The following is a 115343-nucleotide window of genomic DNA, read 5'->3' as shown; positions in this document are numbered from 1 at the left end:
AGTGGGATGTGGATCCTTTATTTTCTGCATTTGATTAATCGTTTTTGAGTAAGTGTTGCTCTTTGATTTTTCTTTTGTAGTTTTTGACTAGGTTATCAGACTCTTTTTCTGATTTTTTATGGAGAGTTTGATCCTGGCTCAGGACGAACGCTGGCGGCGTGCTTAACACATGCAAGTCGAACGGAAAGGCCTTTTCGGAGGTACTCGAGTGGCGAACGGGTGAGTAACACGTGGGTGATCTGCCCTGCACTCTGGGATAAGCCTGGGAAACTGGGTCTAATACCGGATAGGACCGCACTTTAGTGTGTGTGGTGGAAAGTTTTTTCGGTGTAGGATGAGCCCGCGGCCTATCAGCTTGTTGGTGGGGTAATGGCCTACCAAGGCGGCGACGGGTAGCCGGACTGAGAGGTTGGTCGGCCACATTGGGACTGAGATACGGCCCAGACTCCTACGGGAGGCAGCAGTGGGGAATATTGCACAATGGGCGCAAGCCTGATGCAGCGACGCCGCGTGGGGGATGACGGCCTTCGGGTTGTAAACTCCTTTCGCCAGGGACGAAGCGTTTTGTGACGGTACCTGGAGAAGAAGCACCGGCTAACTACGTGCCAGCAGCCGCGGTAATACGTAGGGTGCAAGCGTTGTCCGGAATTACTGGGCGTAAAGAGCTCGTAGGTGGTTTGTCGCGTCGTCTGTGAAATTCCACAGCTTAACTGTGGGCGTGCAGGCGATACGGGCTGACTTGAGTACTGTAGGGGTAACTGGAATTCCTGGTGTAGCGGTGAAATGCGCAGATATCAGGAGGAACACCGATGGCGAAGGCAGGTTACTGGGCAGTTACTGACGCTGAGGAGCGAAAGCATGGGTAGCAAACAGGATTAGATACCCTGGTAGTCCATGCCGTAAACGGTGGGCGCTAGGTGTAGGGGCCTTTTGGGGTTTCTGTGCCGTAGCTAACGCATTAAGCGCCCCGCCTGGGGAGTACGGCCGCAAGGCTAAAACTCAAAGGAATTGACGGGGGCCCGCACAAGCGGCGGAGCATGTGGATTAATTCGATGCAACGCGAAGAACCTTACCTGGGCTTGACATACACCGGATCGCTGCAGAGATGTAGTTTCCCTTGTGGCTGGTGTACAGGTGGTGCATGGCTGTCGTCAGCTCGTGTCGTGAGATGTTGGGTTAAGTCCCGCAACGAGCGCAACCCTTGTCTTATGTTGCCAGCACGTTATGGTGGGGACTCATGAGAGACTGCCGGGGTTAACTCGGAGGAAGGTGGGGACGACGTCAAGTCATCATGCCCCTTATGTCCAGGGCTTCACACATGCTACAATGGCCGGTACAATGCGCAGCGAGCCTGTGAGGGTGAGCTAATCGCTTAAAGCTGGTCTTAGTTCGGATTGGGGTCTGCAACTCGACCCCATGAAGTCGGAGTCGCTAGTAATCGCAGATCAGCAATGCTGCGGTGAATACGTTCCCGGGCCTTGTACACACCGCCCGTCACGTCATGAAAGTTGGTAACACCCGAAGCCGGTGGCTCAAACTCGTTTAGGGAGCCGTCGAAGGTGGGATCGGCGATTGGGACGAAGTCGTAACAAGGTAGCCGTACCGGAAGGTGCGGCTGGATCACCTCCTTTCTAAGGAGTTTTTATTATCACACTGACTGCTTCCACAGTTGTGGGTGGTTGGTGTGGCTGTGATTGTGTTCATGCACCGTATGTGGGTGTGTGGGTTGCAGCTGATTATTTTTTGTTTTTTTGGGTGTGCATCCTTCTTTACACTTGGTTGGGTTTGTATCAAAGGTTTGTTTGTGTGTTGGCGCGTTGTTGGGTGTCTCGGGCAGCACTGTGTGTTGTTCGTTGACCATCATTTACCGCGGGTGAATGCTTTGATCGTTTGCTTGTGGTTGTGGTTGGTGTGGTGTGTGAGAACTGTATAGTGGACGCGAGCATCTGTACGCATGATGCAGCTTTGTTGTTGTGTTGTGTGTGCTGTGATTTTTTCTTTATGTGTTTATTTTGTTGTGTGTTGTAAGGGCGCATGGTGGATGCCTTGGCATGCTAAGCCGATGAAGGACGTGGAAGGCTGCGTTATGCCTCGGGGAGTTGTCAATCGAGCGTTGATCCGAGGATGTCCGAATGGGGAAACCCGGCTGTGGTTATTCGCAGTCACCTGCTGGTGAATATATAGCTAGTATGGGGGTTACGCGGGGAAGTGAAACATCTCAGTACCCGTAGGAGAAGGAAACAATATGTGATTTCGTGAGTAGCGGCGAGCGAAAGCGAATGGTGGCTAAACCGTATGTGTGTGATACTTGGTAGAGGTTGCATGTGCGGGGTTGTTGGGAGCGATTGTATGACTACTACCATGGTTGTGCTGATGTGCGCGTGTTAGGTGAAGTGGTTTGGAATGGCCCACCGGAGTGGGTGAGAGTCCTGTAGCTGAAGGCATGTGTGTGTTGGTTGATTGTTTCCCGAGTAGCGGCGGGCTCGTGGAATCTGCCGTGAATCTGCCGGGACCACCCGGTAAGCCTAAATACTTAGTGTGACCGATAGCGGATAGTACCGTGAGGGAATGGTGAAAAGTACCCCGGGAGGGGAGTGAAATAGTTCCTGAAACCATGTGCTTACAATCCGTCAGAGCACCTTTTGTTGTGTGATGGCGTGCCTTTTGAAGAATGAGCCTGCGAGTCAGCGGCATGTCGCGAGGTTAACCCGTGTGGGGTAGTCGTAGCGAAAGCGAATCCTAATTGGGTGTTGTTAGTGGCATGTCCTGGACCCGAAGCGGGGTGATCTACCCATGGCCAGTGTGAAGCAGCTGTAAGAGGTTGTGGAGGCGCGAACCCACGTAGGTTGAAAACTGCGGGGATGAGCTGTGGGTAGGGGTGAAAGGCCAATCAAACTCCGTGATAGCTGGTTCTCCCCGAAATGCATTTAGGTGCAGCGTCGTAGTTGAGCTTTGTGGAGGTAGAGCTACTGTTTGGTTGAGCGGGACTATCATCTTAGCAACATCAGACAAACTCCGAATGCCATGTAAGTGTTCTACGGCAGTGAGACTGTGGGGGATAAGCTTCATAGTCGAGAGGGAAACAGCCCAGATCGCCGGCTAAGGCCCCTAAGGGTGTACTAAGTGGAAAAGGATGTGGGATCGCGATGACAGCCAGGAGGTTGGCTTAGAAGCAGCCATCCTTGAAAGAGTGCGTAATAGCTCACTGGTCGAGTGGTTCTGCGCCGATAATGTAGTGGGGCTCAAGTACACCGCCGAAGCCGCGGCAACCATCTTTGATGGATGGTTGGGTAGGGGAGCGTCGTGCATGAGGTGAAGCATGAGTGTGAACACGTGTGGATTGTGTGCGAGTGAGAATGCAGGCATGAGTAACGAATTGTAAGGTGAGAATCCTTACCGCCGGATGACTAAGGGTTCCTGGGTCAAGTTCGTCTTCCCAGGGTGAGTCGGGACCTAAGGCGAGGCCGACAGGCGTAGTCGATGGATAACCAGTTGATATTCTGGTACCCGAGTGTGTGCGTCAATGGTAAAGCAGTGATACTAACCATGTTCGAGACTTATTGATTATGCCCTTTTTGGGTGTGTTGATAGGTTGAGTTTGTGGGGCCTGATCCGTGGTCCAAGTGATGGGGTGACGCAGTAGGGCAGCCACGCCGCTTAGTGGATTGTTGGTGTAAGCGTTGAGGTTGGTGCCATTGGTAAATCCGGGTGCTGTATCTAAGGCGTGATGCATAGCCCGTACAGGGTGAATGTGGTGTGCTTGTGCTGTCGAGAAAAGCCTCTAGCGAGTGCATATTCGGCCCGTACCCTAAACCGACACAGGTAGTCAGGTTGAGAATACTAAGGCGTTCGGGTGAACTGTGGTTAAGGAACTCGGCAAAATGTCCCCGTAACTTCGGGAGAAGGGGAGCCTCACTGGTTGTATAGGCTGGTGGGGCCGCAGAGAATAGAGGGGTCCGACTGTTTATCAAAAACACAGGTCCATGCGAAAACGTGAAGTTGATGTATATGGACTGACGCCTGCCCGGTGCTGGAAGGTTAAGAGGACCTGTTAGACCTTTTGTGGTCGAAGCGGAGAATTTAAGCCCCAGTAAACGGCGGTGGTAACTATAACCATCCTAAGGTAGCGAAATTCCTTGTCGGGTAAGTTCCGACCTGCACGAATGGCGTAACGAGACCCCTGCTGTCTCAACCACAGGCCCGGTGAAATTGCAGTACGAGTAAAGATGCTCGTTACGCGCGGCAGGACGAAAAGACCCCGGGACCTTCACTATAGCTTGGTATTGGTGTTCGGTTTGGCTTGTGTAGGATAGGTGGGAGACTGTGAAGTATGCACGCTAGTGTGTGTGGAGTCGTTGTTGAAATACCACTCTGGCTTGATCGGATACCTGAACCTTGGCCCATGATCTGGGTTGGGGACAGTGCCTGGTGGGTAGTTTAACTGGGGCGGTTGCCTCCTAAAGAGTAACGGAGGCGCCCAAAGGTTTCCTCAGCCTGGTTGGCAATCAGGTTTTGAGTGTAAGTGCACAAGGAAGCTTGACTGTGAGAGTGACTGCTCGAGCAGGGACGAAAGTCGGGACTAGTGATCCGGCACCTACTTGTGGATGTGGTGTCGCTCAACGGATAAAAGGTACCCCGGGGATAACAGGCTGATCTTCCCCAAGAGTCCATATCGACGGGATGGTTTGGCACCTCGATGTCGGCTCGTCGCATCCTGGGGCTGGAGTAGGTCCCAAGGGTTGGGCTGTTCGCCCATTAAAGCGGCACGCGAGCTGGGTTCAGAACGTCGTGAGACAGTTCGGTCTCTATCCGCCGCGCGCGTAGAAACTTGAAAAAGGCTGTCCCTAGTACGAGAGGACCGGGATGGATACACCTCTAGTGTGCCAGTTGTCACGCCCGTGGCATGGCTGGTTGGCTACGTGTAGAAGGGATAACCGCTGAAAGCATCTAAGCGGGAAGCCTGTTTTGAGATGAGGTTTCGTTTGAGGTGCCCTAGAGATTATGGGGTTGATAGGCTAGATCTGGAAGCGTTGTAAGGCGTGGAGGTGACTGGTACTAATTCGCCGAACTACTACAACACGCCAATCGTTGGTTGGTGTTGCGTGTAAAGAAAATGATTGTTTGTTGTTTGCGTCCACTATGCAGTGTTTGACACTCCACACTGGTGTGTGTGGTTGACGGATTAACGCTTGTTTGTGTTGTCTGGTTGGTTGTGTCGGTGGTTTATAGCGGCAGGGAAACGCCCGGTCCCTTTCCGAACCCGGAAGCTAAGCCTGCGTCGCGCTGATGGTACTGCACTCGGGAGGGTGTGGGAGAGTAGGTTGCTGCCGACACTTTATAATTTCATGTTTGGGCCTGTTGGCTGTGGTTACACTGTGTGCACCCTGTGGGTGTGTGGTGGTTACCGCGGTCGGCGGGCCCTTTCTTGTGTATCTAGAAATATCTAAACCGTGGGGAACTCGTGACGGATCGAGGAGGCAATGAAATGGAACCATTCCACCGTCACGAAGCTCTTTTTCACTACGATTGCCTGGCTAACAAGGCTGCCGCAGAAGTAATTAAAAGTTACTCGAGTAGCTTTCACGCAGCCACCTGCCTGTACCCGACGCAGATACGCCAAGATATTAGAAATATTTACGCGGTCGTCCGCATCGCCGACGAAATAGTCGACGGTACTGTGGACCAAGCCTTGCAGGGATCGCCGACTACAGCACTCGATAAATACGAGAAGCTGGTTTTAGAAGCACCGCAGCATCGCTTTCACACAGATCTGATCCTGCACGCCTACGCAAATACCGCACGGCGCTGCGAGTTAAGCAACGAGCACATGAAGGCGTTCTTTCGCTCAATGCGCATGGATCTCGGCAAAACGGACTACACGGGGCCCGAATTGGCTGATTATATCTACGGCTCGGCGGAAGTCATCGGCCTAATCTGCCTTGACATATTTTTCCAACAGTATCCGAAGCCCGATTCGGCAACGTGGCAACGGTTGCAAGACGGGGCCAAACGCCTCGGAGCTGGCTTCCAAAAAGCTAATTTTCTTCGCGACTACACCGATGATGTCACAATTCGCGGCCGCTATTATTACACAGAGCTAGCGACGGATTCGGCTAACGAAGCGTACGAGCGGATAATTCAAGAGATCTACTCCGACTTCGCCTTCGCGGAGGAAGTGTTGAAGTTTCTTCCTAACCGTGTGCAACCTGCCGTCCGCGCGGCCTTAAGGATTTATGACCAGCTGGCGCAACAATTAGCCGAAAACCCCGCGGCCGTATTGGGTAATTCCGCAGAACGTGCACGCTTGTCCGTACCGAAGCTGACTAAAGCAGGTGTGCTTACCCGATGTATTGCAGAATTCGGCTATGGTGCGATACACCAAAAACTGCAACAAAACCCGCGCAGAAAGCACAACCCATGAAACAACAGGCTCTGGTCATCGGTGCAGGCATCACAGGTCTTGCTAGTGCCGCGCTGCTTGCGCGCAGAGGGTTCGAGGTTACCGTGGTAGAAAAGAACCGGACCACCGGAGGCCGGATTGGAGAGATAACCGATGATGGCTTCCGCTTCGAAACCGGGCCATCGTGGTACCTCATGCCGGATGCATACGAGCAGTTCTTCCAGCTCATGGGCACAACTGTGGCAGAACAACTCGAACTACGCACCCTTGATCCCGCCTACCGGATGTACACCGGACCCAAAGAATATCTTGATATTCCCTTTGGCGCGGACAAGATCACAGCGCTTTTTGAATCCATAGAACCCGGCGCAGGTGCAAAGCTATCTCACTACCTTGAGTCTGCTCACTTGGTCTACACCATTGCGCTAGACCGGTTTTTGTACACGACGTTCGCATCACCGCGGCCTTTTATGACAACAACGGTTCTCGGAAAAGCGTGGAGCCTTGTTCGGTTTCTGTGTGAACCCCTCGAGCGTTTCGTCGACAAGCAGTTTCGGGACCACCGACTGCGAAAAATCCTGCAATACCCGGCAGTATTCTTGTCGACGCAGCCACGAACTGCACCCAGCATGTACCACCTGATGAGTCACACCGATTTGCAGCTAGGCGTGCAGTATCCCGCAGGTGGTTTTCGCGCGATCGTCGATGCTATCGAAAGCCTCGCACGGGAGCATGGGGTACGGATTGAATTCGGTGCAGAGGCAACAAAACTACATAGTTCCGGGGGAGCCGGTCGGGCAGCGCGTATCACAACAGTGAGCGTCGCCACCGATGATGGGACGAAGGTGTATCACCCGGACGTGGTGGTATCCACAGCGGATTTGCACCACACTGAGACTGCGTTGGTGCCGCGCGAATACCAGAGTTATCCAGAGACTTACTTTGCGAAAAAAGACCCGGGCATCGGCACGGTGCTGGTGATGCTGGGGGTCCGTGGGAAGCTGCCGCAGCTGGCTCACCACACTTTGCTGCTGTCGCGGCATTGGCAGAAGGATTTCGACAGCGTGTTCTCCGCATCGGGTGCGTTAGCAGCGGACAAAATGTCGTCGTCAATTTATCTGTGCACACCTTCTGCCACAGATGACACGGTCGCCCCCGCAGCCTGCGAAAATCTTTTTGTGCTTGTTCCCACGGCTGCCGACGTCGGCATCGGGCACGGTACTGGGTATCCGACCCACACAACCGACAGCCTCGAGAGTCTCCACAGCGTCGAGAACGGCGACAGCGTCGAGAACCTCGAGAACGTCGAAGGCTTTGCTGGAGATCGAGTAGGCCGCCATTGCCAACAAGAATCACCGGCCGTGACGGCCATCGTCGACAAGGCCCTGGATAGGATCGCGGAATATACCGGGATCAATGATCTATCCGAGCGCATCATCGTACGGCACACCTTAGGGCCTGCGGATTTTGCGGCGGATTTTCATGCGTGGCGCGGCGGTGCACTGGGGCCGGCGCACACACTGGTGCAGTCAGCGATGTTTCGCCCGCAGAATCGATCGGCAAAGCTCACGAACCTGTATTACGCCGGTGCGACAGTAACGCCAGGTGTAGGGGTGCCGATGTGCCTAATTTCTGCCGAAAACGTGCTCAAGCGCATCGACGGACGCACCGATTCACGCCCGATGCGTGCCGACGAAGTGCTCAACGGCAATAGCGGGCTAGCGTGATGATCAAACAACGGTGATCAAGCAGCGATGCTTAAACCACTAGGCAGTGCCCTCGAAAGTATCTGACACGGAAAGGGGAGTACGGAAGCTGCGGTGCGTTCCGCTCAGTGGATCTGTGAATGAGATTTCCCGGGCGATCAGGTGCATGGGCACCGCAAAATCTTCTTCGTCCTCCGTATATATCCGCGGATACACCGGATCTCCCAGAATCGGAACCCCTGCCGCCCACATGTGCAGGCGCAGTTGGTGAGTTTTTCCGGTGACGGGCGCGAGCCGGTAGTGCGCGAGTGGCGGTTGCCTGCCGTGGATTTTTTCCAACTCTGCTTGTTCTGCAGCGCTGCACTGAGTAATAGCTTCCAGGTGGGTAATCGCGTTGGGCTCGCCGTCGACGAAGCGGCCTTGCAGTTCACCGGGGTTTTTCTCCAGGCGCGAGCGCCAGGTAAGTCGGCCGTCGGCAAGCGATTGCACCAGGCGAGAATCATAGGGCGCGATGGCTTCGTACACTTTGGATACCTGCCGCTGGGCAAACAAAGTCTGATACGGCCCGCGCAGTTCTGGGCGGGTGGTAAATACCACCAATCCGGAGGTCAGGCGGTCCAGGCGGTGTGCAGGGGAGAGTTCCGGAATGCCGGTGAGGCGGCGCAGCTGCACGGTGGCAGTCTGCACAATGTGGCGGGCACGCGGCATCGTCGCCATGAATGGGGGCTTATGAACGACCAGCAGGTCATCGTCGCGGTGAATGATGGAAAGCCGGTAGGGGACCGTAATTTCTGGGGCTGGTGTTTTGTAGAAGAAGAGCTCGCAGTTTTCCGGCAACAGCTCGTCTGGGGAAAGCGGGGTACCGTTATGGCGTACCACCTCATTGTCACGAAAGCGCTGGTAGATTGCGTCCCAAGTATCATCGGGGTGGCGGTGACGCTGGGAAAAAATGACTTCAGCAACGGCATCGGCGGCCCTCATTCCGGTTGGAGGGGCACCTTGAATACGGATGCGCGTGGGGTTGAGACCATCTTTGATGGGCAACGGGGTGGACTTTCGGCGCATAACGTTTATTATATCGTTATGGATTTGAACGCATTCTTGGAACCAATTACCAACTTCTTCGCCTCTGAGCTGGGCGCCACCATCTCGCGGGTGCTCCACGGCATCTTCCAGTTCCTCTACCCAGCTAACTCCGAAGCCGCGCACAAGTAAAAGTTTTCTCCGCTACTCCCACGCCGTCGCTGGTGTAGCGGTCTACGGGGCCGCGGTTGTGCTGCGATGACAAGCACGAAGAGGCGTTGTGGGCACCTATGATTCGCGGCGAATCTGCGGACAGGCATAGTGATCGCGGCTATACTGGGTGGTGGAAGGGATATTTTCGCCGGATTTGCTCATATCAGGTTCGGTCAGAGGTATTCACCAGTTATGGCTGAAAACGACCTGGAGAAAGGGCGGTTGCAATGTCCAAAGAAGATATCATTGTTGTAGCAGTAGACGGATCCGACGCCTCCAACGAGGCAGTGCGTTGGGCTGCCAACACGGCAGCGAAACGCGAAATTCCCTTGCGTTTGGCTTCGAGTTACACGATGCCGCAGTTCTTGTATGCAGAGGGGATGGCTCCACCCAAGGAGCTTTACGACGAGCTGCAGGGAGAAACTTTAGACAAGATTGAAGCCGCGCGGAAGATCGCCCTTGAGGTGGCTCCGGATATTAAAATCGGCCACACTGTTGCCGAAGGCTCGCCAATCGACATGCTGCTAGAAATGTCCAACGACGTCACCATGATCGTGTTGGGTTCCCGCGGCTTGGGTGGCCTGTCCGGCATGGTAATGGGCTCCGTGTCTGCCGCCGTCGTTTCCCACTCCACCTGCCCGGTTGTGGTGGTGCGCGAAGATTCCGGAGTTACCGAATCGTCCAAGTACGGCCCCGTCGTCGTCGGTGTGGATGGTTCCGAGGTTTCCCAGAAAGCCACCGAATATGCTTTCGCGGAAGCGCATGCTCGTGGCTCCGAGCTGATTGCCGTGAATACCTGGATGGATATGCAGGTACAGGCATCGCTGGCTGGTTTGACGGCTGCGCAGAAAGAATGGGAACAAACCGAAAAAGAACAAAAGCAGATGATGGACGAGCGCCTGTCTGCTTTGGCTGAGAAGTACCCAGAAGTTCCAGTGAAAAAGATCGTGACCCGGGACCGCCCAGTGCGCGCGCTGGCAGAAAACGCGGAAAACGCGCAGTTGCTGGTCACTGGTTCACACGGACGCGGCGGTTTCAAGGGAATGCTGCTAGGTTCTACCTCCCGTGCACTGTTGCAATCTGCTCCGTGCCCAATGATGGTTGTTCGCCCAGAATCGGAGTAAAAAATGGAAACCCTTAGCCTAGGAATTATCGCCTGGATCATCATCGGTGGCCTGGCAGGATGGATTGCTGGGAAGATTAAAGATTCCAGCCAAGGTTTCTTCGGAAACATCATCGTCGGCATCGTCGGCGGTGTGCTTGGTGGATGGCTGCTCAGCATCATCGGATTTGATGTCGCCAGTGGTGGCTTCTGGTTCAGTTTGCTCACAGCAGTTCTGGGATCTGTGATCCTGCTGTCGCTTCTGAACGCGATCAAGAAATAACACTGCAGGCGCAGTAGATTTCGCCAGTCGGTTTTTACCGGCTGGCTTTTTTATTTTTATTGCCTGGGATTTGAATAGAAAAACTCTTCCTGGTGCGCGGTGACTGAACCGGGTGGTCTATATTGTATGTAGACCGACTAGTACAGATGCGTTGCGCGATCGCGCATGCGGCCGAGAACAGGAAGGAGCCGGAGTGAGCACCGCCAAGAAAAAGACGACGGCTAGCCGTCGCCAGAACCGCCCGAGTCCCCGCACTCGGTTGCTCAACTCTGCCACCAAACTTTTCGACACCGAAGGCATCCGGGTCATCGGTATTGACCGAATTCTGCGTGACGCAGACGTGGCCAAAGCCTCGCTGTATTCCTTATTTGGTTCCAAAGACGCTCTGGTTACCGCCTATATCGAGAAACTTGACGAAGACTTCCGCAACGACTGGCAACAGCGCACCGCGGAGATGACCAACGTGGAAGAAAAAATCTTGGCGTTTTTCGATAAAGCCATTGACGACGAACCAGAAAAAGACTTCCGCGGCTCGCACTTCCTTAACGCCGCCAACGAATACCCGAAGCCAGAGACGGACTCGGAACGGCAAATCATCTCTGCGTGCATGAACCACCGCAGCTGGGTACACGACACCATGACCGCGCTGTTGAACGAGAAAAACGGTTATCCGTCAGCGACTCAAGCCTCGCAGCTGTTGATCTTCCTGGACGGTGGGCTTGCCGGTGCGCGCTTGACCCGCAGTATCAACCCGCTGGTGACCGCGCGGGATTTAGCACGCCAGATGTTGGCAGCGCCTCCCGCGGATTATTCGATTTAATCGCGCTCGCTGTCGTGGCGACCGTCGGCGGGTTCGTCAGAGCGCGCAGCTTCCTCCGGTTCAGCCGCGCCGGATTCTTCCCCGGTACCCGCCTTTTTCGCAGCTTTTTCTGCTCGGCGCTGTCGTGAGATCTCTAGTCTTGCCTGTTGCTGTTTTTTCCGCAGTTCCTTTTTCTCAGCGCGCTCTTGTTCTGTTACACGCTGTTGTTCTTCCCGGGCAGCAGCGAGCTCCTTCGCATATTCCGGATCCTTTCGGGCCTGCTTATTCTCCCGCTTACGTTCGCGTTTGCGCTGTTTGCGGTCTTTTTTGCGCTGCCGGAACAACTGGTGGGATTCACGCCGGGCCTCGTGGTGTTCTTCGCGCAACGGATAACGCACACGCACCATTACGATGAACAGCAGCGACTGCACCAGTGTCCACAAGTTATTGATGAACCAATAGATGATAATCGCCCACGGGATCGGGACATTGAAGGCGACGAAAAACAGCATGACCGGTACAAAAACCGACATGATAATCATGAACTTGAACAACCGACGCGCGAGCGCATTGGACCACTCGGTGGTATAAAACGCGCGGAACGTACTGATTACCAGGTTGATCACGGTAAAAGCGATCGCCAGCAGCAGCGCTGGCATCATGCCGGAAATCACTTCATCGGTAGTGATTCCGAAGGCCTGCTCCAAGTCCGGACCCATCGAAGCGAATGCCGGAAGAGGAATTCCTAAAAACTCGGTATTGCGGAAATCGCTGACTTCCGCTGCCGTCAGCAACCCGATCGATTCTGCAGGGGCAATCCCCGCCCCAGCACCAGCAGCGTCTGCAACACCAGCAGCTGCACCGGCGTCGGCGGCAGCGTCGGCACCAACGTCCCCGGAACCACCCTCCAGTGGGTTCGCCATCAACAGCAGCAAACGATACAAACCGATGAAGACCGGAATCATGATCAGCGGAGGTATACACCCCATCGCTGGGCGGTAGCTGTATTCGTCGAAAAGCGCTTGCTTCTTCTTTTGGTAGTCGCGTATTTCGTCGGTATCGGTAACTTCTGCGTATTCCTTATCGAGCGCCTGCATCCGGGGACGAATCAATGCACCGATGCGCCCCGATCGTGCCGAATACCAGGTCAGCGGTGCAATGAGCCCGCGGACAGTGACGATGAGAAACGGGATGGAGATCAGCCACGACACGGAATCTTCCAGCCCGAAGACATTCTGAAAAAGCAGATGCCAGAGTTTCATCACCGCCGAAACGGGATACATGAACATGTCATATAAAGTTTCCATAGAAAGAGCGCGCTTCCTTCCGACGAGGATCGTTGCGGCCCGGGTATCGGGCAGAAAATACCGGCCGCTTAAAGTCTAGCCGCCCTGGTGCACTGGGTAAGCTGTGGGCATGAGCAGCCAGGATCTTGTTGCGAAAAACGGTGCTATTAACGGTGCTATTAACGGTGGAGCCAACGCCGAGGCCGAAGCAGAGGCCGCGATTGCCGACGTGGTCGCGGACCGGGATGTGCTGGGCGACGGCATCCACGTGCTCACCGCCGTGCTGTTGGTCGTCGGGGTGATCGGTTCTTTACGCATGCCGTGGGCCGAAGCCAGCCTGAACCTGGTGTTGTACACAGCGTTTGCCGCGATTTATTTTGCTGGTTCGGTGTATTTGGACGAAAAGGAAGAAACCGTCCAGCTGTTTTGGCTTTTCGGGCTGTTGGCAGTGTGGATGGGCATCATGTTCGTCACCCCGATGGGGGCCTACCTGGCGTTTACGATTTTCTTTTTGTTCCTGCGGGTGTTGGACGGGGTACGCGGAATCGTCTCGGTCATGTTTGCCACCAGCATCACGGTGATCATGCAAATACCGTCGGGGCTGACCCTGGGCGGCATCATGGGGCCGACGGTCTCGGCGATTGTTACCGTCGCGATCCATTTTGCTTTTACGACGCTGTCCCACATCAGTCGGCAACGCGCCCAGCTGATCCACGAGCTAATGGAAACCCGTGAGCAACTGGCGGAATCCGAACGCGAAGCCGGTATTAATGCGGAACGCCAGCGCATCGCCCACGAAATTCACGACACCCTGGCACAGGGGCTGTCGTCCATTCAGATGCTGTTGCATGCGGCGGACCGGGGTTTAGACCGCATCGACGCCGCACATGAGGGGGATCAGGCGGTGGATACTGCTCAGCCGCGCCACCATATTGAACTTGCGCGCACCGTGGCCGCCGATAATCTGCAGGAAGCCCGGGCTATGATCGCCGCGCTGCAGCCGGCCACGCTGGCCGAGACTTCCCTGCAGCAGGCTTTGGAGCGTGTCGCGCAGAACTGGGCGGATACCAGCGAGATCACCATCGACGTCGAGGTGGATGGCACTGCGCGGCAGCTGCCGATGAAAACCGAGGCCGCGCTGTTGCGTATCGCGCAGGGGGCAACCGGCAACGTCGTCAAGCATGCAGGGGCCAGCCGGGCTCGCATTACGCTGACGTACGACGAGGAGGTGGTGCGTTTGGACGTGGTGGATAATGGTGCTGGTTTTGATCTTGCCGACGTCGACAAGCGCCCCAGTGGGTTGGGGCATGTGGGCTTGGCGGCGATGCGGCAGCGGGCTGCCGAGCAAGGCGGGCAGATGGAGATTGAAACCGAACCCGGCCGGGGTACTGCGGTGTCGGTGACGATGCCGTGTGCGGATTAGCCGGGGAGTAAGATAAAGCTAAGTAACCGTCAGAAAAGGGGTAGTTGTCCACCATGATCAGAGTCTTGCTGGCAGACGACCACGAGATCGTGCGCCTAGGGTTGCGCGCCATTTTGGATGATGCGGAAGATATTGAGGTCGTCGGCGAGGTTGCCACTGCTGAGGCCGCGATTTCTGCCGCGCACGCTGGTGGCATTGACGTGCTGTTGATGGATCTGCGCTTTGGCGCCGGCGCGGAAGGCCACCGGGTTACTGGTGGGGCTGAGGCCACGCGCATGATTAAAACCTCGGTGCCGCACCCACCGAAGGTGCTGGTAGTGACGAATTATGACACGGATGCGGATATCCTCGGCGCGATTGAAGCCGGGGCAGTGGGCTACCTGTTGAAGGATTCCCCTCCGGTGGAGTTGTTGGCGGCGGTGCGTTCGGCGGCAGAGGGCGATTCTGCGCTGTCGCCGGTGGTCGCGGATCGTTTGATGACGCGTGTGCGCACCCCGCGCAGCTCGTTGACCCCGCGTGAGCTGGAGGTGTTGAAGCTGGTGGCCTCGGGTTCGTCGAACCGTGACATCGGCACCGAGCTGATGTTGTCGGAAGCCACCGTGAAGTCACACCTGGTGCACATCTACGACAAACTGGGTGTGCGCTCCCGGACCTCGGCGGTAGCCGCTGCCCGCGAGCAGGGAGTGCTCTAACAGCTTTTAACGGCGCGCGTTACCCCTCGGCGATATTGCGCTGAATATCCTCGGTGATTAAATCAATATCGTTGCTGACGCTGCGGTGCGCGCGACGACGCTGCTGGTCGGTCATGAACTCTGCATTATCGACGGCTGCCTTCAGCTCGTCCAAGCGCTCGTTAATATCGCGCTTGTACCCTGGCTTCACGCTGGTGTCTTGCAGCGAATTGCGGATTCCCTGGATACGCGCCTTCAAATCCGCACCGTGCCCGCTAAACTGCGCCATCTGTTCTGGGGTAACACCAGAGCGCTGTGCGGTGCGTTTGCTGAACTGATCCTGCGCAGCAGTAATACCACGGTAAATTAACGGCAGCGCCAGCGGCAGCAGCACACGGGAAGCGCCGGCGAAACGCTTGACGTTATCGGCGTTGAATTTGCCGGTCTGCAGCTTTTCCAGCTCAGCTTTCGCCATCTTTTCTTGGTGCTTGCGCTTGGACTTCAACGCCTTGTTTTCGTCTTTAATAATTGCGCGTTTTTGTTTTGCCAGCAGCTTTTCGCGGCGTGCGCGTGCCTTCGAATCGGCTTTGACCTCGGCCTTCGCCCGGGCCTTGGCGGCTTTGACGGCGGCTTTGGCATCGCTACGGCGCTTACGGAGTGACTTCATCAAGCCCATGGTGTGCTCACCTTCGCTGAAAATTGCGTATTTTTACCAGTTGCTGATTCAACAATACCTGGTGGTCTCGACTAGGCTGACCACCTGTGATCGGCCGTCGGGAATTTGTGGAAGCGCATGACCTCGTCGGCTGCCATTATCGCCTGGTGCAAGCCCGCCGCTACCCCGAGACCCCGGCGACGGAATCTTCGCAAGAACGTGCGTTGCGCAGCGCCGATGCCCGGGCAGAGGTGGCTGCTTTATTGCCGGTAGCCCCCGCGCTTGGCGACGGCCGCCGCCGGAATTTTCAGCGAATAGATTTAGGCCCGTTGCCCGCCGGTGATACAGCGGCGGTGGAACGCCGGGAACTCGATACCTTGGAAGCCCTTGCTTGGCAGCCGGATCTGGTGACCGGCGCGGTGCTGGCGGGAACCATGGGTAATCGTCGTGAATGTGGGCAGGATTCCGGCAGCGGGCATATTTCTGAAACCGGGCACACGCCCCTGGACTGGAAAGTCTCCGTCGACGCTCTGGTGCGCACCGGGGACAACGCGTACCTGCCGGTGATGGTCAGCAACCACCGCGTGGCGCGAGAAAAAGCCGGTGGCGCGGTAGCTGTTCTTCCCACTCACCGCGCCGGGCTGGGCCAACCCATCACCGAGCAATTTGCCTTGCGCCAGCATTCCGTTGACGGTTACCGGTTGGGCCTGGCAGCACGAGCGCTCGACGAACTCGGGCTGGCTACCGGGCGTGGTGGTTTGATCGGGCAGGATCGTCGCCGGATTTTCCTGATGGATACCCAACGGTTTCAGCACGGGTTGTCGAATGCGCTCGCTGCTGTGCAGCCGGAGGCATTACCGCAGGCTCCGCGGCGTCGAAAAGAGTGCGCGACTTGCCGGTTTTGGGTCTATTGTGAACAAGAATTGCAAGGCACCGACGATATCAGCCTGTTTTTATCCGGTGATCGGGCTGATCACCTGCGCGAACGCGGGATCACTACCGTGGAGGCGCTGCGCCGGGCTGATCCCGCTGTGGCCGGTGATTATGCCCAGTTGGCGGATGCGTGGCGGCGTGGAATCACCTTTTTAGCCCGCAGGCCAGCAGAAGAGATGCGGATACCGCGTGCCGACGTCGAGCTGGACATCGACATGGAAGCCTACCTCGACCAAGGCGCGTACTTGTGGGGCGTGTGGGATGGCGCGGATTACCACCCGTTTGTCACCTGGGACGAGCTCGGTGGGGCGGCAGAAGCCCGGAATTTCGCGAAGTTCTGGGAATATCTGTGCGAGCGGCGTCGGCAAGCAGAATCGGCGGGCCTTAGCTTTCGGGCATATTGCTACTCGGCGCACGGGGAAAACCATTGGATGCGCATGTCAGCGCGACGTTTTGCAGGTCAGCCAGGTATTCCGAGCATGGAAGAGGTCAGCGCGTTTATTGCCTCCGAGCAGTGGGTGGATGTGTTCCGTTATGCCAAGCAATTTTTGGCCGATACCGCGGGCATGGGGCTGAAACAGGTGGCGGCGACGGCCGGGCACCGTTGGCCAGATGAGGATGTGGATGGCGAGCAGTCGGTGAATGCGCGCCGGAAAGCCGTGGGCGATGGGCCGGAGGCAACCCGCTGCCGGGAGCAGCTTTTGGGTTATAACCAGGGCGATTGCCAGGCCACGCGGGTGGTGCGGGATTGGTTGTGCGTGGGTGCGCCGGGCGTGCCGCGGATGCGGAGTGTTCGCTAGTCAGCGTTAGGTGTTTCCTTGACGTGCGCGAAAATACCAAGCGCCAGCATCGCACCGGCCAACAGCGCAAGCGTGCCGACGAAGCCCCACCACGGCAGGGCGGTAAAAATCAATCCGGCCAGCGCGCCGACGACCGACGAACCCAGGTAGTAGCACAGCACGTACATGCTGGATGCCTCGGCGCGGTTGTGCTCGGCGATGGCGCCCACCCAGCCAGAAGCGATGGAATGGGCAGCGAAGAAGGACGCGGTAAAAATCAGCAATCCGGTCAGGGTAAGCCACAGCCACGGGGTGGCGGTAAGTAGCAGCCCGATGATGAATGCGCTGGTAGAAACGACCAGCACTGTGCCGCGGGAGAATCTTTCCGCCAGCACACCTGCCCGGGCAGCGGAATAAGTGCCGCTGAGGTAGGCCAAAAATGCTAGTGCGACGATGCCTGGGGACAGCTCGAAATAGTCGATCAGGCGGAAAGCCAGGAAGTTATACAAAGAAACGAACACCCCCATGGCGAGAAAAGCAATGAGAAACATGGCCGCCAGCGATGGCGTTTTCCAGTGTGTGACCATGGATTCGTATTCGGTGCGAAACTGCAGGGCCTTCGGCTGGAAGAACTGCTGGCGTGGCAAAGTGACAGCCACGACGATGGCGAAGCCTAGTGCTAGGAGGGATGCACAGAGGATTGCTACGCGCCAGTCGGTGACTTCCAGCAGCATCGACGGGATCAACCGGCCGGTGAGCCCACCGACGGAATTACCCGCGACGTAGACGCCCATGGCGCGGGCCAGGAAGCGGTGGTCGAGTTCTTCCGCGAGCCAAGCCATGGCCACCGCGGGCGTACCAGCGATGAAAGCACCGTGCAGCAAACGCAAGGCGATGAGCTGGTGGATGGTGTGCGCGAGCGGAAGCGTCAGCCCGATAAGCGAGGCCGCGATGGCGGAGATGATCAACACCCGGTTGCGGCCAAAGCGCTCCGAGAGGATGGAGGCCGGAACCACGCAGATTGCCAGCATTCCCGTGGCGACGGAGACTGTCAGCGCTGCGACGGTTGGTGTGGTGTCGAAGGCGTCGACAAGCGCAGGCAGCATAGCCTGGGTGACATACAGCCCATTGAATACGGCCAGCCCCGCTGCCAAGACCGCGACGGTGGCTAGCCGGTAGTTGCGTTCTCCCCGTTGTAGGCCACGTGCGGGTACTGTTTGTGCCATATATTACATGGTGTCACGTTTTTCACTGCGCGGTGCTGGTTTTCCGTTTCTTGTTGGCGCATTATTTCTTCTGGCCACCGCTATCTCGGTTGTGCTTATCGGGATAAATATTTCACTCTGGAGCCACAAGCGGGCGCGGTATCGTTCATCCGCGATAGGAAAAATCGGCGCGTGGATAATTACCACCGGAATTGTTGTGGACTGAGCAGAAACGCTACATGTTGTTGACAAGCCTAGAGCACACCAAGGCGTTGATCACAACCAATGTCATCGACGCCGACACCACCACCCCGGCAGGCAAGGAGATTGTAGCCTAATGACCAACCACACCCCGGCCCGTGTGCCGGACCCGATCCTTGCTAACAGATCACTGACGATTCGAAAGAACTCATATACCACCTACGCGGACTTGACCCGCCACTGGTGATCCGTTGCTTGAAAAGCTTGAAATGGTCGGGGTCAATTTGCTCGATATCCATCGGATATGATGCTGACGTCTCTGTTTGTTTCGGAGACTGGTCGCTGGTCACTGACGTATTGAACAAACTGGTCATATTGCTCGTCTTGGAGAGCATTTGAGAGAACTCGGGTTCCTACTGGTGTGGCGGCTAAACATGCTAATGCTGTAGCCAGTGCGATTAGCTTCTTTTCATTGATTTCTCCTGGTGTGCTGCGTCGTTTTCAGTTGAGCTCTTGTGCTTTACTTGCAAGCTCTCCCCTGGAGGGGCGTAAGGCGACCGTCAAACGCTGGTTTGTGCCGTTGCTGAAAAACCACGAAGTTCCACTAGGCAGGCCGGCGTTTGTCTCTGGCGCAAAATATGGCGACTTAGGAGCCCTAACTGGCCACTTTTTCTGCGTACCGTCAGGACGGCGTGGCCAAAATTTCAGGTAGTACCATATATGGTACTATTACGTTGTGGGAAAGAGCATTGGCGACATTGTGCAGGCAATGAAGCGGTCACCGAAGAATGTGAGGTTTGTCGATTTGGGAAAAGTCTGCGATCACTACTTTGAAAGGCGCAATACGAAGAAGACGTCGCATCGCACCTACAAGACCCCGTGGCTGGGTGATCCTCGTGTCAATATTCAAAACGCGAAGGGCAAGGCCAAGCCGTATCAGGTCCATCAAGTTCTAGAAGCGATTGAGAAACTGGGCGCACAGAAGAAGGAATCGGAGTAGTCAGCATGGACATTAACAAGTACACCTATCAAGTCTCCTGGTCGGAAGAAGATCAAGAGTTTGTGGCGACCGTGGCTGAGTTTCCCTCATTGTCGTGGTTGGATGCAGACCGGCAGCAGGCTGAGCGTGGTTTGCTTGAGCTTGTTGCTGAGGTTGCTGAGGACATGGAGGCCTCCGGCGAGGCGGTTCCTGCTCCGTTGGGCAGTCGTAGCTACTCGGGGAAGTTCAACGTGCGTACGTCTCCGTCGTTGCATCGGCGGTTGGCTATTGTTGCCAAGACGGAGGGCATTTCTTTGAACGCCTTGGTCAATCAAAAACTCGCGTCCGTCTAGTCAGCGGCACTGTGAAGAAGGGGGTGTGTCATGCCATTGGGTATGCGCGTGTGTCTACGGAGAAGCAGGATTTACAGGTTCAGCGTGAGAAGTTGGCCGCTTATGGTGTGGACGCGGAGCGTATCTATTTTGATCATGGCCGCTCTGGTCGCAACATCGAGCGCGCCGGCCTTGGGCAGGTGATTGTGGCGTGCCGTGCGGGGGACACGCTTGTTGTGACGAAGCTGGATCGGCTGGCTCGTAGTGTCCACGATGCCTCTGGCATTGCGCAGGACTTGCAGCAGTGCGGAGTCGCGCTGCAGATAGGCCGTGATGTCTATGATCCGGATAATCCCACGGGGCGCTTGCTGTTTAATGTCTTGACAATGGTTGCCGAGTTTGAATCTGACCTTTCCCACACATTGTCTGGATCTAATCCACGTAGAGGGGCAAACGTCCACAGCAAAGACGCGGCAGGCGCGATCAGGTCAACCCGATCGGCATACAACAACGAGCTTCGAACAAGGCGGAGTTCATTGTGCAAGGCAACCGCACCACTAGCACTTCGACTTGTGGGAGCGGCCCCCACCGTGGGCGTAAAACCGCGGTCTAACCGCTGCTGTTTCCGGCGAGTATGGCGCAAGGGCCGACCTGGCTTCTTTCCCATGGAATCATTATCTCACCGCGGTAGCCCCCACCCGTCCTCGCTTCGAAAACAACAGGGCCGCTTTGCTTGGTGCCATCTCGTCACGGAACGGCTACAGCCGAAAAGCGGCTAGTGTCCTGGCGGTAAAAGCACCTTCTTCTCCTTATGCACGGATAGCAGCTGTCTAATTCCGCGGTGGCTGTTTCCTGGCCGCAGCTCTCGTGGTTTGCACCCCACCATCATGGACGTTGGATGTGAACACTGGCTACAATTTCAGGGTGGAATCCCAGCTAGTCGCCTACATCGATGAGTCCTCCGCCCTCAGGCCCCCAGACCGGCAGGAGTACATGGTGTGTGCGGCCATCATCGACGCTCAAGACCTGGAACGAGTACGCGAGGAGCTGCGTCCACTGCGCCTTCCCGGCCAGGTCAAACTTCACTGGACCGACGAACGCAATAGCCGACGCCGGAAAATCGTGGAAACACTTTCTGGAATCGACTCTATGCACGCGATCATCACCCACCAGAGCGAAGTAAGCAAGAAGACGGAGAGACACCGCAGGAAATGCTTGGAGCAGATGTACTTCGAGCTCTCCGAGATGCACGTCCATAACGTCACTTTGGAAAGCCGGCAAGAGGCACAAAACAAGCGAGACCTCGCCCATATCGTTGCTTTGCAGGGCCAAGGGCAAAGTGCTGGCATCCGACTACGACACGTACGTGGTGGCGATGATCCACTGCTCTGGATTCCAGATGCCGTTCTCGGAGCACTTAACTCCGTTCATCTGGGCGAGGAACAGTACTGGGAGAAGCTGCATGAGAAAGTGGTCCTCAACCGTCCCACCCCGGATTCCCTCTAGAGACAGGCGAAGACCCTGGGTCCAGTCGTCCGGCTGGGGTCCCAGGGTCTTCTTCCGATCCTGTCGTAACAGGTGGCAATGACCCTAGGTTAGCACCCTTTGTCACCGTCTGTCACCCTTTGTCACTGCCATACAGAACCAGCTCGTCGTCGCTTACCTGGGCCGGCGGCTTCATTGAAGTGCCCTGGGTTTTGATCCTAGGCATTTGCCTTGATCTCCATTATTTCTTGACTGGGGTGATGTTCCCAAAAACTCGGCTTCGACTTCAGCCGGGGTGCGGTAGCCCAAGCTCTGGTGGAGCGGTGATTCGTTCCACCATTTGCCCCACTCGAACGTGGCGATTTCCACATCCACAACATCGCTCCACCTGCGGGTATGGATCAGTTCGTTCTTGTGAGGAGCCGTTGACATTCTCAGCCAAAGCATTGTCGTAGGAATCCCCAACAGTCCCGGTAGACGCACTAATTCCGTGTTCTTCCAGGCGCTGGTTGTAGACAATGCTCACATACTGCGACCCGTGATCTTCAATGGTGAATCAGAACCGTCGTTTCCATCTACTCAAACGGAACAAAACCTGGGACACTTCAGGTGCTGGTTTTCCGACCTTAGATTAGGAGTGGGGCAGGCATCGACGGATCTTAGTATTAGTCGCTAACCCTAGGGTAAATAACGTGGATCATTATAGGTTAAACAAGGGGGTCTTGACTTTGTGGCCCTTTTCGGTATTTTCTATTTAAGTGATTAGAGTCACTTAAGCAAGATTTGTTAATCAAGGAAAGAGGTAAGGTCTCATAATCGAACGTTTGAAAGGTTTGGTTATTTTTCATGCTTGATGAATGTGTCGAAGTCCGGATTTTGGGACGTTTTTCGTGTGAACTGACTGCGGAAATTGCTGCATGAGGTTTATCAGTTGGAAATGGTCCGTCAAGGGATTCAACGCCTTGCGGGGCTGAAGTGGTGAGCCTTAAAGTCCACCAATAAGGGTTTTTAGTTATGTTTAGTTTGGATGAAATTTCAACGACTATCGAAATCGAACAACTTGTGGCTGTCATTGAGGATCCTGAAGTAGTTGGGCAAAATAAAATTGCTACACGTGCTGTAGCCACTCGACAAAATGGTTGCTCGTTTACGCCAGATCGGTGGGGAAGTGCCAATTTTAAACCAATTTGTGACCGGCATGATATTTGTTATGGCCCTTCGAGTAGGACAAACCGTATCGACTGTGATAAACGATTTCGTGCGGGGCTGATAGCTGAATGCGTCCGGGCGTATGGATCGGGAGTTCGATCAGGGGCCTGTAAAGGAGTGGCTGAGGCTTATTATCGCGGCGTTCGTGCAGCCGGCTCGAGATTTTATAAGGGGCGAGGGCTCAACAATTAGGGAGTGGAATGAACATGCTGAAACCCCTGGAAAGCATCACAATTTTTTCGGTTCTCGTGGCCCTCGTGCTCTATGTATTTATGAGCATTATCGCTGCCTCGGGTGGCGGTTTTCCGTTTCTTGTTGGCGCATTATTTCTTCTGGCCACCGCTATCGCGGTTGTGTTTGTCGGGATAAATATTTCGCTCTGGAGCCACAAGCGGGCGCGGTATCGTTCATCTGCGATAGGAAAAATCGGCGCGTGGATAATTACCACCGGAATTGTTATTGCAGTTGCTTCTGTTATTACTCAGCTGTTTCGCGCCGGTGGTTTTTGGGAACCGCTGTTTAGTGAGCTTTTATGGGTAATAACTGCAGCTACCGGACTATTGTGGCTGGGGTTTATTCTACTTATGGTTTCCGGGAGAACTCGCTAAGCCAGAACGATGACCCGCGAGAAAAGACCGAAGATAAAACCGCCACTAAAAACTGCCACGAAAAAACGCCGTGTCCGGCACGTAAAATGCGCGGACACGGCGTTCATGCAAGCCGCAGCGATGGTGCGGCGGAAGGTTTACTTCTTCGCTGCTGCGAAACGCTCTGCAACGTCGTCCCAGTTGAAGACGTTCCAGACAGCCTTGACGTAATCAGGCTTGACGTTCTTGTATTGCAGGTAGAAAGCGTGCTCCCACATATCCAGCATCAGCAGTGGGGTGAAGTTCACGGAGGTGTTGCCCTGCTGGTCGGTCAGCTGCTCAACGAGCAGGCGGCCAGCAATGTGGTCGTAACCCAGCACGGCCCAGCCGGAACCCTGCAGGCCGAGTGCTGCTGCGGAGAAGTGCGCCTTGAACTTCTCGAAGGAACCAAAGTCGCGGTCGATAGCCTCCGCGAGCTCACCGGTTGGTTCGCCGCCACCGTTAGGGCTCAGGTTCTTCCAGAAGATGGAGTGGTTGGTGTGGCCACCCAGGTTGAAAGCCAAGTTCTTGGACAGCGCACGGATACGGTCCGGGTTGGCTTCGCCGTTGCGCTCTTCTTCCAGAGCATCCAAAGCTGCGTTAGCACCCTGTACGTAAGTGTTGTGGTGCTTGGAGTGGTGCAGCTCCATGATTTCGCCGGAGATGTGTGGCTCCAAAGCGTTGTAGTCATATTCGAGTTCTGGGAGTTCGTAAACAGCCATTATCGCTAAATCCTTTCGTTGGGTACCCCGCCCATAATAGGCACGTATAAGAATTTCGCAACATTTTTATGACATAAAACTACTCACGCGACGCCAAGCATCAGGGACCAAGCATCAGAGGATGCTCTTATGAACAAATACACAGCTGCACGTGAGCTCCTTTCACAGTATTCAGCGAGCTACGCGGGCGTAGAATGTCGGCATGTGGATGTTTGGAAATAACCCAGAACTCGTCGCCGAAGAAGACGCCCTGCATGGCGGAAAGCACCCGGTCCTAGAAAACCCACGCCCGCATGCCGTGTTGGGTACGCCCATTACCGGCATTTGGGAAGAAGGCCAGGCCAGCTTGATCGTGGGCTTGGGGTGTTTCTGGGGTGTGGAAAAGCTCTACTGGAACCTGGACGGCGTGGTGTCTACGTCGGTTGGTTATGCCGGTGGCGTGACGCCGAACCCGACGTACCGGGAGGTGTGCACGGGGCGCACCAATCACGTGGAAGTTGTGCGCGTGGTTTATGACCCGTCGCGGGTGTCCTTGGAGGATCTGGTGCGCGTTGGTCTAGAAGCACACGATCCGACTCAGGGTTATCGCCAGGGCAACGACGTGGGCACGCAATACCGCTCGGCGTTTTATACCGAAGGCCCGAACGCGGCGGAAGAAAAACAGACCGTCGACAAGCTTGTCGACGCCTACGGTAAGAAATTGCAGGCCAACGGCTACGGTGAAGTCACCACGGAGATCGCTACGCTGGCCGAGACCCCAGCGGGCGAATACTACTTGGCGGAGGACGAGCACCAGCAATACCTGGAGAAAAACCCACAAGGCTATTGCCCGCACCACGGCACGGGCATTGCCTGCAGCATCTAGAGTTGTTCGCGCACACTAGCGCAGGCGCAGATACTATGTTGACTGGCTGTCATATCGTCGCCCACCGTGGCTATTCCGGGAAGTATCCGGAAAATTCGCCGGAGGCGTTTCAGCAAGCCCTGCAACTGCCCATCCATGGCCTGGAATGTGATATTCGGGTCAGCCGCGATGGGCAGGCGGTGGTGATTCATGATCCCAGTGTGGACCGCACCAGCAATGGCACTGGCATGGTCGCACGCATGACGTGGCCCGAGCTGCAGCGGCTGAATATCGGTACGGAAAAGGCGCCGCAACAACTCATGCTTGTCGACGATTTGTTGCGCCTGCTGGATGGCCATCCGCACCACCTGTATATCGAGACCAAACCGCTGGTGCGGCAGGGGGCTGCGCTGGAAAAAGCTCTGGCGCGGGCGTTGCACCGTACCGGGATGGGTGCGGATCCTCGCGTGCATATTATTTCTTTTTCGCATGCCTCGCTGCGCAGGCTCGCGAGTCTTGTGCCGCAGGTGGATCGGATTTATTTGCGTCGCGGTTGGGAACGCCGGTGGAACAGCCGTGATTTGATGCTGTCACGCCCGCATGCGCTGGGGCTTTCTCTGGACCACGGCAAAGCCAACCCGGATGCGATTGGTGTGGGAGGCCGCCGGACGTACATGTGGACCGTCGATAAGCCAGAAGATATGCGCTGGGCGCGCGATCACGGGGTGAACCTCTTGGCGACGAATTGGCCGGAGCGTGCACTCGAGGTTGTCGGCGACCAGTAAACTGGCGCGCATGGCGAAGAAGAAAAAGAAGCAAGAAGACCTCCCCGAGGGAATGTCGCGTCGGCAAGCAAAACTTGCAGCCCGGGCTGCGGAACGTGCCAAGCTGGAAAAAGATCCACGCCCTTTCGCTGGGTTTGCGTGCGAAGCCGAACTAATTGCACTGCAAGAATTTGTGCCCTCCGGTTACGCGAAAGTAGAAATCGCAGGCATCGATCGCACCGTGTGGCTGTGCAGCGTTTTGCCGGGAGCATCCGCAGCGATGATCCGCGATGAGCAATACGGCGGCGATGCCTTCGTTGCACTGCAGGTGCAAGCCCACGGCGTGAACCCGCACCATGACCTGGCCTATGCCTTGAACTGGGTGAAAGAGCACTCGGCGGGCGAATCGCTGGTGTCCACGGCGGCCGACGGCAACCAGCCGGAACTCACGGAGCTGCTGCCGCACGACACCACGCTGGATATCCAGTTAGAGCAAGACTTTTCCTGGTGGATGCCAGAAGGCGCGCCCATGCCGGAGCAGGTTGCGCAGTCGATGCAAATGGCCAACGATTCCGTCATTGAAACTCACGCGATCGACGCCGACGCGCCGGGTACTTTGTGGTGGTCGGATACCGGTAGCGGTAAGGCACACATCCGCTGGGTACGCCCGGTGGACAACGAAAATGATTTCCTGAACGCCCTGGCACGCGTGGCCGCCCGCGGTGACCTGCACGTGGGGGAAGACACCAAGTTTGCTGGTGTATTCCGCACTCACGGCGTGATTGCCCCAGTTTTTGATGTCACTCCGGAGCCAGCCGCGGATTCCTACCGAGAGCAGCTGGAGCGTGTGAACCAGGCTTTGGAAGAAGAAATCTCCAACGATGCACAGCTTTCTGCCGATGAGCGCAAGCAGCTACAAAACATTAAATCGCGGCAGGTAACCATCCGCTAGTGCAGGAAAGCCTGTATGGGGGCGCAACTGCGCGCAAACTTGGATAATTTTGTTTGTGCACGGTTGCTGCCCGCGGGGTTCTATTTTTTGTGTATTGCAGTACTCCCAGCGTCACGAAGCACTTGGTGATCGCTGCTTTTTATAGCTCAACCACTGATTTTGGGAATTCATCGTTAACACTCCTTATCAAAGTTGATAGTGTCTTCGACCGCTGCCGGAGGGTGTCTGATGGTTTGTGTGTGGGAATCCATCCCGCATAAGGAGATAAGCCAGAATGACTGGGGGCCTGATAAAACCTGGAGCCCGGTCTCTGAAGAGAACGCACCCTTGCAGCGACAGACAATGATCGCAACTCTGGCTCACGAACTAAAAACTACGTAATCCAACCACTATTTTGGGTGAAAGCCAGAAGGAGAAAAGATTAATGAGCAAGTTAATTGAAAGAACTGCACTTAGTATTTGGATGATTAGTGTATTTTTTCTTTGCATGGTCGTGATCCTTTCCCTTCTGCCTTATTCGCCCGTCCGTAGCTCCGTTTCATTTATCGAAAAAGAAAAGCTTACTGCTATTGTGCCCCAGGGGTGGGGTTTCTTCACGAAGGACCCTCAAGAAGAAAGATTGAATTTTTACAAACTAGGTTCTGACCGAAAATGGTTAGCGGACGACGTGGCTAACGCGTCTTCGACAAACTATTTTGGTGCAAGTAGACGATCGCGGCTTAGGGGGTTGGAACTCGCTAAGCTATTAACGCATGTTGGAGGGCCCAAGTCGGAGAATTGGAAGACGTGTCTATCCACCAGTCGTGATGATTGTTTGAACTCTGTCAAAGATAAAAATCCCATAGAAGTTAATAACGACTATCCCATCAAGACAATTTGCGGACCCTCTCTAATCACTCAGCAAAAACCCAATCCATGGGCTTATAGCCAATCCGGGTTTGCAAATGGGAATGATATTAAATACCTCTTTGTGAAAGTGAATTGTGATTAGAGTGAGAATGTATATAAAGAGCCTAGCTGATTCGACATTTTCCGGTGCTTATGGCATTGGTCGATCACTAGTAGCATTGGGTCTACTGCTAACCGTAAGCATGGATGGGAGCTCGATTTTATTTGCTCCTGATGACACTAGGTTTCCAATGGGGCGTTGTGGGACCGGAGAGATCTTAGATCAAACACTCTTCTGTTTATTTGGATTTGAAGCTGGTAGATGGATTGCAGTACTGACGTTTTTACTAGTAGTTTTTGGGGCGTTCCCAGCACTCACTGCCATTCCTTTTGCTTATGCAGCGTGGAGCTTGCAGGCTACATTGGCCATTCCTGAAGGGGGCGACCAGCTGGCCTCCAATCTCGCAATCATTATGATGCCGATAGGACTCCTTGACTGGCGATGGAATCAATGGATGAAAAGGGGAATTAGTTTCGACCGCTTTATGCAATGGCCCGAGTTTGGGTCGGGGGTCCGTTTCACTGGCCTAATTGTCATCTGGATTCAAATGTCTATCGTTTACTTCTTTGCCGCAGTAGAGAAGCTAGCTGTTGATGAATGGCTGGAAGGCACCGCAATCTACTATTGGGCATCCGATCCCAACTTTGGAGCCGTAGGAATAAGGCAACAAATATTTTCCCTTTTTACCAATAGTCCGTGGTTTGTAGTGCTAATTACTTGGGGAACGCTGCTGCTCGAATTTATGCTCGCTTTTGGTTGGTTATCTCAGGGGAGGACAAAGCGGAGGTTGATGATCGCCGGGATTATTTTCCATCTAGGAATTGCCCTCATTATGGGGTTGGTGAGCTTTTCTATTATTATGAGCGGTGCTCTAATCCTTTACCTTGGCGTGGTAAAATCGTCCAAATTGAATGATGGATTAACGGGGGATAGGTTCCGTAATTGTGAAACTGAATTGGTAGCACACTAACTCTTGGTCCTTAAGGAGCGAAAATTGATAACATCTGCAGTTTTTACGCTAGTAACATTCTCGGTTTTAGGGGTTTTTACATTTTTTATCGCGAAAGAGTCCCCCAAAGGTGAGTATAAATCGTTAACTTATACTTCCTTGCCCGGCATACTTACGCCGCGTGTGTTGAGTTCAAAAGAAAACTGGGTGATGGCCCATAGGGCAATGTCGCCGTACTTTACATCGTTAGCTGTCTATTTTAGCTTGGCTGCGGTAGTTAATGAAATAGTGATTTTTACCGCAAACAGTTATGCGGGTGTAGTTTTTAGTTGCAGCTTGTTTTTGGGGATTACTATTTTTGCCGTCCTAGTCTTTTTAGGGGACCGCGTTGTAGCAAAGCATGAACGAAGAATGGGTAAAACACGGTGAGTCGTAAAATTCAGTCTCTATTGGTTGGGGTCGTCATGGCTCTTTTTGTATGCCTATTTACAGCAGGTGTCAGTAGCGCCACTGTTCTCTCTTCCTCGGAGGGGAGTTCTTCGCTCTCTAGCGGAATATCTCATGCCGTGGAAGGGCCGGCTTTTGAGAAGATTTACAGAAATAGCCGGGGCTTCTCTTATTTAGCTGCTCCGAGAGTTTTGTCTCCAGGAGTTGCGATTACTAACCAGGATAAAGGAAAGGTGTGTTCTGCAGGATGGTTTTTTGAAAAGGGAGATCAAATTCTATTATCCACTGCCGGGCATTGTGGTGCTCAAGGGGATAGGTTCTCTTTTACTAACCAAGATGGCGAAACTGTTAGCATCGGAAAGGTAGTTGTTTCCGATTATCAGACTACGTCCGATCTTGGCATCTCAGATTTTGCGTTGATCGAAGTTATTGACCTATCTGTTGTGGGGGCAACAGTTCCTCTGGAAAATCGTTACCTCCCAGTAGAAATGACTTATGAAGATGCTCCTTCGGCATCATTTACTCGATTCGACTTTATTTGTGGCCTTGGTTTTAGATCGGGATTATCTTGCGGCCCTTTCGATTCCATAGGAGAGAAGGGAGAGCTTTTCTTTCGCCGGATTAGCGATACCGGGGATTCTGGTGGGCCAGTCTTTGGAGTTAACGGGTCTACCATTGTGCCGTTAGCTCTGGGGTCAGCTGGCAGCAATGATGATGCCACCAAATCGCTTAACCAGCCCATTTTGTCTAAAATGCGACAATACAAGTTGAAGCTGCATCTGTAGTGCTCGGGTTCAGCTTTGAACGGCGGTCTTTGTCTCTAGGCACATGTGTAGATGCTGTGAAGTGCCCCAGGTTTTGTTCCGTTTGAGTAGATGGGAAAATTTGGAACATGCCAAGAAAAATTTGACCAGGAAGCGAAGCATCGCGTGGTCCGCTTGGTAGAAGATCGCATCCTGGCGGAGAACCTTTCCATGCAGGCAGCCTGCAAGATCATGGCACCCAAAGCTGGGAGTTTCGTGGCACACAGCGAGGCAATGGACGCAGGCCGCTCGAGGTGAGGGACGCGTTACTAAACGGTTGCCTGAGGACCTTGTGGCAGAGGTCGCCAAGCTGCGTCGAGAAAATCACCAGCTTCGCGACACCAATGAGTTGTTGAAAGCCGCCTCAGCTTTTCGCCTCATGACTCGACCCAAATTGTTAAGAAATGATCCGGTTCATCGATGAGCATCGGAATCGTTTCACTGCCCGAGTTCATCAGCCAGACGTTAAACACTCACGGCGAAGGCGGTTTCCTGAATCGGCCTGGGTTTGTGGAAGGCGGTGTTTAAGCCGCTTGGGCTTCGGTCGTATCCGTTTCCGGATGATTGTGATAGTAGTAGTGTTAACGACGGTTGAAAAGTAGCCCAGTAGCAGCGGTCGAAAAGTAGCCCATTCAATCAGAATTGGATAGGTGATTTCCATGGATAATTGGGCGCAGATTCGAGTACTGCACGCGCAGGGCATGTCGATTAGAAAGATCGCGGCTGAAGTCGGTTGTGCCAAAAAGACCGTTGAACGCGCTTTAGCTTCTAACGAGCCGCCGTCATATAGGCAGCGGCCTAAAGTACACGGTGCTTTCGACCTCGTTGAAGCACAGGTACGCGCACTTTTAAATGATGAGCCGCAGATAGCGGCAACCGTCATCGCCAAACGCGTCGGCTGGACTGGGTCGATGTCATGGTTTCGTGAGAACATTCGCAAAATCCGGCCGGAGTACCTTCCTCAAGATCCTGTCGATACGCTCAAGCATCGCATTGGCGAGCAAATTCAATGCGATCTGATGTTTCCTGCCGGCGGCATCCCTAACGACACAGGAGGTGTATTCCCAGCACCCGTACTGGTCATGGTGGCCTCGTATTCACGATTTATGGCGGCATGCATCCTGCCGACGAAAACAACCGGTGACCTTGTATCCGGGATGTGGATGCTCCTTGAACAACGCTTTCAAGCAATTCCGCAACACATCCTCTGGGACCACGAGTCTGGTATTGGCCGAGTTCGTTTAACGGACCAGGTCTTGGGATTTTCCGGGGCCTTAGGCATGGGTGTCAAACAAGCACCTCCCAGGGATCCAGAAACCAAAGGGATCGTTGAACGGCACAATCGCTATCTGGAGACTTCGTTCTTTCCCGGTCGCAGTTTCCGCGATCATCACGATGCACAACACCAGCTAGATAACTGGATTGGCACTGTTGCCAACCAGCGTATCCATGCCACACTCAAACAACGTCCCATCGATAGGTGGAAAGACGAGAAGACCACGATGCGGCCGTTGCCGCCCTATCTGCCGCAAACAGGATCGTTGCGTCAGCAACGCCTTCCTCGTAACTACTACGTTCACATCGATTCCAACAAGTACTCGGTCATGCCGACAGCTATCGGCAAAATCGTCACGATCATGATCGGCATCGACATTGTCCGAGTCACCGACAGCACCGGAGTCCTGTTGGCCAAACATAAACGAGTCTGGGGGAAAGAACCAGGTCATCACGGATCCCGAGCATGCCCGCGTAGCAAAGGCCATGCGTCAACAGCTTGCGCGTCCTGCCAAGATTCCGTCTGACGCAGAGGTTGAAATACCAGATCTGAAGATCTACGACACGCTTTCAGGATGGGAGCATTGCGAATGAATAAACCAAAACATACCCAAATCGATTCCGAACTCGCACACCTATGCCAGGCGCTGAAGGCGCCACGCATCGCTGCCTCGTATGCGCACACTGCGCAGCAGGCTCGCGATGGAGCATGGACTTTTGAGGAATACCTGGCAGCAGTCTTATCTACTGAACAAGCAGCACGCGCCGAATCCGGGGCAAAGATACGCATCAAACGTGCTGGCTTTCCCCAAGTAAAGACCATCGACGAGTTCGACTTCACGGCCCAGCCTGGCCTAGACCGTGCGCGTATTGCACGCTTGGAAACCTCAGCATGGATTACCCAAGGAGACAATGTTGTATTCCTCGGACCACCAGGAACTGGGAAGACCCACCTCGCCATTGGACTATCAGTTATCGCAGCTAGACAAGGATTTAGAGTCCTTTTTGATACCGCTGCCGGCTGGGTATCCCAGCTAACCACAGCTCATAGTCAAGGCGAGCTTACGAAGTTTCTCAAAAAGCTCGCCCGCTACGACCTGCTTGTCATCGATGAGGTCGGCTACTTGCCGATCGAAGCTGATGCTGCGAACTTGTTTTTTCAGCTAGTCTCGACCCGCTACGAGAAGGCATCAATGGTTATGACGTCGAACCTTACGTTTTCACGCTGGACCGAGTGCTTCGGCGACGCGGCCATCGCTGCTGCAATGATCGACCGCATCGTTCATCACGCAGAAATCATCACGCACAAAGGAACGAGCTATCGCATTACTGGTCGCGATGACCTACTACCGTCCGTCGCCGCAGAACGCAACGAGACGCTAAGCTAACAAACACAAACTTGGGCTACATTTCGACCGTCGCTAACAAGTAGGCCTCGTATTCGATCGGCGGGATGTAGTTGATGCAGCCGTGGAGGCGTTCGGTGTTGTACCAGTTGACCCACTCAGCGGTGGCCCGTTCAACCTCTTTCCAGGAGGCGAACGTTCGCATCCTGGGACGGTCGATCTCCTCGCTGTTAAACAGCCCGATAGTAGAGTCCATGAGCGCGTTATCGTAGGCCGTCACCGACGGGGCCAATAGACCTGGTAATGCCTTCGTGCTCAATCAATGTACACAGTTGAGAGCTGGTGTACTGGGAGCCGGCATCCGAGTGGTAGATGATGCCCACAGCACTAAACTTCGCGTCGTAGCGGTTACCAACGCTCAAAGCCTGCCGCAGCGCATCCAGGACGAAATCAGACTGTTTGGTCCGTGACACCGTGTATCCAAAAACCCACCTGGAGTAGACGTCGGTGATGAATGCAACGTAGCACAAGCCCTGGTGAGTATATACGTAGCTAAATTCCGCCACCGACTACTGATTCGGGTGAGTAACGCTATCCCAAGCGCGTTTGCAGTGCTCAGCAAAGCGCGGGTCGCCGGGATGGGACTGCGTCGTGCAGATCGCCGTGCGCCGCAGTACTTCCTGGATGCCAAGGATTTTCAGCAATCTTCCTACCTGGTCACAGCCTATGGCCCAGCCTTCCACAGCTTCCTGCGCCCGTAGACGCCCCGATGGCAAGCCCAGATACGTAGAAGCCTTTGTGCTGCATATGCGTCTTCTCATTCGGGGTCAGTCGGACCACAAGCCCGGCTGCGATAGCGACGATACGCAGACTCCGAAATGTCATAGTGGTGCTCACGCAAAATCCGGCTCATCCGCTCGATGGAGTAGTGGTGCCGGTGCCGCTCGATAAAAGCGACGACTATTTTAGTGTGCGCTCACACTTCTCCTGGGCGAAAAAGCTGAGGCCAACTTCAACATCTCGTTTGCTTCTTTGAGCTGGTGATTGTCCGTGCGTAGTTGGGCAAGCTCCGCGTTTTTGTCCTGCTTGGATTTTGCCATTGCCTGTGCATTGGTGGCCAATGCTTTGTGGATCCAATTGTGCAGTGTGGCTGGGTTGATATCCAGCATCCCGCCGATCTTTCGGTGTGCACCGGAGTTCGTGGCACCATCTTCGGCCACAACCTCGTAGTACAAGCGCAGCGCGCGCTCGCGGGTGTCCTGATCGTACTTCGCAACAGCCATGGGCCAAGTATCTCCTATGTAAGTCCATGCCCGTCACAAACCCAGTACCCCTCACACCGGTATCTCAGTGAACCTACTAGGGGTCAGGCCCGCAGTCGGTTCCTAGGAAAGTACGACACTCTCCAGAATTAACAAGAGTGACGCGGGATTGCCGACCTCCTTCAAGGTGAGTCTTTAGAGATTTATTTCTTCGAGCTCAAGCAGGTTCTCGACTCGTTTATCGAGCATGTTCTTAATTTCTATTCGTTCCGCTGACTTGTGGCTAATCCGAGAAGAAATATGGTAGGGCGACAACATGTGCATAAAGCAAAGAGTCTCCCCTATAAAACGTTGAAACTCGTCCAACTCCAACGAAGGTTGTAGCCCAAAATTAAAGTAAGATAGTTGCGATGCGGCATGTGAATCGGGATTGATGAACACTCGACCCGGATAGAACTCTAGGAATTTTTTCTGTCTCTCGCCCATATCTTCAAAGTATTTCCGGACCTTCGCGGAAGTCGAAGCGTCGGTAGTTTTTTCTCCGAGCTCGAAAGTAACGAAGGCCTCCCATACACGCCGAACTTCATTAGCCGTGAGTTTCTCGCAAACGCCTTTGTCAGCGGTTGCCCAAAACATACGGCGGAGTATGTCTTCGTAGACGTCACTTGCCGCGAAGTTCTTGTGAGTTATCTTACCCTCCGAAAACTCCCAAGTGAGCTCTGAGCCAGAGAGGTTGGCATTTAGGATTTTGGATAGATCGTAGGCAACCGAAGGATCGTGGGTGAGGAACAACAATTTTGAGCCATTTGGGGTGCAAAGCATTTGCCTAGTCATAAAGCCGATAAGCGCGGTTACTCCATATCTGTTATCGAGATCAAAACTCGAAATCGGGTCGTCGAGTACAACGAGGTGAGACTTCTTAAGCCCGTCCTCGAACTCTTCCCCTTCAGCGATCTGCACAAAGAAGTAAGAAAGCGCTAAAGCGTTTCTTTCTCCTGTAGATAGATATTCGGGGGACATTTTCTTCTCGCGGTTTATTATGATGTAGCCGTGGTCAGAGGGGCGAAGTTGAATTCCGTTTCGGCCGAAAACAACTTTGAGGAGCTCATTGATTTGTTCTGCACCGGTAGCTTCTTCGCTGCTATTGTGGCGTAGATCCTTGATTGCGGCTTTCAGATCCTCAATTTCAGTTTGAATGTTCGATAATTCGGTTGATTCTTTCTCGAAGTTGTCCGTAGCAGCCGAAAACTTGGCGATTTCTGCGCTAGCTTCGATAGCTGCCATTTTTAAATTTAGCTCGTCTGCATGTCGGAGAATCTGTGTCCTAGTTGTATATGGCCGAGTTGTGGTCGGTGACGCAATTGTTTAATTCTTTAATGGCCGATTGCCAATCTTTAACGGCACCCTCGAATCCTTCAGCCCTTAATTCAACCTTTGCCCGAGGGTTGTCGATCTTTTGCTTCAGAGCAGCATTAAATTGCGACTTCAAGTTCTCCAAATTCTGAGAAGCGTTCGAAGCTTTGTCTTGTAATTCCAAGGGGACGCTAGCAATCTTTGGAAGCGGTATTTTAGCATCCCAGACGGCCTCGAAGTTGGTCAACGCCTGAACTTCTGAATCCAGTTCAATCTCATCAATAAGGTTTTGGAGCAATGGGCGGACTTTGTCCTTGTGCGTTTGCGGAATGTCTTGGAAGCAAGTCGGACAGCAATCAGCTTGTTGTGAGAACAGATCATTGAATTTATGTCGAAGATCTTCTAGACCCTTCGACATAGTTTGAATACGGGTCTTAAGTTCATCATCAGAGCTAGAATCGGTTCTAGTCAATCTTCTCGATTGCGTGGCGAGCTCCAGCAATGTCAAGGGAAGGGATGAACTGAGGGCCAGAATAGTTGTCGACTTCACGGCTTTCCGATTGTGACAGTTTCGTTTTCGCTTGCTCGAACTCGCTAGCTACGGCTTCTAAGGAGGTGTCTGGTTTTCCAAGTTCGATTACAGCTTTTCGAACCGTATCGGTAATCTTTTTCTTTTTTCCATGTAGGGCAAAAGCGCGGTTCGCCCAGGAGCCTTCTTCGCTATCGGAAGATCCTTTTAGCGATTGGGTTAACCTCGTTTTGGCGTTTTCCAAAGCTTTGTTGCGGTTAGAGACTTTCTTTTCGATATTCCGATGTGAATTGTTTAATTGGCTAAGAGTTTTCTCCTTTTCTTCAATCTCTTCTTGATGATCTACCTGCTCCCCTAAAAGAATTACAGGGTTCAGTTTTTCGTGGCCGACCTGACGCACATTTTCGTTGATGAAAGATTCATCGAACACGTGAATGTCCGAGGCATCTTGGAGATCGAGCGGGCGGTTGTCTCTATCAAACGCTCGGAAACCGCTCGTAGGTTCTTTCAGGGCTCTAGCCAAAGAGGATTTGCCCGCGCCATTTTTTCCATAAACGATTGCAGCGCGGCCAATGGAGCTCGACTGATTAGACGTGGACAAAAACAGTGGGATTAGTTGAGTTCCAACATGCTTGAAGTCGACTTCGATTGAAGCTAGCTTTGATATCCCTTGCATTTTCTACCCTTCTCTGAGGAAATTGACTGTTGAGAGCTTCATCTAGTTGCGCAGGGGGCGCAAGATTTTCCCGCTTTAGAGTATCATCACGGAAGATTTTTCTTGCCGAAAATTACAATGATTTTTTAAGCCTAGTAACCTTTTGCAGAGACCATTTTTTGGGAATGATCGTCACCGGAATCTTTCTTCGTTTGGGTTGGATTTTCAGGGAGAGGGGAAGCGTCCCTGCGGGCAACCCCAAGGGGGCTTGGAGAAAGTTGGGTGTTACTTCGTTCGTAGGGCGTAATGGTATGTGCTTCGATAATGTGATGAGCGAGTCATGTGGGTCGGTGCTCAAGGCCTAGCTCTAAGACTGTGATGTCTAGTGACTTCTTGGACTCGGAGTCCAGTTAGTTTTTGACGCAGAGTCCAAGAAGTTTGTGAACAGAATGTCTAACGACTTTTTGGACTCTGCCTTCTTGACAATGCGGGGATGGCAATTCCCATTACTCTCCGCAAGAAGATAGCGGATTTCGACCCCATCCGTGGGGGCAGAGAGTGTCCGATTGTTTGTGTGCGGGGGCTTGGTTTACAAATAATCCGCGAATCGATCCGGATACGCCACGGCTAGTTGGTTAATGGCTTGTTTCCACCCGGTGGCTTTCGCTCCTTCAATATAGCCTTGCACTCATTGTTGCGTTTGGCTTTCTTCGCTCGCTGGGCAGCACGCTTGTCTTCGATGTTGCAGATCATCAACCACAGTGTCTTCAGCGCCGCGGTATCGTTCGGGAATTGGCCCCTGTTACGGGTAGCTTTACGCAGCCTAAGCGTTGAGTGACTCGATTGAATTGGTGGTGTAGAGCACTCGCCTGGCCGCAGGCGGGAACTGTAGAAACGGCACGAACCGCTCCCACCCGTCGCGCCAGACTTTGACTGACTGGGGGTATTTTAGGCCCAGTTCACTGGCCTTAAAAGCATCCAGGTTGGCGCGTGCGGTGTCCTCATTGGTGGCGGTGTAGACCTTACGCAGCGCGCGAGAGACAGATTTGCGGTCCTGATAAGACACCCACCGGTTCGCAGCTCGAATCAGGTGCACAGTGCAAGTCTGCACCATGGAATTCGGCCAGGTTGCCTCCACGGCTTCTGGCAGGCCCTTGAGCCCATCGCAGCACACGATGAACACGTCCTGGACCCCGCGGTTAGCTAAATCTGCGCAGACTGATGCCCAGAATGCAGCACCTTCATGGTCAGCGATCCACAATCCCAGGATGTGCTTGATGCCGTCGATGTCGACACCAACCGCCATGTAGCAAGCCTTGTTGACCACACGGTGGCCGTCACGGATCTTCACGCGTAGGGCGTCGAGGAAGATCACCGGGTAAAACTCGTTGAGCTGGCGATTTTGCCAGATCATGACCTCATCCAAGACCGCATCGGTAATGGTGCTGATCGTATCCGGGCTCATATCCACCCCCCAGCGTGGTGGAAAGATGGTGGCAAATATCGCGCACTGTCATCCCGCCGGCGTAGGGCGAGACGATCATGTCGTCGAGCTCTGTGAGCCTGTGTGCACCCTTGGGCACCATGCGGGGAGTAAACGTGCCGGCACGATCCCTGGGCACAGTTACTTCCACCGCGCCGTATCCAGAATTGACGGTCTTGATGTACGACCCGTTGCGGTGGTTATTCTCCTGTGAGGTTTTGACCTGGGCTTTGGTGTTGCGGTCGGAATGGCTGTAGCCCAAATGCGCATCCATCTCCGCCTGTAGGCCAACATTGATCGATGCCTGTAGCAGGCCTTTGACCAGCTCGCTTGCATCATCAGCGGAAGCCGACAGCTCGCTGATCAAGCTGGCGAGCTTAAGGGTTTTCCATCAGCTTCTCGCTGATCTCGTTGACCCTCGTCGGGTCATGGCTTTTCTTCGGTGACACCGTAGTCATTATCGGTGAAACTCCTTCAGATTAGAACCTCACACACAAACTTCCTGACACTCTCCTTCGCAGCCTGATCATATTTTTGGGCGCAGTCAAGATTTTGCGAGCTATTCAAACCGAACAAAAACTAGGACGCACCAGATTCTAATCTGTAGGGTCAATAACTAGCGCAGCGAGTTCCAGAGGTTTTCTGCCTCAATCTCGTCCCAGAGCACCACGTTTCCGACGTCGGTATCGGCGAAACCTCCCACCGGTACCGTCGTGGTTTCCACCCCGGTACCCATTGACAATGCCAGGCGGGCCAGGTGCCATACGTGATCGCTCTCGCCGACGGTAAACGATTTCGATACCGAGCTGATCATCGGGAATACATCAAACGGGTTGAGTAGCGTCGACGGGTTGGTGGCCTCGTGCATCAGCGCAGAGAAAAACTCTCGCTGGCGTTCTACACGGTCCAAATCACCCATCGCGGTGGCACGGGTACGCACATAGCCCAGTGCGTTGGCACCGTCCATTTCTTGGCATCCTGCGCCAACATTGAGATTCGCCAATGGATCATCAATCGGCTCCGAAGGGCACAATTCCACTCCGCCGATAGCGTCGACAATATTGGCCAAACCGCCCATGCCCACTTCGGCGTAGTGGTCAATGCTGACGCCGGTGTTGGCTTCCACGGTGTGCGTCAATAGTTGTGGGCCGCCATAAGTAAACGCCGCATTGATCTTGTCTTGCCCAAAACCGGGTACGTCGACGTAGCTGTCGCGAGGAATGGAAATTAGCTGTGCACTGGTGCCTTCCAGGTGCAGCAACATGATCGCGTCGGTGCGGCCCGTTCCAATATCGCCACCGGTGCCCAGGCGCGCGATATCTTCTTCGCTTAAGCCCACGCGTGAATCCGAACCAACCAACAACCAGTTCGTGCCCTTGGTGGATCCGATAGGCGCCTCAGGCTCCGAAGCCACGCGGGTGAGCTGGGCGTCTGCCCAAAAAGCGATGACCAGCAGTAACACCACGAGCACTGCCAACGGCCAGCCCAGACACCCCACGCAACCGAATTTTGGGCGGCGCAGCTTCGAGCGCAACCCGGCCGCACTAAACTTTCCGAAACCGTGCCCGGCGGTTGCACCGGGGTGCTGATTCCGTAGATCAACGTGGGCTTGCTGGTAGGGCTGCCCAGGTTGTTGCGCGTAGGGCTGCCCGACATAATTTTGTGGCGGCCGCTGTTGCGGGGGCTGTTGCTGTGGGGGTGCCTGGGGGAATTGTTGCGCGGAACGACGCGGCACTTCACTGTGACGTCCATGCCCCGCAGCACGACCCTGCGCGTACCCTGCTGCGGCGCCACCGACAGCACCACCGATAGCACCGCCAGCTGCTGGACCACCGAGATCCATACGGGTTGGTTCCGCAGGGATTCTCCTCTGGTTGCGTTGCTGCTGTAGCTGTTCGCGGCCTGCATTACTACGCGCGGAGTTGGCTCGCTGGGCGTCATAAATGGCGCGCTCGCGGCGCAGTTTTTCTCGATCAATTTGCGGGCGGTTTGCACGCGAATCGGCCCGATTAGTGCGCGTTGGGCGCGCAGCACGAGGGACACGCGAAGCTTCTTGCGGAGCTTCCGGCTTGGCATGACGCCCGCCGTCAGCGGAATGTCGGTTGCTTCCAGCGGAATGCCGACCACTACCTTCCCGCGTTCCACCTTGCGCCGGGCGCGGGCGCCGTCGCACCGGCCGACCGTAGCGATCCAGCAGCGGCTTACCGTCGCGCCCCAGGACGACGTCACCTTCTGCAGGCCCGTGGGATTCCCCGTGCCGTCCAGTTGGCCGTTCTCCGCGATCATTCATGGCAGATACTTTACCTACCCTTGCTCGCAGGCTGCTCGTTAGCCAAAAACTCAGGCATGCACATCAAGTGCGAGCCCGAGCAGCTCGTCGTCGGCAAGCGTGACTGACCCCAGATGTACCCCAGCCGGTGGACGCCCAGGCAAAGCCACCGGAATAGAGATAGCGGGCCGTCCCGTCATATTAAATACCGAACACCATGGCGACCAACGGGTTTGCTCGGCAAAACACCGGGCGTGCTCCATCGCAGCAAAATGGCCCAGCGGCGGTGGATCGTGGGAGAGCGTGGGCGATAACACCACATCAACGTTCCAAAAAGAATGCAACAGACCATTCAGTGCGAAGGCGTGTTTTTTCGCTGCCTGCACATCCGTTGGCGCTTGCCGACGCCCTAGCTCCACCACCCAGTGCGGGTAGCCGACGGTGCCTGAGCCTGGTGCTAATGTGTCGTCGGCAAGCGCGGTGGCGAGCGCGGAGCTAAAAATCGTGCGGAAGGCGTCTAGGGTACGCTCACCGGGAAACGCAGTGATCGGGATAATCTGGTGGCCCGCGGAATCAAGCGCTTCGGCGGCTAGCTCTGTGGCCTGCAACATGGGGTCGGCAACCTCGGCGTCCGTCAAAATTGGGTCCGTCAACAGGCCGACGCGCACACGAGAAACGCTGGGATTGAGAGCGTGCAAGAAAGCGGAATCGGCCACCGTGGTCGTGACAAACCCCTGCACCGCCAACGCCCCGTTCTGCATCCCAGGTGGCCGCGGGGTGGTGGGTTTGAAACCGACAAGCCCGCAGGCCGCAGCCGGAACACGGATCGAGCCACCGCCATCCGAGGCATGCGCGGCGCGCACAGTACCGAGTGCGACCAGTTCTGCAGCACCGCCAGAAGAGCCACCCGGGGTAGCTCCTGGCCACAAGGGGTTCGTCGGGGCGGGCAGGCCTACCGGCTCGCAATCAATGCGTAAGCCCAGCTCAGAAGATGCGGTTTTTGCTTCGATGCGCGCGCCCTGGGCTTGCAGATGCGCTAGAAACGGCTCGGTGCGCTGGGCAATATATCTGCGGGAGATATTGCCCAAGGTGGTGGGAAGCCCGGCGACGTCGTAAAGATCCTTTGCCGGAATCGACCAACCCGCCAGCCGCTCGGGGTTGGGGAGGTGGCGAGGTGTCATGATTTAGTGACAGCTTGAATGGCATGTCTGATAAATTCTGATCGTGAAATCCCCAGCTCGTCTGCGTTGCTATCGACAATTTTTAGTTCTTCAGCGGTTAATCGAACGGCGATTACTTGGGAGGGTTGGGCACCTCGACCTGGGCGGCCGCGACCACGTTTTTTTAGTGCTTCCACGTCATACCCGGCCTCGGCTTCAGAAACCCAGGCATCAATTTGATGTTCTGTTGCTTTAACTGGCATGCCTATATCGTATAACGAAAATATCCTCAGGGGTACTTTTTACTTCCGTGTTTTTCAATCGCAGAATGATGTGAAATAGCAGGGTAATCTAGCGGGCATGAGCACCGTGGCATACCTGGGACCCGCCGGAACTTTCACCGAGGCCGCACTGCACAAGCTACAGCGCGCCGGGGCGTTTGCTGGGGCGGAACACGATGCAGAGACTGGTGTTACCGCTGTTCCGGTGGCTTCGCCGGGTGAGGCTTTACGACGTGTCAGCGCAGGCGAGGCCGACTATGCCGTCGTAGCCGCAGAAAGCTCCGTCGAAGGCGCAGTGACTGCCACGCACGATGCATTGGTGGAAAACCCCCGATTGCAGATTTTCGCCGAGGCCACACTGGATATCCAATTCAGCATCCTGACTGGTACCGAGGAAATCGCGGCAAAGCCGCACGCGATTACCAGCATTGCGACGCACCCGGTGGCGTATCAGCAAATCCGCACCTGGGTGGACAATCATTTGCCGAATGCCGAGTTCATCCCGGCCCCATCCAACGGCGAGGCCGCACGCATGGTCGTGCAAGGCCGTGTCGATGCCGCTGCTGCCCCGGATAATGCCGCTGATCTGCATGGGCTCGCGCGGATGGCACAAGGGGTGGCGGATGTTTCCGGCGCCCAGACTCGTTTCATTGCACTTACTGCGGCGCAGCGAAGCGTTGCACCCCGCACTGGCAATGATCGCACCGGAATCATTTTTCACGTGCACAACGAACCCGGCGCATTGGCCGGCGTACTGCAGGAAATCGCTGGCCACGGGGTGGATTTATCACGCATTGAATCCCGGCCGACGCGCACCGGACTGGGCACCTACCGCTTTCACCTCGACATGCATGGCCACATCGACGACGCGCCGGTGGCCGCGGCAGTCGCCGCCCTGGAGCGGCGGTGCGAGAAAGTGCAATTCCTCGGCTCCTGGCCCAAAGCACGGTAATTCACAGGCACGGCAACTCATAGGCAGGGGTTAAGCATGGGAAAAGTCATTTTGCTCCGCCATGGGCAAACGCATTCCAATATCCACGGCTACCTGGATACCCGCCCGCCGGGAGCAGAACTCAGCGAGCTCGGGCGTCGGCAAGCCCACGCTGTCGGTGAGGAATTTGCCCGTGAACTGGGAGAAATCCCGCAGTGGTGGTCGTCGATGGCCATCCGCACGCAGCAAACCTCTGAGATCGCTGCCCGGGCCTTCGAGCAATTCCGTGGGCTAGAACCCTATACCATCCCGGTGCAGGTCACCCCAGGTTTGTATGAGGTATTCGCTGGCGACTATGAGATGAGCCAAGACATGGGGAAAATCGCCGAATACCACCAGTGTTTGCTGCGGTGGCTCGAAGGCGACGAACACGCAGCAACCCCCGGCGGTGAAACCTACCCCGAGATTCTGGCGCGCTATTTACCAGTGATGGAACAAGCCGCAGCCAGCGATCACACCACGGTCATTGCCAGCCACGGCACCGTGGTGCGCGTGGTGGCGCGTTACCTTACCGGCCTGGATGCGCGGCAAGCATTTGAATGGTATCTGCCGAACTGCCGCTATATCGTGCTGGACCCGGCAGGGCGGGAATTTGGGCAGTGGAAGCTCGACCGCTGGGGCGATTATGATCTGGGGGTGCTGCTTTAGGTACCGAGCAACCTTTACCCAAAACCAGCGGCATGCAGCTGCTCTTCGTCCATACCGAAATAATGCCCAACCTCATGAAACACAGTCACCTCGACTTCGTCGGCAAGCTGCTGCACACTGCTGCAATAACGCTTCAGCGCCTCGCGGTAGACAAAAATCGCGTCCGGTAAAAACCCCGTGTGGTGGTGAGTGCGCTCCACCAAGGACACGCCCTCATACAGGCCTAAAATCTCGGGGTTGTCCGGGTGAAAATCCTCAATCAAAATGGCAACATTGCGCAGGCGATACGCAAAATCATCCGGGATTTTATCCAGTGCATCCAGCACTAGCTCCTCGAAATCCTCGTCGCTGATGTCCACCATGATCAGTTACCGCAATCGGTTACCACGACCAGCTAACGCCGCGGGTTGCGCTCCGGGCGTTCTTCCGGTGGGCCGCCATCGATCGTCAACGCACCGCGGCCTTCACGTGCCGTACCTTCAATGGTGGAAAAACCGCCGCCATCGCGGGCATGCACCAGCGTGCAATTCACCGAATGGGAACCGTTGCGCCAGGAATCCTCACTCAGTGCGCCCCAATACGGTTGCAGCGTCGACTGATACAGGTTTTCTTCGCCGCCTAAGTAATCCTCGGCGGCGCGGGTGCAGACGTCGGCAAGAAACTCATCTTGCGCTTCTTCAGCCGGGTAGCCGTCTGCGAAATTTTCCAACAGATTGACCGTGGAGGTCACCTCCATCTGGTGCGGCTCGCCACAGGCGACCTCCGTCAGCGTCTGGGATTCCTCGATACGCAGGCACGATTGTGCGCTGTACACCCGGGCCTGGTCACGCTCGGAGACCTTGCCGGTGGTCAACTGCGGAACGCCGCGGGAATCAGTGCTTTGCAAACCGCACAGCATGGTCCGGTCCCCGTTTTCCCAGGCCGGGGCGGGCGGCAAGATTGGCGCAATGGAATACTTCCCGGAAGGATCAAAGCGCCCATCCAGGTACCGCAACGTTGGTGTCCGGCAGAGTTCTTCGCGCAATTGGGCCTGCCGGGCGGTGCCAGGAATTTCCGCCTCCGGGCCGAACTCGGCAGTCGGGTACGCACTCAGATCCTCCCGCGCGGAAATTTCAAAACGGTGCTCTTCGGCGCAATCAGCCTGCTCGAAGCTATTAATCTTGCCGTCGGCGTCAATATTCCAGGTCAGGCACGCGCCGGCATCAGCGGTGGTAAACGATGCCACCTGTGGTTTCGGCTTCTGCGCAGACTCCGTTGTCGGGTTGGCGTTGACGGTGCTGTCGTTCGCCTGGCCTGTGGAGGCGGCGCCGTCGTCGGAAAACAGCCCATAGCCGGTTAATGCCGTTGCGCTGGCGAGGGCAGTCACCAGCGCGGTGCGCACTGCTACTGCTGATCGCCACGATGCCTGAGTACTCATCGGCAGCTAGTTTACCTTGTCGTTTCACGCTAAACTCTGGAGGCGTGATTGATCTGAAGTTTTTGCGCGAAAACCCTGACCTTGTCCGACAGTCGCAGCGCACCCGCGGCGAGGATCCGCAGCTTGTCGACGAGCTGTTGGCTGCTGATGAAAAGCGCCGTCGCGCCATTGCCACCGCGGATGATCTGCGCGCGGAGCAAAAGGCATTCGGCAAAAAGATTGGTCAGGCTTCTGCGGAGCAGCGCCCAGCGCTCCTGGAAGGTTCTTCGGAGTTAAAACTGAAGGTCAAGCAGGCACAGGAAGAGCAAAAAGCGGCTGAGGATGAGGTCAACGCCATCCAGTACCGGCTGCCGAATATCGTCGAAGGCGCACCGGCGGGCGGTGAAGAAAACTTCATCGAGATCGAGCGCGTTGGCGAAATCCCGAATTTTGATTTCGAGCCGAAAGACCACCTGGAACTCGGCGAAAAACTGGGCCTGATCGATATGGCTCGCGGTTCCAAGGTCGGCGGTGCGCGTTTTTATTATCTGACTGGCGACGGCGCCTTTCTGCAACTGGGCATGATGATGCTCGCCGCGCAGAAAGCCCGCGAAGCCGGTTTCCAGTTGATGGTGCCGCCGGTTTTGGTGCGCCCAGAAATTATGTCCGGTACTGGCTTTTTGGGTGAGCACGCCGACGAGATTTACTACCTGGAACGCGATGATATGTACCTGGTGGGCACCTCGGAGGTGGCGCTGGCGGGCTATCACAAGGACGAGATCATTGATCTTGCCGACGGCCCGATTCGCTATGCCGGCTGGTCGTCGTGCTTCCGTCGGGAAGCCGGTTCGCACGGCAAGGACACCCGCGGTATTTTGCGCGTGCATCAGTTCGACAAGGTAGAAATGTTCAGCTACTGCAAACCTGAGGATGCAGCAGCCGAACACCAGGCTTTGTTGAACCTGGAAAAGGACATGCTGGCGGCCATCGACGTTCCGTACCGCACCATCGACGTCGCTGGTGGCGATTTGGGAACTTCGGCTGCACGCAAATTCGACAACGAGGCCTGGGTGCCATCCCAGCAAACTTTCCGTGAGTTGACCTCCACGTCGAACTGCACCACCTTCCAGGCGCGCCGTTTGTCGACGCGCTACCGCGATGAGCAGGGCAAAACTCAGACTGCCGCGACGCTGAACGGAACATTGGCCACTACTCGCTGGCTGGTCGCGATTCTGGAAAACCACCAGCAAGCCGACGGCACCGTGGTGGTTCCAGAAGCCCTGCGGCCGTTCGTCGGCAAGGAGATCCTGGCGTGACACGCTACCGCAGCCGGGCTCGGCTCCGTGTGCCGGAAAACCTGCCGAAGCTGAACAAGCACCCGAAAGAAGCCCGCGAGTTTCCGTATGGCACCCCGGTGGTACCGATGGCTCGCTGGCTGATGTTTCTGCAGGGCATCGAAGTGACCGTGGATGGCGCCGAAAATATCCCTGCTGATGGTGGCGCGCTTCTGGCGATCAACCACACCGGCTATTACGACTTCATCTTGGGTGGTTACCCGGCCTATGTGCGTGGGCACCGCACCGTGCGCATGATGGCGAAAAAGGCGATTTTCGATACTCCGGTGGTAGGGACTTTGCTGCGGATGATGGGCCACATCAGCGTGGACCGTTCTGCAGGAAAAGGTGCTGCATCCAAGGATGCTGCGGTGCAAAAATTGCGCGAAGGCAAACTCGTGGGGATTTTCCCAGAGGCTACGATCTCACGCGCATTTGAAATCAAAGATTTGAAAACCGGTGCCGTGCGTATAGCAGATGAAGCAGATGCGCCGTTGTTGCCAGTGATTATTTGGGGTTCGCAGCGCGTCTGGACCAAAGGCTTGCCGAAAAATTTACTGCGCCCCAAGGTACCGATTCGGGTTGCCGTCGGCACGCCTATTGAGCTGAGCGGTTCTGCAGAAAAAGACACCGCAGCACTCAAAGAAGCGATGGAAAAGCTGCTGGTGACCACCCGCGAGAAATACGCTGAGCGCCACGGGCCTTTCGAGCCCGGCTTGCCGTGGATGCCCGCATCGTTGGGCGGTGCCGCACCAACCCTGGAACAAGCCGCCGAGATTGATGCCGCCGCACGGGCCGAACGTGACCGGAAGAAAGCTGCAAAAGCAGCGAAAGCGGGAAAGAAAGACCACAAGTGAGCCAGCCTTGCGGAACCGACGCCGTCGGCCCGGCCCCGCGGCTGATCGTGAGTGACATCGACGGTACATTTCTGAACTCGGCAGACCGTGTGCCGCAACGAGTCCGCGATGCCGTACACCAGGCCACCGCGCAGGGAATACACTTTGCACTCGCGACGGGGCGGCCTTTTCGCTGGTTGCAGCCGGTGCTGGAGCAACTCGCCGTGCGCCCCGTGTGCGTCACCTCCAACGGTGCGGTGATTTATGACTGTGCCGCCGATGAGGTACTTACCGCCGCGGAAATCTCGCCAGAGTTGATGGAAGAGGTTTACTACACTGCGCAAGACATTTTTGCTCCCTATGGCGGGGTGAGCATCGCTGCAGAATACGCCGGTTATTCTGTGCGGCAAGACCCCACCGAGCTATTTGTTGCCGCGAAAAACTACGCGCACACGTGGGCGGATTCGCAATTTATTACCGCTCCCACGGAACAGGTGTGGCACAAACCAGCCGTGAAATTCCTGCTGCGCAACCCGGCTATGACCGCCAACGAGATGTACGCGTTGCTGGCAGAGCACGTTGATAGCCGTCGGGCACACCTGACATATTCCATCGACGCGGGGTTGTTGGAGGTCGCAGCACCAGGGGTCAACAAGGCCGCTGGCCTGGAATATCTCGCCAAGCACCTGGGGGTGGACGCCCAAGAGGTGGTGGCTTTCGGCGATATGCCCAATGACATCGAAATGTTGCAGTGGGCCGGTTTAGGGGTCGCGGTAGAAAACGCACACCCGAGAGTGCGCCAGGCGGCTGATATGGTGACTGGGTCTAACGACGATGCCGGGATCGCCGAAATCATAGAACGGTGGCTGTAGAACAACCATGTATATCGCTGCACTCGACCAAGGCACCACATCCACGCGGTGCCTTATTTTTGACCGCGACGGGACAGTGGTCTCGCAAGCTCAGCTGGAACACCAGCAGATCATGCCGCGGAAAGGTTGGGTGGAACACGATCCGAATGAGATTTGGACGAACACGCGCCGGGTGATTTCTTCTGCGATGGTGGAACTCGACATCACCGCCCGTGATGTGAAAGCCCTGGGGGTGACCAACCAGCGCGAGACCGCCGTCGTCTGGGAGAAAGCCACCGGGGAGCCGATTTATAACGCGATTGTCTGGCAGGATACCCGCACCGGTGGGGAGTTTTCTGATGCAACGGTGTGGCAGGCGAAGACCGGTTTGTTGGCCAATTCTTATCCGGCGGGTCCGAAGATCGCGTGGATTTTGGATCATGTCGACGGCGCCCGTGAGCGCGCCGAGCGCGGCGAGTTATTGGCCGGCACCATTGATTCGTGGCTGGTGTGGAACCTCACCGGTGGTGCAGAAGAAAACAGCGACGCCGACGATGATCGGGGCAGTGGGGACCACCGTGACAATGGTTCCGGCGAAGCGCTACACATCACCGACGTGACTAATGCCTCGCGCACCTTATTGCTCGACCTGCACACCTTGGACTGGGACGATGAACTCTGCGAAGCCGTGCGCGTGCCTAAACAGATCTTGCCGACGATCGTCCCATCGATCGGTGAGGTGGGCGCGGTGCGCCACCGTGGTTCGTTAACCGGCGTGCAGATCACCGGTATTTTGGGCGACCAACAAGCTGCTTTGTTCGGGCAGCGTTGTTTCCACCCCGGTGATGCGAAAAATACCTACGGCACTGGCCTGTTTTTGCTGCTCAATACCGGCACGGAACCGAAATTTTCTGAGCATGGTTTGCTTACCACGGTCGCCTACCAGCAACAAGGGGAAAAGCCGGTGTACGCACTGGAGGGATCTGTCGCAGTGGGCGGCTCGTTGATCCAGTGGCTGCGTGATCAATTAGGGATTATCCCGGATGCTGCCTCGAGCGAATCGATCGCTGCCGACGATAACGGTGGGGTGTATATTGTCCCGGCGTTTTCTGGGTTGTTTGCTCCGCGATGGCGGCCGGATGCCGCGGGGGTGATTGTGGGCTTAACCCGTTTTGCCGATCGCAGCCACATCACGCGTGCGGCCCTGGAGGCCACGTGTTTTCAAACCAGGGAGGTGGTTGAAGCCATGCAAAAAGATGCCGGACGCGAGTTATCGGGCCTGTGTGTTGATGGTGGAATGGTGGCGAATGATCTGCTCATGCAGATGCAGGCTGATATTTTGGGATCGTCGGTACAGCGTCCGGAAATGATTGAGACCACCGTGTGGGGTGCCGCGCTGGCAGCCGGTATCGGCATTGGGTGGTGGGAGTTTTCGGATGATGACTATGTGGCTGACCGGGTGTGGGAGCCGGAAATGCCAGAAGCCCAGCGTGAGCAGCTCTACCACATGTGGAATCAAGCAGTAGAACGCACGCTGGGCTGGGAAAATGCCGCCGATGACAGCTAATAGCCGCTAGCCATTAGTCGGCATTGATCTGTAGCTCGCCGGTGGAAGGATCATAGGTGATGTTTCCACCCTGGAAATTCACGCGGATCTTCTGACCGTGTTGGTATTGCTCGCTGGTCGGTAGGCCCAGTTTTTCGAAGCCGCCATTGGCCCAAGCTTTGGCAATTTCTCCCCACAGGGCGTTGGTGCCAGCGGTCTCGGAGTCGATGATCACGCCGTTATCGAATAGCGCGAAGTTTACGTCGTCCGAGGCGCGCACAATACCGGTGGCTGGAGAACCCAGCACTGGCCCGATCAGTTTATTGATCCGTGCCCAGGTCTGCTCGATTTCCGTGTTGCCGGTGAGTTTCACAACCTGGGTGATCAGCGCCGGAACGTCGCCAAGGTGGATGTCTGAGGAAGTCGCCAAACGCTTTAACGTTTCCTCGGTGGACTCGTTCGGTGCTTTGTTCGCGGCGCCATTAGCTTGCTGCAAAATCGCCATGACCAGTGGTGCGATGATCCCGATGGCTTTGACCGCGGTCTGTAACGGGCCGTCGCTAGCCGGGTTCGAGTTTGTGTGGGCGTTCTGGGTGCTCTGAGTGCTGTTCTGGTTGGTGGTTCCAGACTGGGTGCTCTGGTTATTTTGGTTGGTGGTTCCAGGCTGGTTACCGGAGTTTCCGGAATTATTGTTCCCGGATTGCGACTGCCCCGTTGCGTTGCCCGCGATCAGGCCTGCCACCTGCTGGTATTTCTTGTTAGTGGCATTACGGATATCACTCCAGCGCGCGACCGCATGCTGGCCTGGGCACGTCGTCGCTCCGACGTCGCGGTGTCCGTGGAAACGCTGGAACGTGCGGGTATCACCGGCTGGGTATTTTGCGTAGCTGCTGCCACCGGAAGTCATCTGAATGGTGCCGGATGGATCAAAACCGGACTGCGCAGCACGCCAACCGGCGATCTGGCCGACGGACTGGATGATGGCTTCGTTGATCGGTGCGACTTCGTAGTTACCCACCATGGAAATACCAAAGGTTCCCTGGTTGTAACCACCGGCGTGGGCGCCCATCACGCCTTCGTTGAGGCCACCGCGGCGGCCTTCATAGATGGTGCCGAACTTGTCGACGAGCGCGTGGTATCCGATATCGCACCAACCTAGAGTCTGAGTGTGGTACTGGTACGCGCCACGGACCTGCGCGGCAGCGCTAGCGGCGTCGTAATTGTTGGAACCTGCGGTGTGGTGCAGGGTCAGTGCGTTGTAGTCCATGCCGGTAGCGCCGCAGTTGCCCCGGTAGGACTCGTTGGCGCCCCATCCTTGGCGGGTGACCACGCTGGGCATGCCGACGGACAGGTTGGCGGTCTGCTCGATCGCGTTTTCTGCTTGGCCCGCGCCAGCGGCGGCGTTGCCGTTGACGAACACAGCGTTGAGGTCATCGGCGCCGGTAGCACCAGCGTGTGCATCGGAGCCCGCACCGGCACCCGCGCCGTCAGTGAGGTCTACGTCGTCTGCGACCGGTTGGATAACACCAGCAGAAGTTTCCAAACCAGCCTTCGGCAGAGTGCCCGGCGTGGTGGTGTTCGTGCCGTCAGTGGTTGCCTGGCTTGCGCCTGCAGATTCCGCTGCGCCCGCCGTTTCCGCTGTGCTTGCAGATTCTTCTGAGCCTGCAGCTGCAGCTTCGTCGCCAGTAAACAGATCCAGCCCAGCCACGGAAACCTGCACGGTGTGGGTCGGCTCGACGTAGATCAGCTCGGTGCCCTGCTGAGTTGCTTCCTCCGGGTGGGGTAGTGCATCGGCTTCGAACCATTCGGTCCAGCTGCCGTCGGCACGCTTCGAACGGAAATGCGCGTTGATATCGCGCTCGCCGCTCCAGGTCAGGGCGAAAGAATCGAATTCCTCATCCTTCGTGAACTCCTGGACCGCGCGGGACGGAGCCGGGCCGTCGCCTTGGGTAGCGACAGCTGGGTCATCCACGACGGTGGCGGTACCGCTACTGAAACTGGCGGTGCTGATGCTGGCTTCGGCTTGTCCGGAACCGGCGTTTTGGGTTTGCAAAACCTGGTGGCCTCCGAAAGCGGCGGTGACCACGAGGGCCGCCGTCGCGGTGACAGCGACGACTGGGCTGGCGCTGGCCCAGTTTCGCAGCGACCCGGAGGTGCCAATACGGCGACGTAAGTGCATGAATACTCCTGTTTCCTTGAATGATCCCGCGAAGCATTTTTCCGCGAAGAATGATTCAGCGAATCAATCAGCAACACACCCCTGAAGCACGTCACTCGCGTAATCCATGTGCCAGAGGTGAAGATACAGGCTCAAAGTTACCCATGAGAAGAATGTTATTTATGTTGCGACACGCGGAATTATGAGCGCGCCTTAGTTGCTCCCACTAGTGCGCGTAGTGCTCCACTAGTCTGTAGAGCATGACTGCATATGACCTCATCGTTGTCGGATCCGGATTTTTCGGCCTCACCATCGCAGAACGCGCGGCCAATGAGTTGGGCAAAAAGGTGCTCATCGTCGAAAAGCGCCCCCACCTTGGCGGAAACTGCTATACCGAAACAGACGAAGAAACCGGCATTGAGGTGCATAAATACGGTGCCCACCTGTTCCATACCTCGAACAAGCGGGTATGGGAATACGTCAACAAATTCACCGATTTCACTGATTACCAACACCGCGTTTTCGCCATGCACGACGGCACTGCCTACCAATTTCCCATGGGGCTGGGCCTGATCAATCAATTCTTCGGCCGCTATTACAGCCCGGAAGAAGCCAAACAATTGATCGCGGAGCAAGCTTCGGAATTCGACTCGGATAAAGCCGAGAACCTGGAGGAAAAAGCGATCTCCCTGATCGGGCGCCCGCTGTATGAGGCATTTGTGAAAGGCTATACCGCCAAGCAGTGGCAGACCGATCCGAAAAACCTCCCGGCCGGAAACATCACCCGCCTGCCGGTGCGTTATACCTTCAACAACCGCTACTTCAACGACACCTACGAAGGCCTGCCGGTCAACGGATATACCGCATGGCTGGAAAATATGGCGGCCTCGGACAAGATCGATGTGCAACTGGACACGGATTGGTTTGCAGTCCGCGATGACATCCGCGCGCAGTCTCCGGATGCTCCCGTGGTGTATACCGGACCGCTGGATCGCTATTTCGATTATTGTGAGGGCCGTTTGGGGTGGCGCACCGTGGACTTCGACAAAGAAGTCCACGATGTGGAAGATTTCCAGGGCACCGCGGTGATGAACTACAACGACCAAGACGTGGACTACACCCGCATCCTGGAATTCCGGCACTTCCACCCAGAGCGCAACTACCAGCGCGAGAAGACGGTGATTTTCAAAGAATATTCCCGTTTCGCTGGCGACGACGACGAGCCGTATTACCCCATCAACACCCCGGAAGACCGCGAAAAACTCGCTGCCTACCGCAAGCGTGCGGCGAAAGAGGTCACCGACAATAATGTGCTGTTCGGCGGCCGTTTGGGTACCTACCAGTACCTGGATATGCACATGGCCATCGGCGCGGCTCTGTCGATGTTCGACAACAAGCTGGTGCCGTATTTCCAGGACGGTAAGGCACTAGAGCAAGAACGCGGCCACTAAGCATTAACGTCTACTGCATTAACGACTACTGCATTATCGGGCACTACACTAACGCCCGCTGCACTGTCCATTCGTGAATCAACCCTTGTGAACTGGAGAACCGTGAACCATCGCGAAGCCCTGCAACGCATTCTGTTACCGAAGCGCGGCGAACCTTTCGATGTCTGCATGCTTTACCTCATCGAATCCCCGCAGAACAAAGAGCGTTTGAGCTGGGATACCCGCACTGATGTGACCGTGCCCGCCGGCGCGGAGGTCAGCTTCGAAACCTATTTCAACGCCTTCCCGGCATCGTATTGGCGCCGCTGGTCGCAACTCGATTCCGTCGTGTTGACCATGAAGGTTGAGGGCACGGCCAATATCTCGTTGTACCGCTCCAAGGTCGACGGCACCCGCGTTGGCGTGAGCAACCACTTGGTCGTCGACGACACCCTGGACATTGAACTGCCGTTGAAAAACTTCGAAGACGGCGGCTGGTACTGGTTCGACGTCACCGCCGAAACCGACACCAGCATCAGTGAGGCCGCCTGGTGTGCCCCGCATGCACCGAAGCCACAAACGCTTCCCGACGGCTCCACCATCGAGCCTGCGGAGAAGAAAGTCGCCGTCGGCATCCCGACATTTAACCGACCGGCCGATGCCGTCGCCGCACTGCAGGCCTTGGGGGAGGACCCTGTCGTCGAACAGGCAATTTCTCATGTGCTCATGCCGGACCAGGGCAACCAACACCCAGCGGATGAGCCGGGATACGACGACGCCGTTGCGGTCTTCGGCGAGCGCTTCCACGAATTCCGGCAGGGCAATCTTGGTGGCTCCGGTGGCTATTCGCGGATCATGTACGAATTCGTGGAGAACACGGATGCGCCTTTCGTGCTGTTCATGGACGACGATATCGCCATTGAGCCGGATTCTATCCTGCGCGCCGTGCAGGCAGCCCGTTTTGCAGCCAGCCCTATCGTCGTCGGCGGACAAATGCTGAATCTGCAGCAGCGTGCCCAGCTGCGCACCACAGGAGAGACTATTCACGGCCGCGATTTCATGTGGGGATCGGCCCCATACGGTGTCTACGACCACGATTTTTCCGAGTACCCGCTGGGCTACACGCTCACCGAAGAACAACAGCGCAACCCGCACGCGAAAAGCAGCGCAGACCTGCACCGTCGCGTCGACGTCAGCTACAACGGCTGGTGGATGTGCCTGTTCCCGCGCGTGGTTGCCGAAACCGTCGGCCAGCCGCTGCCTTTGTTTATCAAATGGGATGACACCGAGTATTCGCTGCGCGCTTCCGAATTTGGCTTCCCGACGGTCACCTGGCCGGGCGCTGCCATCTGGCACATGGCCTGGGCAGATAAGGACGATGCGATCGACTGGCAGGCGTATTTCCACCTGCGTAACCGCCTTATTACCGCCGCTATGTACCACCGCGGCAGCTTTAAGGGCGTGGCGCGCTCGATCATGAAATCCAGCTATAAGCACGCGATGTGCATGGAATACTCCACCATGGCCATCCAGATCGAAGCCATGCGTGATTTCCTGGCGGGCCCGGAGCAGCTTTTCGACGTGCTGGAGACCTCGTTGCCACGGATCCAGAAGATCCGCCAGAACTACGATGACGCCGTGATCTATGAATCCGCGGCGGATCTGCCCGCACCAACGGGAGCCGATGTTCCCCTGCGCAATGTCGGTGGCCGCTTGGGCAAGGTGAAAAAGATCCCATGGGCGCTGAAAACCCTGCGCCACCTGGCAAAGGAAGCGGATCCAGCCCACCACGAGGCACCGCAGATTAATCTGAACCCGAACGAGGCTCGTTGGTTCAACCTGTCCCGAGTCGATTCGGCAACCGTGACCACCGCTGGTGGCACCGGGGTGGCTTTCCGTAAACGCGATAAACAGCTGACCAGCGATTTGCTCTCACAAACCCGGAAGCTGTTGAAGGATATTGAGGCTCGTTTCGACGAGCTGCAGACCACTTACCGGAGTGCGCGTCCGCAGCTGACCGCACGCGAATCGTGGAAGAAGGTCTTCGATGCCCAATAAACTCAGCCAAGCAGAATCCCGCGTGCTGGAGCGCATCCAATCGGTAGCGTTTGACGCGCCGGGCGTGTTGTCGACCGCACGTGGGCTGTCGCATTTCGGCGAACACGCTGCGGGATGGATCGCCAGTGCAGGTGTTGGGGCAGTCGTCGACAAGCAACGGCGCGGCCAGTGGGTGCGGGTTGGTGCCTCGGCACTGACTGCGCACGCCGCCTCTGTGGTGCTCAAACGCATCGTGCGGCGTCGTCGTCCGGATTATCCGTATGTGCGTGTCGGGGTAGCAACGCCGTCGAAATTGTCGTTTCCGTCGTCACATTCGACATCAACGGCGGCATTTTGTACTGGGGTTTCGGAATTGACGGGTTCGACAATGCCGTTGGTTGGTATCCCGGTGATGATGGCATCGCGTATGGTGTTGGGGGTTCATTACCCGACAGATACTCTGCTGGGTGCAATGATTGGTTATGCGACCGCTAAGCGAATGATGAGGCAAGGCTAGATGGAAAACGACGGTCACCAAAGCGTGTTCCACTCGGAACCACACACCTCCGGCGTGGATACCGGCCGGAAGCGTCAACCTCCGAAGAATCTGCTTGATGGCATGATCAAGGCGCTGCGTCCGAAGCAGTGGGTGAAAAACAGTCTGGTAGTTGCCGCGCCGGCCGCTGCTGGCGCCGGTGTTTTGCTGGATGGTCGCACGCTTGCCGACGTCGCGTTGGCGTTTCTTGTCTTTTGCATGGGTGCATCCTCGATTTATTTGGTCAACGACGCCCGCGATGTGGCATCGGACCGGGCGCACCCAACCAAGCGTTTCCGCCCGATCGCTGCCGGTGTGCTTCCGGTTGGGCTGGCCTATGCGATGGCCGTCGGATTGATCATCGCAGCCGTCGGTCTGTCTTTCTTGGCCTCGGATGGGCTGGGGCTGGCCGCGGTGATTGCGGTGTATATCGCGCTGCAGCTGGGGTATTGCTTTGGCTGGAAGCACATGCCGGTGATTGATATTGCGCTCGTTTCATCCGGTTTCATGCTGCGCGCCATGGCTGGTGGCGTGGCCGCCGGAATTGAGCTTTCGCAGTGGTTCCTGCTGGTAGCTGCGTTCGGTTCGCTGTTTATGGCATCTGGTAAGCGCTACGCGGAGCTGTTGCTATCCGAGCGCACCGGCGCGAAAATCCGCAAAGCCTTGGAAGGTTATACTCCGACCTATCTGCGTTTCGTGTGGACGCTGGCGGCTACTGCCGTTGTCATGTCTTATGCCTTGTGGGGCTTTGAGCTTTCCGAGGCGACTGAGGGCTTGGCATCGATCATGTATCAGGTCTCATTGGTGCCGTTTACCATCGCGATTTTGCGCTATGCCTCGAATGTGGACCGTGGTGAAGGCGGTGCGCCGGATGAAATCGCCTTGGAGGACCGCGCCTTGCAGGTGCTGGCGCTGCTGTGGATCGCCTGCATCGTCGTTGCGGTGTATATCGTTCCGGCAGTACAAGTAACAACCGTTTTCAAGTAGCGATTATTTTTTGCTGCCCCTACACTGGCCTCAAGCTGTGTAACGAAATTATCTCGATTATCGATACACGTATCAGAATCCGTTGTCGCCTGCGGGTATTATCCCGAAAACCATGGAGCATACAGGCGGTAAATGAATAATTTCCGTGAAGGGGAGCAATGACGTCGATCGTGAATATGCGTCGTGCGGTGGTCACAATGGTGACTGCCGTGGCGGTCGCGCTGGGGATGATGGCCAGCCCTTCGGTGGCGACCGCACAAGATAACCGGCACTGGTTGCGGCCAGATGCCACCGGCACCTGTGAGTGGGATCCACATGTTGCTTACTGGATCCAGCGCTGTGATGTGTATTCGCCCGCCATGGGCCGCAATATTCCCGTCCAGATACAGCCTGCCTCCCGTGGCGGCAACGCTGGCCTGTACCTGCTGGACGGTCTTCGTGCGAACAACCAGCAGAACGGTTGGAACCGTGAGGGCAATGCTCACAAGCTGTTCGCAGAAGACAACATCACTTTGGTAATGCCGGTGGGTGGCGAGGCTTCGTTCTACGCAGACTGGCAAGGTACTCCGAAGTACTTCCCAGGTGAAGAAGACGGCAGCTACAAGTGGGAAACTTTCCTGACTGCTGAGCTCCCTGGTTACCTGCAGCAGCACTTCGGCGTTGCTCCGAACAATAACTCTGTTGCTGGTTTGTCCATGGGTGCTACTGCCGCGATGAACCTGGCCGGTAAGCACCCCAACCAGTTCCGTCAGGCTTTGTCCTACTCCGGCTACCTGTTTACTACTGCGCCGGGTATGCAGACGATGATGCGTGTTGCGTTGCTTGATGCCGGTGGTTACAACATCAACGCGATGTACGGCACGCTGATCAACCCGGCTCGTTTCCAGAATGACCCGTTCTACTTGGTGGGCAATCTGCGTAACACCGACGTCTATGTTTCCGCTGCTTCCGGTGTTCCTGGACCTCCAGATCAAAATCTGCGGCCAGAGCACAAGGCTCCTGGCATCGCCCTGGAGTTCATGTCCATGATTGGCACCCGTACCTTTGAGGCGAATGCTCGCTTGAACGGTGTCCCAATCACTACTGACTATCCAGCTCAGGGTCTGCATAACTGGTACCAGTTCAACTACCAGTTGGAGCGGACTCGGGATCGCATCCTGGATGTCATGGGTGCTCGCTAAACAGTTCTGAGTATCTTTCTGAGTATCTCTAGTCCCGTACAGGGGTGAGAGGCTTCTACAGCCAGATTGGTTGTCGCAACACGGCGACGCCAGTCTGGCTTTTCTTGTGCGGTGGATCCAGCCCTGTGCATGAGGCGAACTTGCGCGGCAGAAAGCGCCGGACGCGCCGGGCGAGAATTTTTCTGGGAATTTGCGGAGTGTCTTACCAACAACCGTCTAGTTAAACCTAAACTTTAGACTTGAAAACTACGCGAGTAGGCCAGCCGTATCCCGGAAGCGGGGAACTTCCGGGGTGCGGACAGGCCTGAATTTTGCCTACCCTGCACACACTTTCAAGGAATCACTATGCGTCTAGACTCGTCTTCTTCCCCGCACGTTCAACCACTGACTACCGGTCAGCAGTCACGCGGTTTCCGCGGTCGCGCCTGGTTGAAGGCCTTGGCGGTGCCCACCGCCGTTGCTGCCGGATTGGCTGCCGTGCCTATTTCTACGCAGGCTCCTGTAGCGCAGGCACAAAGCTCATTCCCAGGAAGCTCGAATCTGTTGCCACAAAATGACGGCATTACCGATTCGGTTCTGCCGGGAGAGGCCCCGCAGCGCAGCACCATTGAGACGGAGTACCCGAGCTCGGATGGCCTGCCAGAAGGCGTCGAGATTGATCGTGTGGAATACAAATCACCGCGCCACGCATTCGTCTACGTTAAATCCGCTGCTATGCCGGACCAGGAAATGAAGTTCCAGGTGCTGCTGGCCCGTGATTACTACGCTAAGCCGAACCAGAAATTCCCGGAATTGTGGTTGATGGACGGTCTGCGCGCCCGCGAAACCGAATCTGGGTGGACCATCGCGACCGATGTGGAACGTTACTTTGCTGACAAAAACGTCAACGTCGTCCTGCCGGTCGGTGGCGAGTCTTCTTTCTATTCCGATTGGCAGCAGCCGGACAACGGCAAGCACTACAAGTGGGAGTCTTTCTTGACCAAGGAAGTTATCCCGATCATGGACAACAAGTTCCGTTCCAATAAGCAGCGCGCAGTTGCGGGTCTGTCCATGGGCGCAACTTCTGCTATCAACATGGCCGAGCGTAACCCGCACCTGTTCAATTTTGCTGGCTCTTTCTCCGGTTACTTGGATACCACCAGCAAGGGCATGCCAGAAGCTATTCAGGTCGCGCTTTCCGACGGCGGTGGATACAACGCCGAGGCAATGTGGGGCCCGCTGTATAGCCAGGGCTGGATTGATCACGATCCGAAGCTGGGCATCGAGCAATTGCGCGATATGACGGTCTACGTCTCGGCTGGAAGCGGACAACCAGATTTCGGTGATCCCAACTCCGTCGCCAAGCACGGCCCAAGCCTGCCGGGTGTCGGTTTGGAAGTGATCTCTCGCATGTCGACGCAGACCTTCGTCGACCGTGCCAAGAAAGAAAATGTGGACGTCGTCGCGAAGTTCCGCCCGACCGGTATTCACACGTGGGAATACTGGGAATTCGAACTGAAGCAGGCTTGGCCATACATCGCGAATTCACTGGATATCCCAGATGAAGGCCGCACCGCTAATTGTGAGGTCAAGGGTGCGATTGCCGCTGACGTGTCTGGCCAGGCGCACTTTGAAGAGTGCCTGACTAACGAGTATCAGGTGGGCGAGACCGGTGGCGTGGCACAGGACTTCACTGGTGGTACTGCTTATTGGTCGCCAGAAACCGGCGCACATGGTGTGTATGGCGCCATCAACGCGCGTTATGCACAGTTGGGTGGCGCAACATCGTGGCTGGGATTCCCGAAGTCCACTGAGCTTGGCACCCCGGATGGCAAGGGCCGGTTCGTGCAATTCGAAAACGGCAATATCTACTGGCACCCAGATACTGGTGCTTGGGAAGTTCCCAACGACTTGCTGGAAGGCTGGAAGGAGTACGGCTACGAGACCGGCACTTCCGGTTACCCAACGGGCAAGGATGAGCACGTGGGCGGCGGCAAGGTGCAGCCGATGCAGAACGGATTCTTGACCCGCAACCGGGAGGGTAAGACCTACTTGGTGCACGGTGCGATTGGTAAGAAGTACGCATCCGTCGACAAGGCCGAGCTGGGTCTGCCGAAAGGCAACGAGATCGAGATCAAAGGCGGTTGGTTGCAGGAGTTCGAAAACGGCAATATCTACTTCTCGCCGGAGTCGGGTGGTCACGTGATCAAGTACGGCAAGATCTTCGACGAGTGGGGCAAGCACGGTTGGGAACAGGGCAAGTATGGCTGGCCAACCGCTGATTACGAGTCCAAGCCGGGCGTGAATGAGCAGAAGTTCCAGCACGGAACCTTGCAAGAGATCAACGGTGGCGTACGGGAGAAGTAATGCGATTTACGCGAAGCTTGGGTCCTGACAAGACGGGCCACTGCCAAACGGCTCCCGGCAAAACGGGCCTCGGAATGGCAGGTCCCGGCAAAACGGGAGCAGGTATACCGGGCACTGGTACACGGCGTCGGAAAGCGTCGTTGGCGGCAGTGTTGGCTTCTGGTGCTCTGGTGTTGGCGGCGTGTGGTTCAGCAACCGTAGAAGACGAAGAGCCAGAGACTCTGAGCAAATCGTCGACGACTGCCTCGGAATCCACTGCGGCTAGTTCTTCGAAGTCGAAAGATGCTGATAAAGACAGCAAGGACGGCAAGGACGGCAAGAGCAGCAAAGAGTCCGAAAAGAAGGACTCTGGCGCGAACACGGCGGGGCACAGTAACGCTGAGCCAGCACCGCAAGCTGGAGGCAGCGGTGGCAGCCGTGATCGTGGAGCGCAGGAAATCGACGAAATCCCGGATACCAACAACTTCGAAGGCGATAACGCTGCATTCCTCGATGATGTTCGTGCACTCGGTGTCGACGTCGACGGAGTTGAAGGCCAGGTCATCTCTGCCGGGTACTTGGTCTGTGATGACCAGACCGCGATTTTACAGGCGGTAGCCGGGCAACTGATTGGCCAAGACCGGACTGACAGAGAATTCGAAGATTTGGCTGATAATTTGGCGGAGTCCGCACGCAAGCACTTTTGCTAGTTGCGGTCGTAAAATCCGCGATTCTGCTCAATCAAGAAATGTGAAGCTATGAGAAAAGTGTTCACGGTTATCGCCGTGATCGTTCTGGTCCTGTTAATCGGTGCCGGGGTGATGCAATATTTAAGCGGCGAGGATCCGATGGCTCCAGATGAGCAAGCCGGTCCTGCCGAAGAAGCGGATGAGCCTGTGCAGCCGGAGTGGTGCCCTCGGGTGGAATTCATTTCTGCTCCGGGCACCTGGGAATCCGCTGCGGATGATGACCCGTTCAATCCGCAGGCTAATCCACATTCCTTTTTGCTTAATGTCACCCGGCCTTTGCAGGAGCGCTACGCTCCGGACGACGTGCGGGTGTGGACTCTGCCGTATTCTGCCCAGTTTGCCAATGTGCAAAACCAGGACCAGTTGAGCTACGACGAATCCCGCGAAGAAGGCACGCAGAAGGTTCGCGAGCGCCTGGCTGCCACGCATGAGGAATGCCCGCTGACGGATTTCGCGCTGACGGGCTTTTCCCAGGGCGCTGTGATCCTGGGTGATATCGCTAATGAGATCGGCAACCACCGTGGGCCGATTCCGCCGGAGCGTGTACGGGGCATTGCCTTGCTTGCCGACGGCCGCCGTACTGCAGACCAGGGGATTAACCCGGGAGTCCCGGTTGGTGGGGTAGGCGCTGAGGTTGCTTTGAAGCCTCTGGAAGGTTTGGTGCAGGGCGTGACCCCGGGAGCATCGATGCGTGGTGCGCGGGATGGTTTCGGTGCGTTGCAAGATCGCACTTTCCAGATCTGTGCCCAAAATGACCCAATCTGTGCCGCGCCGGAAAGCGTGTTGGATGCGTTTGGCCGGGCTCTGGAGCTGGCGAATAATTCGCATGCCCAGTACGGCACCAATGAGGAAGTAATTCCGGGTACGACGGCGGATGAGTGGATTAAGAATTGGGCTATTGAGACAATCGATCAGGGTTAGCCAGATAGGTTTGCTCGGAATGTGAACCTCACCAGCACCGCCACGTGGAAAGTCTTTCGGCGTGGCGGTTTTTCGGCGTGGCGATTCGTGATTGTGAATTAGAACTCATAAGATTTGGTATTGACGTTAACGTTTCTTATTTTGTTTCCGATAGCACCTGGTAGTTGCATGACTTCTGCGCCAACGTAGGCTGGAATCTTAGACAAACAAACATTTCGTACTGGTACTAGACGTACCGGTGTTAGCTCAGCAAAGGAATCACCATGGATCTTAAAGCAGCAATGAGTCAGTTTTACGACGGCGAGGGCAACCTGAAACTTGCCCCGCAACTGTCCTTGGTGGGCTTGGCTGAACTGCTGTACCAGGGTGATCTGCACACCGGCGGAGCAGACCGCCACTGCCTGCGGTTCTGGGACTATTCCCAGTCGCGGGAAGGCACCCCGGTTGATTTCACCCGGCAAGAGATCAACATCCGTATCAAGTCGGTGGCAGCCCGCCTGCAGCAGGTCGCCAAAATGGGCGACCGGGTTGCGATCTTGATGGGTAACTCCCCGGAATACATCTTCGGTTTCGTCGGGGCGATGTATGCCGGTATGGTTCCGATTCCGCTCTATGACCCCAATGAACCGGGCCACGAGGGCCACCTGACCGCCGTGTTTGCCGATTGCGGGCCAAAACTGGTGCTGACCAACCGCCCGTCGGCGGCCGCGGTGCGCGATCACTTCAAAAAGTTGCCTTCCCGCGAGCGTCCGCGCATCTTGGCGGTGGATTCGCTGCCGAATTCTCTGGCAGATTCTTATGTCAATCCGCAGCAAACCATTGAAGGCCAGCAGCGCATGGCGTCGTCGACGGTCATGCCAATCGACGAACCCGCCTTTTTGCAGTACACCTCCGGCTCCACCCGTACCCCGGCTGGTGTGGAGCTGACGAACCGCTCAATTTTGACCAACGTGCTGCAAATCTTCGAAGCCGCCCGCCTGCGCCTGCCGCTGCGCCTGGTCTCATGGTTGCCGCTGCACCACGACATGGGCATCATTCTGAATCTGTTTGCCACGATCATGGGATTGCACACCGAGCTGATGTCGCCGAAAGACTTCATCCAGCAGCCAGCACGCTGGACGTGCCTGATGTCGGCTCGGGAGGGCGACGATCACCGGGGCGTTTATACCGTCATCCCGAACTTCGCGCTGGATCTGGCCGTGCGCTACGGCAATGAAGACGGCCTGGATTTCTCGAATATTAACGGCATCATCATTGGTTCCGAGCCAGTGACGGTGAAAGCGCTGAATTCGTTCCTGGATGCCTTCGAGCCGAAGGGGTTGACGCGTCGTATGCTGCGCCCGTCGTACGGCTTGGCAGAAGCTTCGCTGATGGTGACCACTCCGCAGACTGAGGACCGCCCGAAGATCAAGTACTTTGATCGGGACGAGATCTCTGCGGGCAAAGCCGTCGAGACCGGCAGCGACGACGGCGTGGCGTTCATCTCTAATGGCGAAGTGGTGCGTCCGCAGTACCTGGCTATCGTCGACCCAGAAACGAAGGCTGAGTTGCCGGAATTGAGCGTCGGCGAGATTTGGTGCCACGGCGATAACATGGCCGCTGGTTACCTGAACCGGCCGGAAGAAACCGCGGCCACCTTCCACAACACCATTGGCGAGCGTCGTGAAGATTCCCGCGTTGCCCAGGCCCCTGCTGATAATTGGATGGCCACGGGAGACCTCGGCGTGATTATCGACGGCGAGCTGTATATCACCGGCCGCCTGAAAGATATGGTGGTAATCGCCGGGCGCAACCACTACCCGCAGGATATTGAGCACACCGTGATGTCTGCCAGTGATCACGTGCGCAGTGATTCCGTAGCCGCATTCGCGATTGCCGCGGATAACACCGAAGAATTGGTGCTGTTGATTGAACGAGCCGACCAAGCCGAAGAATCCGGCGATGAACAGGCAATTCAAACCATTCGCGCGGAAGTCACGGCCCGGCACGGTGTACGGCCGTATGATATTCAATTCCTGGCTCCTGGCGAGCTCTCCCGCTCGTCGGCAGGCAAAATCGCGCGGCAGGTAGCAAAGAAGAAATATGAGGGATCTGAGGGAGAAGCCTAAATGACAGTTGAGCAGCTGAAGAGCTGGCTGACCGAGTGGGTAGTGAAGGTTACTGACCTTCCTGTCGAAGAGGTATCGGAAAACAAGCCGCTGGAAGCGCTGGGGCTTTCTTCGCGCGATGCGGTGATCCTGTCGGGTGAATTGGAAACCTTGCTGGATACCCGGTTGGATCCGACTATCGCCTACGAATACCCCACTATTGCGTCACTGGCTCAGCGGCTGGTCGACGGCCCGGCGGAAGGTAGTGCGCGGGCTAGTGCTGCGCAGCAGTCTTATGAGCGTGCCGACGTCGCTGGTGCCGGAAACGGTGCACGCGGCGGGGCCGGTGCCTTTGGCGGCGATATTGCGATCGTCGGCATGTCTGCCCGCTTCCCACAGGCAGATGGCCTGGACGAATACTGGAAGCTGCTCGCAGAAGGCCGCACTGCTACTGGTGAGCTGCCACTGGGGCGGTGGAGCGAGTACCAGTCTGACCCGGTGATGTCGGAGAAGATGGGCAAGATCAATCTTTCCGGCGGCTACCTGGACGATATCGCTAGTTTCGATCCGGAATTTTTCGGCCTGTCTCCCATTGAGGCAACCAATATGGATCCGCAGCAGCGCATCATGCTGGAGCTGACCTGGCACGCGCTGGAAAACGCGCATTTGCCGGCCAACGAGCTCAAGGGCACATCCGTCGGCGTGTTCATGGGTAGTTCGAATAATGACTACGGCATGCTGATCACTGCTGATCCAGCCGAGGCCCACCCGTATGCGTTGACGGGTACTTCGTCGGCTGTGATCCCGAATCGCATCAGTTATGCCTTCGATTTCCGTGGGCCGTCGCTGAACGTGGATACCGCGTGTTCCTCGTCGTTGGTCTCGGTGCACCAGGCTGTGCGCGAGCTACGCTACGGTTCGTGCGACGTGGCCGTGGCCGGTGGCGTGAATATTTTGGCCTCGCCGTTTGTCTCGACTGCTTTTGGGGAGCTCGGCGTGATTTCCCCGTCGGGCGCCATTCACGCGTTTTCCGATGATGCCGACGGCTTCGTGCGTGCCGACGGCGCCGGTGTGGTGGTGCTGAAGCGGCTTGCCGACGCCGAAGCCGCTGGTGATCAGATCTTGGCTGTGATTAAGGGCAGCGCGACGAACTCCGACGGACACTCGAATGGTTTGACCGCGCCGAACCCAGAGGCACAGATCGACGTGTTGCGCCGCGCATATGCTGATGCCGGGATTGATCCCGCGACCGTCGATTACGTGGAAACACATGGCACCGGCACGATCCTCGGCGATCCGATTGAGGCCAGCGCATTGGGCGCGGTGCTTGGCCCGCGCCGGGAGACGGACACCCTGATTGGTTCGGTGAAATCGAATATCGGCCACTCGGAATCCGCCGCCGGTATTGCCAGTTTGATCAAGGTTGTGCTGGCGATCCAGAACGACACATTGCCGCCGTCGGTGAATTTCTCTGAGCCGAACCGCTATATCGACTTTGAAAAAGAAAGCCTGGAGGTTGTCGAAGATCCACGAGAGTGGCCGTCAGACAACAAGATTGCTGGTATTTCTGGTTTTGGTTTCGGCGGTACGAACGCACACGTCGTGGTGCAGAAATACGACGCGGCGGCGACAGCGCAGGATGCGGCTGTGGTTACGGAAACCCAGCCGCGCCTAAATAGCGACAACGTGGTGCTGCCGATTTCCGGCATGGTGCCATCGCGGCGTCGGCAAGCAGCGGGTGATTTGGCCGATTACCTGGAACAAGCCCAGGACAATAAGGATTTTGCTCTCACCGCGGTTGCGCGCACGTTGGCAAAGCGTAATCATGGCCGTTCGCGTGCAGCCGTCGTCGCTGCCGATGCTGCTGAGGCCATTAAGCGCCTGCGCAAACTCGCTGAAGGCAAGGCAGCAACCGCTGCAGTCAGTGGGGATGCGCCCGAAAGCCCCGGCCCGGTCTTCGTCTACTCGGGGTTTGGTTCCCAGCACCGGAAAATGGTCAAAGACCTGCTGGAACAGTCACCGCAATTTGCGGCACGGATGGCGGAGCTCGACGAGATCGTCGATTTTGAGGGCGGCTGGTCCGTGCTGGAATTGGTACGGGATGATGAACAGACCTATAACACCGAAACCGCGCAGGTAGCGATCACCGCAATCCAGATTGCGCTGACGGATCTGTTGGCACAGTGCGGTGCGCGCCCGGCGGCTGTGATTGGCATGTCCATGGGTGAGATTGCCGCAGCCTATGCTGCCGGTGGTTTGCGCGCCGAGGACGCCATGCTGATCGCCTGCCACCGTGCCCGGCTGATGGGCGAGGGCGAAAACGCACTGACCGGTGATGCGCAAGGTGCGATGGCCGTTGTAGAGCTGTCCGCACAGCAGATCGCGGACTACGCCGAGCAAGAAGAATTCGCTGGTGTGGAACCCGCCGTGTATGCCGGGCCGGGCATGACGACGGTTGGTGGCCCGCGGGCTGCGATTTTGCGCCTGGTGGACAAGCTCGAAGACGAAGGCAAATTTGCCCGCGCGCTGGACGTGAAAGGTGCCGGCCACACCTCCATGGTGGAGCCGCTGCTTGGCGAGCTCGAAGCTGCCATCGCAGGCATCGAACCTGCCCCGCTGCACACCCCGCTGTTCTCGTCGGTGGATCAGATCCACCACCAGCGCGGTGCGGTGGTGCATAACGAGGATTATTGGTTGCACATGACGCGCCAACCGGTGCATTTCCAGGATGCGGTCGCGAGCGCGTTTGCCCACGGGCACAACACGATGGTGGAAATCAGCCCAAACCCGGTTGCTTTGATGGGCATGATGAACACTGCTTTTAGCGTCGACAAGGCTAATGCGAAGCTGCTGAAGACGCTGAAGCGTAAGGAAGATTCCGCAAATAACCTGGTGGATCTGTTGGCGCAGCTTTATGTTTTGGGCCAACCGGTTGATTTCTCGCAGCTGTATGGCAGCGGTGAGTATGCTGCGGTGCCCAACACGCGCTTTAAGAAGCAACGATATTGGACGAATGCCCGCCCGAGTGCCGGTGCCGCCGGGTTGCCGGGAACCCGCGTGAATTTGCCGGATGGGCGCACCGCGTTTTCTGTGGATGCTGACCAGGTGCCTTCGGCACTGGCGTTGCTGGAAGCAGCTGCTGAGGCGATGCAGCCGGGCGCGCAGTTGGTGGCGGTGGAAGAACCGCGCACGTTACCGGCCCAGGGCGAGTTGACGACGATTGCCCAGCGCAATGTCGGTGGCGTGGCGTTGACTGTGCACGATATGACAGCGGGCGTTGTGGTGGCGGAAGGTTTTGCTACTACGTTGGCGCTTGCCGACGGCGGTGGTGGTGGTGCACACGCGCAATCGCAGAATTTGGGTGTGGCGCCGATTCCAGAATCACCGCTGGCTGCAGGTGCGGCTGCTGGAACCAATGATGCGGCGGCCGGAAATAACCTGGGAATGCCTGGCGCGGATTCGGCGGTGCGTTGGGATCCGGAGACCGAAACCGTCGAGGAGCGCCTGCGCGCCATCGTTTCTGAGTCCATGGGCTATGACGCGGAAGATTTGCCTGGCGAGTTGCCGCTGATTGATCTGGGGTTGGATTCGCTGATGGGGATGCGGATTAAAAACCGCGTGGAAAATGATTTCCAGATCCCACCGCTGCAGGTGCAGGCTTTGCGTGATGCGTCGGTGGCGGATGTTGTGGCGATGGTCAACCAGGCCGTTGCGGAGAAGCATGGTTCGGCCGGTCACACTTCCGCTGAGCAAAGCTCTACCGAGCAGTCCGAGCAGCCTGGCCAGCCCGATCAATCAGAGCAACCAGAGCAGTCCGATCAGCGTGAACAGTCCTATGCCACGCAGGCAGAAGGTGTCGGCGTGGCCCCGCGCGATGCTGCTGAGCGCCTGGTCTTTGCCACCTGGGCCAGCTTGACTGGCCGCGCGGCCGCAGGTGTCACGAGCACGTTGCCGGAAATTAGCGGCGAAGTCGCAGGCAAGATCGCCGAGCGCCTGAGCGAACGCAGCGGCACAGAGGTTGACGCCGAGCTCGTCGGCAAGGCGGAAAACCTGGAAGAAATCGCCAACGTGGTGCGCGAGGGCCTGGAAACCGACGTCGAAGGCAATATTCGCGTGCTGCGTGAGGGCAGTGCTGATGCGCCGGTGGTTTTCATGTTCCACCCGGCCGGTGGTAGTTCGGTGGTGTACCAGCCGCTGGCGCGCCGTTTGCCGCAGGAGATTTCGGTCTACGGCGTGGAGCGTCGCGAGGGCAGCTTGGAAGAGCGCGTGACGGACTACCTGGGCGATATCCGCAAGTATGCGAAGGGACGCCCGGTCATCCTGGGCGGTTGGTCCTTTGGTGGCGCGTTGGCGTATGAGGCAGCTTCGCAGTTGCTTGCCGACGCCAGCCACGGCATCGACCTCGCCTATATTGCGCTGCTGGATACCACCCAGCCGTCTGAGCCGATTCCGGACACCTTGGAGGAGACCAAGGCCCGCTGGGAGCGCTACGCCGCATTCGCGGAACGCACCTACGGGCTGGATTTCCCAGTTCCATATGAGCTGCTCGAAAATGCCGGCGAGGAAGCTTTAATGCAGATGCTGGAGCAGTTCCTGGCTAGTTCCGATGCCTCCGAGCACGGGCTATCCGCGGGCGTCTTGGAGCACCAGCGCGCCAGCTTCGTGGACAACATGATCCTGGGCAAGCTTGATTTCGCACGCTGGGCGGATGTGGATCTGCCGGTGTTATTGTTCCGTGCGGAACGTATGCATGATGGTGCAATTGAATTGGAGCCACGCTACGCGAATATTGATCCGGATGGTGGCTGGGGTGCTATCGTCGACGAGTTAGAGATCGTTCAGCTGCCGGGTGATCACCTGGCGGTGCCGGATGAGCCAGCGATTGGCATCGTCGCAGAGCATATGGACCGTTGGATGAAGAGCAAGATCCCCGCTGCACGGGAGGAGCACTAGGTGACTAATACCGCCGAGAAACTCGCTGACCTGCGTCGTCGTTTAGAAAAGGCACAGGATCCTGGTTCGGAGCGGGCGCGGGCAAAGCGCGATGAGGCCGGGCGTACCACTCCCCGGCAGCGCATTAATGCTTTGCTTGACGACGGCTCCTTCATGGAGGTTGGCGCGCTGGGTAAAACCCCGGGCGATGACGATGCGGTGTACTCGGATGGTGTGGTCACTGGGTATGGGCGCATCGGCGGCCGCCCGGTGTGTATCTATGCGCACGATAAGACGGTCTATGGCGGTTCCGTTGGTGTGACGTTTGGCCAGAAAGTCACGCAGGTGATGGATATGGCTGCCCGCATCGGCTGCCCGGTGATTGGTATTCAGGATTCTGGTGGTGCGCGCATTCAGGATGCGGTGACGTCGCTGGCGATGTATTCCGAGATCGCACGTCGGCAGATGCCGCTGTCGGGGTATGCGCCGCAGATTTCCATCATGTTGGGTAAATCCGCTGGTGGTGCGGTGTATGCCCCGGTGACCACGGACTTTGTCATCGCGGTGGATGGTGAGGCCGAAATGTATGTCACCGGCCCGGCTGTGATCAAAGAAGTCACCGGCGAGGAAGTCAGCTCCGCGGAACTCGGTGGTGCGCGCCAGCAGGAGCGCAACGGTAACGTGCAGGCCGTTGTTGACAGCGAAGAAGATGCCTTTGAGCTGGTGCGTGATCTTTTGGATCACCTGCCGTTGACGTGTCATGATCCGGCGCCGTCGTTTTTGGCGCCTAGTGACGAGGAAGTCGCGTACACCCCAGAGCTCGACGAATTCATGCCGGATGACACGAATGCCGGTTACGACATCATTGATGTGCTGAAGTTGTTGGGTGACGACGATCAGCTGATTGAGTTGCAGGCGAACTTTGCGCCGAATATGGTAACCGCTTTTGGGCGTATTGATGGTCAGGCGGTGGGGTTTGTAGCAAATAACCCGATGCACTTTGCCGGTTGTATCGATGCCGATGCTGCTGATAAGGGCGCGCGGTTTATCCGTATTTGCGATGCCTACAACATCCCGCTGATCTTCGTTGCCGATACCCCTGGGTATTTGCCGGGTGTGGAGCAAGAAAAGGCCGGGTTGATTCACCGTGGCGCTGGTTTTGCTTTTGCTTTGGTGGAGGCCACCGTGCCGAAGATTTCGTTGGTGGTGCGCAAAGCCTATGGCGGTGCGTATGCGGTGATGGGGTCGAAGAACTTGTCTGGTGATATCAACTTTGCATGGCCGACCGCGCAGATTGCGGTGATGGGTGCGGCCGCGGCCGTCGTCATGATCCAGGGTAAACAGTTGGAGCAAACCCCGCCGGAACAGCGTGGGTACATGAAGAAACTGTTTATGGACTTTTACGACGAGAATATGACCTCGCCGTATGTAGCTGCTGAGCGCGGCTATATTGATGCCATGATCCAGCCTTCGGAGACCCGGTTGAAGCTGCGGCAAGCGCTACGCCAGTTGGCGACTAAGCACGTGGAAGACTTGCCGAAAAAGCACCCGATCGCGCCTATGTAGGTGGACCGGAGAAAAAGAAGCCGAGTGCGATAGTAATGATAAGAACTGGTGATAGTGCTGACAGCAATGCAGCGATATACAAGTCGTATTTCTTTGTTTTATGTGCGAGATAACAGTTAAGCGCGCAAATTGCGGCTATCGCTGTACCGGTAATAGCCACTGAGGGCCACCACCAGTCTTGACCAATGGTCCATAGCAAATAGCTACCGACAAAGGCGGCAATTGTTGCACCCCAGCCTAGTAAACGCGCAGGTTTCACTTGTGACACCTCCCGGTGATTGACTTAGTAAAACTTTTCCTAGCTTTGCTCATCAATCGAGATGATAATATTCCTACAGAACCTGCCAGCATAATTAGTGCGCTGGTGAATCCTTTCGTGTGTCCGGTTGCTATAGAAACTACGACAATCAAAAAGGATACGCAGCATAGGCCTAGCATTGCCCATGTTGCACCATGAGTTTTGTTCTGTTTATCCACATCAGTACTCATGATCATCACCTTGGTCTAATCTGGGGGCCTGTGAGTCTGCACCTTTGTCTAGCGTAAGTCTCGCAGAACCTCCGTTCTCTAGCAATATCACCTGAGTTTGAATCTCGTCTTTGCGTCAGAATAGCAATTTTTGAATGGATGTATTCGGATTTATTGTTAAAATTTTTTATTTCCGAAGAGTGCAGTGCATAAAGAAGATGAAAGGCTGTGGATTGCCTCTGGGGATGAAATCGGATTGGTGGCAGTCTTCGTTCAGCTAGTCGTCGGCACGGTCGATTCCCGGCTACGGTAGTGGAATGCAATATATCGTCGCCGCCTATGTGCTGTGGGGTGTGTTTCCCGCGTTCTTCCCACTGTTGGATCCTGCCAGCCCGCTTGAGATTCTGGCGCACCGCATCATCTGGACTGCGGTCTTGATGGTGGGAATTTTGCTGGTAACCGGCCGGTGGCGCGAAATCTATGAGGTGCGCGCGGCTACCTGGTGGCGTTTGGCCGCCGCTGGCGTGGTGATCACCGTGAACTGGGGTACTTATGTCTTGGCGGTGATGAATGATCACGTCGCTGATGCCTCACTGGGCTATTACATGAACCCGTTGGTTTCGGTGGCGCTCGGCGTGTTGATTTTGCGCGAGCACCTACGCCGCTGGCAGATGGTGGCCGTGGCTATCGCGGCCGTAGCCGTGGTGTATCTGACGTTCCTGAGCGGCCAGCCACCAGTGATCGCGCTGGCGTTGGCATTCAGCTTTGGTACCTATGGCCTGCTGAAAAAGAAAGTCGCCGTGTCCGCGTTTTTCTCCGTCGGGGCAGAAACGATGATTATGCTGCCATTCGCGCTGGGCTATGTGGCATATATCAGCGTGAACCCAGAGCAACAATCCACTTTCACCAGTGAAGGCTGGGGACACACCCTGCTGATGATGTCGTGTGGTCTGGTCACCGCCACCCCTCTGCTGTTTTATGCCCGCGGTGCACACATGCTGCCGCTGTCGACGATCGGCATGTTGCAGTACCTTACCCCAACGATTCTGATGTTGTGGGCGCTGTTTATTACGCAAGAACCGATGTCGCAGCAGCGCTGGATCGGCTTCATCATCATTTGGGTCGCGGTGGCGGTGTATGTCGCTGATTTGGTGCGGATGCGTCGACACAGCAGGCGGGAGCAGCGCCGACAAACGGTATCATTTGCGGGAACCGGCCAGCGCGAAGGCAGCGCGCCAACCGAACATGAACAGTGCGGACGTCGCACTGGCGACCAACACGAATGACCAGTGCGGCACCGCCCCATTACGCAACGCCCAGATGACCAGCCCGACGATGACGGTGCACAACCACACGATGGCCGCTCCGCGGCCGTTGCGCGCACCGCTAACCATCGTCAGCGCCGTCGCGCGGGAAAGCAATAGCCAGCCGAAACCCAGCCCAATAAGGAATGGCCACAGCGTGGATAACCAGCCCACGAAAGACAGTGGCATGTCCGCAGACTGGTGGGCAATACGTGCAAGTAAGGCGAAAACTGCCAGCGCGATGGCATCGAAGATGATCGGACGGGCAGGTGTGTGGCGGGTAGGCGTCGACATGCCAGTTATTTTACGTCGCTGGTTTCTTCCGAATCAGTCTGGCGCAGCGCGGCGTAGGACATACCCTTGCGTGCGTAGTAGGCGAAGTAGATGACCCAGCCGATTGCGCTGTAGAAAACGAAGGTGATCAGCCGGTAGACCAACACCGTACCGGTGGCATCGACGGCCGTCATGCCGGTAGCCACTAGCGCGGTGATAATCGCGATTTCCACGGTGCCGACGCCCGCCGGGGTGATCTGCGCGGAACCCGCCAGCTTGGCGGTAATAAACGCGACGCTAATGCCCATGATGGTGGTGTGGTCGTCGGCAGGCCAGAACGACGGCATATTACCGGTCACGGCCCAGGCACAAGCCCACAGAGCAACGGCATCGAAGGCTCGGTTGAAAAACGCCATCAACGTCACCCAGGAAAATTGGCCCAAGTTCAACGACACTTGGTCGAGCTTGTTGACGTGTTTGACGAGCTTGTCGGTCTTTTTCCACGGCAGGTTTTTAATCCACCGCCCCACGGTCCGGGTATTGCAGGAAGCCCAGTACAGGCCTCCGCACAGACCCAACATCAACGCCAGGGATACTACTAATGACCACAACGCCACATCCGCGCCCCAGAAAAATACGCCGGTAAAACCGATCAACACGACCCACAGCGTGGAAATCGCAGAAGAAAGCACAAAAAACCAGCCGCACAGCACCACGGAAGCCCCCCAAGCGCGCTGCACTTTATACGTCAAGATCGCGGCGAACGCGGGACCGCCGGGAAGCGTCGTCGACCAGGCATTGGAGGCGAAGACAATGTTGTTGCACTCTTTGAACGAGACGGGCACACCACCGGAGACAAACAATTTGCGCATCACCTCGGCCATCGCCAATAGGGAAAACGCAAAGGTGATAAACACGACGACGATGGGCCAAGGTTGCGCGTGACGAAGGGTGCGGAAACCATCGCTCAAGAAATCTAGCTCGTCACGGAAGAAAATACCCATGACGACGAGTACTGCTAGGGGCAGTATCCACCGCAGCCATTTGCCTACTGTGCTCTTCATCGCGGCAACTACCTACTTGTCATTTTCTAAGCGTTTCATGAGCTCCGAGAACGGAATCAGGTCACTGTCTTGGTCGGTGGTGCGTCCGCTCCGAATGGCTTTGGTATCGGCGACGACTTCCGACTCATGCAGCTCGCGCGGTTCATCCAGCTCGTACCGTTCCTCGTACTGCTCATAGTCACCGTCCGGGGCAAGGTCGTTTTCCGGGGCAAGGTCGTACTGTTCATGGTCACCGTCAGGGCCGGAAGTATCCGCCATCCGCCCAGCCGGGACCACGGTTTCTTCGTATGCACCGTGCCCCATGCGTTCATAAATTCGGTGCACGAAGGCCGGTGCCCACCAGTTGTCTTCGCGCAGCAGGTGCATCACGGCTGGTACGAGGAACATGCGCACGATAGTGGCGTCGAGGAAGAGCGCGAAGATCATGCCGAAGGCGATGTATTTCATCATCACGATATCGGAGAAGCCGAACGCGCCAGCCACCACAATCATGATCAGCGCGGCTGCCGTAATGATGTGGCCGGTGTGCGCGGTGCCGTAGTTGATGGCGTCGTCGGTTGACGCTCCACGCTTGCGGGCTTCCACCATGCGCGAAACCAAAAAGACCTCGTAGTCCGTCGACAAGCCATAAATGATGGCGATGATCAGCACCAGGATCGGGCTCATCAGTGGGCCTGGCGAGAAATCCAACAGTCCGGAACCAGCGCCGAGGACAAACATGCCGGTCAAAATACCCAGGGTGGCGCCTAAGGTCAGCACCGTCATGATGATGGCTTTTGCCGGGATGATCAGCGAGCCGAACACCGCGGCCATCAGCAAGAACGTGGCGACAATAACGTACAGCGCCATCCACGGCAGTTTCTCAAACAGCGCTTCGAGTGATTCGACTTCCATCGCCGGGGTACCGCCGACGTAAAGTTCCACGCCTTCCGGTGCTGTAATCGCGCGCAGTTGTTCGATAACTTCGGCGTTATCTTCGCGGTCTGCAATACCGGCGCTCAACACAGTGGTGCCGTCTATGGTCTGGCTGGACGGCGCCATGGGGGAGGTCAGCCCTTCGATCTCACGGGCTTGCAAGACGACGTCGACAAGCTGCTGGTTATCGGCCCCCTTGACTACAAGTTTGATGGGCTCGGTGCGGTGTTCCGGGAATTGCTCGTTGAAACGATCCTGTGCCTGGCGGGTTTCGTGGCTCGGTGGCAGATAGGTCTCGTTGATGCCGCCGAAGCTGACACCCAACAGCGGGATGGTCAGTGCGAGCAGCAGGGCGGTGATGCCGACGGTAAACCAGCGAGCTTTGCTCATGGCCCAGCGTGGCACGCGGTACCAGAAGGTTTCCTCGATTGGGCGGGAGCGTTTGGTCTTGCGTACCGTCCACTTGTCGATGTTGTGGCCGAGCATGCCGAAAATAGCTGGCAGCACCGTCACCGAAAGCAGCGCCGCTAGGCCGACGGCGGAAATCGCGCCATAAGCAACGGATTTCAAAAACGCCTGCGGGAAAATCAGCAGGCTGGAAATGGCCACGGCCACCATGAGTGCGGAAAAGACCACCGTTTGCCCAGCGGTGGCGGTGGTAATCGCGACAGCTGTGCGGGTATCACGGCCTTTATCTAGTTCTTCGCGGAAGCGCGAGACCATAAATAGCCCGTAGTCGATGGCCAGGCCTAGGCCCAGCAGCGTGACGACGGCCTGTGAAAACACGTTGACCTGGATAAACCCGGCCAATACCGAGAGAATGCCGATGGAGCCCATGATCGACAGTGCGCCGACGATCAACGGCATAAACGCGGCGACGACGGAACCGAAGACGAACAGCAACAGCAAGCCCACCAGCGGTAGCGCTGCGCGTTCGGCAACCGAGATATCGTGCGCCATGCCGTCGTCCAAAGCATCAGCAACGGCGGTGGCTCCGGCAACCTCGATATCTAGGCCCTGGGCGGTTGCGGCGCCGGTGAGATCATCCTGGATGGTGCGGAAATCACGCAGAGTTTGCTCGTCGTCACCTGCTAAACCGATGGCCGCGAACGCTACCGAGCCGTCGTCGGACAGCAAGTTTGGATTGCGCGTATCGAAATAGCTGGTGACTTGCGCGATCTGGTCTGGGTACTGTTCTTGCAGGTAATTCAGGTGGGCGCGCGCAGCCTCTAAGTTTTCTTGCGGGTTGTCGAACAGCAAGATGACATCGCCGTTGCGGTCCCGCCCGAAGGTCTCGGCCTCAATCTCAGCAGCGGTGGTCGATGCCGCGCGGGGGTCTTCCCACCCTTCCTGGCTGAGGCGATCGTCGAGCTTGGTGCCAAAAACCGTGAAGACCACGGCGATAGCCGCGATGATTAGCAGTGGAATGATCCTGCGATGGGCATAGGAAAACTGCCCCCACCTGAAAAACATGCCGGTTCCTAACGGTTAGACAACAGTGACGACAGCGGGCGGAAGGGTGCCAACCAGGCGCCTTCTTCCGGCAGCGCATCCAGACTAACCCGCGGCAGTGGTTCGAGGAAGACCCCCTCGATATCTTCCAGGTCCACAAAACCGATATCTTCGTGGCTCACAGCCCACGAGCAGTGCTCCTGGAAACCCAACACGGTGGCGGGAATGCCGGCATTGATGAGTTCTTCGAGCAGCTCCTGGAAGTTTTGGCCGTCGGCAGAGGCGACGACGATCTCGCTTAAGCTGCCTTCCTCGAACCGCTGCCGGATATGGGCGACCATGTCAGGGTCCACATCAGATTCTTCGGTGATTTTTGGTTTTGCGAATACGGCATAGCCGACGTTGCGCAGTGCTTCTACCCATGGGCGAATGACCTCCGCGCCGCCGGGTGAGACATTGGTGAACACGCAGGCTTCTGGGGTGAGGTTTTCTTCTTCAGAGATTTCCAGAATCCAGCGGCCGATGGCGTCGAAACGCGGACGGGAATTAGCGGTGGGGCGGCCACCCAGGATGGAGCCCAGCCCCATGTCCAGGTTTGGTGCGTCCCAGATCATCAGCAGAGTGTTGTTGTGCGCTGAACTAGTGTGCGCAGAATGATTCTGCGCGGTGTGTGCGGTATGTGCGTCCATATTTTCGGTATATCCAGTATTTCTCGTATTTTTTCGGGTTTTATGCGGCCACGGGGTGTGCAGCCGTACGTGCTGTATGTGCCGCACAGCTGCTACGGATCCTGCGGGTTCATGGGGCGGGGCATTTCTGCCTAGCGCTTCACCCACAAGTATTCATTAATAATGTGGTCTTTTTCTAGGCCTTTGCCTTCGAATTTGGTGATCAGTTGGCGGTCGGTCAGCTGCGGGCATTCCGGCCATGGCCAGCCTTTGTATTCTAGTTGCGGCTCGACCTCGACCAACTCGTTAATCCATTCGGCATAGTCCGCGTGGTCGGTGGCCACATGCAGCACTCCGCCGGGTTTTAGGCGAGAGGCAAAAAGGTTCAACGGCCCGGATTGGATGATGCGGCGCTTGTGGTGCTTGGCTTTCGGCCATGGGTCCGGGAAAAACACGCGGATGCCATCGAGCGATTCTGGTGCGAACATGCGCATGAGTACTTCCATGCCGTCGCCGCGGATCATGCGGATATTCGGGATGTCTTCGCGTACTACCTGCCCAAGTAGCTTCGCCAGGCCGGGCTTGTACAACTCGACGGCAATAATATTGGTATCTGCTTCTTTTGGTGCCATTGCCGCGGTTGAAGTACCTGTGCCGGAGCCGATTTCCACGATCGTGGGTGCGCCGCTGCGGCCAAACCACTTGTCGACGTCGACGTGTTCGTCGGCAAGCATCGCGCCGAGTTCTGGCCAGTGCTTTTCGAAGGTCGCCAGCTGGTTGTCGCTGAGCGAGCCGCGGCGAAAAGTCACGGTGCCTAGCCGCGGGTAGTCGAGGTCATTGTTGAAAACCTCGTTGAAATCGGTCTGTGGGGGCCGACCGGCAGGAAATTCGCCGATGCCGCGGGATTGCTGGTTATTGTGTGTATTGACTGTATTCATTGCGTTATTCATTATTGCCTATTGTTCCCTGTCAAAAATAGTAGAACAATTCGGGGGCTTTCACTGTGGGCACAGGTGTTTTCGGGTGATCCAAACCTGCGCGATATTACCCCTGTATGAGGGTGGCAAGTGCACATTTTGCAGAATCAAAATGTGGATAAGCAGGGGTAGTGGCAGTGCGTGCATACACGCTTATACGTGGTTATTACCTTTCACCCCTGGTAGTCGCTACCCTGGGGCATGTCCAACCTGCTGTAGTGACCGATCAGGAGTCTAAATGAGCGCCCCAATCACGGGACTTGTTGGTGAAGCGCCAACGCAGAACAAAGAATTGATCAACTGGATCAACGACGCCGTTGCTATGTTTCAACCAGAAGACGTTGTGTTCGTCGATGGTTCGCAACAAGAATGGGATCGGCTTGCAGCCGAACTTGTCGACGCAGGAACCCTCATCAAGCTCAATGAGGAAAAGCGTCCAAACAGCTACCTAGCACGCTCGAACCCATCGGACGTCGCTCGTGTGGAATCGCGCACTTTCATCTGTACAGAAGACCAGGAAGGTGCCGGCCCAACCAATAACTGGGCCCCGCCGCAGGCCATGAAAGAGGAAATGGTCGACGTCTACACCGGCGCCATGAAAGGCCGCCGCATGTACGTCGTACCTTTTTGCATGGGTCCGATCAATGATCCAGACCCAAAACTGGGCATCCAGCTGACGGACTCGGCGTACGTCGTCATGTCCATGCGCACCATGACCCGCATGGGCACGGAAGTCCTGGATAAGCTTGGCGACGAAGGCTCCTTCGTGCGCTGTTTACACTCCGTGGGTGCCCCGCTGGAACCAGGCGAGGAAGATGTTGCCTGGCCATGCAATGAAACGAAGTACATCACCCAGTTCCCGAAGAGCAAAGAAATCTGGTCCTATGGCTCCGGCTACGGTGGTAACGCCATTTTGGCGAAGAAGTGCTACGCGCTGCGCATCGCCTCGGTCATGGCGAAAGAAGAAGGCTGGATGGCTGAGCACATGCTCATCCTGAAGCTGACCAGCCCAGAAGGCAAAAACTACAACGTTGCTGCGGCATTCCCATCCGCTTGTGGCAAGACCAACCTGGCCATGATCACCCCAACGCTGGATGGCTGGTCCGCAGAGGTAGTCGGTGACGATATTGCGTGGATGCACCTGCGCGAAGACGGCCTGTATGCCGTGAACCCAGAAAACGGCTTCTTCGGCGTCGCGCCGGGCACCAACTATGCATCCAACCCTATTGCGATGCGCACTATCGAACCAGGCAATACCTTGTTCACTAACGTTGCGCTGACCGACGACGGCGACGTCTGGTGGGAAGGCATGGATGGGGAAGCCCCAGAGCACCTGATTGACTGGAAGGGTAATGACTGGACCCCGGATTCTGCGGAGAAGGCTGCGCACCCGAACTCCCGTTACTGCGTGCCAATTTCCCAGTGCCCTGTCGCTGCCCCGGAATACGACGACTGGCGCGGTGTGAAGATCGACGCCATCCTGTTCGGTGGACGTCGTGCCGACACCATCCCGCTGGTTACCGAGGCTTTCGATTGGGAACACGGCACCATGATCGGTTCGCTGCTGGCTTCCGGCCAGACTGCCGCTGCCGAGGGAACCGTCGGTGCGCTGCGCCACGACCCAATGGCGATGCTGCCGTTCATGGGCTACAACGCTGGTGAATACCTGCAGCACTGGATTGACATGGGCAAGAAGGGCGGCGACCTGATGCCGTCGATCTTCCTGGTTAACTGGTTCCGCAAGAACGACGACGGCAAGATCATCTGGCCTGGCTTCGGTGAAAACTCCCGCGTATTGAAGTGGATCACCGAGCGTGTTGATGGCAAGGTCGGCGCAGAAAAGACCATCGTGGGTAATACCGCGCGTGCTGAGGATTTGGACCTGACCGGTCTGGAAATCAGCTTGGACGAGGTCAAAGAAGTCCTTGCTGTGGATCCTGCAGAGTGGGCTAGCGATGTCGACGACAACGCTGAGTACCTCAACTTCTTGGGCTCACGGGTCCCAGATGAGGTTCTGGAGCAGTTCGAGGCTTTGAAGTCCCGCATCGAGGAAGCTTCTGCAACGAAGTAAATCTGGCATTCTGCTCTGTTGCCGGTTCAGGTTTAGGGCAGGAAAGCGCTGAGATAAGACTTCCTGCCTGGGGCCTGGTGTTTGAGCGCAAACGGAAAGATCATTCCGTTTGCGCTTTTTGCATGCGAAAACGGCGTGACGAAGAACATTATCGGAAGGATCTTTCCGTCCTGATGCCTGGCCCTCACGTTGGAGCTGGACATTCGGTAATGGAAAGTCTGAAACGAGGAGGTAAGCAATGCTTATGTCTAGCTTGATGAAGGGAATAGCTAGTGCCAGTATTTTCTCGCTTGCTGGGTTTGCTTTAGGATTCTTCGACCATATTTGGCTGAGTGCTCTGATGATCTTGGTAACTATGCTGATATCTTTCTGGTTGCGCTTGAAGATTTTACGCAATGAAATGCATTCCCATATTGTCCTGGGGGTGTCAGTAGCGAGCGCTATTTCGGTGTTATTTTCGTGGCGTATATCTTCCGACGATCGGGCAGGCTTAGTTTTTGGTCTGGTGGTAATTACAGCGCTGTGGGCCGGTGCTTATCTTTTGTTGCGGCGTGCCGGTGCCCTGCGTGGTGCTAACACCCTATAAACGTCAAGTAAACATAAACGGTGGGATCTTTCCGGTCTTATGTCTGAAGTGTCCCAGGTTTTGTTCCGTTTGAGTAGATGGGAAAATCTGGAACAGACACTCTCGGCTAAACAGCGTGGCGATACCCGGATTGTAGGGTTATTCGAGCAAAAGCAAAAGGTCACGAATCAAGAAGCTGGATTTCGTGGATCAGGAAAGGTGCAGTTTGGATAATGTGAAAATTTTCGCCAGCCTCATTGCGAGGATAGTTTTCCTCATTCTTATTGTGGCCAGTCCATTTGTAGTCGCATTGGGAACCGTGCATATCCTAGGTGGGCTCGCAACCGCTAGCTTGGCCTCCATGTTGCAATGGGGAATTATTGCACTATTGGTGGGAATTTCACTTGATGGGTTGGTGCGCACCGTAGCACGTGCTGCTTATTTTTTATCTGGTCTAGAGATATTTCATAAGCAGGCCATTGAAAATATCATTGCTCTAGTCCTATTGGTATTTTTGTATTTCTTCGTAGCCGAAAGCATCTGGTTTGCCTTGCTTGCGGCCCTGGTCAATGTCGTCGTGGCAGCAGCAATAGGCAAGATCATCCCGGGCGGGAGTGAAACCAATTCCAGGGCCGATTTGCTGGCAAACCGAATGAAACTTTGAATGCGTTAGCTCCGCGTCTTATCCACCACAATCATCAGGTTTGAAGTGCCCAACTCCCGCAACCCGGGTATCTTCGTAATCCACCAGGCCCAGCTGGGGTGATAGCGCGGGAAGCAGTAGGTATGGTAGCCGCATTCGGCTGCCCAGCCGAGGCCTTCGTGGGCGGAGACGTCGAAAAGCGAATGCCCCCAGATATTTTTTGGCGGATGCCCGTGCTTGCGTTCGTAACGACGCCGGGCGAAATCCCCACCGATATAATGTGGCCACAACCCTGTTTCGTGCCCGCCGAAAGGCCCGAGCCACACCGTGTAACTGATGACCGCCAAGTTGCGTGCAACCCGCACCATTTCCTCGGCCATCTCCCAGGGGCGCGCGATGTGTTCGGCCACGTTGGAGGAATAGACGATGTCGACGCTGTTATCCCGAAAAGGCAGCGCTGTGCCGGAAGCACGAACCGCGGTATCCAAGGTGATTCCGGCTGCAGTCATTTCTGAAACGTCTGGTTCCAAGCCAATATAGTGCGCGCCGTGCTCGGCGAAAGCCGCCGAAAAATACCCGGGGCCACCGCCGACATCCAGCACCGATAGCTTGTCCAGCCCCGTGCCGTGCACATCCTGGTGGATTGCTGCCAGTTGTTGCGCGGTATCACGGGCCAGCGGTTCATAAAATTTGCGTGGCTGGGATTGCTCGTAATCGAAAGAACGCAGCAGGCGAATCGACCGGGCTAAGCTGGCATGGCGGCGTGTGTGGTGCAGGGGATGGCGCAGTTCGGGACGCATAGGTTCCCAGGATATAGCGTGTTGGAGGTTGTAGTTGGGAAGCCCAGTTTTTATTGATCGATCTTCGCTGAAACTCTTGCTTTTTGGGCTGGAAACTATATTATGAGGGTAATCATTCCAACTGGATAAAGTGATATAAACCATGTTGAGGGTTTTTCGGCGAAGAACCGTTCCGAGTGTGTGGTGCGATCTGTGCCCAGTATGAGAGGATGGGTGGTCCGCGGTGTTTTGACGTGGCTGCGGGCAGGCCCTTGTGCTCGAATACGGGATAGTTACACAATCGGAGTTAAAGGGTTTGATTGGGTAACTATTTAAAATAATGTGAAAAAGGGTTGGAGCGAAGAGAATCGTAATTTTTTAAAGAATAGGTCATTGTGGATAATTTTAATGTCCCGATTTTTCTAAACTTGCTGTTATTGTTCAGCGTTGTTCCTTCGACGATAATCGGAGGCGTCATTTGGCTCAGCTATTTGTTTTCGCGGAGGAAAGTTCTGCGTGAAGAGCAATCGGCGTCGAACCCTAAGATGCAGCGGAGGATAGACCAGCCTCAGCGTTCTTATCCGGTTTGGTTATTGCTGATGTGTGGTGCGGCAGCCGGTGTATTTGCCCCGATTGTTTGGTTGACATGGGCGCCTAGTTATGGGGCGCAGCATGTACCTGAACCACCTGGTGACTACCCTCTATGGCAAATATTAGGTTGTGTAGTAACTGTTGCTGCCTGCTCTATTTTTGTCAGTATGAAGTTGCGCAATACTTTTCGGGGTGCTGTTGCAACTTGGGGCGGGAGCCAAGAAAGCTCCGTTTTTATTGTGTGATCAACGCTATGTGCCTGTGTTGTCAGGCCGTCTCGAATACCCGGCTAACAATCACTGCATCCGGATTCGGGTGACCATAGGCAAACATCGTGCCCTGCCCCTTCCGCAATGAGTGCATCGCTTCCATCCCTTTCAACGTCCGGTAGGCAGACGTTTGGTTTTTGAATGCTCCTTTCGGCCCCAGGATCCGCTTTAACCGGCCATGATCGCCTTCAATGACGTTGTTGAGGTATTTCACCCGACGATGCTCGACCGTCGATGGACAGACGCCTTCCGCCTTCAGCTCAGAGATTGCCCTGGCGAGTGAGGGGGCCTTGTCGGTGCTGATCACCCGCGGATAGCCTGCCGATTTATTCGACCGCAGCGTCTTCGCCAGGAAACGCTTCGCTGCCGCGACGTTGCGTTTTGGTGAGAGGTAGAAGTCCAGGGTCTGGCCACCTGCGGTGATTGCCCGATAGAGGTAGCACCACTTTCCCCCGACCCGGATATAGGTCTCATCCACCCGCCAGGACCTGGCCTGCCAGTCAGGAACTTGCCGATACCACCGGGTCTTCTTATCCAGCTCAGGAGCATATTTCTGGACCCAGCGGTAGATCGTGGTGTGATCGACCGGCACTCCCCGCTCGGTCATCATCTCTTCGAGGTCGCGATAGCTCACGCCGTAGCGGCAGTACCACCGCACCGCCCACAGGATGATTTCACGAGGGAACTGCCGACCGGAGAAGATGCCCATGGACCTGATTATTCCACGCCGGTCTTCCTACTGCCCCAACTTTGCAACAGCACCGGTCCCGGGGAGCTCTCTCCCCTACTCGCGAGGCAGAACTGCACTCCGGCCCACCAGCGTGAGCAGCGAGACTGCAATCTTCAGCTAGCCTTCATCGCCATTTAGTCGTGAGACCACGACATTGGCGTCGACATCCTCAGGAACAGCCATCTGTAGGGACTCTCCCTGAAGACTGCCCTGCACCCTGACTGCGGAGAGAATGTCGCCGTCGCTCTTCGTCACCAGGCGCGCGCTTTCGCCAGCTTCGGACGCTTCTGTCGAGAGCTTCTGCACGACTTCAGCTCCATCGCTATCAAGCGTCACGTCAATCATCCTGGGCCCTGACGACGCTGCAGAGTCAACACCCACTCGCTCGAAATCTGCCGGATTGATCAGAATGTTCTCGCCTTGGAACAAGACACACTGCGAGCTCGAATCGTCTGCACAGGTCTCCGAGACGGCCATCTCCAATACGGCCGCCGACTCGCCAGAGGCATTCTCAGAGGCCGCTGGTGCCCCTTCGTCGGCGGTACTTCCGCCGTCCGTGCAAGCCGCTAGGGCCAGTAACAGGGGCGCGACAGCAGCAAGTTTCCACATAGAAGTGGACCCTACCTAACGCCGCTTCCCGTCGCGGCAGCATTGTTGGCTCTGTTAACAGCCACAAGCAGATCCACCCCAGACCAGCCTTAACCTGTCAATCCGAATCATGCCCGCCACTCGACCGTTGGCTGCATGGCTCTGTTGCAAAGATTGGCGGCAGTCAGAGGTAGGCTGTCGCTCTGCGCCGATCAGGCGGCTGCTGCGAAATGGTGGTTGAGCATGCCCATGGCCTCCGTCAGCGCCGAGGGCCCAATGCCAAAAGCTCTCTCCACAAGGCGCACCTCGCCCCTGATGCCGGGCTGCAGGCACCAGGGGCGAGCCTGTCCTTTGCGCAGGGCTCGCATGACTTCGAATCCCTTGATCGTGGCATAGGCCGTGGGGATCGATTTGAAACCGCGCACCGGCTTGATCAGTATCTTGAGCTTTCCGTGATCGGCCTCGATCACGTTATTGAGATACTTCACCTGCCGGTGGGCCGTCTCCCGGTCCAGCTTTCCTTCGCGCTTCAATTCGGTGATCGCTGCACCATAGCTCGGCGCTTTGTCGGTATTGAGCGTGGCAGGCTTTTCCCAGTGCTTCAGGCCTCGCAGGGCCTTGCCCAGGAACCGCTTCGCTGCCTTGGCGCTGCGGGTCGGCGACAGGTAGAAATCGATCGTGTCGCCCCGCTTGTCGACTGCCCGGTACAGGTAGGTCCACTTGCCCCGCACCTTGACGTAGGTTTCATCCAGGCGCCAGCTCGGATCAAAGCCACGCCGCCAGAACCAGCGCAGCCGCTTCTCCATCTCCGGGGCGTAGCACTGGACCCAGCGATAGATCGTCGTATGGTCGACCGAAATGCCGCGTTCCGCCAGCATTTCCTCAAGGTCGCGATAGCTGATCGGATAGCGACAATACCAGCGCACCGCCCACAGGATCACATCACCCTGGAAATGGCGCCACTTGAAATCCGTCATCGTTCCGTCCGTCCAATCTCCGCCAAGCATGCTCAAGCTTCACGATTTTTGCAACAGAGCCATATCGACAACCTCTCGCGCAACCAAGACATCGCGGTCGGACTGCAAGTGATCTTGAAGCCACGGGCCCGTCCCACCCCGACATGGACCTCGATGCCCGAACGGACGTTAGATTTCGAGTTCTAGGTGTGATGTCCAGGGACGTTGTTGAGTCGGTCGAAGGGTACGCCGCCAATCGCAGAGTGGTGTCGGTGGTGGTTGTAGAAGTGGAGCCAGCCGGGCAGCGCCAGGCGTCGTTCGGCCTCTGAACCGTAAAACCTGGCATAGGCCCAGCCGTCCCCGAGCGTGCGGTGGAATCGCTCGATCTTCCCGTTCGTCTGCGGCCGGTAGGGGCGTGTCCGCTTGTGTCGGATGCCGAGCCGAGCGCAGAAGTCCCTCCATGCGTGGGATCTGTATGCCGACCCGTTGTCGGATAGGACTCGCTCGACGGTCACGCCTCGTTCGGCGAACCAGGCCACGGCGCGTTCGAGAACTCCCACCGCTGTGCTCGCCTGCTCATCCGACCAGATTTCTGCGTATGCGACGCGGGAGTGGTCATCGATGACTGTGTGAACGAACGCCGTCCCGGTGCGCGGCTTGTGATCTTTTCCTCGTGGTAATCCCGGAGTCGCGAGCTTGTTCCGTGCGCCTTGCTGCCGACCTACGTAACGATGTCCACCGCCGTCGGGGATGTTGCCGAACTTCGTGACATCGACATGAATCAACGATCCCGGATGAGGATGCTCATATCGCCGCAATGGCTCGCCAGTGACACGATCGATATGCGAGAGGCGGTTCACGCGGCAACGGACGAGGACCGCGTGAACAGTCGACGTCGAGAGACCAAGTCGCGCAGCGATCTGGGCTGGCCCCAGTCGAAGCCGCCAGCGCAGGTTGATGATCTTCTTCTTGACATGCTCGGGCGTCCTGCCTGGGATCCGGTGCGGCTTGCTGGAGCGATCCTGCATCCCAAACTCACCCTCTTCCCGGTAGCGGCCTGCCCATTTCCGGGCAGTGATCGGGGAGACCATGAACATCTTTGCGGCGATCGTGGCCGGATAGCCGTCTTCGACAATCAGCCGAGCTAACCGGAGACGGGCACGAGGAGTGAGAAGAGCGTTCGGATGGGTCATCAATTGGCCTCCGCCGCGGTCTTCGTAAGCGCGCGTCTGGTGAGAAGCATGATGACGAGAGCGATCGCTGTCAGCACCGAAGCGACCCAAACCGGCGCGAGCAGCCCCAGCCCGGTCGCGAGCCCGAGCGCACCAAGCACGGGCCCCGCTGCAGCTCCGATATTCAATGCTGCGGTTGCGTACGAACCGCCCATCGTTGGCGCACCCGATGCTGCATACAGCACACGCGTGATCAGAGTACTGCCGACGCCGAACGACAGGAATCCCTGAACGAGGACGAGGACGATAAGCGCAACGGGATGAGATGCGACCACTGCCAACACGATCCAGCCTGTCAGCAATAGCGGTCCGCCGACTGCGAGCACGAGGCCAGGTCGTTGATCTGATAGTCGTCCTGCGATCGTGACGCCAAGGAACGATCCGATGCCGAACATCACCAGCGCGACGGACACCCACGCTTCGGCCAAGCCCGCGGTCTCGGTCACGATGGGTGCCAGGAAGGTGAATGCCGCAAAGGTCCCTCCGTTGATCAGCGCTCCGAGTGCCATGGCCAGGATGAGCCGCGGCGTCGCCAACTGGCTGAGCTCGACACGGAGCCTTGGTGAGGTCGCGCTAGTCTCGCTCCGACCAACATTGTTCGTGACGCCACGAATGACTCCAACGGCCGCGGGAATACAGAGGATGGCGATCGCCCAGAACGTCGTTCGCCAGCCCAGCGCTGTGCCGAGCAGTGCCCCGGCGGGGACGCCCACGACGGTTGCGATCGTCGTGCCGGAGAGCAGGATCGACAGTGCACGCCCCTTCTGGTTCGCTGGCACGAGGGTAGTGGCCGTGCTCAGTGCTACGGCGAGGAATCCTGCGTTTGCGAGAGCGCTGAGCACCCGGGTGATGAGCAGGAGAGAGAACACTGGTGTCATCGCTCCGATGACGTGGCTTCCCGCGAACACGAGAAGGCAAACGATCAATGTGAGCCGCGGTGGCCAACGGCGAGCGAATGCCGCCATCACTGGCGCGCCGACGACCATACCGACTGCGAATGCGGAGGTCAGCAGGCCCGCAGTGCCGACCGAGACGTCAAGTTCGGTCGCGATCGCGGGGAGCAATCCCGCGAGCATGAATTCTGAAGTGCCCATGACGAAGACCGCCAGGGCAAGCATGTAAAGGGCAAAAGGCATCGAGTACTCCGAGGTGTGAGATCAAGAAATGGTTCTTCTTGTCACCACGGCCAGCGCCCCGGGTACGCCAGACATACGCCCACACAGATCGTGGGCGTCGTAACTAGTGGTTCAAGGGGCTGGCGGTGTGACCGACAACCCCTGACCTGTCTGATTCGGGACTCGACATGCCCCAAACTCTAACATGCCTTGGTGCTGTTGCAAAGTTGGGGCAGTAGGAAGACCGGCGTGGAATAATCAGGTCCATGGGCATCTTCTCCGGTCGGCAGTTCCCTCGTGAAATCATCCTGTGGGCGGTGCGGTGGTACTGCCGCTACGGCGTGAGCTATCGCGACCTCGAAGAGATGATGACCGAGCGGGGAGTGCCGGTCGATCACACCACGATCTACCGCTGGGTGCAGAAATATGCTCCTGAGCTGGATAAGAAGACCCGGTGGTATCGGCAAGTTCCTGACTGGCAGGCCCGGTCCTGGCGGGTGGATGAGACCTATATCCGGGTCGGGGGAAAGTGGTGCTACCTCTATCGGGCAATCACCGCAGGTGGCCAGACCCTGGACTTCTACCTCTCACCAAAACGCAACGTCGCGGCAGCGAAGCGTTTCCTGGCGAAGACGCTGCGGTCGAATAAATCGGCAGGCTATCCGCGGGTGATCAGCACCGACAAGGCCCCCTCACTCGCCAGGGCAATCTCTGAGCTGAAGGCGGAAGGCGTCTGTCCATCGACGGTCGAGCATCGTCGGGTGAAATACCTCAACAACGTCATTGAAGGCGATCATGGCCGGTTAAAGCGGATCCTGGGGCCGAAAGGAGCATTCAAAAACCAAACGTCTGCCTACCGGACGTTGAAAGGGATGGAAGCGATGCACTCATTGCGGAAGGGGCAGGGCACGATGTTTGCCTATGGTCACCCGAATCCGGATGCAGTGATTGTTAGCCGGGTATTCGAGACGGCCTGACAACACAGGCACATAGCGTTGATCACACAATAAAAACGGAGCTTTCTTGGCTCCCGCCCCAAGTTGCAACAGCACCTTTAAATGGATATAATTAGACCCATGTTGATTTCAGGTACCGCTTTCTTGCGGTTGCGCACCAACCGCTAAGGCGGTTTCCTACCCCGTAGGTTAAAAACCGCTCCGGTCCTTTAGCCGGGCGGCTATTTGTCATGCCCGGCTCCCTTTCAAATCCAAGGAGCACACCTGATGTCTGCATACGGACACGGCCGTCACGAGCATGGCCAAAATTTTCTCACCAACCACAAGATCATCAACTCCATCATCGACCTTGTGAAACAAACCTCCGGCCCCATCATTGAGATCGGACCAGGAAGCGGTGCCCTCACTCACCCGATGGCCCACTTGGGGAGGGCGATAACGGCAGTTGAAGTGGACGCAAAACTAGCTGCCAAAATCACACAAGAAACCTCCTCGGCGGCGGTCGAAGTGGTCCATGATGATTTCCTTAACTTCCGGTTACCCGCCACTCCCTGCGTCATTGTGGGAAACATTCCCTTTCACCTCACCACTGCCATTCTTCGAAAGTTGCTGCATGCGCCAGCATGGACTGACGCTGTACTCCTCATGCAGTGGGAAGTCGCTCGCCGCCGGGCCGGGGTAGGCGCAAGCACGATGATGACGGCTCAGTGGTCCCCATGGTTCACATTTCACCTGGGTTCTCGGGTACCAAGGCCTGCTTTCCGGCCACAGCCAAACGTTGACGGGGGGATCTTAGTGATCCGCCGGGTGGGTGACCCGAAGATTCCGATAGAGCAGCGCAAAGCCTTTCAGGCGATGGTGCACACCGTTTTCACTGCCCGGGGACGCGGGATAGGGGAAATTCTCCGAAGGGCAGGGTTGTTTTCATCACGTTCAGAAACACAATCATGGTTGCGCTCGCGAGGAATCGACCCCGCGACCCTACCTCCCAGATTGCACACCAACGACTGGATCGATCTCTTCCAGGTGACTGGTTCCTCTCTACCTCACCATCGACCCATTTCACCATCGGGAAGTAGTCAACGACCTCCTCAACGGAAAAACCGAAGCCGGCGGCGTTAATCCCCACCAAAACCGAAATCCACCAGTAGTACTAAAAGGGCTCTTCCGGTTTTAGAGTGCATTGATTAGTTCGCCGGGGGTTCGGGCGTGGCACAAGATATTGGGGTCCTTGGCTTTGTAGGAAAAAGGTATCTAATCCATCCGTACAAAACTAAGGACCTACTGTGCAGCCTAACGGAAATGTCATCGTCGATACCATCTGCCGCACCGCAAAACTAGGAACTACTATCACCGGTGCCACAGAAAACGGTGACGTCACTGTTATTGAAGCCGAACCCGTCGAGCCGATCAATGAATGCCCTACCTGCGGGCAGCCTGGAGTATTCCGCGACCACGTCATCCGCAGCCTGGTCGATCTGCCCATCGTCGGCCACCCAACAACTTCATGTGCGCCTTCCACGCTACCGGTGCACCAACAAGCGTTGCTTGCAGAAGATCTTCCGTGCTGGCCTTGCCTGCACGCCCGACAATTCAAAGACCACGGACCAGGTGACCCACTGGATCCTGCAACGACTCTGCCTAAATCGGATGAGCGTTGCCGCTGCACCCAAGTCATTAGGCCTGGGGTGGGATATGAAGTGTCCCAGGTTTTGTTCCGTTTGATGAAACCCGTTTTTGAAACAACGTACGGAGCACAACGCACGCCGATGCCAAAGCTTCCGCAACATCGACTACCTCATCAAACCCACGACAGTGGGATTCACACCCTCAATCCCCACGCGTGCAATCTTCGCACCTCAAAGATTGAAAAATGAAAGAAACCGGAGGTAACATACCCTTTCGAGTTTGTTACTTCCGGTGGTGCAGTTTGTTCAACTGCTCATGGTGTGCTGTTCACATCCCATGGTCACACGGTAATTCTTGTGTACAGCTCCCGAGCAGCACTTATGTAATCTCCCGAGAATAAATTCCGCCTCAACTAGGCCAAAAAGTCGATGAAAGACCGTGCTATAAGTGGCCTCAGCAAGCAAACTTTTTTACTTTTGCCCTCCCGTTGACGGCAGAAGAAACTCGCCCTGCCGAAGCAGGACGAGTGTTAGTACATGCGTGCTAAATAGTTTCCAGACCTTTTAGGTTCGAGGTGGAGCCTTTACCGGGGTACGACCAAGGTCTTCTTCAATCATGCGCAGGCGCTTTTTCATCGAATCCTCCGATGGCCGCCGCCTAGCGTATGAATCCTGAATAGCCCGATTTGTTGCAGCTATCCACAGAGCAATGGTGATATAGAGCATTGGCTCTCGCCGAACGCCGCGCCTCAGGTTATCCATACCTGTGACGTAGTGGGATTTCATAATGGAAAACCGTTGTTCAGTAATGGCACGTGCGGATTCGTAGTAGACGGTGTGCTCCCACGAGCCTGGCACTAGCCCCCACTGGGCCCGTTTCCACTGCTCAGGCGTGTAGGTTTGAGTAATACTCGAGCTTGAGCAGCACCGGTACCGTGTGGCATCCCAGGACGGTGCAACAGTAGGGGCTCCATTTTCGGCAGAAACCATGGAAGCCGGCTTAAGCGGGCATTTCACCCTGCCTTGGACGGCGGGACAAACCAGATCGATTTTCACCGGAAGATCACCTTCAACTTCTTGTTTACTGGGTCTACCGCGGGTCGCCCGTTTACGATACGGACGCGAATTCGTGCCCATCAGCAGTGGAAATAGGGCTTCCATCTGTGCATCATGCTGTTCGAAACCGTCCGGTTCGTCGAGAAGATCCACAGTACGGCGGGTGATTTTCCCGTCACCTGCCAGGTGACGGGCCATGGGGCAGTAGAAATCGCCTGCGATCTGGACTGGGCCGCTCGACATGTCAGTCGTTCCTGGCGCATCTGAGGCCATGATGGTGCGCCACGAGATTGGATACCGCACAATAGGCGCGTACCCCGCATCGAGTACAACATCAGAAAACTGACGTTTGACGTTGTAGCCCATGTCCACGGTGAGAAAAGGGATCCGACCGCGTTTCGTGCGCTGGTCAAAGCCATTTTCTTGGTGGAAGCGAAGAGCACGCTCCAAGCTCATCACCGACCCGGAGCTTGGTTTGTCGATTGATATGGCGGTGATCACCGACGGTATGCCATAGACCGCCTGGGGTGGCCCGACCCGACTGACTGCAGTCACACCGAGGCCTACACCGCCTTTGGTGATGCGTCGGCTTCCGGCCTCGGCATGCAGGGAGTGGTCCTCGCGATCGCGGATGTAGAAGGCGCCGGAGTATGCTGCACCGCGTTGCTTATCGTCGCGGCTGCCCAGCCCTTGGGATTGACCAGCCAAATCGATGATCGTCTCATCCGCAACCACGTCGCCCTTGTATCCCGACGGGGACGGGTCATCGATAGACCCAGCTACGATGGCATTAACAACTTGGTGGAGGCGCTCACTGGCGACCACTGAGGCCTGCTGCTGCTCCTCGGTCCGCGCAGCCATCGTTTGACGATGAGCTCCGTTTTTGTCTCGGCGGGCACGGATATCCGGTAGAGAATCCAGCGGTTCCAGATATCTGGTCAGCCACATGGCGAATGCGCGGTAGGTTCCTTCCCCACTATATCCGTGCAGGTCAAGACCCAGTCGCTGCTGAGTGTCGCTATCCAGATCCCAGAGGGTACGCCAGATCTCTGCCATGGACGGCGCACGTTGAGTACCAATCAGCGCTAGTCCTATCGTTAAGACGGCAAAGATGGAGTAGCGTGGGCCAGTTGCCGTGCGCCCACCGATTCCTTTTGCCTGCCGTCGATAAAAATCGATGAACGTATGTGCTCCAGATTTGTCGATCACTTGTGCGCATTCCTCCAGGTAGGTGCGCGAAAAGGTCAACTTTTGTTCCTGTAGTGCGATCGTCATACCTCTGCAGCCTCCTTGGTCCGCAGCAGCGCATGCGCGATATCCGCGGACGAATAGTCCGGCAGCGATTCATCCAGGTCGTGCAGAATCCGTAAATCCGCGATGCCAGCGAGCTTAAGCAGCATTGCTGCGGGTATAGCCGGATCTGTGGCCAAATCGACCACCCAACGATTTCGCAATGCGGCCGCATTAAAACGCGGAAAACCCTGCTCATCCAACCTATCTGCAACATGACAAATTGCGTTGCGTGGCATGGTCTGCCCCACACAGGGAAAGACGAACCCACCGCCAGCCTCTTGGGCGCGGGTGAGCAGACGGTGCCCACGAATAGGGCACACGACCGGCACCACCCGACTAACCACGCCCTTTTTGCGTACCGCAACAACGACGACGGTTCTTTCCTGAAGTTCTAGCGCAGTGATATCGGTTCCGCGGAGACGTCGGATTTCTCCTGCCGACAAACCCGCTCCGGTGGTGAGATCCAAAATCACGAGCAGCTGCTGGCGCAAAGAGCCGCTCAGCGAGGGCACGATGGCGTACAGCTCATCTGCCAGTGGCTCGGAAGCTGGCGCGACAGCCTTCCGACGCGGACCGCGTGAGCGGTGCGGCTCTGGAAATTGGTTCGGATACAGTGCCCTACCTGCGGCGTACAGTATAGTGCGATAGGTGCGCTGTGCTCGACGATTGAAAACGTCATCTCTAAAAAGCCATCGATCGACAGCCTCCCTGACCAAGGCTCGCTCCTCATCGACCACACCATATACCAGCCCCTCGTCGTACAGATACCGCGCTAACACGCGGCACGCTTTCGCATCGGCGACCTCATCAAGCTCGCGCGTATGGGCCTGGACCAGCGCGGCCCTCTCGATTGCCTGCGAACGCAACGGGCCTACAGGACGCCGGATCCCCACATCCCGAAGTCGGGCATACCGATCTGCATCAGGGACGGTCCGGCGGGTCAAGCGTCGCACACGCTCAGGTGCTATATCTCCGGCCACCACCGTCAACGTCGCCGTACCACCAGCTCGACCACTCTTGGTTGGTTCGGAGCTTGGTGCTGCTGCTAAGGCCTTAAAACGCCCCATGATCGCACCCCGATTCCACGACGACGGGAGCACTGGAAAATTCGCGATTGCAAAACGCATTTAGGCATGACAAGATTGAGCCATCTCCTTCACATAGGTAGAACGTGTTGAATGGATATACTCACGAAAATTTCGACAAAAATTTTCGTGACCGCAGGGCACGATCTTGCAGGATCGGGCCCTGAATTTGTTTTCGGATTTGTCCGATAAGCAGTCTTAGGTCACAGATGCACCCCCTGCACCCTGACTATCATCACCACGGAAGCGACCTGCTTCGGAAAGCCACTGCGTCATCACATGCGACATGGAGCACCCGCGCTTCGCTGACTCAGTAGAAAGCTTCGCCACGAATGGCGCAGGCAAGCGTAATTCGACGCGCACAATCGCGTCGTCGGGCACTACCCGATGGGCCTTACGGCCAAAATGCGCTGACGGAATTTCCATCAACCCTCCTTCACACAGCTACCGACTCGCGACACGGGTGTGCCACGAGAACACAGACAAACGCCTGCGCCAGCCAGAAAAAATCCTGGTCAGTAGTGACATTAAAGTCACTTCAAATCAGTAACCCTGTGTGGGTTGTGTACCTTCACGTCAAAGCGTGGCCCGTCATGGGCTTTTATAGATTACCGGCTCCAACCGGTACAAAACAAATCATTCAATTACCTGCGCATTTGTCTGAGTTTCCACCACCGATCAACTTCACCCGCGTCATCTTGAGGCAGGTTTGCCATACCGCATGTAGAGTTCTGTGGGCAGAAGCTTCCTCACGTGGCCGACTACCTAGAGGAATCACTCGATGAGCTGTTAGCTTTTACTACCGCACCGAAACCGGTATGGACCAAGACCTGGTCCAATAACCCCACCGAACGGCTCAACCGAGAAATCCGACGTCGCACCGACGTCGTCGGGATCTTCCCACACCGTGAAGCCGTCATCCGGCCGGTCGGGGCCGTCCTTGCGAAACAACACGATGAGTGGATCCAGCAAAAACGCTACATATCGCTAACAAGCCTGACCCAGACCAAGAAGATCATCGCTGCCAACCTCGTCGACGACACTCCCACCGACGACAAGGAGATCGCCGCCTAATGCTTACCCAACCCCGCCCCCGAAACTAACCACATACTCGAAAGCCAGATACACCACTTCCCAGGACTTGACCTAAGGTCTATGCAGGACATCGTTTCTGCGACGCGTCTTCAACTAATGATGTTTGATAGAAACATGACTAAACCACACATCGAAGCCGCCAAAAGAGCCTCTCAAGTGTTGTACAACAGCGTCCTCAACGACCTCGACGAGGACAAGGCAGGTATCGGATGGATGACCGATCAAATCAATTGGAAGCACTCCGCGCTAATCGGCGAGTATCTCCTATCATCAATCAGCGGTGTCGAAACAGCACTGTCCACCAGCGCATTGTGCAATGAAAAATTCAGAGAACTCGAACTCTCTCAGAATATGAAAATTGCCCATGTCCAGAACTCTGACCGTAGCGCGAGGGATCCAATTCCGCCAGAGTTGAGCACGGTCTTTCATTCACCAAACAACGAGCTGCTCCACGTATTTAAAGACCATTCACTCATCTCACTCGCACAAGCACTAGACCGGCTCGCAGCAGTCACAGTCGCAGTCGGCGGGTTCAAAGAAAAACTCCTCCATACCGACTGCGGCAGAATCTTAGATATCGCAGCCAAAGCTCACAAAAACGGGAAATCCGGCAACACACTTCGCCCAGGAATTTTTGCCGACGTCGGAACTGCCGGGAGACAAGAACAAAACAACCTCTTAGGACTATTCCTAGACTGGCAAAGGCATGGTCCAGAAGATTGGCTCCCCTGGCTTAGGCAATATCGCAGCACAATTGTTCACCGCGCCCCATTCGTCAACTGGACCGCTCATACGAAAGGTCCCCATCAAAATCCGGGTGAATCAGTCATTCGACCCTTTTATCTACAACCAGGGTGGGCAGAAAGCGAATCGATGTACCGAACTGCCCGAAAAGGAATCCAAGACCTCCTCCTTATGCAACCAGCTCACACGATCCTGAGCGGATTGACTGAATCTACCGCACAGTATTGTCATTCAGTTCTCCGCTATGCCAATGAGCTTTGGAGTAAACGACGCGCGAACCCCGAACTTATCGTTCAATCCGCCGGAATGTGGCCAGAGCTGGAGTCCTCGAGCAAACTTTCATTCAAGGGATACAGCCCAAATCTCAAGATGGCCGGAAATTTTCTCGCTATCAACCCAGACCGAGTGAAACGACTAAAAGCCACGCAACTCCTAGATCGTCCAGCTGATAAGTGGCGTTCTTAAAGCACTTTGGCAGTCAGGGCATACCAAAACTTCACACGTCCATGTCTTCGGGCGCCGCGCGCAGGTCCTTTTGAATCCGCCACCGGAACTTGCTTAGACGCTTTTTCGTATCCCCCACTGCTTGCAGCGTCGAGCATTAACCGCCGCGTGGTCCGCAAACGCGTTGAGAACATGGTCGCTGTGGCTGCGAACCCAATGGACCCGCACCTCCATGCCCGCTGACCGCGCCTTTTTAATCTCCCGCCAGCAGTAGGCGATGTGCTCGTTACCCAACGAGGATGTGGACTTCCGCCAGGGGTGGAATAAAGCCTCGGTGGAGGATAAGTGACGGCTTGCGCAGCTGATGATGGAGATCCACATCCTTCCCGGAACGGCCGGAAACAAACGATTCGACCCCACGCGAGTCAAAATCGTCTGGAAAAACTAACCCCCGCTGTCCACAATCGTCAATTCGCTAATTGTGAAACAGTCACAATAATGGCACACTATTTCGGACATCCCGTGGCTGTAATTTCAGAGCCAAAAGACCTGCCGAAGCACTCAGTGTACACAATCGAGGGATTCGAAGTCATGCGAGCCCTGCGCAAAGGACAGGCTCGCCCCTGGTGCCTGCAGCCCGGCATCAGGGGCGAGGTGCGCCTTGTGGAGAGAGCTTTTGGCATTGGGCCCTCGGCGCTGACGGAGGCCATGGGCATGCTCAACCACCATTTCGCAGCAGCCGCCTGATCGGCGCAGAGCGACAGCCTACCTCTGACTGCCGCCAATCTTTGCAACAGAGCCCATGTGATGGCGACGCACGACACCGCTCCGTGGATCGGTCGAATGCGTGTGCTGCGCAAAAACCCAGAACCACGGCCAGGAATGCCCGGCGCGCGGATACTTCCGCTCAAGGGCGTCGGGAAGCGCAACGCCGCTGCGGCCCTCGGCCTGGTCCTTCAGCCACCATGCCCGTGCACGCGACAGCTGCTCGCGCAGGCTGGGTGCCAAGCTCTCGGGTAACATCAAGGCCCGATCCTTGGAGCCCTTGCCCTCCCGCACGATGATCGTGCCGTGATCGAAATCCAGATCCTTGACCCGCAGTTGCAAACCCTCACTGATCCGCATGCCCGTTCCATACAGAAGCTGGGCGAACAAACGATGCTCGCCTTCCAGAAAACCGAGGATGCGAACCACTTCATCCGGGGTCAGCACCACCGGCAAGCGCCGCGACGGCCGAGGTCTTCCGATCTCCTGAAGCCAGGGCAGATCCGTGCACAGCACCTTGCCGTAGAAGAACAGCAAGGCCGCCAATGCCTGACGATGCGTGGAGACCGAAACCTTGCGCTCGTTCGCCAGCCAGGACAGAAATGCCTCGACTTCGCTGCTGCCCAAGGTTGCCGGGTGACGCACACCGTGGAAACGGATGAAGGCACGAACCCAGTGGACATAAGCCTGTTCGGTTCGTAAGCTATAATGCAAGTAGCGTATGCGCTCACGCAACTGGTCCAGAACCTTGACCGAACGCAGCGGTGGTAACGGCGCAGTGGCGGTTTTCATGGCTTGTTATGACTGTTTTTTTGTACAGTCTATGCCTCGGGCATCCAAGCAGCAAGCGCGTTACGCCGTGGGTCGATGTTTGATGTTATGGAGCAGCAACGATGTTACGCAGCAGGGTGACGGTGTTCGGCATTCTGAATCTCACCGAGGACTCCTTCTTCGATGAGAGCCGGCGGCTAGACCCCGCCGGCGCTGTCACCGCGGCGATCGAAATGCTGCGAGTCGGATCAGACGTCGTGGATGTCGGACCGGCCGCCAGCCATCCGGACGCGAGGCCTGTATCGCCGGCCGATGAGATCAGACGTATTGCGCCGCTCTTAGACGCCCTGTCCGATCAGATGCACCGTGTTTCAATCGACAGCTTCCAACCGGAAACCCAGCGCTATGCGCTCAAGCGCGGCGTGGGCTACCTGAACGATATCCAAGGATTTCCTGACCCTGCGCTCTATCCCGATATTGCTGAGGCGGACTGCAGGCTGGTGGTTATGCACTCAGCGCAGCGGGATGGCATCGCCACCCGCACCGGTCACCTTCGACCCGAAGACGCGCTCGACGAGATTGTGCGGTTCTTCGAGGCGCGGGTTTCCGCCTTGCGACGGAGCGGGGTCGCTGCCGACCGGCTCATCCTCGATCCGGGGATGGGATTTTTCTTGAGCCCCGCACCGGAAACATCGCTGCACGTGCTGTCGAACCTTCAAAAGCTGAAGTCGGCGTTGGGGCTTCCGCTATTGGTCTCGGTGTCGCGGAAATCCTTCTTGGGCGCCACCGTTGGCCTTCCTGTAAAGGATCTGGGTCCAGCGAGCCTTGCGGCGGAACTTCACGCGATCGGCAATGGCGCTGACTACGTCCGCACCCACGCGCCTGGAGATCTGCGAAGCGCAATCACCTTCTCGGAAACCCTCGCGAAATTTCGCAGTCGCGACGCCAGAGACCGAGGGTTAGATCATGCCTAGCATTCACCTTCCGGCCGCCCGCTAGCGGACCCTGGTCAGGTTCCGCGAAGGTGGGCGCAGACATGCTGGGCTCGTCAGGATCAAACTGCACTATGAGGCGGCGGTTCATACCGCGCCAGGGGAGCGAATGGACAGCGAGGAGCCTCCGAACGTTCGGGTCGCCTGCTCGGGTGATATCGACGAGGTTGTGCGGCTGATGCACGACGCTGCGGCGTGGATGTCCGCCAAGGGAACGCCCGCCTGGGACGTCGCGCGGATCGACCGGACATTCGCGGAGACCTTCGTCCTGAGATCCGAGCTCCTAGTCGCGAGTTGCAGCGACGGCATCGTCGGCTGTTGCACCTTGTCGGCCGAGGATCCCGAGTTCTGGCCCGACGCCCTCAAGGGGGAGGCCGCATATCTGCACAAGCTCGCGGTGCGACGGACACATGCGGGCCGGGGTGTCAGCTCCGCGCTGATCGAGGCTTGCCGCCATGCCGCGCGAACGCAGGGGTGCGCCAAGCTGCGGCTCGACTGCCACCCGAACCTGCGTGGCCTATACGAGCGGCTCGGATTCACCCACGTCGACACTTTCAATCCCGGCTGGGATCCAACCTTCATCGCAGAACGCCTAGATGTGATGTCCAGGGACGTTGTTCTGGCCCCCGCCCGTAATGACACCGTGCCGATTCAAGAAGTATCTGTCCAGACCGCTTGCCATTGAAGGCATGGGTGCTGTTGCAACTTGGGGCGGGAGCCAAGAAAGCTCCGTTTTTATTGTGTGATCAACGCTATGTGCCTGTGTTGTCAGGCCGTCTCGAATACCCGGCTAACAATCACTGCATCCGGATTCGGGTGACCATAGGCAAACATCGTGCCCTGCCCCTTCCGCAATGAGTGCATCGCTTCCATCCCTTTCAACGTCCGGTAGGCAGACGTTTGGTTTTTGAATGCTCCTTTCGGCCCCAGGATCCGCTTTAACCGGCCATGATCGCCTTCAATGACGTTGTTGAGGTATTTCACCCGACGATGCTCGACCGTCGATGGACAGACGCCTTCCGCCTTCAGCTCAGAGATTGCCCTGGCGAGTGAGGGGGCCTTGTCGGTGCTGATCACCCGCGGATAGCCTGCCGATTTATTCGACCGCAGCGTCTTCGCCAGGAAACGCTTCGCTGCCGCGACGTTGCGTTTTGGTGAGAGGTAGAAGTCCAGGGTCTGGCCACCTGCGGTGATTGCCCGATAGAGGTAGCACCACTTTCCCCCGACCCGGATATAGGTCTCATCCACCCGCCAGGACCTGGCCTGCCAGTCAGGAACTTGCCGATACCACCGGGTCTTCTTATCCAGCTCAGGAGCATATTTCTGGACCCAGCGGTAGATCGTGGTGTGATCGACCGGCACTCCCCGCTCGGTCATCATCTCTTCGAGGTCGCGATAGCTCACGCCGTAGCGGCAGTACCACCGCACCGCCCACAGGATGATTTCACGAGGGAACTGCCGACCGGAGAAGATGCCCATGGACCTGATTATTCCACGCCGGTCTTCCTACTGCCCCAACTTTGCAACAGCACCCTTTTCGGGGTTGTGTACTCGCATCGATTGCTGTCGCCGCAGGCCTTGCAGTGCCTATGGCTGCTGTTGAAGCTAGCGAATATCCTGATTCGTTCATTGGACTTGGAACAATGGTCACCTATATTTACTCTGCGTTTGCTCTCTTCTTTCTCAATCTTTTGGTTGCATTTGTCATGGAATTAAAAAAGGTTCGCACGTACGGTAATCAGGTTCCACTAATTAAGAATGGCCCCATTCACAAGTAGTCTGGCAGCTCGGGGAATATTTCGGGCCAGTGTTTTGTGCTGACTGCGTATAGTTCTAGTCCTTCTGATGTGGATGCAGCCCTACCCCGCTAAGCTGGTACGGAATATGAAGATCTTATTGCTGTGCTGGCGCGATTCCACCCACCCGCAAGGTGGCGGTTCCGAGCTGTATTTGGAGCGGGTAGGGGAATACCTTGCGCGAGCAGGGCATGAGGTGATTTACCGATCCGCGGCGCACACTGATATGCCACGGCGTTCGGTGCGCGATGGCGTGCGTTATTCACGCAGCGGCGGGAAGTTCACGGTGTATCCGAAAGCACTGTTGGGCATACTCGTCGGCAAGCTGGGGCTGGGCACGTTGGCGAACCTTGATGTGGTCGTCGATACGCAAAATGGAATTCCTTTTTTTGCGCGCTTGGTGTTTCGCCCAACGGTGCTGCTCACGCACCACTGGCACAAGGAACAATGGCCGGTTGCTGGGCCGGTGCTGGCGCGGGTTGGTTGGTTGTTGGAATCGAAAATCGCGCCGAAGGTGTACCGGGGCGCGCCCTATGTGACTGTTTCGCAGGCCTCCAAGGAGGATTTACAGTCCCTCGGGGTGCCGGATGCTGCGATCATTGAAAACGGTGTGGATGAGGTGCCCGCGCTCATACCGCGCTTGGAGCGTCGTGGGGTGCACATTGTCACGCTGTCGCGGCTGGTTCCGCATAAACAAATCGAGCACGCCATCGATGCGCTAGCTGGGTTGGACGGAGCGGCTGAGCTTGCCGACGACGTCGTGCTGGATGTCATCGGTTCGGGCTGGTGGGAAGACAAATTGCGGGCCTACGCGGCGGCGTCTGGGGTGGGCGAGCGCGTGTTTTTTCATGGGCAAGTCACCGACGACTACAAGCACGCATTATTGGAGCGTGCCGAAGTGCATGTGATGCCGTCGCGGAAAGAAGGCTGGGGTTTAGCCGTCGTCGAAGCAGGTAAGCATGCCGTCCCGACAGTCGGTTATAGCTTTGGCCTGCGTGATTCCGTCGGGCACGGGCGCACTGGATTGCTCGCTGATACTCCAGAGGAACTGGCGGTACAGCTGCAAAAAATTCTTGACGACGACTCCTTGCGTGCACAGCTCGGTGCGGGTGCGAGGAAATTCGCGGAACAGTTTTCGTGGGAAAAGACTGGCCAGCGCTTTGCCGCGTTATTGGAAGATGTGGTTGCTAGAGATGCTGGGCGCGGCTGATGGGGCCTGTCGCAGTGGCGTAGGCGATGTCGGCTGTGTTCTAGAAAGGTAGGCTATGCTTTATGAATTCCTCGGAGATGAACACGACAGCTGAAGAGAACCTGGTGAACAATACCGCGAAGCCAGAGAAGTCGGAAAAGCCAAAGAAAAAACGGCAAGTACGGGAAGCCACCGTCACGGGGCGTACTCAGTTATCCCGCACGATGGTGCGCCTCAGTTTTTCTTGCCCGAGCTTGGCTGGAGGCGAATTTCCGTTTACTGACCACTATGTCAAGCTGCTTTTTGCGCCAGCAGGGGCGGACTATAGCTGGCCATTTGATGTAGAAGAGATAAAGAAAACCCAACCGAGGGAGCACCAGCCGGTGCGCCGGACTTACACTTTCCGCCGGATTGATCCGGCCACGGGAGATTTTGAGATCGATTTTGTGGTGCATGGCGAGCACGGTGTTGCCGGGGTGTGGGCGCAGAACGCGAAGATCGGTGAACGCATCGGTTTTCTGGGCCCTGGTGGAAAGTGGCACCCAAGCGACAGCTACGAACATTTTGTCTTGGCTGGTGACGAAGCCGCAGCACCTGCGATTGCCGCCGCGTTGGAAAACCTGCCGGACAACACCACTGCCGATGTGTACCTGGAGATCCCTGACGCAGAGTGCACCGTGCCCATGCCGGAACCAGCTGGTGCCAACCTGCATTGGGTGCTGCGGGATGGGCGCATGCCAGGAACTGCTTTGGTTTCTGCTATCCGCGAGGCCGGTTACCCAGAGAAGCGAACCAGTTGGTTTGTCCATGGTGTTGCCGAAATGATCAAAGACGTCCGAAAGTTTTTGTACGTGGACGGCAATATCGCGAAAGAGGACACTTCCATTTCTGGGTACTGGCGCTTGCGCATGACCGAAGATGAATGGCAAGCATCCAAGATGGAGTTCAATCAAAGCGTTGAAGACGAGGAACGCGCGCTACGCAGTCAACGTAGCGCGTAGTTTAGTCAGCTGAACGCCGACTCGGACGCCTGTTGCGCCAACCGGTAACGCTGTTTCGGGCTCCGCTGTGGGGCTGTAGCGCTCACAAGATTTTCGGTTAGTAACTGGCGGAGATTGCGCCGGATAGTTTCTGCTGTCACACCCGCAGCGTCGGCTAGTTCTTTGGTGTTGGCAGAATCATGCGCGCGCAAGTAATCCACAATCGCCTCACGTGTGGAGGTATTTGCCGCGGGCTTAGAGTTAGAGTGCGCTATGAAATGTGCATGAGCTGAGGATTCCGTGTGTTTTGTGAGCCTTGTGTGCTCTGTCTCGCCGCGTTTATAAAACAGCAAAGCGAAGCGTATAAGACTGTTCCGAACTTCCGGTGGTGGCAGGAGGTTGCGTTGCATGACAGCATTGGTAATGGCTTCTCGTACCGCAACCGGCGGGAAATCAAAAAGGTCGTACCGAAATGCCCCGCGCATGATAGCGCCCCGGGGGCGAGGCCTCCTGCACCTTGCGGGTAGCCTCTTCGATCAATAGCGGTATCGGCCCTTCAATGGTTAACGTATCGGTGTAGCGGATTCCGGCTGCGTCGCTGGCTTTAGTTGTGCCACGATAATGGGTGAAGGTAATCGATAGCTGTGGAAAAAATTGCTGTGGGTAGGTTCCAAGAGCAAGCAAGCCAGCCAGGGTTGGGCGAACCGTGCCATCAGCGGTACGAATATATGATCCGCGGTACATTCCTTTATTCGTGACGTACGCGGGTTTGTCATAGTCTGCAATAGCTGGAATTTGTGCGACGTAGCGAAATTATTATTCTCGTCGAGCCCAAATACGCTTCAGGATAAACATGCTACACATACGACACAATGTCTTATGTTCAGTGTCGTATGTCGTATGTCGTATGTTGCATGTAGGTGTTGTATGTCGGCTGCTAATTTATGCTTCCCGCGGGGCAGCATCGACGGCGGCAGGGGCGCGTACAGTCAAAGCCGCAATGGCTGTGGTGAGTGGAACCGCCAAGACCAAGGCAATCGCGCCGGTCACCGAACGCAGAATTTCCGTAGCCATGATGTCACTGCTGAGAATCTGCCCCAGCGGACGACCAGAAATACTCAGCAGCAACAGCGTCGGCAAGGCCACACCCGTATAGCTTAAAACCAGCGTGTATACCATTGAGGCAATATGGTCACGGCCGACGCGCATGGCACCAGCGAATAAGCGTAGGGGTTTCGCTCCGGGTTCCAGTTCGCGCATTTCGTTGACGGTGGAGGCTTGCGCGATGGTGACGTCGTTCAGAACACCGAGCGCGCCAATGATCATGCCTGCGAGCATCAACCCGGAAATGCTGACTCCTGGCAGGTAGACCAGAATATTCAAATTGTTTTCATCGCCCAGGCCGCGGATGCCAGCGGTGGCCACCGCAAGCGTCGACAAGCCCACGGATAGGCACAATGCCAACAGCGTCCCGCCCATGGCACTAGCAGTTTTCCAGCTGAAACCATGTACCAAAAACAGCACCAAGAACAGCACCGCGGCGCCGCAGGTGAGTGCAAGCAGAATAGCGGAACCACCGTGGATGAGCCCGGGAATAAGAAACGCTGCGATCACAGCCAGGGTGATGACCAGGCCGAATACTGCGCGCAGGCCGCGCCAGGCGCCAACCGCGATGATCAGGATGACCGCTGCTGCCAGCCAGAGCCACATAGTGGTGCTGCGTTGGAAATCTTGAAAACCATAGATGCCGGCGTCGTGCTTGGAAAGAGCGATCTTGTCGCCCTCTTCCAATTGCGGATTGCCTGGGATCTCTGGGTGAATCTCCAGCAGTGTGCGTTGGCCTTCGTGCTCACCGGAAGTTAAATCGATTATCGCGTGGGTGCAATCGTTGGGCGCCTCTGGGTTGGTTTGCGGGGAAGTGTCAAAGACCTGACCATTCGACGGGGAACCGCACATGCCGGGCTGGACGATGGCGACGGTGCCGTCGACAAGCTCACCAGAAAGTGATGACGTCTGCGCGAATTGTTCGCTGACTGGGGGCTCTTCGTTTGGCGGCCATTGGATGATAAACCCAATGATGGTCGCCGCAGCCGCGAGGATGAGCCCGGCTGCAAGTACGCGCTGAGGCCACGTCCAGGTTTTGATGGCGCTGAGGCTGCGACCGGATGGCTGATGTTCGGACTGCGACGAGCTAGTGCGGTGATGGCGACCCATGGGCTAAGAATATCGCCTGCGTGCAGTGTTGCCTAAAAAACCGGTGGCAGAACACTAGTTCAGCACATGTCGCCGGGATGCTGCGAGGTTAGACCACAGCGGTGGCCATGTGGTAGGTTTGTCTGCAGGATCTCGCGTGGCGTTCATCCTCTCAACTCCCCCAGGGCAGGAATGCAGCAAGGGTACGGAGGCTCTGGCGGGTGCGCGGGGTCCGTTTTTGTTATCTGCTTTGTCAGGTTTCGTGGTTGTGGCAAAGGCGTTGTGACAACGACGTTGTGACGAAGGCGGGATGAAACGCCAAAGTCGTGCAGCCGAGTAGTGACGAGAGAAAAATAAATGAAAACCATGTTTAGAACGCTGCTGGTTCTCGGAATTATTTCCGAAATCGCAGTGGTAACCCTCTCGGCGACGTCGTCGTCACTTTCTGGCTGGTGGCTATTGGCCCCTGTCTCAGTCATCGCCGTAGCTTTCCTGCTGTTGTTTGCTGGGATGGTTATGGATCGGCGGAAGAAAGGATCTTGGTCGCTCTCCCTCTCTGACACTGCCGAGCGTTTCGGGGTTCCTAGATTGGCGCTGGCTTTGCTGGTTTCGGAGATCAGTTCGCTGTGGTCGCTCACTAAAATTTTTACACGGCCTTCTTCCACTGCCGGTGTCGACGCCCACCCCGGGTACAAGAACCTACGAACCGTGGTTACCGTAATCGTCGGTCTAGTCATCGTTGAAATCACTGTCATACACCTGGCTGTGCCCAGCCAATTTTGGCGCATTCTGCTGCTGGTGCTGAGCATCTACGCACTCTTATTATTAATCGGGTTTTACACCTCTATTAAGGTCAATCCGCATCTTCTCACACCACGGGGCTTAGAAATCCGACGCGGCCACAGATTCGTGTGTGAGATTCCATGGGAAAACTTGGCACGGGCGCAAAAGGTTGGTCCCGGGCAGGGTGGTGACATCATTATCAATGAAGACGGAGAAGTCAGGCTCCCGGTTCTGAGCGAAGTTAACGTCAGACTTGAGCTGGAGCCACCGGTATTGGCGCAAGACCTGCACAAAGGGCGGGTCGATGTGACTGCAGTCGAAATTTACTGTGACGACAGAAATTCTTTCCTTGATTCGGTTGCTGAGGCGTGGTAGTCACGCACTATGTGAAGAACTTAACGCAAGAACTCACCATCACTGGTGGGGGTCGCCCGCACACCGTGGGCACGTAATGGAATTACCTAGTGGATAGGTAGCTTTTCAGTTTTGCTGGCGCATGGCTACGAATTCTGCCCTTTTGTCCATTAACCCTGAAAATCAACGACCCCAAGCACAGAGCTTGGGGTCGTGGGGTATGGTGCGCCAATCTACATTGACGCTCACATGCCTGAGCATATCATTAAGCGTATGAAGGACAAAAATGAACTAGAAACCATGCTTGGCGCGGCTCGTTTCAAAACATACTACACAGCTGCAGGAAACGATACAGAAAAGGCGGTAGCACTATACCGCTGGAATACTCGGTTAGCTGGCGCTTTACACTCTCAGTTGTCTTACTTTGAGGTTCTAACACGCAACGCCATGAACAATGCGCTTCAGGACTGGAACTATAAGGAAAAGGGCTACAGAGATTGGTCCCTCGAATACCAATCAAACCAATTGTTGTACGACATGTTCAAAACGCCTATGGGGCAGGCTAGGAAATGGGCCCGGAAAGAATCTCAACGTCGAGGTAATGGGCACACACGCAAAAACGCTCCGCCCAGTCACGATGATGTAATAGCTCAATTCACGTTAGGTAATTGGTCGAATCTTCTCGGAGAGGCATTGCCGGACCATCGTTCAAACGCCAAAAGACTGTGGAAGGAGTGTCTCCACCACGCCTTTCCCAACGCTGGTATTGAAGACCAGTGGAGGGAAAATATTGGCAAGAAGGTTGAACGGCTGACACGTTTGCGTAACCGAGTATCGCACCAAGAAAACCTTTTGGAAACTAACGTCCGAGGACGACTCAATGACCTGATAACAGTACTAAGAGCCATTGACAAAAGTTACCCTTCCTGGACGATGGAAGATTCCCAGGTGCGACGGGTAGCGCAAGAAGATCCTCGCAAAAGTTGGACGTAAGGCATGCTTCAATTCTTCGGAATGATCTTCACATTGAAAAATGACAAATATTTTCGTTTTTCAGCTTGTGTAGTTGTCGGTGACAAGTATTGAGAATGTGAAGTGTCCAAGTTTTGTTCCGTTTGAGTAGATGGGCATCTCTTCAATCATGCCAAAGAAGTGTGACCACGAGGCAAAGACAACGTGCCCCGAGTTGTCGATGACTATACCCCGGCAGAAGACTTGTCGATACAAGCCGCGCTCGCTGTCAACCATTCGTGAATAACGGGTGTGTGGACTCCGCGGTCCTGAGGCTTGGCCATCCAACTCAGCCATGGTGCACTTTTGCAAATAGGCCCGCTGAAAACGGACTTTTTTAGTCCCTATTTGCAAAAATGCACCATCTGCCAATACAAAGCACCGAAAGGACGGCGAAAAGAGGTTTTCCCGGGTTAAGGAAGACGGTTAAGGGGACGAAGTGAGAGTCAACGGACCAACAAAGTTTCCGGCACCGCGCGGAACCGCAACCACCGCTGGTGCATACTCCGAAAGCCCGTACGCAACCACGCCCCGAATCCACGCCATCCTGGCGGAAATCCTGCAAGATTTCGCCCGCATCCCCTTTTGTGGCATAACCCTTCCGGTGCTGGGCCTGGGCCCGGATCCTTGGGGCTTTGCCAGATTGGCGCGTGTATAGACAAACTTGTCTATTGATCCCCGTAGCTGACGCGGCGTTACTGCATGGACCGAAGGGTACGTTACCGGCACTTGCGTTTAATACCGGTTGTGCAGCCATGAATTTAGAAATTGACTCTGCCTTGTGTTCCGGCTTAAGTTTAAGCCCTTGCTGAACTGATTGGTCTACTTAAGGAAGAACGCATGGTCTACAACCGCATTCTCTCCCGGCGACAGTTGCTGCGCACAGCAGCAGCCATGGGCGGGGTTGCCCTGGGAGGCGGCATGCTTTCTGCCTGTTCTACACAGTCACAAACACGACAGCCACAAACAAGTGCTTCCGGGCCCGCATCTTCTGCTAGTTCTGCTTCCCGGGAAGAACTGGTCATCGGTTTTGTGCCCATTGCGTGTGCCTCACCACTGGTTGCCGCGGATGCGCTCGGCGCATTTGAAAAGCAGGGACTCCACGTAAAATTACGGAAATACGCCGGGTGGGCTGATCTCTGGACGGCATATGCAACCGGAACCCTCGACGTTGCGCACATGCTCTCACCAATGCCACTGGCAATTGATGCTGGTGCGACGAACGCATCCCGGCCCACAGAATTGGCTTTTACCCAAAACACCAACGGACAAGCGCTAACCTTGTCTACCTCTCACTTGGGCGCGGTCTCGCAACCGACAGATCTTGCGGGGATGGTGCTAGGAATTCCCTTTGAGTATTCGGTGCATGCATTACTTTTGCGCGATTATTTGGTCGCCGGTGGTCTCGACCCAGTTTCAGATGTGGAATTGCGGCTCTTGCGGCCACCGGACATGGTGGCGCAATTGGCGGTCGGCGCCGTCGACGGTTTTATTGGCCCCGAACCGTTTAACCAAAGAGCATTGACCACGGGATCAGGCCGCGCGTTCATTCCCACCCGGCAGATGTGGGAGAACCACCCCTGCTGCTCGGTTGCTATAGCCAAAGAAATTGACCGCGGGGTGCGTGATCGTGTGGTCGCGGCGCTGCGCGAAGGCGCCCAATTTGTCGACAGCCCGCATCACGTACACGAATCAGCGTCGATGTTGGCAGAAGAAAAATACCTGAACCAGAAAGAAGAATTGATCTCGCCTGCTTTAGCCGGATCCTATACCACCTGGGATGGCACCGATGTGGTGGATCCGGACATGATCAATTTCGGCGGACAGACTTCAGCTACCGCGATCACCTGGATGGCTGCGCAAATCGCGCGCTGGGACCTCGGCGGCACGGCCTTGACGATGGACGACGACGTGCTCTTAGCAGCTACGGAATCAGTCTTGCCGCCTGAGGCAGACCGCAGCACGGACCCGGTTGACATCAATGGCCGGATATTTGATCCGCTAAAGCCCACGGCTGGATACCAGCGTTAAGGACCCACTATGTCTCGAACTCACACGTCTACCATTCGAACGCCAGCTACTCGCACGTCAGCTACGCGAACGCTGCCAAGGAAAAAGCCCGGCCCGTGGAAACCCGTTGCCCTCGGCGTCGGCCTGTTTCTCGCTTTCCTTCTCGTATGGCAATTAATCGCGGCGGCGGGTTGGCTGTCGGATATCGCGCCGACTCCCGCTCGCACCCTCAGCCGCGGTGCTGAAATCTTGGCTGATCCTTTTTACCGGGATGGTCCAGCCTCTGTTGGCATTTTCTGGCACATGGTGGCATCCCTGCGCCGTGTGCTGTTCGGTTTTATCATCGCCATGCTCATCGCCATTCCGCTGGGCTTTTGGTTAGGATCGTCCACCACCTTCCGCCGGGCGACAGACCCCTTTGTGCAAATTCTGCGGCCGGTATCCCCGCTGGCGTGGCTGCCGTTGGGGCTTGCGCTGCTGCGCGATGCAGAAAATACCGCGGTCTTCGTCATTATTCTCTCCGCTTTGTGGCCCACCCTGCTCAACACCATTGAGGCCGTACGCGGCGTGCACCCGTCGTACAAAAACCTCGGTGCCACATTGGGCACCAGCCGAGTGGACCGGCTGTTCTACATCATCGGGCCTGCCGCGCTTCCCGGCATCATCACGGGCATGCGTCAGTCGCTGTCCACCGCGTGGCTGGTGATTGTGGCAGCGGAGATGCTTGTCGGCGGGCAAGGCGTCGGCTTCTTCGTGTGGAATATGTGGAATCGCCTGGATATTGATGCCATCGTCGTGGTCATCGTTCTCATCGGTGCCATCGGCTTGGCCCTGGATTACTTGGTTGCTTCATTGCAGAAAGTAGTGCGTTATGACTAATACCCCAACCAACACGATGACAAATACTTCGACCAATACCGTGCCCCACACCGTTGAGGCAGAAACCGCGCATATCGAATTTGCGAATATTACAAAAAGCTACGGGTCGACGACGATCATCGGCGAGACTTCCGTATCCATTAAGGAAGGCGAGTTTGTCTCCTTGCTTGGGCCTTCCGGCTCAGGCAAATCCACCATGCTGAACATGATTGCTGGCTTGGCGACGCCGTCGACAGGCGAGGTCCGTGCCCGCGACGAGGTAGTCACCGGCCCTGGCTCAGACCGAGGCGTGGTTTTTCAAAATCACGCCCTATTGCCATGGATGACAGCGCGCGGAAATATCGAATTCGGGCTGCGCTCTGCACGGCCGGATTTGTCGAAAGCACAGCGTAAGACAATCACACAGGATTTCTTGGATGAAGTCAGTTTGGGACATGCGGCTGACCGTCGTCCCGCGCGGCTTTCCGGTGGCATGCAGCAGCGGGTGGGTTTGGCGCGTGCGTTTGCCATTGGTTCGGATATTTTGCTGCTGGATGAACCTTTTGGTGCGTTGGATGCGCTGACCCGGAGGCAATTACAGACCTTGTTGCTCAGCGTTTGGGAAGAAAACCGACGCACGGTGGTAATGGTGACCCACGATGTTGACGAAGCGATCTTGCTGTCCGACCGCATCTTGGTTATGTCGCCGGGGCCAGAGGCAACCATCGTGGAAGATTTACGGGTCGGCCTTGCCCGCCCGCGTACCGGTGATGCGGACCCAGCCGTCGGCAAGCGTAAAAATGAGCTGCGCCAGCACCTGTTGTCATTGCTGGAACAGGATTAGAAGGTGTGGCGTCACAGGGTATCTAGAGTGTGCTTTGCCTCTGTCAATGAGACCTCAGGGTGAGCTTGGCGGAGTTTTCTTGCAGCTTTTGCTAGTCCGCTAGTGTTCAATGTTTCTCGAAGAGCTTGCTTTTCATTTTCGGAGAGGGGAATCGGCCGATGCTCGTTCTGAGGTTTACTGAAACTGGTATAGGCGCTTATGAGGGTCAGAATAAGGCAAAGAAATCCTACGCTTGCACGCCAAGACAAAGGTCCGTCTGACATAGCGATTAATAGGAGGCCCACAATAAAAAAGAATGCGGATCCACTGAAGAATTTGAAGTTCATTTTGTTTCCTTCACTGGGTATTGACGGTTTCCTAGCAGTTATCTTGGACCGCAGCGATTCCCAAAAGCTCAGCGGCAGTAGCGCCGGCAGCGCTCCATGTCAGCGAAACTCTAGCTGAAATAACTGTTGCCACAATTCTTTTTACCGTGGCTGACCTTACCGATGCCTATCTTTAGAAGGAGAGCGGCATGATTGAGGGAAGGCTATCGGTAGATGTGCCTATAAATCTACCCGGTGGGGATTATCAACATAATTCCGTGTGACTAAAGTTACAAACTGGTGACTGTGATCTCAGACGAGACTATCTGCAGGTTTCTTAGGAATCACAGATCTCACACAAACTCGCTACCATGGCAAGCAGCATAGATGTAATGGAAGGTAGGCGAGTACCCCAATGTCACTCCTCGACTTAGATACTGAGCAATTCAACGAACTAGCCCAGCAGGTGCGCAAAGATTACCAGGATCTGCAGGCGAAGAACCTGAACCTGAACCTGACGCGCGGTAAACCGTCGAACGAACAGCTCGATTTCTCCCACGATCTGCTTAGCCTGCCTGGCGACGACCCGATTGATGCCGACGGCGTCGATGTGCGCAACTACGGCGGATTGCTGGGAATCAAGCAGCTGCGCGAGATCTGGGCGAATGCCCTGGGCCGCTCGGTGGACAACACCATCGCGGCTGATTCTTCTTCTCTGAACATTACTTTTGACCTGCTGTTGTGGTCGTATACCTTCGGCAACAATGATTCCGTACGCCCGTGGAGCCAAGAAGAAAAGATCCGCTGGATCTGTCCGGTGCCGGGTTACGATCGCCACTTCACCATCACCGAAAAACTCGGCATCGAGATGGTGTCAGTTCCTATGCTTGACGACGGCCCGGATATGGACGCCGTCGCAAAGCTGGCCCAAGACCCGCAGGTGAAGGGCATGTGGGCCGTGCCGGTGTTCTCCAACCCAACCGGAGTGATCTTCTCCAAGGAAGTCTGCGAAAAGCTGGCTGCCATGGACACTGCCGCGCCAGATTTCCGCATTGTGTGGGATAACGCGTATGCGCTGCACACGCTGACCAACGAATTCCCAGAAAATTACAACGTGCACGAGATGGCCGCGGACGCGGGCAACCCGAACCGCTTCTGGGAAATGTCGTCGTCGTCCAAGGTCACGCACGCTGGCTCGGGCGTAGGCTTTTTCACCTCCTCGGAAGAAAACATCGCGTGGTATTCTTCCATCGCTAGCGCCCGCGGCATCGGCCCGAACAAGGTCAACCAACTGGCGCACGCGCGTTTCTTCGGAGACGAAGAAGGCCTGAAAGCGCTGATGCGCAAGCACTCCGGATCATTGGCACCGAAGTTCGACGCTGTCCTGGATCTGTTGGAAAAGAAACTGGGCGGATATGACGTCGCTAGTTGGTCGCATCCAGAAGGCGGCTATTTCATTGACCTCAACGTCATCGATGGCACCGCGACACGCGTGTGGGAGCTGGCGAAAGAAGCCGGAATTGAATTAACCAAGGCCGGTGCTTCCTTCCCGTACGGCAAAGACCCGCACAACCGGAATATCCGCCTAGCACCATCGATGCCTACCGCCGATGAGGTCGCTATCGCCATGGATGGTGTGGCTACCTGCGTGCTGCTGGCTGCGATTGAGAAGAAGGAGGCTTAAGCCCCTGCAATTCGAAGAAACCGGATATTGGCTCAGCCAACTCATCCCGGCCAAGCTGGAATTTCGCAAGCTCGATGAGTGGCGCATTGTCAGCGCACAGATCGACGAGCAACAAGCGCTGGCGGCAACCGCCAACTTCGGCGAGGTTGATACCGGGCTGACTAGTGATGAATCCGGCCAATCCGTGCGCTGCGAGCTGCTCGCCGTGGCGCAAGCCGAACAGCCCGCCATCGCGACTGCCGTTCTGGCCGCTGCAGAATTGCTGCGTTCGGCAGGCGGCGTGCTGCCAGCGCAACCGGGTGTGCTGCTGCCGGATATCGGCCAGAAATTCGCTGAGCTGGAACAAGATCATCTCACCGTGCGCCACGGTCTGCTGGCCGTGCCGTATTTGTGGTCTGGAAAGACGCCACGTCTGGAAGAAGACGACCGGCTTACGCTGATTTGCCAGTTGATCATGCTCACCGATGCAGAGTACGAATTTGCCGTGCAGCAAGGCGTCGGCAAGCTGCAGGACAAATTGTCTACCGAAGGCATTGATCCAGGCGACTGGGGACGGTAGTCCGAGCAGTAGTTGGCTCGGTAGTCGGCTTGGTGACTGTTGGGTCGGTGACTGTTTGGTCTGCTGGGGATATCGGTAAAGTAGTGGCGTGGCTCTTTACCGGAAATATCGCCCCGCAAGCTTTGCTGAGGTCATCGGACAATCGCAGGTCACTGAGCCTTTATCAGTGGCGCTCGATGCCCACCGCATCAACCATGCCTATTTGTTTTCAGGCCCACGTGGCTGCGGCAAAACCTCCTCGGCGCGCATCCTCGCGCGCTCACTGAACTGCGTCGAAGGGCCAACCTCGACGCCATGCGGGAAGTGCGATAGCTGCCGTGCGCTCGCCCCCGGAGGCCCCGGCAACCTGGATGTCACGGAGCTCGACGCGGCCTCCCACAACGGTGTAGAAGACATGCGTGAGCTGCGCGACCGCGGCCACTACGCGCCGGCGGAATCGCGCTACCGCATTTTCATCATTGACGAGGCGCACATGATCTCGCAGCAGGGTTTCAACGCTCTGCTGAAGATCGTCGAAGAACCGCCTGAGCACCTAATTTTTATTTTTGCGACCACCGAGCCGGAAAAAGTCATCGGCACGATCCGCTCGCGTACGCACAATTACCCGTTCCGCCTGCTGACGCCACCGGATATGAAAGCACTGTTGCAGCACGTGGTGGAAGAAGAAAACGTGCAGGTAGAAGATGCGGTCTATCCCTTGGTGATGCAAGCCGGTGGTGGTTCGCCACGCGATACTCTCTCGTTGCTGGACCAGTTGTTGGCCGGTGCGAAAGACGGGCAGTTGACTTACCAACAGGCGGCTCCGCTGCTGGGCGTGACGGATTTGGCGCTGATTGATCGTGTGATTGCCGCGCTTGCCGACGACGAAAAAGGCGAATTATTCCGCATCGTCAACGACGTCATTAATGCTGGGCACGAGCCCCGCCGTTTCGTGGAGGATTTGCTCGACCGCTTGCGGGATCTGTTGATTATCCAGGCTGTGCCCGAGGCATTCGATGAGGGGCTGGTTTCCGCCCCGCAGGATCGCGTGGCGGTTCTGAATGAACAAGCCGGATGGTTTAGCCCGGAGGCGCTGACACATTACGCGGACGTAGTAAACGAGCGCTTGCCACAGATGCGTGGGGCGACTTCACCACAGTTATTGCTGGAGATTTTGTGTGCGCACTTGTTGGCGCGGCCATACGTGGCAGCGGCGGGTAACACAGCTGATGCTGGGGCTGGGCCAGGCAGCGGTGTTGGCGCGGGGACCGGTGCCGGTCAATCGGGCCAGTCTGGTCGGGCAGGCCAGTCTGGACAGGGTGTTGCAGCCCAGGACGGTCGTCAGCACAACGGGCAGGGTGGTCCGCGTGGTGCGGCGGCCGCGTTGGCTGCTGTGGCGGCGATGGGTTCGGCGAAACCGCAGACGAAGTCGATGCCGTCGCACGGCCCGGCGCCTAAGGCACAGCCTGGTGAACATACTGGTGAACAGGTTGCTGAGCAGCACAAGGCAGCATCTGCTAGTGAGCACAACCCAGAAACGCCTAGAGCTGAGCAAGAAAATGTGGTTGGTGCTGTTGCCGAAGCAGTAAGTGCTGCCGATTCCACGGACTCTGCGTCGGCTAACGATGCTGTCCGTGCGCAACACACCGACGAGTCTGCGCAGCCAGACCATGCTGAAAAGCCAGACCATGCTGAACAGCAGCGTGCCGAGCAGCAGCCTAGTAAGCAGCAGTCTAATGAACAGCCAGGTGATGCACTCGAAATCATCCGCAGCCAGTGGACGAATATTCGCTCAAAGGTAGGGCAGAAAAACCGCGTCGCGGAAGTTATGCTCACCGAGGCAAAAGTTCTGGGGATCGACGGCGAGACCGTCGTGCTGGGGCATAACACCGGGGCTTTGGCTGAGCGCATTAATTCTGAGCGCAACAATGCCGTGATCGTCGAAGCGGTAAGCGCCGTCGTCGACCAGAAATTACAGGTCAAGTGCATCGTCGGCACGAAAGTTCCACCTGAACTTACGGCGCAACCGCGCACGACGCCGCAACCGCAGAAACCTGCGCAGCAGAATGACCAGTCGCGCCAGAATTCGCAGCCACAGCAGAATAACCAGCCGCCGCAGCAGGATCAATCGCAGGCAGAAACGCGCCCGCGGCAGGAAGCTCAACGCACAAGCAGTGACAGTGTCTGGCCAGAAACCAGCCGCGATGTTAACGCCGGGGCGGAATCAACGGACACTGCGGTGCGCGAGAGCAATGAGGGTTCTGGGCAATCCCACCGGCAGCAACCGGAGCCACATGAGAAACCATCCGCCAGCGCAAAGAACCAGGACTGGCGCGAGGTAGCTAACCAAGCAAAAAACCGGGCTCGTGAGCGCGCAGCACAAACCAGCGGCGATACCTTTGGCGACGGTGTCCCGCTGCCACCTGAACCGGCTGCAGAAGAGTCTGCACCGGACGAGCCGCCGCAAGCGCAGCCAGCACAATCGTCGGCAAGCTACATACAGAACGCACAGAACACACAGAATACGCAGAACGCACACGGCGCGCCGGGCAGCGCCGAAACCAGTAATGCCGAAAGAAACAACGCCGAAAACGGCAATGCACAAAACAGCAATGCGCAAACCGGCGGGGACGACACAGGCGCCAGCACAAGCACCAATACGGACACCAACGCCAACACCAGCACCGGTGAACGCAGCCCGGAAGAAATCCACGCCGCCGCGCGCAAGCTGCTGGAAACCGAGCTGGGCGCTCGCCCGCTGTAGTCTGTCCCAGTCCGTTGTAAACTGGGGCCGACGTGCGCGGCCACCCGCGCAGACGCCTAGCTATCGGGCTAATCCCCATAGCTATGCGTAAGAATGCACCACTACACCAAACAAGGAGTAGCAATAATGACGCAGCCACAAGACATGCAACAGCTCATTGCCCAGGCCGCCGAAATGCAGGCCAACCTGCAGAAGGCGCAGGAGGAGATCCTGGCCACCTCCGTTACCGGTAAAGCAGCCAACGGCCTGGTTGAGGTCACCATGACCGGCGGAGCGGAAGTTACCGACATCAAGATTGATCCGCAGGTTGTCGATGCCGACGACGTCGACACGCTGCAGGACCTGATCCTCGGTGCATTCCAGGACGGCCACCGCCAGGCTGGCGAGCTGGCCAAGGAAAAGATGGGCCCATTGTCGCAGGGCATGGGCGATGGCGACATCAACAACCTCATGGGTGGAATGTAAGTGTTCGAAGGTCCTTTACAAGACCTCATCGACGAATTCTCGCGCCTGCCTGGGATTGGGCCGAAAAGTGCCCAGCGGATCGCCTTCCATGTTCTGCACACAGAACCGGAAGACATTGACCGCCTCCAGCAGGCGCTTGCTGGTGTCCGCGACGGGGTTACGTTTTGCCGCATCTGCTGCAATATCTCCCGCGACAGCGTGTGCCGCATCTGCCATG

General features: G+C 56.4%; 104 protein-coding genes, 3 rRNA genes, 1 other RNA gene and 6 pseudogenes (2 of these 114 running past the window's edge). 74 read left to right on the top strand and 40 right to left on the bottom strand.

The annotated features are described in order from the left end of the window. A protein-coding gene (locus tag ACP8MI_RS10495) for a hypothetical protein (RefSeq protein ID WP_490290666.1) crosses the window boundary here: on the bottom strand, window positions 1-30 show its 5' end (the start). It extends 396 nt beyond the left edge of the window; the window shows 30 of its 426 coding nt (coding positions 1-30); it begins with the start codon at window positions 28-30; its stop codon lies off the left edge, out of view. Between the two features lie 85 nt (window positions 31-115). Between ACP8MI_RS10495 and ACP8MI_RS10490 the strand changes: the two genes are divergently transcribed. The 5 genes from ACP8MI_RS10490 (at window position 116) to crtI (ending at window position 8127) form a co-directional block, all read left to right on the top strand. After that, a 16S ribosomal RNA gene (locus ACP8MI_RS10490) occupies window positions 116-1631 on the top strand. A gap of 383 nt (window positions 1632-2014) precedes the next feature. After that, window positions 2015-5080: ribosomal RNA gene (locus ACP8MI_RS10485) — 23S ribosomal RNA — on the top strand. A gap of 134 nt (window positions 5081-5214) precedes the next feature. Next, window positions 5215-5333, top strand: a 5S ribosomal RNA gene (rrf, locus tag ACP8MI_RS10480). Together the 16S, 23S and 5S rRNA genes form the textbook arrangement of a ribosomal RNA operon. A 152-nt stretch (window positions 5334-5485) precedes the next feature. Then, the gene (locus tag ACP8MI_RS10475; protein WP_018121623.1) at window positions 5486-6421 is read left to right on the top strand and encodes a phytoene/squalene synthase family protein; all 936 of its coding nucleotides are present in this window, start codon (window positions 5486-5488) and stop codon (window positions 6419-6421) included. After that, entirely contained in the window at window positions 6418-8127 is a 1710-nt protein-coding gene (gene crtI / locus ACP8MI_RS10470; RefSeq protein WP_018121624.1) for a phytoene desaturase family protein, read from the top strand. The genes ACP8MI_RS10475 and crtI overlap by 4 nt, the downstream gene beginning before the upstream one ends. 39 nt (window positions 8128-8166) lie before the next feature. Here the strand turns inward: crtI and ACP8MI_RS10465 are convergent, their stop codons facing one another. Then, window positions 8167-9171, bottom strand: a complete 1005-nt coding sequence (locus tag ACP8MI_RS10465; protein WP_081604998.1) for a pseudouridine synthase — start codon at window positions 9169-9171, stop codon at window positions 8167-8169. Window positions 9172-9189: 18 nt separating this feature from the next. Between ACP8MI_RS10465 and ACP8MI_RS10460 the strand changes: the two genes are divergently transcribed. From ACP8MI_RS10460 to ACP8MI_RS10445, 4 genes are all read left to right on the top strand, one after another. Further along, on the top strand, window positions 9190-9321 hold the full coding sequence (locus tag ACP8MI_RS10460; protein ID WP_260850111.1) for a hypothetical protein: 132 nt from the start codon (window positions 9190-9192) through the stop codon (window positions 9319-9321). A 248-nt stretch (window positions 9322-9569) separates the two neighbouring features. Then, window positions 9570-10466 carry a universal stress protein gene (locus ACP8MI_RS10455; protein ID WP_018121627.1) on the top strand — a complete coding sequence of 299 codons (897 nt, stop codon included), beginning with the start codon at window positions 9570-9572 and terminating at the stop codon, window positions 10464-10466. A 3-nt stretch (window positions 10467-10469) separates the two neighbouring features. Beyond that, window positions 10470-10727, top strand: a complete 258-nt coding sequence (locus tag ACP8MI_RS10450; protein ID WP_018121628.1) for a GlsB/YeaQ/YmgE family stress response membrane protein — start codon at window positions 10470-10472, stop codon at window positions 10725-10727. Between the two features lie 193 nt (window positions 10728-10920). After that, window positions 10921-11547, top strand: coding sequence for a TetR/AcrR family transcriptional regulator (locus ACP8MI_RS10445; protein WP_018121629.1), 627 nt, complete (start codon window positions 10921-10923; stop codon window positions 11545-11547). Here the strand turns inward: ACP8MI_RS10445 and yidC are convergent. After that, window positions 11544-12833 carry a membrane protein insertase YidC gene (gene yidC / locus ACP8MI_RS10440; RefSeq protein ID WP_126844813.1) on the bottom strand — a complete coding sequence of 430 codons (1290 nt, stop codon included), beginning with the start codon at window positions 12831-12833 and terminating at the stop codon, window positions 11544-11546. The genes ACP8MI_RS10445 and yidC overlap by 4 nt on opposite strands. A gap of 109 nt (window positions 12834-12942) precedes the next feature. Here yidC and ACP8MI_RS10435 point away from each other — a divergent pair, with 109 nt between their 5' ends. Together ACP8MI_RS10435 and ACP8MI_RS10430 are read left to right on the top strand one after the other, a co-directional pair. After that, entirely contained in the window at window positions 12943-14235 is a 1293-nt protein-coding gene (locus tag ACP8MI_RS10435; RefSeq protein ID WP_082150568.1) for a sensor histidine kinase, read from the top strand. A 53-nt stretch (window positions 14236-14288) separates the two neighbouring features. Next, entirely contained in the window at window positions 14289-14927 is a 639-nt protein-coding gene (locus ACP8MI_RS10430; protein WP_147579332.1) for a LuxR C-terminal-related transcriptional regulator, read from the top strand. Window positions 14928-14946: 19 nt separating this feature from the next. On the opposite strand, the gene ACP8MI_RS10425 is transcribed toward ACP8MI_RS10430, so the two are convergent. After that, complete coding sequence (locus tag ACP8MI_RS10425; RefSeq protein WP_049149760.1) at window positions 14947-15582, bottom strand: DUF6474 family protein; 636 nt, start codon at window positions 15580-15582, stop codon at window positions 14947-14949. An 86-nt stretch (window positions 15583-15668) separates the two neighbouring features. On the opposite strand from ACP8MI_RS10425, the gene ACP8MI_RS10420 reads away from it, so the two are divergent. Continuing rightward, window positions 15669-17294 (top strand): TM0106 family RecB-like putative nuclease, encoded by a 1626-nt coding sequence (locus ACP8MI_RS10420; RefSeq protein WP_284590042.1) that lies wholly within the window; start codon window positions 15669-15671, stop codon window positions 17292-17294. On the opposite strand, the gene ACP8MI_RS10415 is transcribed toward ACP8MI_RS10420, so the two are convergent. Then, window positions 17291-18499, bottom strand: a complete 1209-nt coding sequence (locus ACP8MI_RS10415; RefSeq protein WP_284590041.1) for an MFS transporter — start codon at window positions 18497-18499, stop codon at window positions 17291-17293. The two genes, ACP8MI_RS10420 and ACP8MI_RS10415, sit on opposite strands and share 4 nt — an antisense overlap. A gap of 916 nt (window positions 18500-19415) precedes the next feature. Here ACP8MI_RS10415 and ACP8MI_RS10410 point away from each other — a divergent pair. From ACP8MI_RS10410 to ACP8MI_RS10385, 6 genes are all read left to right on the top strand, one after another. Then, window positions 19416-19679 carry a toxin HicA gene (locus ACP8MI_RS10410; protein WP_337891824.1) on the top strand — a complete coding sequence of 88 codons (264 nt, stop codon included), beginning with the start codon at window positions 19416-19418 and terminating at the stop codon, window positions 19677-19679. A 5-nt stretch (window positions 19680-19684) separates the two neighbouring features. Continuing rightward, window positions 19685-20011, top strand: coding sequence for a type II toxin-antitoxin system HicB family antitoxin (locus tag ACP8MI_RS10405; RefSeq protein WP_049149752.1), 327 nt, complete (start codon window positions 19685-19687; stop codon window positions 20009-20011). A gap of 11 nt (window positions 20012-20022) precedes the next feature. Next, window positions 20023-20769 carry a recombinase family protein gene (locus tag ACP8MI_RS10400; protein WP_348650387.1) on the top strand — a complete coding sequence of 249 codons (747 nt, stop codon included), beginning with the start codon at window positions 20023-20025 and terminating at the stop codon, window positions 20767-20769. A gap of 145 nt (window positions 20770-20914) precedes the next feature. Beyond that, on the top strand, window positions 20915-21496 hold the full coding sequence (locus ACP8MI_RS10395; RefSeq protein WP_193387120.1) for a hypothetical protein: 582 nt from the start codon (window positions 20915-20917) through the stop codon (window positions 21494-21496). Window positions 21497-22489: 993 nt separating this feature from the next. After that, window positions 22490-22876, top strand: coding sequence for a phospholipase A2 (locus tag ACP8MI_RS10390; RefSeq protein ID WP_082150566.1), 387 nt, complete (start codon window positions 22490-22492; stop codon window positions 22874-22876). Between the two features lie 14 nt (window positions 22877-22890). Beyond that, window positions 22891-23292: a hypothetical protein gene (locus ACP8MI_RS10385; RefSeq protein WP_249617826.1), complete on the top strand. Its 402-nt coding sequence runs from the start codon at window positions 22891-22893 to the stop codon at window positions 23290-23292. 137 nt (window positions 23293-23429) lie between these two features. Here ACP8MI_RS10385 and ACP8MI_RS10380 read toward each other — a convergent pair whose 3' ends face one another. Beyond that, a complete protein-coding gene (locus ACP8MI_RS10380) occupies window positions 23430-24032 on the bottom strand; it encodes a superoxide dismutase (RefSeq protein WP_018121637.1) in 603 nt (200 codons plus the stop codon). A 202-nt stretch (window positions 24033-24234) separates the two neighbouring features. Here ACP8MI_RS10380 and msrA point away from each other — a divergent pair, with 202 nt between their 5' ends. From msrA to istB, 10 genes and pseudogenes are all read left to right on the top strand, one after another. Continuing rightward, the gene (gene msrA / locus ACP8MI_RS10375; RefSeq protein ID WP_049149040.1) at window positions 24235-24897 is read left to right on the top strand and encodes a peptide-methionine (S)-S-oxide reductase MsrA; all 663 of its coding nucleotides are present in this window, start codon (window positions 24235-24237) and stop codon (window positions 24895-24897) included. A gap of 35 nt (window positions 24898-24932) precedes the next feature. Continuing rightward, entirely contained in the window at window positions 24933-25661 is a 729-nt protein-coding gene (locus tag ACP8MI_RS10370; protein WP_126844814.1) for a glycerophosphodiester phosphodiesterase family protein, read from the top strand. 10 nt (window positions 25662-25671) lie between these two features. Continuing rightward, the gene (locus ACP8MI_RS10365; protein WP_126844815.1) at window positions 25672-26592 is read left to right on the top strand and encodes a DUF5926 family protein; all 921 of its coding nucleotides are present in this window, start codon (window positions 25672-25674) and stop codon (window positions 26590-26592) included. Between the two features lie 424 nt (window positions 26593-27016). Continuing rightward, on the top strand, window positions 27017-27583 hold the full coding sequence (locus tag ACP8MI_RS10360; RefSeq protein ID WP_018121579.1) for an SdpA family antimicrobial peptide system protein: 567 nt from the start codon (window positions 27017-27019) through the stop codon (window positions 27581-27583). 7 nt (window positions 27584-27590) lie between these two features. Next, window positions 27591-28511: a sporulation-delaying protein SdpB family protein gene (locus ACP8MI_RS10355; protein WP_147579094.1), complete on the top strand. Its 921-nt coding sequence runs from the start codon at window positions 27591-27593 to the stop codon at window positions 28509-28511. Window positions 28512-28535: 24 nt separating this feature from the next. Further along, a complete protein-coding gene (locus tag ACP8MI_RS10350) occupies window positions 28536-28919 on the top strand; it encodes an SdpI family protein (RefSeq protein ID WP_161796694.1) in 384 nt (127 codons plus the stop codon). Next, window positions 28916-29722 (top strand): chymotrypsin family serine protease, encoded by an 807-nt coding sequence (locus ACP8MI_RS10345; RefSeq protein WP_284590038.1) that lies wholly within the window; start codon window positions 28916-28918, stop codon window positions 29720-29722. The genes ACP8MI_RS10350 and ACP8MI_RS10345 overlap by 4 nt, the downstream gene beginning before the upstream one ends. A 61-nt stretch (window positions 29723-29783) precedes the next feature. Beyond that, a pseudogene (locus ACP8MI_RS10340) lies at window positions 29784-29975 on the top strand (hypothetical protein); the annotation flags it as partial. Between the two features lie 424 nt (window positions 29976-30399). Then, window positions 30400-31542, top strand: a complete 1143-nt coding sequence (gene istA, locus ACP8MI_RS10335; RefSeq protein ID WP_284813356.1) for an IS21 family transposase — start codon at window positions 30400-30402, stop codon at window positions 31540-31542. Between the two features lie 63 nt (window positions 31543-31605). Further along, entirely contained in the window at window positions 31606-32403 is a 798-nt protein-coding gene (gene istB, locus ACP8MI_RS10330; protein ID WP_049150002.1) for an IS21-like element helper ATPase IstB, read from the top strand. A gap of 16 nt (window positions 32404-32419) precedes the next feature. Here istB and ACP8MI_RS10325 read toward each other — a convergent pair whose 3' ends face one another. After that, window positions 32420-32641, bottom strand: coding sequence for an integrase core domain-containing protein (locus ACP8MI_RS10325; RefSeq protein WP_082150581.1), 222 nt, complete (start codon window positions 32639-32641; stop codon window positions 32420-32422). Then, window positions 32625-32927: a DDE-type integrase/transposase/recombinase gene (locus tag ACP8MI_RS10320; RefSeq protein ID WP_284589864.1), complete on the bottom strand. Its 303-nt coding sequence runs from the start codon at window positions 32925-32927 to the stop codon at window positions 32625-32627. The genes ACP8MI_RS10325 and ACP8MI_RS10320 overlap by 17 nt, the downstream gene beginning before the upstream one ends. Before the next feature lie 15 nt (window positions 32928-32942). Between ACP8MI_RS10320 and ACP8MI_RS10315 the strand changes: the two genes are divergently transcribed. After that, complete coding sequence (locus tag ACP8MI_RS10315) at window positions 32943-33122, top strand: hypothetical protein (RefSeq protein ID WP_284589865.1); 180 nt, start codon at window positions 32943-32945, stop codon at window positions 33120-33122. 204 nt (window positions 33123-33326) lie between these two features. Here the strand turns inward: ACP8MI_RS10315 and ACP8MI_RS10310 are convergent, their stop codons facing one another. The 8 genes and pseudogenes from ACP8MI_RS10310 to ACP8MI_RS10275 form a co-directional block, all read right to left on the bottom strand. Then, a complete protein-coding gene (locus tag ACP8MI_RS10310) occupies window positions 33327-33644 on the bottom strand; it encodes a hypothetical protein (RefSeq protein WP_049150004.1) in 318 nt (105 codons plus the stop codon). Window positions 33645-33818: 174 nt separating this feature from the next. After that, the gene (locus ACP8MI_RS10305) at window positions 33819-34907 is read right to left on the bottom strand and encodes an AAA family ATPase (RefSeq protein ID WP_284589866.1); all 1089 of its coding nucleotides are present in this window, start codon (window positions 34905-34907) and stop codon (window positions 33819-33821) included. Between the two features lie 40 nt (window positions 34908-34947). Continuing rightward, the gene (locus ACP8MI_RS10300; protein ID WP_284589867.1) at window positions 34948-35394 is read right to left on the bottom strand and encodes a hypothetical protein; all 447 of its coding nucleotides are present in this window, start codon (window positions 35392-35394) and stop codon (window positions 34948-34950) included. A 46-nt stretch (window positions 35395-35440) separates the two neighbouring features. After that, window positions 35441-36181 carry an AAA family ATPase gene (locus ACP8MI_RS10295; protein ID WP_049150008.1) on the bottom strand — a complete coding sequence of 247 codons (741 nt, stop codon included), beginning with the start codon at window positions 36179-36181 and terminating at the stop codon, window positions 35441-35443. A 568-nt stretch (window positions 36182-36749) separates the two neighbouring features. Then, window positions 36750-38101: pseudogene (locus tag ACP8MI_RS10290) on the bottom strand (IS256 family transposase). Window positions 38102-38259: 158 nt separating this feature from the next. Then, entirely contained in the window at window positions 38260-39933 is a 1674-nt protein-coding gene (locus ACP8MI_RS10285; RefSeq protein WP_420361718.1) for an LCP family protein, read from the bottom strand. Between the two features lie 50 nt (window positions 39934-39983). Then, window positions 39984-41093, bottom strand: coding sequence for an amidase (locus ACP8MI_RS10280; protein ID WP_284589868.1), 1110 nt, complete (start codon window positions 41091-41093; stop codon window positions 39984-39986). After that, window positions 41090-41335: a plasmid mobilization protein gene (locus ACP8MI_RS10275; protein ID WP_239212025.1), complete on the bottom strand. Its 246-nt coding sequence runs from the start codon at window positions 41333-41335 to the stop codon at window positions 41090-41092. The genes ACP8MI_RS10280 and ACP8MI_RS10275 overlap by 4 nt, the downstream gene beginning before the upstream one ends. 97 nt (window positions 41336-41432) lie before the next feature. Between ACP8MI_RS10275 and pheA the strand changes: the two genes are divergently transcribed. Both pheA and ACP8MI_RS10265 read left to right on the top strand, forming a co-directional pair. Then, window positions 41433-42305, top strand: a complete 873-nt coding sequence (pheA, locus tag ACP8MI_RS10270) for a prephenate dehydratase (protein ID WP_284589869.1) — start codon at window positions 41433-41435, stop codon at window positions 42303-42305. Window positions 42306-42341: 36 nt separating this feature from the next. Continuing rightward, a complete protein-coding gene (locus ACP8MI_RS10265) occupies window positions 42342-42992 on the top strand; it encodes a histidine phosphatase family protein (protein WP_049150015.1) in 651 nt (216 codons plus the stop codon). A gap of 14 nt (window positions 42993-43006) precedes the next feature. On the opposite strand, the gene ACP8MI_RS10260 is transcribed toward ACP8MI_RS10265, so the two are convergent. Then, window positions 43007-43354, bottom strand: a complete 348-nt coding sequence (locus ACP8MI_RS10260; protein WP_049150016.1) for a metallopeptidase family protein — start codon at window positions 43352-43354, stop codon at window positions 43007-43009. 32 nt (window positions 43355-43386) lie between these two features. Further along, on the bottom strand, window positions 43387-44409 hold the full coding sequence (locus tag ACP8MI_RS10255; RefSeq protein WP_026168087.1) for a septum formation family protein: 1023 nt from the start codon (window positions 44407-44409) through the stop codon (window positions 43387-43389). 44 nt (window positions 44410-44453) lie between these two features. Here ACP8MI_RS10255 and serS point away from each other — a divergent pair, with 44 nt between their 5' ends. The 4 genes from serS to glpK are packed head-to-tail and all read left to right on the top strand — an operon-like array spanning window position 44454 to window position 48976. Further along, entirely contained in the window at window positions 44454-45704 is a 1251-nt protein-coding gene (gene serS, locus ACP8MI_RS10250; protein WP_049150018.1) for a serine--tRNA ligase, read from the top strand. After that, the gene (locus ACP8MI_RS10245) at window positions 45701-46579 is read left to right on the top strand and encodes a lysophospholipid acyltransferase family protein (protein ID WP_239212022.1); all 879 of its coding nucleotides are present in this window, start codon (window positions 45701-45703) and stop codon (window positions 46577-46579) included. Before serS ends, ACP8MI_RS10245 begins: the two co-directional genes overlap by 4 nt. Then, window positions 46576-47430: an HAD family hydrolase gene (locus tag ACP8MI_RS10240; RefSeq protein WP_284589870.1), complete on the top strand. Its 855-nt coding sequence runs from the start codon at window positions 46576-46578 to the stop codon at window positions 47428-47430. The genes ACP8MI_RS10245 and ACP8MI_RS10240 overlap by 4 nt, the downstream gene beginning before the upstream one ends. Before the next feature lie 7 nt (window positions 47431-47437). Further along, window positions 47438-48976, top strand: coding sequence for a glycerol kinase GlpK (gene glpK, locus ACP8MI_RS10235; protein WP_239212021.1), 1539 nt, complete (start codon window positions 47438-47440; stop codon window positions 48974-48976). A gap of 13 nt (window positions 48977-48989) precedes the next feature. On the opposite strand, the gene ACP8MI_RS10230 is transcribed toward glpK, so the two are convergent. Continuing rightward, window positions 48990-51134, bottom strand: a complete 2145-nt coding sequence (locus ACP8MI_RS10230; RefSeq protein WP_239212020.1) for an N-acetylmuramoyl-L-alanine amidase — start codon at window positions 51132-51134, stop codon at window positions 48990-48992. A gap of 239 nt (window positions 51135-51373) precedes the next feature. Here ACP8MI_RS10230 and glf point away from each other — a divergent pair, with 239 nt between their 5' ends. From glf to ACP8MI_RS10175, 11 genes are all read left to right on the top strand, one after another. Continuing rightward, window positions 51374-52564, top strand: a complete 1191-nt coding sequence (gene glf / locus ACP8MI_RS10225) for a UDP-galactopyranose mutase (RefSeq protein WP_239212019.1) — start codon at window positions 51374-51376, stop codon at window positions 52562-52564. Between the two features lie 102 nt (window positions 52565-52666). Then, the gene (locus ACP8MI_RS10220; RefSeq protein WP_239212018.1) at window positions 52667-54601 is read left to right on the top strand and encodes a glycosyltransferase; all 1935 of its coding nucleotides are present in this window, start codon (window positions 52667-52669) and stop codon (window positions 54599-54601) included. After that, window positions 54591-55097 (top strand): phosphatase PAP2 family protein, encoded by a 507-nt coding sequence (locus ACP8MI_RS10215; RefSeq protein ID WP_049168322.1) that lies wholly within the window; start codon window positions 54591-54593, stop codon window positions 55095-55097. The genes ACP8MI_RS10220 and ACP8MI_RS10215 overlap by 11 nt, the downstream gene beginning before the upstream one ends. Then, on the top strand, window positions 55098-56102 hold the full coding sequence (locus ACP8MI_RS10210) for a decaprenyl-phosphate phosphoribosyltransferase (RefSeq protein WP_049150031.1): 1005 nt from the start codon (window positions 55098-55100) through the stop codon (window positions 56100-56102). A gap of 158 nt (window positions 56103-56260) precedes the next feature. Further along, the gene (locus tag ACP8MI_RS10205; RefSeq protein ID WP_018121555.1) at window positions 56261-57283 is read left to right on the top strand and encodes an alpha/beta hydrolase; all 1023 of its coding nucleotides are present in this window, start codon (window positions 56261-56263) and stop codon (window positions 57281-57283) included. 345 nt (window positions 57284-57628) lie between these two features. Further along, the gene (locus ACP8MI_RS10200) at window positions 57629-59629 is read left to right on the top strand and encodes an alpha/beta hydrolase-fold protein (RefSeq protein ID WP_082148386.1); all 2001 of its coding nucleotides are present in this window, start codon (window positions 57629-57631) and stop codon (window positions 59627-59629) included. Beyond that, window positions 59629-60318, top strand: coding sequence for a hypothetical protein (locus ACP8MI_RS10195; RefSeq protein ID WP_284572773.1), 690 nt, complete (start codon window positions 59629-59631; stop codon window positions 60316-60318). The genes ACP8MI_RS10200 and ACP8MI_RS10195 overlap by 1 nt, the downstream gene beginning before the upstream one ends. Window positions 60319-60366: 48 nt before the next feature. Continuing rightward, window positions 60367-61278, top strand: a complete 912-nt coding sequence (locus ACP8MI_RS10190; protein ID WP_018121552.1) for a cutinase family protein — start codon at window positions 60367-60369, stop codon at window positions 61276-61278. Window positions 61279-61541: 263 nt separating this feature from the next. Further along, entirely contained in the window at window positions 61542-63386 is a 1845-nt protein-coding gene (locus ACP8MI_RS10185) for a FadD32-like long-chain-fatty-acid--AMP ligase (protein WP_284589873.1), read from the top strand. After that, window positions 63387-68318 (top strand): polyketide synthase Pks13, encoded by a 4932-nt coding sequence (gene pks13, locus ACP8MI_RS10180; RefSeq protein WP_490290665.1) that lies wholly within the window; start codon window positions 63387-63389, stop codon window positions 68316-68318. It begins immediately after the preceding gene. Further along, the gene (locus ACP8MI_RS10175) at window positions 68319-69863 is read left to right on the top strand and encodes an acyl-CoA carboxylase subunit beta (protein WP_018121549.1); all 1545 of its coding nucleotides are present in this window, start codon (window positions 68319-68321) and stop codon (window positions 69861-69863) included. On the opposite strand, the gene ACP8MI_RS10170 is transcribed toward ACP8MI_RS10175, so the two are convergent. Further along, window positions 69856-70122, bottom strand: coding sequence for a hypothetical protein (locus ACP8MI_RS10170; protein ID WP_023018802.1), 267 nt, complete (start codon window positions 70120-70122; stop codon window positions 69856-69858). The two genes, ACP8MI_RS10175 and ACP8MI_RS10170, sit on opposite strands and share 8 nt — an antisense overlap. A 526-nt stretch (window positions 70123-70648) precedes the next feature. Here ACP8MI_RS10170 and rarD point away from each other — a divergent pair. Beyond that, on the top strand, window positions 70649-71617 hold the full coding sequence (rarD, locus tag ACP8MI_RS10165; RefSeq protein ID WP_018121547.1) for an EamA family transporter RarD: 969 nt from the start codon (window positions 70649-70651) through the stop codon (window positions 71615-71617). Here rarD and ACP8MI_RS10160 read toward each other — a convergent pair. The 5 genes from ACP8MI_RS10160 to trmB form a co-directional block, all read right to left on the bottom strand. Continuing rightward, complete coding sequence (locus ACP8MI_RS10160) at window positions 71531-71929, bottom strand: DUF3054 domain-containing protein (protein WP_023018803.1); 399 nt, start codon at window positions 71927-71929, stop codon at window positions 71531-71533. The genes rarD and ACP8MI_RS10160 overlap by 87 nt on opposite strands. A gap of 5 nt (window positions 71930-71934) precedes the next feature. After that, window positions 71935-72972, bottom strand: a complete 1038-nt coding sequence (locus ACP8MI_RS10155) for a lysylphosphatidylglycerol synthase transmembrane domain-containing protein (RefSeq protein WP_023018804.1) — start codon at window positions 72970-72972, stop codon at window positions 71935-71937. Between the two features lie 12 nt (window positions 72973-72984). Then, window positions 72985-75360, bottom strand: a complete 2376-nt coding sequence (locus ACP8MI_RS10150; RefSeq protein WP_018121544.1) for an MMPL family transporter — start codon at window positions 75358-75360, stop codon at window positions 72985-72987. A gap of 8 nt (window positions 75361-75368) precedes the next feature. Beyond that, window positions 75369-76028: an NYN domain-containing protein gene (locus tag ACP8MI_RS10145; RefSeq protein WP_018121543.1), complete on the bottom strand. Its 660-nt coding sequence runs from the start codon at window positions 76026-76028 to the stop codon at window positions 75369-75371. Between the two features lie 131 nt (window positions 76029-76159). Continuing rightward, the gene (trmB, locus tag ACP8MI_RS10140; RefSeq protein ID WP_026168083.1) at window positions 76160-76945 is read right to left on the bottom strand and encodes a tRNA (guanosine(46)-N7)-methyltransferase TrmB; all 786 of its coding nucleotides are present in this window, start codon (window positions 76943-76945) and stop codon (window positions 76160-76162) included. A gap of 277 nt (window positions 76946-77222) precedes the next feature. On the opposite strand from trmB, the gene ACP8MI_RS10135 reads away from it, so the two are divergent. The 3 genes from ACP8MI_RS10135 to ACP8MI_RS10125 all read left to right on the top strand — a co-directional run bounded on the left by ACP8MI_RS10135 (window position 77223) and on the right by ACP8MI_RS10125 (window position 80284). Then, on the top strand, window positions 77223-79055 hold the full coding sequence (locus ACP8MI_RS10135) for a phosphoenolpyruvate carboxykinase (GTP) (protein ID WP_018121541.1): 1833 nt from the start codon (window positions 77223-77225) through the stop codon (window positions 79053-79055). A 238-nt stretch (window positions 79056-79293) separates the two neighbouring features. Next, the gene (locus ACP8MI_RS10130; RefSeq protein WP_018121539.1) at window positions 79294-79641 is read left to right on the top strand and encodes a hypothetical protein; all 348 of its coding nucleotides are present in this window, start codon (window positions 79294-79296) and stop codon (window positions 79639-79641) included. 205 nt (window positions 79642-79846) lie between these two features. Then, window positions 79847-80284 carry a hypothetical protein gene (locus ACP8MI_RS10125; RefSeq protein ID WP_021353494.1) on the top strand — a complete coding sequence of 146 codons (438 nt, stop codon included), beginning with the start codon at window positions 79847-79849 and terminating at the stop codon, window positions 80282-80284. A 5-nt stretch (window positions 80285-80289) separates the two neighbouring features. On the opposite strand, the gene ACP8MI_RS10120 is transcribed toward ACP8MI_RS10125, so the two are convergent. Next, window positions 80290-81063 carry a class I SAM-dependent methyltransferase gene (locus tag ACP8MI_RS10120; RefSeq protein ID WP_018121536.1) on the bottom strand — a complete coding sequence of 258 codons (774 nt, stop codon included), beginning with the start codon at window positions 81061-81063 and terminating at the stop codon, window positions 80290-80292. Window positions 81064-81437: 374 nt separating this feature from the next. Between ACP8MI_RS10120 and ACP8MI_RS10115 the strand changes: the two genes are divergently transcribed. After that, window positions 81438-81878 carry a hypothetical protein gene (locus tag ACP8MI_RS10115; protein ID WP_126844759.1) on the top strand — a complete coding sequence of 147 codons (441 nt, stop codon included), beginning with the start codon at window positions 81438-81440 and terminating at the stop codon, window positions 81876-81878. Between the two features lie 22 nt (window positions 81879-81900). On the opposite strand, the gene ACP8MI_RS10110 is transcribed toward ACP8MI_RS10115, so the two are convergent. From ACP8MI_RS10110 to ACP8MI_RS10085, 6 genes are all read right to left on the bottom strand, one after another. Next, window positions 81901-82611 (bottom strand): IS6-like element IS1628 family transposase, encoded by a 711-nt coding sequence (locus ACP8MI_RS10110; RefSeq protein ID WP_011069225.1) that lies wholly within the window; start codon window positions 82609-82611, stop codon window positions 81901-81903. A 138-nt stretch (window positions 82612-82749) separates the two neighbouring features. Next, window positions 82750-82968 carry a hypothetical protein gene (locus ACP8MI_RS10105; RefSeq protein ID WP_126851384.1) on the bottom strand — a complete coding sequence of 73 codons (219 nt, stop codon included), beginning with the start codon at window positions 82966-82968 and terminating at the stop codon, window positions 82750-82752. A gap of 464 nt (window positions 82969-83432) precedes the next feature. Then, a complete protein-coding gene (locus tag ACP8MI_RS10100) occupies window positions 83433-84197 on the bottom strand; it encodes an IS6-like element IS6100 family transposase (RefSeq protein ID WP_001389365.1) in 765 nt (254 codons plus the stop codon). Between the two features lie 182 nt (window positions 84198-84379). Further along, window positions 84380-85369, bottom strand: a complete 990-nt coding sequence (locus ACP8MI_RS10095; protein ID WP_011113072.1) for an IS481-like element IS5564 family transposase — start codon at window positions 85367-85369, stop codon at window positions 84380-84382. Beyond that, complete coding sequence (gene cmx / locus ACP8MI_RS10090; RefSeq protein WP_005297378.1) at window positions 85369-86544, bottom strand: chloramphenicol efflux MFS transporter Cmx; 1176 nt, start codon at window positions 86542-86544, stop codon at window positions 85369-85371. Before cmx ends, ACP8MI_RS10095 begins: the two co-directional genes overlap by 1 nt. 21 nt (window positions 86545-86565) lie before the next feature. Continuing rightward, complete coding sequence (locus tag ACP8MI_RS10085; protein WP_011113070.1) at window positions 86566-86619, bottom strand: chloramphenicol resistance leader peptide; 54 nt, start codon at window positions 86617-86619, stop codon at window positions 86566-86568. A 170-nt stretch (window positions 86620-86789) separates the two neighbouring features. Here ACP8MI_RS10085 and ACP8MI_RS10080 point away from each other — a divergent pair, with 170 nt between their 5' ends. The 4 genes and pseudogenes from ACP8MI_RS10080 to ACP8MI_RS10065 all read left to right on the top strand — a co-directional run. Next, window positions 86790-87500: an IS6-like element IS1628 family transposase gene (locus tag ACP8MI_RS10080; RefSeq protein WP_011069225.1), complete on the top strand. Its 711-nt coding sequence runs from the start codon at window positions 86790-86792 to the stop codon at window positions 87498-87500. Window positions 87501-87581: 81 nt separating this feature from the next. After that, window positions 87582-87647: an erythromycin resistance leader peptide gene (locus ACP8MI_RS10075; RefSeq protein WP_071569110.1), complete on the top strand. Its 66-nt coding sequence runs from the start codon at window positions 87582-87584 to the stop codon at window positions 87645-87647. A gap of 99 nt (window positions 87648-87746) precedes the next feature. Next, window positions 87747-88601: a 23S ribosomal RNA methyltransferase Erm gene (erm, locus tag ACP8MI_RS10070; RefSeq protein WP_016459102.1), complete on the top strand. Its 855-nt coding sequence runs from the start codon at window positions 87747-87749 to the stop codon at window positions 88599-88601. Between the two features lie 164 nt (window positions 88602-88765). Next, window positions 88766-89183, top strand: a pseudogene (locus tag ACP8MI_RS10065) (transposase family protein); the annotation flags it as partial. Between the two features lie 488 nt (window positions 89184-89671). Here the strand turns inward: ACP8MI_RS10065 and ACP8MI_RS10060 are convergent. The 3 genes from ACP8MI_RS10060 to ACP8MI_RS10050 form a co-directional block, all read right to left on the bottom strand. Continuing rightward, window positions 89672-91438 (bottom strand): hypothetical protein, encoded by a 1767-nt coding sequence (locus tag ACP8MI_RS10060; RefSeq protein WP_018121662.1) that lies wholly within the window; start codon window positions 91436-91438, stop codon window positions 89672-89674. Beyond that, on the bottom strand, window positions 91435-92583 hold the full coding sequence (locus ACP8MI_RS10055) for a hypothetical protein (protein ID WP_018121661.1): 1149 nt from the start codon (window positions 92581-92583) through the stop codon (window positions 91435-91437). The genes ACP8MI_RS10060 and ACP8MI_RS10055 overlap by 4 nt, the downstream gene beginning before the upstream one ends. Before the next feature lie 156 nt (window positions 92584-92739). Then, complete coding sequence (locus ACP8MI_RS10050) at window positions 92740-92967, bottom strand: hypothetical protein (RefSeq protein ID WP_018121660.1); 228 nt, start codon at window positions 92965-92967, stop codon at window positions 92740-92742. A gap of 315 nt (window positions 92968-93282) precedes the next feature. Between ACP8MI_RS10050 and ACP8MI_RS10045 the strand changes: the two are divergent. From ACP8MI_RS10045 to ACP8MI_RS10035, 3 genes and pseudogenes are all read left to right on the top strand, one after another. After that, window positions 93283-93615: pseudogene (locus tag ACP8MI_RS10045) on the top strand (transposase); the annotation flags it as partial. An 81-nt stretch (window positions 93616-93696) separates the two neighbouring features. Beyond that, a complete protein-coding gene (locus tag ACP8MI_RS10040; protein WP_018121658.1) occupies window positions 93697-94845 on the top strand; it encodes a hypothetical protein in 1149 nt (382 codons plus the stop codon). 549 nt (window positions 94846-95394) lie between these two features. Next, a pseudogene (locus ACP8MI_RS10035) lies at window positions 95395-95571 on the top strand (IS6 family transposase); the annotation flags it as partial. Between the two features lie 54 nt (window positions 95572-95625). On the opposite strand, the pseudogene intI1 reads toward ACP8MI_RS10035, so the two are convergent. Further along, a pseudogene (intI1, locus tag ACP8MI_RS10030) lies at window positions 95626-96381 on the bottom strand (class 1 integron integrase IntI1); the annotation flags it as partial. A 101-nt stretch (window positions 96382-96482) separates the two neighbouring features. Between intI1 and sul1 the strand changes: the two are divergent. Next, complete coding sequence (gene sul1, locus ACP8MI_RS10025) at window positions 96483-97334, top strand: sulfonamide-resistant dihydropteroate synthase Sul1 (RefSeq protein ID WP_000946487.1); 852 nt, start codon at window positions 96483-96485, stop codon at window positions 97332-97334. Window positions 97335-97461: 127 nt separating this feature from the next. Next, window positions 97462-98037 (top strand): GNAT family N-acetyltransferase, encoded by a 576-nt coding sequence (locus ACP8MI_RS10020; RefSeq protein ID WP_018121655.1) that lies wholly within the window; start codon window positions 97462-97464, stop codon window positions 98035-98037. 83 nt (window positions 98038-98120) lie between these two features. Here ACP8MI_RS10020 and ACP8MI_RS10015 read toward each other — a convergent pair whose 3' ends face one another. Beyond that, window positions 98121-98831, bottom strand: coding sequence for an IS6-like element IS1628 family transposase (locus ACP8MI_RS10015; RefSeq protein WP_011069225.1), 711 nt, complete (start codon window positions 98829-98831; stop codon window positions 98121-98123). Window positions 98832-99236: 405 nt separating this feature from the next. On the opposite strand from ACP8MI_RS10015, the gene ACP8MI_RS10010 reads away from it, so the two are divergent. After that, window positions 99237-100358: a glycosyltransferase family 4 protein gene (locus tag ACP8MI_RS10010; protein WP_284845824.1), complete on the top strand. Its 1122-nt coding sequence runs from the start codon at window positions 99237-99239 to the stop codon at window positions 100356-100358. Between the two features lie 62 nt (window positions 100359-100420). Then, window positions 100421-101338 carry a siderophore-interacting protein gene (locus ACP8MI_RS10005; RefSeq protein ID WP_337891797.1) on the top strand — a complete coding sequence of 306 codons (918 nt, stop codon included), beginning with the start codon at window positions 100421-100423 and terminating at the stop codon, window positions 101336-101338. 5 nt (window positions 101339-101343) lie between these two features. Here the strand turns inward: ACP8MI_RS10005 and ACP8MI_RS10000 are convergent, their stop codons facing one another. From ACP8MI_RS10000 to ACP8MI_RS09990, 3 genes are all read right to left on the bottom strand, one after another. Next, window positions 101344-101727, bottom strand: coding sequence for a DeoR family transcriptional regulator (locus ACP8MI_RS10000; RefSeq protein ID WP_420361723.1), 384 nt, complete (start codon window positions 101725-101727; stop codon window positions 101344-101346). Window positions 101728-101770: 43 nt separating this feature from the next. Then, window positions 101771-102061, bottom strand: a complete 291-nt coding sequence (locus ACP8MI_RS09995) for a hypothetical protein (protein WP_284813336.1) — start codon at window positions 102059-102061, stop codon at window positions 101771-101773. 198 nt (window positions 102062-102259) lie between these two features. Further along, a complete protein-coding gene (locus tag ACP8MI_RS09990) occupies window positions 102260-103531 on the bottom strand; it encodes a YibE/F family protein (RefSeq protein ID WP_284789976.1) in 1272 nt (423 codons plus the stop codon). Window positions 103532-103655: 124 nt separating this feature from the next. On the opposite strand from ACP8MI_RS09990, the gene ffs reads away from it, so the two are divergent. The 12 genes from ffs to recR form a co-directional block, all read left to right on the top strand. Continuing rightward, window positions 103656-103750, top strand: an RNA gene (gene ffs / locus ACP8MI_RS09985) — signal recognition particle sRNA small type. 117 nt (window positions 103751-103867) lie between these two features. After that, entirely contained in the window at window positions 103868-104668 is an 801-nt protein-coding gene (locus ACP8MI_RS09980; RefSeq protein WP_018121059.1) for a hypothetical protein, read from the top strand. Between the two features lie 252 nt (window positions 104669-104920). Beyond that, window positions 104921-105640 (top strand): Abi family protein, encoded by a 720-nt coding sequence (locus ACP8MI_RS09975; RefSeq protein WP_082148357.1) that lies wholly within the window; start codon window positions 104921-104923, stop codon window positions 105638-105640. 457 nt (window positions 105641-106097) lie between these two features. After that, window positions 106098-106316 (top strand): hypothetical protein, encoded by a 219-nt coding sequence (locus ACP8MI_RS09970; RefSeq protein WP_152680544.1) that lies wholly within the window; start codon window positions 106098-106100, stop codon window positions 106314-106316. A 182-nt stretch (window positions 106317-106498) separates the two neighbouring features. After that, on the top strand, window positions 106499-107689 hold the full coding sequence (locus ACP8MI_RS09965) for an ABC transporter substrate-binding protein (RefSeq protein WP_284589889.1): 1191 nt from the start codon (window positions 106499-106501) through the stop codon (window positions 107687-107689). A gap of 9 nt (window positions 107690-107698) precedes the next feature. After that, entirely contained in the window at window positions 107699-108547 is an 849-nt protein-coding gene (locus tag ACP8MI_RS09960; RefSeq protein ID WP_284589890.1) for an ABC transporter permease, read from the top strand. A 16-nt stretch (window positions 108548-108563) separates the two neighbouring features. Continuing rightward, window positions 108564-109370 (top strand): ABC transporter ATP-binding protein, encoded by an 807-nt coding sequence (locus ACP8MI_RS09955; RefSeq protein WP_051067320.1) that lies wholly within the window; start codon window positions 108564-108566, stop codon window positions 109368-109370. A 720-nt stretch (window positions 109371-110090) separates the two neighbouring features. Beyond that, window positions 110091-111359: an aspartate aminotransferase type Ic gene (locus ACP8MI_RS09950; RefSeq protein WP_049167802.1), complete on the top strand. Its 1269-nt coding sequence runs from the start codon at window positions 110091-110093 to the stop codon at window positions 111357-111359. Further along, window positions 111340-111918, top strand: a complete 579-nt coding sequence (locus ACP8MI_RS09945; protein ID WP_284589891.1) for a suppressor of fused domain protein — start codon at window positions 111340-111342, stop codon at window positions 111916-111918. The genes ACP8MI_RS09950 and ACP8MI_RS09945 overlap by 20 nt, the downstream gene beginning before the upstream one ends. Window positions 111919-112006: 88 nt before the next feature. Beyond that, window positions 112007-114661: a DNA polymerase III subunit gamma and tau gene (locus ACP8MI_RS09940; RefSeq protein ID WP_284589892.1), complete on the top strand. Its 2655-nt coding sequence runs from the start codon at window positions 112007-112009 to the stop codon at window positions 114659-114661. Window positions 114662-114787: 126 nt separating this feature from the next. Then, window positions 114788-115126, top strand: a complete 339-nt coding sequence (locus ACP8MI_RS09935; protein WP_018121069.1) for a YbaB/EbfC family nucleoid-associated protein — start codon at window positions 114788-114790, stop codon at window positions 115124-115126. Further along, on the top strand, window positions 115127-115343 hold the start of the coding sequence (recR, locus tag ACP8MI_RS09930; RefSeq protein WP_018121070.1) for a recombination mediator RecR. The gene runs 443 nt beyond the window's last position; only the first 217 of its 660 coding nucleotides appear in the window; it begins with the start codon at window positions 115127-115129; its stop codon lies off the right edge, out of view.

This window comes from Corynebacterium sp. LaCa_70 (assembly GCF_058182015.1).
This window is presented reverse-complemented; position numbering and strand designations above follow the sequence as displayed.

Bases quoted from the DNA above. Each gene is read 5' to 3' on its own strand.
- ACP8MI_RS10455 (WP_018121627.1), top strand. From the start codon at position 9,570: ATGTCCAAAGAAGATATCATTGTTGTAGCAGTAGACGGATCCGACGCC.
- ACP8MI_RS10000 (WP_420361723.1), bottom strand. From the start codon at position 101,727: ATGCAACGCAACCTCCTGCCACCACCGGAAGTTCGGAACAGTCTTATA.
- ACP8MI_RS10060 (WP_018121662.1), bottom strand. From the start codon at position 91,438: ATGACGATCGCACTACAGGAACAAAAGTTGACCTTTTCGCGCACCTAC.
- ACP8MI_RS10380 (WP_018121637.1), bottom strand. From the start codon at position 24,032: ATGGCTGTTTACGAACTCCCAGAACTCGAATATGACTACAACGCTTTG.
- ACP8MI_RS10095 (WP_011113072.1), bottom strand. From the start codon at position 85,369: ATGACCCATCCGAACGCTCTTCTCACTCCTCGTGCCCGTCTCCGGTTA.
- ACP8MI_RS10040 (WP_018121658.1), top strand. From the start codon at position 93,697: ATGCAGGACATCGTTTCTGCGACGCGTCTTCAACTAATGATGTTTGAT.
- ACP8MI_RS10295 (WP_049150008.1), bottom strand. From the start codon at position 36,181: ATGCAAGGGATATCAAAGCTAGCTTCAATCGAAGTCGACTTCAAGCAT.
- ACP8MI_RS09995 (WP_284813336.1), bottom strand. From the start codon at position 102,061: ATGTACCGCGGATCATATATTCGTACCGCTGATGGCACGGTTCGCCCA.
- ACP8MI_RS10080 (WP_011069225.1), top strand. From the start codon at position 86,790: ATGGGCATCTTCTCCGGTCGGCAGTTCCCTCGTGAAATCATCCTGTGG.
- ACP8MI_RS10160 (WP_023018803.1), bottom strand. From the start codon at position 71,929: ATGTCGACGCCTACCCGCCACACACCTGCCCGTCCGATCATCTTCGAT.
- ACP8MI_RS10390 (WP_082150566.1), top strand. From the start codon at position 22,490: ATGTTTAGTTTGGATGAAATTTCAACGACTATCGAAATCGAACAACTT.
- ACP8MI_RS10475 (WP_018121623.1), top strand. From the start codon at position 5,486: ATGGAACCATTCCACCGTCACGAAGCTCTTTTTCACTACGATTGCCTG.
- ACP8MI_RS10210 (WP_049150031.1), top strand. From the start codon at position 55,098: ATGGAAAACGACGGTCACCAAAGCGTGTTCCACTCGGAACCACACACC.
- ACP8MI_RS10430 (WP_147579332.1), top strand. From the start codon at position 14,289: ATGATCAGAGTCTTGCTGGCAGACGACCACGAGATCGTGCGCCTAGGG.
- yidC (WP_126844813.1), bottom strand. From the start codon at position 12,833: ATGGAAACTTTATATGACATGTTCATGTATCCCGTTTCGGCGGTGATG.
- ACP8MI_RS10230 (WP_239212020.1), bottom strand. From the start codon at position 51,134: ATGCACTTACGTCGCCGTATTGGCACCTCCGGGTCGCTGCGAAACTGG.
- ACP8MI_RS10450 (WP_018121628.1), top strand. From the start codon at position 10,470: ATGGAAACCCTTAGCCTAGGAATTATCGCCTGGATCATCATCGGTGGC.
- glpK (WP_239212021.1), top strand. From the start codon at position 47,438: ATGTATATCGCTGCACTCGACCAAGGCACCACATCCACGCGGTGCCTT.
- ACP8MI_RS10195 (WP_284572773.1), top strand. From the start codon at position 59,629: ATGCGATTTACGCGAAGCTTGGGTCCTGACAAGACGGGCCACTGCCAA.
- pks13 (WP_490290665.1), top strand. From the start codon at position 63,387: ATGACAGTTGAGCAGCTGAAGAGCTGGCTGACCGAGTGGGTAGTGAAG.
- ACP8MI_RS10435 (WP_082150568.1), top strand. From the start codon at position 12,943: ATGAGCAGCCAGGATCTTGTTGCGAAAAACGGTGCTATTAACGGTGCT.
- ACP8MI_RS10385 (WP_249617826.1), top strand. From the start codon at position 22,891: ATGCTGAAACCCCTGGAAAGCATCACAATTTTTTCGGTTCTCGTGGCC.
- ACP8MI_RS10425 (WP_049149760.1), bottom strand. From the start codon at position 15,582: ATGGGCTTGATGAAGTCACTCCGTAAGCGCCGTAGCGATGCCAAAGCC.
- ACP8MI_RS10155 (WP_023018804.1), bottom strand. From the start codon at position 72,972: ATGAAGAGCACAGTAGGCAAATGGCTGCGGTGGATACTGCCCCTAGCA.
- ACP8MI_RS09960 (WP_284589890.1), top strand. From the start codon at position 107,699: ATGTCTCGAACTCACACGTCTACCATTCGAACGCCAGCTACTCGCACG.
- glf (WP_239212019.1), top strand. From the start codon at position 51,374: ATGACTGCATATGACCTCATCGTTGTCGGATCCGGATTTTTCGGCCTC.
- ACP8MI_RS10280 (WP_284589868.1), bottom strand. From the start codon at position 41,093: ATGACACCTCGCCACCTCCCCAACCCCGAGCGGCTGGCGGGTTGGTCG.
- trmB (WP_026168083.1), bottom strand. From the start codon at position 76,945: ATGAATACAGTCAATACACACAATAACCAGCAATCCCGCGGCATCGGC.
- ACP8MI_RS10355 (WP_147579094.1), top strand. From the start codon at position 27,591: ATGTATATAAAGAGCCTAGCTGATTCGACATTTTCCGGTGCTTATGGC.
- ACP8MI_RS10020 (WP_018121655.1), top strand. From the start codon at position 97,462: ATGGACAGCGAGGAGCCTCCGAACGTTCGGGTCGCCTGCTCGGGTGAT.
- ACP8MI_RS10360 (WP_018121579.1), top strand. From the start codon at position 27,017: ATGAGCAAGTTAATTGAAAGAACTGCACTTAGTATTTGGATGATTAGT.
- rarD (WP_018121547.1), top strand. From the start codon at position 70,649: ATGCAATATATCGTCGCCGCCTATGTGCTGTGGGGTGTGTTTCCCGCG.
- ACP8MI_RS10405 (WP_049149752.1), top strand. From the start codon at position 19,685: ATGGACATTAACAAGTACACCTATCAAGTCTCCTGGTCGGAAGAAGAT.
- ACP8MI_RS10205 (WP_018121555.1), top strand. From the start codon at position 56,261: ATGACGTCGATCGTGAATATGCGTCGTGCGGTGGTCACAATGGTGACT.
- ACP8MI_RS10370 (WP_126844814.1), top strand. From the start codon at position 24,933: ATGTTGACTGGCTGTCATATCGTCGCCCACCGTGGCTATTCCGGGAAG.
- ACP8MI_RS09990 (WP_284789976.1), bottom strand. From the start codon at position 103,531: ATGGGTCGCCATCACCGCACTAGCTCGTCGCAGTCCGAACATCAGCCA.
- ACP8MI_RS10130 (WP_018121539.1), top strand. From the start codon at position 79,294: ATGCTTATGTCTAGCTTGATGAAGGGAATAGCTAGTGCCAGTATTTTC.
- ACP8MI_RS10055 (WP_018121661.1), bottom strand. From the start codon at position 92,583: ATGCGTTTTGCAATCGCGAATTTTCCAGTGCTCCCGTCGTCGTGGAAT.
- istA (WP_284813356.1), top strand. From the start codon at position 30,400: ATGGATAATTGGGCGCAGATTCGAGTACTGCACGCGCAGGGCATGTCG.
- sul1 (WP_000946487.1), top strand. From the start codon at position 96,483: ATGTTACGCAGCAGGGTGACGGTGTTCGGCATTCTGAATCTCACCGAG.
- ACP8MI_RS10465 (WP_081604998.1), bottom strand. From the start codon at position 9,171: ATGCGCCGAAAGTCCACCCCGTTGCCCATCAAAGATGGTCTCAACCCC.
- ACP8MI_RS10135 (WP_018121541.1), top strand. From the start codon at position 77,223: ATGAGCGCCCCAATCACGGGACTTGTTGGTGAAGCGCCAACGCAGAAC.
- ACP8MI_RS09965 (WP_284589889.1), top strand. From the start codon at position 106,499: ATGGTCTACAACCGCATTCTCTCCCGGCGACAGTTGCTGCGCACAGCA.
- ACP8MI_RS10120 (WP_018121536.1), bottom strand. From the start codon at position 81,063: ATGCGTCCCGAACTGCGCCATCCCCTGCACCACACACGCCGCCATGCC.
- ACP8MI_RS10145 (WP_018121543.1), bottom strand. From the start codon at position 76,028: ATGGACGCACATACCGCACACACCGCGCAGAATCATTCTGCGCACACT.
- ACP8MI_RS10260 (WP_049150016.1), bottom strand. From the start codon at position 43,354: ATGGTGGACATCAGCGACGAGGATTTCGAGGAGCTAGTGCTGGATGCA.
- ACP8MI_RS10460 (WP_260850111.1), top strand. From the start codon at position 9,190: ATGGATTTGAACGCATTCTTGGAACCAATTACCAACTTCTTCGCCTCT.
- erm (WP_016459102.1), top strand. From the start codon at position 87,747: ATGTCTGCATACGGACACGGCCGTCACGAGCATGGCCAAAATTTTCTC.
- ACP8MI_RS10100 (WP_001389365.1), bottom strand. From the start codon at position 84,197: ATGACGGATTTCAAGTGGCGCCATTTCCAGGGTGATGTGATCCTGTGG.
- ACP8MI_RS10285 (WP_420361718.1), bottom strand. From the start codon at position 39,933: ATGAATGATCGCGGAGAACGGCCAACTGGACGGCACGGGGAATCCCAC.
- ACP8MI_RS10010 (WP_284845824.1), top strand. From the start codon at position 99,237: ATGAAGATCTTATTGCTGTGCTGGCGCGATTCCACCCACCCGCAAGGT.
- ACP8MI_RS10150 (WP_018121544.1), bottom strand. From the start codon at position 75,360: ATGTTTTTCAGGTGGGGGCAGTTTTCCTATGCCCATCGCAGGATCATT.
- ACP8MI_RS10215 (WP_049168322.1), top strand. From the start codon at position 54,591: ATGCCCAATAAACTCAGCCAAGCAGAATCCCGCGTGCTGGAGCGCATC.
- ACP8MI_RS09955 (WP_051067320.1), top strand. From the start codon at position 108,564: ATGACAAATACTTCGACCAATACCGTGCCCCACACCGTTGAGGCAGAA.
- ACP8MI_RS10415 (WP_284590041.1), bottom strand. From the start codon at position 18,499: ATGGCACAAACAGTACCCGCACGTGGCCTACAACGGGGAGAACGCAAC.
- ACP8MI_RS10050 (WP_018121660.1), bottom strand. From the start codon at position 92,967: ATGGAAATTCCGTCAGCGCATTTTGGCCGTAAGGCCCATCGGGTAGTG.
- ACP8MI_RS10015 (WP_011069225.1), bottom strand. From the start codon at position 98,831: ATGGGCATCTTCTCCGGTCGGCAGTTCCCTCGTGAAATCATCCTGTGG.
- ACP8MI_RS09935 (WP_018121069.1), top strand. From the start codon at position 114,788: ATGACGCAGCCACAAGACATGCAACAGCTCATTGCCCAGGCCGCCGAA.
- ACP8MI_RS10110 (WP_011069225.1), bottom strand. From the start codon at position 82,611: ATGGGCATCTTCTCCGGTCGGCAGTTCCCTCGTGAAATCATCCTGTGG.
- ACP8MI_RS10275 (WP_239212025.1), bottom strand. From the start codon at position 41,335: ATGCCAGTTAAAGCAACAGAACATCAAATTGATGCCTGGGTTTCTGAA.
- ACP8MI_RS10310 (WP_049150004.1), bottom strand. From the start codon at position 33,644: ATGGCTGTTGCGAAGTACGATCAGGACACCCGCGAGCGCGCGCTGCGC.
- ACP8MI_RS10005 (WP_337891797.1), top strand. From the start codon at position 100,421: ATGAATTCCTCGGAGATGAACACGACAGCTGAAGAGAACCTGGTGAAC.
- ACP8MI_RS10185 (WP_284589873.1), top strand. From the start codon at position 61,542: ATGGATCTTAAAGCAGCAATGAGTCAGTTTTACGACGGCGAGGGCAAC.
- ACP8MI_RS09980 (WP_018121059.1), top strand. From the start codon at position 103,868: ATGAAAACCATGTTTAGAACGCTGCTGGTTCTCGGAATTATTTCCGAA.
- ACP8MI_RS09950 (WP_049167802.1), top strand. From the start codon at position 110,091: ATGTCACTCCTCGACTTAGATACTGAGCAATTCAACGAACTAGCCCAG.
- crtI (WP_018121624.1), top strand. From the start codon at position 6,418: ATGAAACAACAGGCTCTGGTCATCGGTGCAGGCATCACAGGTCTTGCT.
- ACP8MI_RS09975 (WP_082148357.1), top strand. From the start codon at position 104,921: ATGAAGGACAAAAATGAACTAGAAACCATGCTTGGCGCGGCTCGTTTC.
- ACP8MI_RS10300 (WP_284589867.1), bottom strand. From the start codon at position 35,394: ATGTCGAAGGGTCTAGAAGATCTTCGACATAAATTCAATGATCTGTTC.
- ACP8MI_RS10365 (WP_126844815.1), top strand. From the start codon at position 25,672: ATGGCGAAGAAGAAAAAGAAGCAAGAAGACCTCCCCGAGGGAATGTCG.
- istB (WP_049150002.1), top strand. From the start codon at position 31,606: ATGAATAAACCAAAACATACCCAAATCGATTCCGAACTCGCACACCTA.
- ACP8MI_RS10190 (WP_018121552.1), top strand. From the start codon at position 60,367: ATGAGAAAAGTGTTCACGGTTATCGCCGTGATCGTTCTGGTCCTGTTA.
- ACP8MI_RS10305 (WP_284589866.1), bottom strand. From the start codon at position 34,907: ATGGCAGCTATCGAAGCTAGCGCAGAAATCGCCAAGTTTTCGGCTGCT.
- msrA (WP_049149040.1), top strand. From the start codon at position 24,235: ATGTGGATGTTTGGAAATAACCCAGAACTCGTCGCCGAAGAAGACGCC.
- ACP8MI_RS10255 (WP_026168087.1), bottom strand. From the start codon at position 44,409: ATGAGTACTCAGGCATCGTGGCGATCAGCAGTAGCAGTGCGCACCGCG.
- ACP8MI_RS10265 (WP_049150015.1), top strand. From the start codon at position 42,342: ATGGGAAAAGTCATTTTGCTCCGCCATGGGCAAACGCATTCCAATATC.
- cmx (WP_005297378.1), bottom strand. From the start codon at position 86,544: ATGCCTTTTGCCCTTTACATGCTTGCCCTGGCGGTCTTCGTCATGGGC.
- ACP8MI_RS10200 (WP_082148386.1), top strand. From the start codon at position 57,629: ATGCGTCTAGACTCGTCTTCTTCCCCGCACGTTCAACCACTGACTACC.
- pheA (WP_284589869.1), top strand. From the start codon at position 41,433: ATGAGCACCGTGGCATACCTGGGACCCGCCGGAACTTTCACCGAGGCC.